This window comes from Serratia surfactantfaciens, from assembly GCF_001642805.2.
Classification (GTDB): Bacteria; Pseudomonadota; Gammaproteobacteria; order Enterobacterales; family Enterobacteriaceae; genus Serratia; species Serratia surfactantfaciens.
Genome location: NZ_CP016948.1, coordinates 1,984,890 through 2,100,232 on the forward strand (window position 1 = coordinate 1,984,890; position 115,343 = coordinate 2,100,232).

Genomic DNA, 115,343 nt, shown 5'->3' on the forward strand with positions numbered 1-115,343 from the left:
CTTTACCCATCCGAAGGTCAAATCGGCGGTCAAAGGCACTGGCGATCTGTTTACCGCGTTGCTGGTCAGCCATCTGCTGCACGGCGCCGAACTCGGCGCGGCAGTGGTCGCCGCCGCCGGCGAAGTGTGCGACGTGCTGGCCGAAGCGGCGCAGTTCGGTTGGGAAGAGATCGGCAGCCTGCGGGCGTTAACCTAGCGCGTGAACAGGGGCAGCCTGCTGCCCCGCCTCTCCCGTCTTGACTTTTCACCATGACGATAATTCTGCTGCGCACTTTATTTATTGCCCGTCAATGATGCGCACAGTAATGATAAATTAGTGCACTATATATAAAAGATTAAACAGCTAATGATTAGAATAATTAAAATCCATAACCACACTCAACGTATTGATTTGTTGAAATTAAAAAAAACAGAAAATAAAATCGCGAAAAACATTCTGTTTTTTTGATTTTTTAAACTATTCACCCTCTTTTTACAACGCCGTGATTTTATTGATTATCTGTCACATAAAAATAAATACTTAATTTATTTTTATGTATGTGTTGATTTTTCAAGCGCCATTGCTATTGTTGAATGTGAGTAAAACGCGGCGACAAAGCGATTCACTACCTCCCTTTTATACCATCCAGCGTATAAGGATCTGACTATGCCTATTAAAAAATACGTCATTCTTGATAGCGCGCCAAAAGCTGTCGGCAATTCCGATTTTATTTTATTAGGCCTAAAGAATGAAGGTTTTGCCAGAGGATGTCCGATGTTATTTGGCGGTACTGCCGATGCTAAAGACGGCCCGGTCGATGGAAAAAACTTTGCGTTAAATGTAATAAAAAGAGAAACCTGGGAAGAAACCAATCAGAATATCGGCGTGGAACAGGTGGTAAGATATCAGGTTTACCCCAATGACATCAGCGTTTATACCAGTAAAGACTTCACCTTCACCGGGAAAGTAGCCATTGGCGGTGAGTTCGCCTGGATTAGAAAAGTCAGCAAAGGTAAAATCAAAGCTTATTTTAAAAACAAACCCACTGCCACCAAAGACATGTTCGCCCAGGAACTTTACGCAATGACGTTGGATGTCGATATTGAACCCACCGATGCGGAATTCGAACAGTATTTATCTTCAGATTGCCTAAGCGCTATTTACGCTTACTGCAAAGAAACCTGCAAATAATCCCTAATGAAAGCGATGCGCACGCCATAAAAGTGGCGTGCCCCCCTGGCAATGCCATTAATTTATTGGTGCCGACATTATGCTCACAAAAGATTATACGTCAGATGAGAAACGCATCGTAAAAAACGTTATCGACCGGTATGAAAACAGCGGCGTATTTCTGATTGAGCCTGGTGATCCGACTCTCGTTCAATTTTATGATATCCAACTCAAGCTGGCCGGCGTTACCCCAGCGGCGGCGCCGCAGTTCACCCGCCTCTGGCAGCAAACAAAAAGCGCCAGGCAGGTGTCCGGCCGGCTGGGCGAGGCCGACAGCAACGGCGTCCAACCGGTCTACAGCATTGTCAGGCTGGACTCCACTGACGGCAGGCATTACCAAACCGACGCCATCGGTTCTCTGCCGGTCAAGGCGACCAATGTCACCCAGACGCTTGGCCTGTTTAACGGCAGCGCCGATAACGTCGGCAATGTGTCCTATAAAAGCGACTATGTTTACACGTCAGACTGCACCATCGGCGCCAGCGGCGATTACCCACAGAGCCAAACCAGCGGCGATTTTCCGGTCACGGTAATCTACACCTTTGCGCAAACGGTCGGTCAGCAAACCGTTTACGGCGCTGAAATCGTCACGACGCAAAGCTATCCCAAAGAAATACGCAATGACTCCCCCAGAAATCTGTATAACCAGCAGATGATAAAGATCTGCCTGACCCGCGACGACGGCGATTGCGATTATCGCACCAGCTACGATCAGGACGGCACGGTTAAAGTGCCCATCAAGGGCAACATCACTTATTTTGGCAAGATAGACCTCAATAACGGCCAGGCGGTCAATGCCACCAACACCATATATCTGATTCGCACCCGCGCCGGCGGCGATCCCATTACCCCACTCGGCGGCTATAATATCTTCAATTCACCGGCGACCAGAATCAATGGCGATAACATCTCCTGGGATCTCAACTGGCTGAAATTCAATCGCGTGGATTTTGAATCCGGCGAACAGGTTTATTATGTTTTCAAAATCACGCTCAATGTGGAAGGCCGCAGCATCGCCGCATTTATTACCAATGCACCCAAGGATATCGACCCCGATCGCCGCATGCTCAACACGGTGCAAATCAAGCCGATGCAGATTATTTACGGCTGCCTGGCGGCAGACACATTAATTACCCTGCAGGACGGCACAGAAAAAACCATCGATGCCATCGAACCCAACGACTTTGTGCTATGTGGCAACCATCACCCGAGAAGGGTTGAAAATATCACCACCGGGCAAGAGCAGAATTATATCGAGATAACGGCTCAGGGCGACGACGGGCAACTATTTGGCATCACGGCCAGTATGGGGCACCCTTTCGTCACGGCAAACGGCATACTGACAGCCCGTGAATTAACGACGGGCATGCGCCTGAAAACATTACACGGGGAGTGTGAAATCACCGCCGTTTTAAATAAATCCGGTGAGCTGCAGGTTTATAACCTGCAATTGAGCGCCGACCTGCCCTTGCAAAAAATACAGTGCAGCGTCAATACCTTTTACGCTAACGGCGTACTGGTCGGCGACGCACTGGTGCAGCATCTTTATGAGGATGAATATCATCAACGCCCTCAGAATATCCTGCAGGCGCTGCCGGCCGAATGGCATACGGATTTCCACAATATGAACAGCAGAACGGGAAAATAAAGTTATGTATGAGGGCCGTCCTGACTTTCAACACATTATGACTTTTGATAATCACCGCTTCGTCGCCGCCTATTTGCAAGACGACGCATATTATTTATATCCGGATGCGCTCAGCATTTTGGCCGCCGATCCCTTGGCCTTTTCGTTGGATATTGTCCGCAGCTACAGCACCGAAAGCCTGTATGGCTGGCTGAATTTCACCACGCAGCTGCAGTTCGCCGGCGAACAGAGCCTGAACGCCTTCAAACAGCAGTACCCGGATTGTGCGGTGAAAGTCCTGCCCGTTTTGCCAGGCAGCCTGGGGTTTGACGTGCCTATCGATTATCACAGCGACCTGTACGGGCAGCATTACGACGCCACCTGGTATACGGCGCAGGATATTCAATTTATCATTTTACTCAATGCGCAGAGCACGCAGCTGATCGAACGTACCCTGCTCGACGACACGCTGGGCTTCAACGCGCGCATGGATGGCTTCGTCGAAGGCGTATCACCGCGCCTGGCCTATATGGCGGAGTGCGATGCGCGCGCCCTTATCCTGGCGCTGGCGGCCGGAGTGGACGGCGCACACCCGACGGATGACGGCGGGATCGCGTTTCCCTACGACGGGTTGACGATTTACCTGAGCCGCAATCTCTCCCGCCTGCCGCTGGAAATCAGTCCGTCGCTGCCGGTGAACGATCCCGCCGGCGATCTGCTGTTCAGCCAGACATTGCTCGACCGGCTATACAATCTGTACGGTGCGCCTTATGCCGGCCCTGCCGCCAGTAACGTCGCGCAAATCCGTCTGACACCGCCACCGAGCAGCGGGCGGACTCGTGTTGACCTGGCCGCGATCGCGCTGGCCCAGCGGCCGCTTTGTTTTATTTTGGATCCGTTCGCCGCCGCGCAGCAGATCGCCAAAGTGTCGCCCGACACCATCATCCACCGCACCACCACTCCGCCGCTGCCGTCGGGAGAGCGAGCGATCAACGTCTTTTACGCTTATCCGTTGGGCTTGCAGGCCGGTGTCTCGATCGATATACAGCTGACCGTGCCGCCCGGCAATCTCTATCCCATCGAGCAAACGCAAACCCAGGCGCTGCAGCCCGACCGCTCCTGGCTCACGTTCAAGTTCCGCAACAGCGCGCTAAACGCGCAGCCCTTTTTTTACCAGCTGCGCGTGAACTATCCGCATGACGGCGTCTATCGCACGCTGCCGGGCGATCGACAGCCAAGCGAAGAAGACCAACTGCTGTTGGACTATACCGCCTTACCCTGCCGATTCCTGACGCTCAATATCGACCCGGGGTTCGCGCAGCAAAGCCGGCTTGGCGGCATTTACCACTCCGCCGACTGGCGTCAGACGCTGGCGTTAACCGCCTCGGCGCCCTATTTCAGCGCGCCAGTCCTGGATGAAAATACCTTTGCCGAGGTGACGGCCTATTCGCTGTCAGGTACCGGTGCCGTCTCTCTGCCTGCGCCGATCGCGCAAAGCGCCACCATCGGCGCCTACAGCTTCCCACAGTTTGGCGCGCAGCAGGCGACGATCACCGTTCAGCTGCCGCCGCAGTCGCTGAGCGCCACGCTGACCTTCCAGCCGCAGGATAGCGAGCGCACCAGCGATCGCACTTTCACGCATTCGCAGCCGAGCTTCGTCTACAAATGGAACGTCACCTCCATTTACGCCGCCGGCTTTCGTTATAAACCCCCCGCAGGCTCCTGGTCGCCCTATGTGACCGGCAACCAAACGATCGATATCAAGGGTGATACACCATGACCGACGAATTGGATCCACAACGTACGTTGCAAAACTTCTTTCTTCTTGACCGCGCGCTGGCGTTTCACGATCAAACGCGCCCCAGCGGCTGTTACACCTACGGCAGCTATACGCCGCAGGTGGTGCAGGAGACGCCGGCCGGCAAGATCAGCTCGCTGCATCTGCTGACCAGCCCCGGCGGTGGCCTGGCGACCTTCATTGCACCGAAGCTGCCGGTCGACAGGGCGGCGATCGAGGACTATATCCGCCGCCATTTCGTCCCAGCGCCGCAAACCATCACCCTGGAGCAGGAAGAGATCCAGCAATCGCTGTGGCTGCACTTCGCACAGCGGCCTGCCGCCGCCGCTTACAGCGTCGAATTCGAGCAGTCCAAAATGGCGCTGACCCATGAAGAGGCAGCCCGGTTGGCCAGCGCCATCCAGGGCACCCAAGATCAGGTCTATTTTCTCACCCGCAGCCGCTTCAGCGTCGGCAGCCGCGTCAGCGCCAGTTTGCAGGCCGATTGGGTGGAGTTTGTCACTCTGGCCTTCAACGAGCAGGCGCGCCAACCTGAAGCGATCGCCAAACTGCTGAACCAGCAGATCGACGCCGGCGTCGTCATTCTGCAAGCGGAGTACGACAACGCCCCTTCGCTGCAGACGCAAGAACGCGTTCGCCAGGCGCTGGTGAATACCGCCTCGCTGCTGATCGCCAACACGCTGCGCAATATCTCCTCGCCGGAGCAGATCCCCAACAAACTGAATTACCAAATCGAATACGACGACACCGTGCCACAGCGCTACCTGTTGGAACAGCAACGAGACATCGCCGGGCTGCTGAGCCAACTGCCGGTCGACGGCATCATCTCCTTTACCGCCACGCCCCTGCCTGAGCCCAGCAGACCGGACAAGCCCATAGAGCCTCAACGCTGCACCGTCAGCCTGGGGTTTGAGCCGAAAGGCTTCAATATCATGGCGATCGAGCTGCGCTGGGCGGATCAGCTGACCCCGATGGCGTGGCCCAATTTTCCGCCGGTGACGCTGGAAACCACAACGGCGGCGAGCGACATCGCGCTCAAGGTGACCTTCGCCGATTACACCAGCTTCGAGAGCAGGCTGGCGTGGCAGGACGCCATCGCGCTGACGCCGCAAGATTTGGGCTTCTACAGCCTGCTGTTCGACGCCGAGCATCTCAGAACCGAATTCAAGACGATCTCCGGCAGCGCCAGCTATATCCCGGCGGGCCAGGGCAAAAAACAGAATTTCACCTTCGCCTTTTCCGCCACGCAATGGCAAGCCAACTGGTGGATCAACGCCCACGCCGCCGGCCTCAACGGCCGGGTGGACTATCGCTGGCAAGGGAAAACGGCGGCGCTATTCCCCAAAAACTACGACTCCGGCCCGCTACAGGCCACCACCGGCCCGATCAAACTGCAATACACCAAGTGATACCAACAAGAGGACCGCCCTATGTTAACCACCGCTTTGCAGCAATCGATAAAGATCGACGTCACCGAATATTTGGGCGTCAAGGAATACGCATACACCTGCTACGGCGACAGCGAGAGCAAGGATATCTTCTACGTGGTGCCGGAAATCCCGGTGTTTGCCAAACGGGACGCCGACACCCCCAGCTTCATGTTCTACAAATACCGCAGTGAAGATACGCAAGGCGGTTACGCGCAATTCACCGTGCAGCTGCCGCAGCCGAATGCGGAAATGAAAGACCGCATCCGCCTGCAGCTGTATGACGGCCTCGGCAAGCAAAACGGGCCGTTGGATAAAAAATCCCAGCTGATTGTCGCCTACATCAAGGCGAAACAGGCCTATGAAGCCGACCCGGAAAACAACGCCAAGAAGACCGCGATGGACCAGGCGCAGAAGAATACCGGGTTGAGCGACGAACAGCTCAACCGGTTTGTCGCGCTCTACGACAGCAGCAAAGGCGACGATCAGTTCCTCAGAGAGCTGATGCCGGCGGACGCCGCGAAAATCGAACTGATGCAACCGCGCTACACCTCGGCGCAGGCCATGCTGATCCTCGACGGCAACGATAAATTCTATCGCCAGATCCCAACGCCGCTGTCCCCCTCCGGCCTCGGCGACAACAATACCGTGTTCAGCCTGTCGCTGACCGGGGAAGGCGCCACGCTGTTTGAGCAGGTGCTGAAAGGCACCGATAAAAACTCCAGCGTCGGCGTGCGCTTCGACCTCTCCCTGGATGCCTCCATGTCGGCAGCCAAGGTGATCGTCACCTACAACAGCGAGCAGGCCAAGTCCGTAGCGCAAACCATCAACCGTCACACCTGGTCAGCCGACGAGAAAAAAATCGAGCAGGAGTTTTACTCCAAAGAGGCGATCAAGGTAGACGTGCAGATCGGGCTGACGGCGGCGGAGATGGGCATGGAACCCGCCGCCTATGATAAATGGAAGGAGAGTCTGCGGAACTGGGGGCAACAGCAGGTCGAACAGATCCTGAGCAGCCAAACCGGCATCGACATGAGTCTCAATTTGCTGAACGACGCCGACGGTTTCGACAAATTCGAGTCCAAAATCTCGCAAACGCAGAGCTTCACCCGCGAGTATGAAGAGAACGCCGTGGTGTCCTCCACCATTTACCCGCAAACGCAGCTGCCGTCGATACGCTCAATCGTCGGCGAAGCCGATTTGGATCAGTACTTCAAAGAGTACGACCTCCACGACCCGTTCTATCAGTACATTCAACCGGAATTCTTCGTCACCGAAGACCTGGCGAAGTATGACATCGCCAATATCGTGGTCACCGCGATATACGATAACGATCTCAAGAGCACGCTGACCTTTACCCCGACAGATTCGGGGCCGAAAAAAACCGACAAGTGGTTTATCAAACCCGAGCTCGGCCGCGCCTACCATTACCATTACACCGTCAACTTCACCGGCATGCAGGCCAGGCCTTACCAGTCTGGCGAGATCCAGGTCAAAGACGACCTGGTGGTCACCATCAACGCGGCGCAAAGCGGCATCGTTTATGCCGATATCTCCACCCTGCTCGATCCGCTGGGCTGGGCGGTCTTCAGCCAGGTGGTCATCAAAACCCAATATGAAGACAAAGAGCACAGTGTGCCGCTCAAGCAATACACCCAGGTGGTCAGCGACAAAAACCCACCGGTGCCGTTTATTTATCCGATCGGCACCAACGTGGACAAGCCGCTCTATTACTCAGCCGACTACTATGCGCTGGACGGCGACAGCCTGACCTATCTGCCGCCGGGGGTGGAAACCAACCCGCAGCTGCCCGGCTATGGCGAAACGCGCGCCAATCAGATCCTGATCGCCAACGCCCTGCCGAAACAGCAGAAATACACCATCATCTTCAAACCGTCGCAAAAAGACGTCTCGCTGATCACCTTCGAGATGACGGTGAACTACCCGAAATGGGACTTCTCGCAAACGCTGCCTATTGCGTTAACCGAGTTCGATACCAAGTCGCTCACCCAATACCTGACATTCAACATGATGCAGCAAGGCAACGAGGTGGAGATCAGCTACACCGCCACGGTCTATTACGGTGATAACCAGGAGAAAACCGTCGGCAAACCGGTCACCGGTGCCAGCACCATCGTGGTCGTGACCTTCTGACGGCCGATTCCGCCGGGGCAAGCCCGCCTTGCTCCGGCCCCCTCTCCGATGACGTGGGATTGCCGCCATGAACGATCAGGTAATCATGCAGGACATCTGTTTTATTCGGGCGGATCCGGATAGACCCGTCTATTACTACTGCGCCGCCGCGCCGAGCGTGCAGGTCGCCGAGGGCGATCGGCCCGACGTTCAACTGCAAATTTTCAGAAACCTCAACCAACCGGACGATCTCTACTACGCCACGTTGTCGCTGCAGACTCAGCTGGCCAGTACGCCCGCGGCGGCGCAGCGCGCCGCCAACGCCAGCCCGGACATCCCGCGCGATGCGATCTTATTGCCGCTGCAGGCGATCGCCTGCAGCGCGACGCTGAATATTCCCGGTCTGATCCCCGGGCAGACCAACAAAACCTCGCTGAGCGACCAGCAATACTGTTATCTGTCCGCCAAATTGAACGACGACGATGACATCCTGCTGCTGGCAAGCCTGATGCGCACGCCGGCCTCGACGCCGATCGCCGTCAGTTACAAAATCGACTATCTGCAGCAGCTGCCGCCGGCCACCTTCGAACTGGAAGCCAACTGGGACCAGGTGTATCGATATCTGCAGCGCGCTATCGGCTTTAACCTGCTGATTTTTTCCGTCGGCATCGAGCAGACCTCGGCCCAGTTGATCAGCGAAAAAATCGTCACCGTCAAGGTCAGGGATACCGATCCCGACGGCCATCTGGCGCAGGCCGCCGCCGAGCTGACGCAGATCCTCACCAGCCAGTTCTTCACGCCGGTTATCGCCAACGAACCGCAGCAGACCAGCCCCAAAGCCGGTTTCTATCTGCAACAAGTCTCGATTGAGAACATCGACCAGCGCCGCCTCAGCGGCAAGATCAGCGAAACCACCGTCGTGCAGCGCTCGCTCTATCCGCAGGCCCTGTTCGCCCAGCTGGTCGCTGGCACGGACTATCAGGCCGACAGCGCGATCGTCAAACGCGACCTGCAGGATGACTTTTTCGCCTACCGCGAGGTGCAAGTCAGCCTGCTGTCGGAGACGCTGGATGCCAATATCCTGCTGGTGACGGCACGGTTGCGCTATGGCTTAAACAGCCGCCAGCTGAAATTTACCCGCGACGACCTCGGCCCCAAACGCTTTAAGGAGCCCAGTCTGATCGACCCGAAAACGGGAAAAATGCTGTGGCCGGTCGAGTATGACTTCACCGTGTATTTCAACCAGTCGATAGGCGGCGTGACTTCGGTCAGCTCCGGCAGCCTGCAGACGGAGATGAGCGAGGTCTTTCTCGACATCGAGTCGCTCTATGGCCGTTATGATTTCGCGATCGAAGCGGCGCAGCAGTTCGACTGGCAGCGCTATCAATCCGTGCTGGTCACGCTGCGCTACCGCCACCGGCAACAGCCGAACAGCAGCGTGTCGCGCAGCTTCCAGCTTGACCCTGCCACCCCGCGGGCCCACTACCCGGTCATGCTGCCGGAGCCCGGCGAGTATCAGTTCGAGGTGAACAAAGCCTACAGCGCCGCCGTCAACTCGCCACATCTCTCCGCCGATCTGCAAGAGCCGACCGGCCAGGACGTGTACCTGTTCTCCACCCTCTATCACCAGCGCGAGCTGACGCTGTCGGCCGACATGGACTGGCGCCAGGTGGAAATGGTCATCGTGTCCGCCAGCTACGCCTGCACGCCGACGGAGACCTTACAGCAGGTGTTTCAATTTACCGAATCCGACGCCGCCCCCCAACGTTTCAGCGCCGATCAGCTCGATCCGGCGCAGCTGACCGTCGATCTGGATATCTGGTTTACCTATCAGCCGGGCGCGGGCGGCGATCGGCCCGAAAACGTGCAGTGTTCGACCGACGCCAACGCGATTGACCTCGCCAACCTCAGTTAATAAGGAAACGCCATGTTATTACTCAGAGCCAAAACCGCCACCATCAACAACATCACCTTCTTCGCCGACGATTCAGACGAAAACCAGTTCTGGTATCTGCCCGGGGACATTCATATCGCGCAGAAGTCGGGCGAACCGGTATTCTCTCTGATCAAATACACCGGCGACGCCAGCGACCCGCAAGGGGGGTACATCAACTTCGAGGTCAATACGGCGATCGACGAAGCGGTGCTCAACAGCGCCTTCAACGACTACCTGCGTAAACTGAAAGTTGATCCCAAAAACGCCCGCAAGGCCCAGGTGCCGTACGATAAAGGCACGGTGAACTTCTTCGTGCTCGACGCGGGCGCCACCAACGGCGAGCTGATCAGCGCCCCTTGCCCAAGCCTGTTCGGTAACAACAGCGCCATCTTCAGCGCCAAACTGACGCCGTCTCAGGCGGTGATCCTCGAGGCCGCATTTACCCAGGCCAAGGCGCCGGCCGCCGTCGCCTATAACCTCAGTTTCACCGGCATCACGCCGGCGCTGAAGGTCGAGGTCACCGCACAGTTCGAAAGCATCTACAAAGAGTTCGATCTGAAATTCGGCGCCAACATCCCCATCCCGGTGGAGACGCCCGCCAGTTTCTGGCTGGGCTTCGACAGCGTCATTAAAAAACTGCAGCAGGATCAGAAACTGGTGATCAAGGTCACCGAAAGCATGCCGGGCGACGAAGAGGCCAAAGAAAAAGAGTGGGCGCTGCAGTTCGTCAAGGAGGAGATCCTGAAAAGCTTCTTCAGCGCCACGCTCAAACCGAACGATGACAGCAACCCGCAGGCGAAATCCGCCAGTGACGCCATCCTGGACTCGCTGATCGCCAGCGACAAGAAAGAAGGCGAAGAAGCCGGCAAAGGCGGCCTGTTCCCCAGCGCTTCGCTGGAGATCAAGCTGGTGCGCATCGAAGAAACCAAGAGCCTGAACTTCAACTACACCTCGTCGAAAGCGCTTAGCCAGTCTGCGGTGCCGCAAAACTTTATCGGCAGCGATATCCTGCATGCCCAGAAGACCGCGCCTTACTTCATTCAGGTCAATGTCAACGATCCGTTCTTCCAACAGCTCGACCTGAGCGTATTGGGGCCGGACAGCTTCGAAGAGTACGGCATCAAGGCGGCCACGTTCAGCATCCGTTACAACGGCCAGGTTTACACCGGCGCGCCGTTCACCAACGATGACGGCTCCTGGACCAAGCGCATCGCCCGCAGCAGCGACAAGAACGAGCTGTTCCAAATCACCAGCGAATTCGCCTTCAAGTCCGCCGCCGCCTCCGGCTGGGAAGGCAGCAGCAGCTACCAGCCGCAATCCAGATCGGCCTCGACCCTGCTGAATATGGATCCCGGCTCTGTACTGACGTTCAACGAAATCAGCATTTTCCTCGATCGCACGTTCTCGTGGGACAACTGTAATCAGGTGCTGGTAGAGCTGAGTTATCAGGATGACAAGGGCAGCCGCAAGAGCAAGAAATACCCCTTCACCTACGATAAGCACGATAGCCAAACCTTCAAGTACCGTTGCCTGACGGAGAAACCCTGGACGATCGCTTACAAGCTCATTTACTTCCTGGTCGGGGGCGAAACCGTCGAACGCGAAGGCAGCGAGAACCCGCCGGCCATCGTCATCTCCAATCTGGTTTAGGTGAACGCCATGGCCGAACGCAACGCCGTGTTACCTGCGACATGGAACGCCCTGGTCAGCGCTTTGTGCAAGGAAGCCCCTTACCTTGAAACCACGCTGGCCCCTGACATCGCACGCTTCGGCCAGGCGAAGATGGCGTCCGGTTTTTTATCCGCCGCGTTTACCTCCAGCCTGCTCGGTTATAACGGCAGCCCGCTGGAGTTCACCGTCTCGTCAGCCAGGCCGCGGGCGATTTCCTGCACGTTGGATCCTTTTTTGCCGCGTTATGCGGAACAGCGCGGCACCGAGGCATTTGCGCAGCGCTGTCAGGAGATCGTCGCCGCGCCGCTCGCCGATCCCGCTCGGCGGCTGGCCACCGTACAGCGCGACGGCCAGCCGCTGCGTTTCGGCTCCTGGCTGGGGCGCAAATACACGCCGGATGGGGTTAAGACCAAGGTGTACTCCGAAACCCCTGCCGGCGCAGCCGATCTCCCCGGCGGCTTGCAAGGGCCGCTAACCGCCGAGGCCTGCCGCGCGGCGGGGCTGACGTTACTGATGGTCGGTTATTACCCGGAGCAAGCCGACTCGCCGCAGGAATACTATTACCAGTGGCACAGCGCGCGGATAACGCATGACGATATCCGCACCGTCATGCGCCTTTTCTCCAGGGAAAACGAATTCTGCGCGCTGTTTCCGCTGTTGGATCGCGCGCTGGGGCAAACCTCTGCCCAGCGGGACTTTCCCGCGACCACCTACGGATTCAGCCTGGCGTATGCGCCGAACGGCCGCCTGGAAAACGTCACGCTGTTCACCATGGCGGCCAGCTTCTTTGGCGATAACCGCCGCGTCTACGACGGCGTCAGCGCCTTGTTGGCCTCTGGCGACCAAACGCTGCCGTTGCTGCACCGGGCGGTGGCCGAACGGATCCCGCTGCAGTATAACGTCGTCGGTTTCTCCAGCGACCGGCTCGGCAACGAAAGCATCAGCTGCACTTTCAGCCCGCAAAACACCCATTTCGAGACCGTGCCCACTACCTTGCCCCCGCCTGCGGGCGTCACGCCGTGGCGATTGACGGATCTGCTCGCGCAGCAATCCGCCAGCGGCGCTTTTCCGGCGCAGGTCAGAACGCCGGACGGCCGTTGGCACCGGGATGAAAACGCGTTTGTCACCGCTCAGGTATTACGCACGCTGGACTACACCGCCCAGACCGCGCCGCATATCGAGAAGGCGCTCGATTTTCTGCTTGAGTGCGAAACGCGGCCCCATCATTTCAGCTTTTGGCCTGCTGCGGCGCACCCCGGTTGGATGGCGGGCCAGCGGATCGATGCTGACATCGACGACACCGCCATCATCACCGAATTGCTGTACCGATTTGGACGCCGCTCATTAGCGCACGCGCGACAAACGCTGGCGCACATGCAGGCCTACCAGGTACAGCGCGTCGAACGGCGGTTAACGACGACGCAGCACCAATGGGCGGAATGTTATGCCTTTCACAGCTGGATGAAAGACGATGGCGATATCACCCAGCTGGACTGCTGCGTCAATACCAACGCGCTGATTTTGATCCATATGCTCAACGCCAGGCACGGCAATCTTCCGCCGGCCTACCCGCGCATTATTCGCATGCTCAATCAGGCGGTGCGCTGGAGCGGCGGCGATTACGATCGGCTCAATGCGTTAACGCCCTACTATGCCCATCCGCATGAGTGGCTGACCGCCCTGGAGTACGCCCAGCGGCAAGGGGTGCCGCAGCTGTCGCCGGCGATCGAAGCGTTGGCGGTTTGGCGCGTACCGCCGGCCAACGCGGAAACCCCGCTCTATCGCCGCCACGACGGTCATTTTCTTTGGACTTCCGCCTGCCTGAACCAGTTCAGACATCTGGCACGCCTTTCTTACCAAGAGGAACGCTATGAATATCTTTCTCAATGACCTGGTGACGCTGAACAAAGTCATTTTGGACAACGCGCGCGAACAGTTTCCCGACGCCGAATCTCCCCGCCTGCGTTACCGCGCAGCGCCCGCGCCACTGGCCGACGAATTGCAGGCCGATGTCTGCACCGAAATCGTCTCGGGAGAGACGCGCTATCGCATCGCCACCAGCAGCGACGGCACCCATTGGCACATGATGGTAGATTTCGCGCTCAGCCGCCCGGTCGCACAGGTGCCTTACGTGGTTCTGACCTTCAGCACGTTCGGCAAGGTCGAAGAAATGATTTTCGAACAGGTGTTGCTGGACGCGCCGCCAACCCGCTACCGCGCGCAACTCGATCTGGATCGTCTGGAACAGCGTGACGCGCTGCTGCGCGCGCTGTCGGATTATGACTCGCAAACCACGCTGGTGGTCGCCATCGTCACCGATAACGGGCTGCTCAACACCATCACTTCGCCGAAAGTCTTCTACTTCGCCGAGAACTACTACCCCTATATCTATCAGGGCATCCTGCCGCCGCCGCCGAGTCTGCAACTGATCCTGACTCCGCTGGCCTTCGGGCAAGTGTGGTACAACTATTACCAGGACTATGTGCGAAAAAACTATCTTTACTACCTGCCGGATAGCTTCCTGTTGGCAACCAACGCCGCCGAGGACGACAAACCGATGCTGTCGATCTCGTTTACGGCGGCGCCGAACGCGACCTCACTCAACGATGTAGAGGTGACCTTCGACTATTTCCTGTCACCAAAAGTCAATCAAGCGCGCATCAGCGACGCCACCGCCCAGTTCACGCAAATGGAGCCGGGCGGCAAACTGGCGCCGTTCGCCAACGCCGATACTCTAACGCTGCTATTGAGCCTGCCGGACGGCAAGACGGAGGAGAAAAACGCGCTGATCAACCTGCAAAGCGGCATTGTGGATTCATTTACGCTGCCCGCCAGCCAGTTCGGCCTGATCTGGGATGCTCTGTTTGATCGATCACCGCAAAGCCCGCTGCTCAAAGGCTACCTGTCCGTGCAGTTCACCGGCTTCAATCCGGACAATCTGCTGGTGATGCTGGCGCTGGACGCCAAATACCAGAACAGGTTGCCGGATTTCATCAAGCAATCCGCCCCGGCCGACATCAATAAAACCGTTGAGTTTCGCAGCGACAGCGGCGCCTACGATCCCACCGGGCCGCGGCCGATCAAACGCATGCTGGTCAGCATCGACAACCAGACCATTGAGCTGGATAAAGAACACCCTTCGCAATCGGTCAACGTAAAGATTTCCGTATTGGAACTGATCCTTCATCCGGACAAAAAGCTGGTCTACCGCTACGATTTGCAGGTTATTTATGTCGACGGCGGCAAAAAATTCTACAGCGATCTGACATCAAGCTTCGAGATCATTTACGTTCCCTGAAGGGAAAGAGAGTGGCGGCGCGCCAGGCGGGCTGGATACCGCCCGGCGCGCCGGAAGAGAGGGTCAGCGCTTTTTCTTCTTGTTGAAATCCAGCTCGAAAGCGAATACCGCGCTCTGGATTTTGCGCTCCATCGCCAGCCCCAGCTTGAGGAAGCGGCATGACAGGCGCGAGAAGCGTACCACCTGGTCGTTGTCGTCAGTTTCCTGATCGTCGTTGACCACCACCAGCTCCATGTTGACCTTGAAGCTGCCGTAGCTGCCCAGATCCAGCTCCGCTTTTTTGAGCTGCAGGCCAGGCTGGAAGAAATCCGGCAGCGGGCCGTCGAAACGCAAACCGACGCCGCCGGCGGAGAGATCGTGGATCCGCAGCTCATAAGGCGTGCCGTCCGGGTACTCGCCGGTGCAGAAGAATTGGCGCCAGTGCGGCGTAGTGATGCGGAATTGGCGGCGGCGCTGGATATAGACCAGCTCCTGCGGCAGCCGGGTCGAACAGGCCTGTACGCCCTGATGTTCGGTCAGCTCCGCCTGGCCGACGGAAAACTCGATCTTGGCGTCGTTGCTTTCAATCACGATGGTGCAGGCGCCGTCGATAGCGCTTTCCGCTTCCTCACCGCTAAACACGATATTGTCCGGCCCGACGCTCAATAACAGACTTTGAAACCGGTGCTGCTGATTTTCTACGCGCAGCGGCGTGCGTTGTTTGCAAATTTCACGCAGAATCGCCAGAACTTCAAAACGCTCCCGTTTGATAAACAGTCCGTTATCGCTGTGCTCCACACGTCTCTCCTGACTTTTTTTCTAATGACGTCTTACGTATTCCTTACGGTTATCATCTCTGGGAATATTCCTAAAGTCAAATTTGCCAGCGTTGCCAGGCCTGCGGCAACAGGCGCGCGAAACGTTTCGCCCATGCCTGTTGCCCCTGTTCATCGGCGATCAGATCCTGGCGAATTTCGATGCCGACATAAGGCAAGCCGCGGCGCTCCGCATGCACCGGCAAGGTGTAATCGGTGGCGTCCGTCATGGCATAGGGTTGGTTTATGCCCACCTGCAGATCCCCTTCTTCGCGCAGCAGTTCGGCCAGCAGATGCGCGAATTCCGGGTAGCGGTTAAACAGCAGCCCTACCTGCCAGGGGCGCGACTCGCCCTTGAACACCGGCGTGAAGCTGTGCATGGCGATGACCGCCGTCGGCAGTTCGCGCAGCCGGCGCTGCCCCAGATGATCGTCGATGGCGCGGTGATACGGCAGAAACACCTCGCGCTCACGCGCCAGCGCGTGCTCGGCGTCGATGCCGATGTTGCCGGGGATCGGCGTCAGTTCAGACAAATGCGGGATCGAGCTGGCGATGCCGGGCGCCCGGTTGCAGTCGATCACCAAACGTGAGTAACGCTGATGAATCAGCGTAGCGTCCAGCTGGCGGCTCAGGTGGCGCGACACGCTCAGCGCGCCGATATCCCAGCCGATATGGCGCTCGATCTCCCCCGGCGGCAAACCGAGATCGCCGAGAGATTGCGGTATCGCCTTGCCGGCGTGATCGCACAGCAGTAAAAAAGGCGCGCCGCCGTGCGGGGTTTCAATGGCGACGGCGGGCGGCTCATCGGCGGACAATAGCGACGGGATAAACGAGTGAGGCATGCAAGGCTCCGGCGGTGGAAAGCAAAACGTTTATCGTAGCGCTATCCCGTCGCCGGCCCCAAGGTCGTGCTTAGATCAAAAAGGCATGAGTCAGACGCCGATCATGCCGTCTCGGCTTCCTGCGGCTGATGCACCGCAATGTAACGTTGATAACGCGACGGCTTGAGCCGCGAGGTATCCACCAGCACCAGCCCGTCAATGCAGTTGTTGAAGGCCGGATCGGTGCCGAAGTCGATAAACTGCACCCCGCCCGGCTCGCACAGTTCGGTGTACTGTTTGTACAGCGTCGGGATCGAACAGCCGATGTTGCTGAGCAGGCTCTTCAGCCGCACCAGATCTTCCTGGTAGTTATCTCCGGCAAACTGCGCCAGCACCTGCGGCAGCGAGGCCGGATAAGGGCGACGCGACTGGGCGAAGGCGTGATCCGGCGAGAAATAGAGCCGATAAAAGGCGATCAGCAGGTCGCGCGCCGCCAGCGGCATGCCACCGGAGATAGACACCGGCCCGAACAGATAGCGGTACTGCGGGTATTTCGACAGATAGGCGCCGATGCCCAGCCACAAATAGTCCAGCCCGCGCTTGCCCCAATAGGCCGGCTGGATGAAGCTGCGCCCCAGTTCAATGCCCTGCGCCAGGATCGGTTCCATATCTCGGTCGTAATGGAACAGGCTGTTGCTGTAGATGCTTTCCAGCCCCTTGCGCGCGATTTGTTCGGCGGTGGGGATAAAGCGATAGGCGCCGACGATCTCCAGCTCTTCCTCATCCCACAGCACCAGGTGGTAGTAATCGTCATCGTAGCTGTCCAGATCGCGACGGCGGCCGGAACCTTCCCCCACCGCGCGGAAAGCGATCTCACGCAGACGCCCCAGCTCCCGCAGGATCGGCGTGCGCGCTTCATCATGGCGGCGATAGAGATAGATGGTTTTACCGTCTGGCGTCACCCCCAGCCGTTCGCAGTTCGCCAGCGCCTTTTTCAGCTCCAGACGATCTTCCGGCAGCGCAATCGGCGATTCGCTGGCGAACAACCCCGGCTTGCCCTGGCCCAGTCGGTACACATGGCGGCGAAAGCGCTCCGCCAGATCCTTGGCGCTGGTGTGGCCGTCGTGCCAGTTGGCGAACGGCACGCGGCCGCCGATGCGGATCCGGATGCGCCCGCCGCGCTGCTGGAACATTTCGCGCACCAGCAGCAGCGTCGACAGCGGCCGGTAGACCAGCGAAGTAAAGTAGAACAGGTTGCTGTTGCGCGCACTGATATGAATCGGCACGATCGGCGCGCGCGCCTTGGCGGCCAGACGCAGAAAACCGGTATGCCAGTGGCCGTCGCGGATGCCTTTCGGGCTCATGCGCGACACTTCGCCGGCCGGGAACAGGATCAGCGCGCCCTGATTGTCCAACTGCTGCTGCATGCCTTCAATCTGTTTGCGGCTGGTTTTATAGGCGACGTTATCCACCGGCACGAACAGGTTGCGCAGCGGTTCGATATAGGTCAGCAGCTGGCTGGCCACCACCTTCACATCCGGGCGCACCGCCGCAACGGCGCGCAGCAGCACCAGGCCGTCGAGCGAGCCGATCGGATGGTTGGCCACGAGCACCACCGGCCCCTGGCTCGGGATGTTTTCCAGATCGCCGTCCACCAGCTCGCAGCTGAGGTTGAAGTAGTCCACCACCTGCTCGATCAGATCCAATCCTTTCAGGTGGGGATAGTCGGCGGCGAACTGTTTGAATTCTTTTTCGAAGAGTAAGGTTCTTAGCAGGCTGCGCTGCCAGGCAGGGGTATTGCGGTGTGGAAATGCATCTTGCAACAAAGAATCCAGGCTGAACATCGCGTTATCTCCTGACGTAGTCGCTGCAAACTTAAGCCAGAGCCGTGACCCTGACATGTCAGTTACATGACAATAAAATGAATCCATCGACTATCAGGTATAGCAAAGTAATGGCGATTTGGGAGCGAAAGACGCATTTTCGCCCCCGTTTGCCTTCACATTGGCGCCAGAAGCGCTTCGATGCGGCGGTTCACCGCTTCGCGCAGGCGCAGCAGCGGCCCCGCCTGATGCGGATAACGCTTGAAGGTGATGCGCATGCCAAGCTCGCGTTCGATCAGCGCCTCCACCGCCGTCCGATCGCTCAAACTCTCCAACAGCTGCAGCGCGCGCATGTCCTGCAGCCCCTGATGCAGCACCCGCAGGCGCAGCGACTCCACCGGCTGCAGATCGTCGCCCGGATACACCACGAACGGGTCGCCGGAAGGAAACGCGTGGCCGCTGTCGGTCACCGCGTACGGATTGATGCGCTCGCGCGAATGGGCGCTGTTATAGAAGTTGAATCCCCAGTGCAGGAAGCCGGCGATGCGGTACAGATACAGCTGCACGCCCAATATGCGGTTGCGCGCCGAAGGCTGAGCGAAGAAGCGATTGGCGACCTCGGTCTTCTGCACGCAGCAATAATAGGCCCACAGCCCGGGCACCCGGTGTTCGATAAAGGGTTCGATATGGTCGGTCGCCGCCACTGGGGTCTCCACCAGGCCTTGCTGATAGAACGCGAAATCCGACAGCGCGTCGAAGGTGCGAAAACCGCCCAGCAACGGCCGCAGCGCGGCGCTGGCACGCTGGTAGGCCGCCAGGTTGTCCAGCGTCGGTTCATCGGAAATGTGGAACCACACCTGCCGTTCCAGCCCCCGTTCGCGAAACCAGGCGGTTAACGCCGGCAGCAGCGCGTGCAGGAAACGCTGATACGCTTCGCCCTGCGCATCGGTGTGCCAGCCGAACAGCGGCAGCGTCTCGCCCTGATCTTCTACCACTATCTTCGGCGCATGCGCCGCGCCCCACTGGGTAAACAGCGGCGCGATCTCGAAATGCTCGATGCCCTCTTCCTGTGCCAGCGCCACCCATTGCGCCAGACGGCTGAAATCGAAGCCGTACCCCTGCACCGAACGCGTCACTTTCACCAGCTGCACCGTGGTGCGTTCACCGCCGACGGCGGTATCCAGCGGCGGCGTAAACAGCGGCGTCAGCAGCATATTGACGCCGGCCTGCACCGCACAGCGCACAAAGTTGCGCACCGCGCGCCAGTACGCCGGGCTGAACACCGCCAGACGGTAGTAATCCGCCAGACAGTCGGTGTGCAGCCACTCGGTATGCAACAGGGTTTGCGGCGGCAACGCCGCCGGCACCAAGTGCAGCGTCAGTGCGGCTTCGGCCAGTGTCTCGCCGCTTTGCGCATCCAGCAGGCGCAGGGTCAACGGGACATCGCCGGCCAGTGTCATGGCGGCCGGCGGCGTCAGGGTGAGCCATAAGCTGCCGTAATAACCGCAGGCGGCGAAAAAACGCCGTTGCGGCAGCGGCATCAGCGGATCGGGAAATAATCCCGGTTCGGTGGTCAGGTAATTTTCATCGCTCTCGCGATAACAGGGAAATCCGCTCGGCACCGATCGCACCTGACGCACGCTGATATAATCCGCCAGCGGCCCGTCAAGTTGATAACACAGCTCATGGCGGGTCTCGTTACCGGGCGTTTGCAAACAGTATACCGCCTGCCAGGAAAGCACCTCGTTATTCAGCCCGCTCAGCCGATTTTCTACGGAAATGGATGGCATGCTGCGGCGATGAAATACTTTTTCCAGACTATGGGTAAATACCAGAGACAGGCGCATAATAATCAGCCCTCTTTATTTCTCATGAATAATCGGTGTAAAAATCAGGCTAGCGCCTTTTATCGCCACAAACAATAGCCAGTAATAAAAAACGTTCCTGCCCTCTCTTCTGACGGCGGCGGGAAGATTTTTTTGTTTATTTGCATCACAAAAATGAAAGAAGCTGGAGCTTGCACAATAAAAATGTTTTTAATCCCCATTGTGGTGCAAGGGTTATCAGTTATTCCTATGCCTGCGAAGACCGCTAAATGCCGCACTACCGGGGAAAAAACCCGCCACAAGGTTAATGAAATGTGAACAGATCGACCTTTCGCTTAGGCGTAAAAGCCTTTCGGTTTTAACAACAATGAAACATACATGCCCCATTTTTGGGCGTTCGGGGGTGTATTGACACATTGAAAGTTAAGGGATAGAAAGAATTTACGTTGCGAAAAACGTTATTCGTCGCTCACCGAGGGGAAAGCAATGTCACCGATAAAAAATACCGGCCGCCTGCTGGCGCACTCCATTCTTGCCAGCGCATTATTATTACCCACCCTGCTCCATGCAGCAGATAAAATAACATTACGCCATGCCGTTTGGGACAGGAATCAATTACCCGCCGAACAGGAGATCGCCAAGCGATTTGAACAGGCCAACCCGGATATAAAAATAGAAATAGAATTAACCCCTTCGGCGCAATATTTCGTTAAATTAGATTCCGCTGCCGCCGGCGGCGTAGCGCCGGATATATTCTGGATTAATATGCCTTATTTTGTGCAGTACGCCAAAAACGGCATTATGGAGCCGCTGGCGCCTTATATTAAGGAGAGCGGCCTTAAGCTGGACGACGTGGTCGCCAGCTCGGTGAAAGCCTACCAGTACGACGATCAACAGATGGCCATCCCGCGCGACGTCGATTCCATCGCCGTGTGGTACAACAAAAAACTGTTCGATCAGGCCGGCGTCAGCTACCCCACCAGCGACTGGAGCTGGGACGATCTGAAGAGCAAGGCCACCGCCCTGAAAAACGGGTTGAAAGGCGCCGCCTTCCCGCTGGTGATGGACCTCAGCATCGACGGCCAGGACAGCTACATGAACCTGCTGTTCCAAAACGGCAATCACATCGTGCCCAAGGACGGCCAGCCTACCGACATCGCCAATGACAAGTCCATCTGGGTCTATCAGCAGCTGCAGGGCATGATGAAAGACGGCCTGATGCCGAGCGCCCAGCAGATGAGCGAAGTCAAAACCGAGAACATCTTCCAGTCCAACCGCGCCGCGATGGTCTATGCCGGCTCCTGGCTGGCGGCGCCGTTCGCCAATAACCCGCTGATCAACGATCACATCGGCGTGGTGATGATGCCGAAAATTGAACGTCAGTCCGGCGTGGCACACAGCCTGGCCTTCGCCATGTCGGCCAAAAGCGCCCACAAACAGGCCGCCTGGAAATATATCGCCTTCATGAGCAGCGAAGCCTCGCAGGCGGAGCTGGCCAAGGTGGTGATCCCGGCCAACAAGACGGCGGCCAAAGTTTGGGCGCAGCAGATCCAAAAGGTCGACGTCACGCCTTACATCCAGACCCTGGAAGTGACCCAGGCTTATCCCACCGCCGGCACCAATACGCCGAAATGGCAGAACATGTGGATCGCCAGCCTGAAGAAGATCTTTATGGGCGCGGACGCCAAACAGGAAATGGACAAATCGGTCAAGAAGATCGCGCGCGTCATGGAGCAGTAATCGCCCCGCCGCGGCGCGCTGCCCCGAGCGCGCGCTGCGGTGGAACCCTGCTGAAAGTCATAGGTGAGGAATGGCAACATGTCGCTGGCAGAAACGGCTACGGTCACCCTGAAACCATCCCGGCGCACCGCCCGCCCCGCGCTCAATCGGCTCGAACGTGCCGAACGCTTCTGGGGCTGGGTGATGATCCTGCCGCTGCTGATGGGGGTGACGGTGTTTTACCTGATCCCCTTTTTGCAAAACATCTTTTACAGCTTTACCGATCTCAACCAATTCATGCGCTGGAGCAGCATCAGCGTCGATAACTATCTCAACCTGTTCGAAGACGACGACTTTTACACCGCCGCCGCCAACACCCTGTTTTACGTGGTGGTCTGCGTGCCGATCAGCCTGAGTCTGTCGCTGCTGCTGGCGATTGGCCTCAACCAGAATATCCGCGGCAAAGGCCTGCTGCGCACCCTGCTGTTCCTGCCGGCGGTCACCATGCCCGCGGCGGTGGCCATGGTGTGGCAATGGCTGTTCAACAAGGATTTCGGCCTGATCAACCAGGCGCTGAGCCTGTTGCACATCGCGCCGGTCGCCTGGCTGTCCGATCCGGACGTGGTGCGCATCAGCGTGTCCATCATCATCATCTGGTCGTCGCTGGCGCTGAAGATCATCATTTTGCTGGCCGGGCTGCAAAGCATTCCGCGCCAGCTGTACGAAGCGGCGGATCTCGACGGTATCGGCACCCTGCGCCGCTTCTTCTGCATCACGCTGCCGATGATGGTGCCGACGCTGTTCTTCGTGTCGGTGATGAGCTTTATCGAGATCCTGCAAATCTTTGACGTGGTGTTCCTGATGTTCGACCGCGCACTGGTGGAGAACGACGTGATGACCGTCACCAACCTGTTCTACAAGTACGCGTTTTACCTGCAGGAAAAAGGTTATGCCTCCGCCATCACCGTGGTGCTGTTCGCCGTCACGCTGGTGATCACCCTGATTCAAATGGCGATCGGCAAGCGCCTGAAAGTCAGCTGAGGAGCTGCACATGAACGCAAGCAAGAAAACGCTGGTGTACCTGTTTATGGGGCTGGCGGCGCTGGCCTCGGTGGTGCCTTTTATCTGGATGCTGGTGACCTCGCTGAAAACCCAGGCCGAGAGCATTCAGATCCCGCTGACGCTGCTGCCGGCGCATCCCAGCCTGCAGGCCTACGGTCGGGTGATGCACGAAATCCCGTTCGCCGGCTTTTATCTCAACTCGCTGCTGGCGACCTTCTTCACCGTCACCTTGCAGATGGCGATCGCCACCATGGCTGCCTACGGCTTCTCACGCCTGCATTTTCGCGGCCGGGATGCGGTGTTTCTGGTGTGCGTATCAGTCCTGATGGTGCCTGGTCAGGCGTTTCTGATCCCGCAATTCCTGGTGGTGCAGAAGCTGGGGTTGGTCAACAGCATCACCGGGTTGGTGCTGCCGGGCATTTTCAGCGTTTACGCCACCTTTCTACTGCGCCAGTTCTTTCTGGCGGTGCCGAAGGAAATGGAAGAAGCGGCCTTGATCGACGGTTACAGCTACTTCGCCATCTTCTGGCGCATCATGCTGCCGCTGATCCGGCCGGGCATTATCGCCTGCATCATCATCAACGGCCTGTGGAGCTGGAACAACCTGATGTGGCCGCTGATCGTCAATACCACCACCGAGAAGCTGACGCTGCCGGTTGGGCTGGCCTCGCTCTCCAGCCGCGCCGGGGTGGAATATCCGTTGCTGATGGCCGGGGCGCTGATGGCGGTGATCCCGATGCTGATGCTGTTCATTATTTTCCAACGCTATTTCATCCAGGGCATCGCCAGCGCCGGGGTGAAAGGCTAACGCGCAGACAAGGTAAACGACATGGCCGGAATTCAGTTAAACAGCGTTAAAAAAGTCTACCCCAACGGTTTCCACGCGCTGCACGGCGTTGATTTGGACATCGAGGACGGGGAATTTATGGTGTTCGTCGGCCCGTCAGGCTGCGCCAAATCCACCCTGCTACGGATGATCGCCGGGCTGGAGAGCGTCAGCGAGGGGCAGATCCTGATCCACGATCGCTGCGTCAACGACAGCATGCCGAAGGATCGCGGCATCGCCATGGTGTTCCAGAACTATGCGCTGTATCCGCACATGACGGTGTACAAGAACATGGCGTTCGGCCTGATCGGCAAAGAAAGCAAGGCCGAGATCGACCGCCGGGTGCGCGACGCGGCGGAAAAACTGGAGATCACCAACCTGCTGCAGCGCAAGCCGGGCCAGCTCTCCGGCGGCCAGTGTCAGCGGGTGGCAGTCGGCCGCGCCATCGTGCGTAAACCCAAGGTGTTTCTGTTTGACGAGCCGCTGTCCAACCTCGACGCCAAGCTGCGAGTGTCGATGCGCGTGCAGCTGATCGAACTGCACAATCAACTGAAGCAGGAAGGCGCCGCTGCCACCATGGTGTACGTCACCCACGATCAGGTCGAAGCGATGACCATGGGCGACCGCATTTGCGTGATGAACCGCGGCGCCATCATGCAGGTGGATAAACCGATCAACCTGTATCACCACCCCGCCAACCGTTTCGTCGCCGAGTTTATCGGCAGCCCGTCGATGAACCTGCACGATCTGGCGATTGTGCGCGACGGCCAAACGGTGCGGCTGCGCATCGGCCTGCAGCATCAGCTCGATCTGCCGCCCGCGCTGCAACGGCAATTGGCGGACTACCCGCATGCGCGGGTGTGCCTCGGCATCCGGCCGGAGTCCCTGCGGCTGTGCACGCCCGGCAGCGCCAACTGTTTCCCGGCGCAGATCGTCACTATCGAGCGCATGGGCAACGAAGAGCTGTTGCACTGCGAACTGGCCGACCTACGCTTCGTGCTGCGCATGGCATCGCTGCCGGATTGGGAACCGCGCCTCGGCGAAAACATTCATCTGGCATTCGATCTGACGCGCGCGCATTTGTTCGACGAGCTCAGCGGCCAAAACCTCAAATAACAACAGCGGAGTATCCAGCAATGTCGTCAACACAACCCAACAGCTTTGCCCATCGCCCGGTGCGGGTGCTGGTGGTCGGCGCCGGGGCGCGCGGTGAGATCTACTCGCGCTATGCGCTGGCGCATCCCGATTTGATGCAGGTGGTGGCGGTAGCGGAACCGCGCGACGCCTACCGCGAGCAGTTCGTGGCGCAGCATGCCATCGCGCCGGAAAACGTCTTCACCGACTGGAGCCTGGCCGCCGACGCCGGCAAGCTGGCCGACGCGGTGCTGATCTGCACCCAGGATCAGATGCATCTGGAGCCGGCGCTGGCCTTCGCCCGCCAGGGCTACGCCATGCTGCTGGAAAAACCGCTGTCGCCGGACGCCGACGAGTGCCGCGCCATCGTCGCCGAGGTGGTGCGCCAAAAGCTGATCTTCTCGGTCGGCCACGTGCTGCGCTATACCCGCTATACCCAAAAGCTCAAGCAGCTGCTGCGCGACGGCGCGATCGGCGATATCGTCAGCCTGCAGCACTTGGAACCGGTCGGCTACTGGCACCAGGCGCACTCCTTCGTGCGCGGCAACTGGCGCAACGATCAACAGGCCGCTTTTATGCTGCTGCAGAAATCCTGCCACGATATCGACTGGATCCGCTACGTGATGGAGCAACCCTGTGAGCAAGTCAGCTCCTTCGGCAACCTGCGCCATTTCCGCCGGGAAAACCAACCGGCCGGCGCGGCGGACAACTGCCTGGATTGCGCGGTAGAGGCGTCCTGCCCCTATTCCGCCAAGCGCATCTATCTGGGCGACGACCACAAGGCCACGCCTGGTTTTCTGCGAGTACTGACGCCGGAACCCGACCAGACGACGCTGCGGGCGGCGCTGCGCGACGGTCCTTACGGCCGCTGCGTCTACCGCTGCGACAATAATGTGGTCGACCATCAGGTGGTCAACATGCAGTTCGCCGGCGGCCGCACCGCGTCGTTCACCATGACGGCCTTTACCCGCCACGAAGATCGCCATACCCGCATCTTCGGTAGCCGTGGCTGCCTGGAGGGCGACGGCCGCCATATTCGCATCACCTCGTTCCTCGACGACGGCGAAACGCATTACGACACCGACGCCGGCCAGGATCTGCACGCCATGGCCGGGCACGGCGGCGGCGACTACTACCTGATGCAGCACTTTATCGCGGCCATTCGCGCCAACGATCCGAGCCAGGTGCTGGCCGGCCCGACGGAAGCGCTGGAGAGCCATCTGATGGTGTTCGCCGCCGAACGCGCGCGCCGCGAAGCGGCGGTGATCGCCCTGAACGGAGCCTGAAGCATGGCGATGAGAGAGATGCATTACGGTTTCGACATCGGCGGCACCAAGATCGAAATGGCCGCCTACGATCGCCGGCTCAATCAGGTGATGATCCAACGGGTGCGCACCCCAACCGGTGATTACGGCGAGTTCGTGGCCTGTATCGCCGGGCTGGTTGACCAGGCGGATCGCGAGCTGCATACGCGCGGCAGCATCGGCATCGGTTTACCGGGGATCACCGATCCCGTCAGCCGCCGCCAGTTAGCGGTCAACGTGCCCTGCCTGACCGGCCATTGCCTGGCGGATGACCTGACGCAGGCGTTGGCGCGGCCTATCGCCATCGAGAACGACTGCCGCTGCTTCGCGCTGTCGGAAGCCAGCACGCCGCAAACCGCGCACCTGCCGTTGGTGTTCGGCGCTATCATCGGCACCGGCGCCGGCGGCGGCCTGGTGGTGAACCGGCAACTGCACAAAGGGCGCAACGGCGTGGCGGGCGAATGGGGCCATATGCCGATATCGGCCCAGCTGGCGCAACGTTACGATCTGCCGCTGTTCAACTGCAACTGCGGGCTGACCGGCTGCTTTGAACGCTATGTCTCCGGCAGCGGGCTGCTGGCGCTGAGCCGCCATTTTGCCCATCCGGCCGCCGACGTGCCGTCGCTGGTCGCCAGCTACCGCGCCGGTGATCCGCTCGCGCAGCAGCTGATGGCCCTCTACGTCGATATTCTGGCCAGCGCGCTGGCCGGCTTACAGCTGCTGTTGGACGTCGATGCCTTCGTGCTTGGCGGCGGGCTGTCGAACGTCGGTGAGCTGTACCGGCTGCTGCCGCCGGCGATGCGGCGCTGGCTGCTGCCGGGCGTGGAACCCGCGGCGGTGTTCCCGCCGGTGCACGGTGACAGCAGCGGCGTGCGCGGCGCGGCGCTTTTGCACGCGGCAGCATAAAAAAAACAGTGAAAGCCCGGCGGCTGCCGAACGATCGCTGCGGCTTTCGTCATCGGCGGAGCGAATGAATAACCGCCGAGAATTGTCGACTGAAAAATAACGAATTTGCCGTTTTCACTTTGCGTTAACCCCGCTTTCGGTTAGTGCTCAACCGAAAGCAAAATAAAATATAACCAACTGATAGATATAGATATTTTAAAATTAATCGATTGCATTTCAGTGTTTCGTTTGCTGTAATTCGCCACGAACAACTGAAAGCGCTCCGGTCGGCATCGCTGCGGCTTATTAAGCCGCGGACGGGCACGGCTACAGGTAAATCAGGAGTCTGCGTTAATGATCAATACCGCAAAACGCCGGGAATTAATTATCGACCAGCTGTGCCGCGAGGGCTCGGTGCGTGTGGAGCAGCTCAGTCAGCAGTTTTCGGTGTCCAGCGTCACCATCCGCAGCGATCTGCGTCAGCTGGAACAGCACGGCTGTGCGGTGCGCGCCTACGGCGGCGCCATGTTGAACAAACAGTTCGCCTTCGACCGCCCGCTGCAGGACAAGGGCCGCATCAACCGCGACGTGAAACACGCCATCGCCTGCGCGGCGGCGGCGCTGATCGAAGACGGCGACGCCGTCATCCTCGACTCCGGCTCCACCACCAGCCAGATGGCGCCGCAGCTGGCGGGGAAAAAGGATCTGGTGGTGATGACCAACGCGCTGAATATCGCCTTCGAACTGGCCAACAACGAGCAGATCGATCTGATGGTGGTCGGCGGCAGCGTACGCCGCAAAGCCTGGTCGTTGTACGGCCCCGCCGCCGAACAGCAGCTGCGCCAGTACCGCTTCGACAAACTGTTTCTCGGCGTCGACGGTTTCGATCTGGCGGGCGGCATCACTACGCCGGATCCGGGCGAAGCACAGCTCAACCGGGTGATGTGTGAAGTGGCGCGCGAAGTGATCGCCATCGCCGACGCCAGCAAATTCGGCCGCACCAGCTTTTGCATGATCCGCGAAGTCGGCCAGATCCACCGCCTGGTCACCGACAGCCGTATTCCGGCGCACTACCTGCAGGCGCTGCACCATTTAGGGATCGACGTGATTATCGCCGACCGTTAACCGAGGCTTTTAAGGAGTTGTCATCATGAATGCGTATTTCTCTTACGAGGCGGATTGGCTGAAGCAGCGCAACGCCTGGCACACTGCCGCAGAGATTTGGCAGCAGCCGGACCTGTGGGCGGCGCTGCACCGGCAGTTGCAGGATCAACAGGCACAGTGGCAGCCGTTCCTCGCGCCGCTGTTGGCCAATCCTCGGCTGCAAATCGTGCTGTGCGGCGCCGGCAGTTCGGCGTTCGCCGGCCGGGCTCTGGCGCCCTGGCTGCGCGAACGCACCGGCCGCGACGTAGTGGCCTACGGCACCACCGATATCGTCGCCAACCCGCTGCAGTTCCTCGACCCTGAACGGCCGACGCTGCTGGTGTCCTTCGCCCGCTCGGGCAACAGCCCGGAAAGCGTGGCGACGGTGGAACTGGCCGATCAGCTGCTGCCGGAAAGCTATCACCTGATGCTGGTGTGCAACCCGGACAGCCGGCTGGCGCAGTATGCGCATCGGCGCGATAACGTCTGTTCGCTGGTGATGCCGCAGGGCTCCAACGATCAGAGCTTCGCCATGACCTCCAGCTTCAGCTGCATGATGCTGAGCGCCGCGCTGCTGCTCGGCTCAATGTCGCTTGAGGCCGCCCAGGCGCCGCTGCACGCCATGGTGCAGCGCTGCCGTGAACTGCGCGAAACGCTGCAGCCGCAGGTAAAGGCACTGGCCGCCAGCGGCTTCCGCCGCTACATCACCCTCGGCGGCAGCTGCTTCACCGGCCTGGCCGAAGAGGCCTCGCTCAAGATGCTGGAGCTCACCGCCGGGCGAATCGTGACACGCTACGACTCACCGCTCGGTCTGCGCCACGGCCCTAAATTTATGGTCGACGGCCAGACCTTGGTGGTGCTGATGTTCTCCCACGACGACTACGCCCGTCAGTATGACCGCGACCTGTGGAACGAACTGCAGCGCGACGGGCTGGCGATGCAGTTGGTCGGATTGACCGGCGAACGTCAACCGCTGTCCGATGCCCTGCTGAATCTGCACAACGCGGCAGACGATATCTGGCTGCTGTTCCCGTATCTGCTGTTCACCCAGATGCTGGCCTTCGAGAGTTCGCTGGGGTTGGGGCTCACCCCGGACAACCCGTGCCCGACCGGTGAAGTCAACCGGGTGGTGAAAGGCGTGACAATTTACCGTTTTCCCTCCCCTGAGCTGTAAGGAGATCCCATGTATCTGATAGCCAACCGAGAAATGCTGCTCAAGGCGCAGCGCCAGGGTTACGCCGTGCCGGCGTTTAACGTCCACAATCTGGAAACCGTGCAGGTGGTGGCGGAGACCGCCGCCGAACTGCGCTCGCCGGTAATCATGGCCGGCACGCCCGGCACCTTCAGCTATGCCGGCACCGACTACCTGATCGGCATCTGCCAATCGGCCGCGCACCGCTACGATCTGCCGCTGGCGCTGCACCTGGATCATCATGAAGAGCTGGACGACATTGAGCACAAGGTAAAAAGCGGCATTCGCTCGGTGATGATCGACGGCTCCCACTTGCCGTTCGAACAGAACATCGCCAAGGTAGCCGCCGCGGTCGCCCTGTGCCACCGCTACGGCGCCAGCGTGGAGGCGGAGCTGGGCCGGCTGGGCGGGCAGGAAGACGATTTGATCGTCGATACGGCGGACAGCTTCTATACCGATCCGGCCGCCGCGCGCGAGTTTGTTGCCGCCACCGGCATCGACTCACTGGCGGTGGCGATCGGTTCCGCCCACGGCCTGTACCACGGCGAACCCAAGCTGGATTTTGAGCGCCTGGCGCGGATCCGCGAGCAGGTGGACGTGCCGTTGGTGCTGCACGGCGCCTCCGGCATTCCGGAAGCGATGGTCAAGCGAGCGATCTCGCTCGGCGTCTGTAAGGTCAACGTCGCCACCGAATTGAAAATTGCCTTCGCCGATGCGGTAAAAAGCTACTTTTCGCAGCACCCGGACGCCAACGATCCGCGCAAATACATCGTCCCTGGCAAACTGGCGATGAAAGAAGTGGTGGCGGAAAAGATCCGCATCTGCGGCAGCAGCGGCATGCTGTAATCCCGCTATCGCCCCCGGTTCATACGGCCGCAACGCGGGGGCGAACACGCCGCACGCTTCCCGCCTTTCCTGAGAGAACGATCACAGCCTTTTCACCCACTCGCGCCGGAAATCATTAACTGGCCTTCACTATGATCCAAATCATGGTTTTACTCATCCTACCTCCCTATTATCAAATTCATTGGATGCAGGCAGTAGGATTTTTGCCCATTCGTTTTTATTTCGCCAGGCGAAATAGCTTATTTGATAAAAACAAGCACGCTTGTTTTTAATTGGCAGTGTTTTTACTCTGAAAGGAACAGCGTATGAACCATTACTTAGCCGTATTAAGCGCATTGGTCATTCTGCCCTTCGCTCTGCACGCAAAAGCGCTCCCCGGAAGTCAGGTCGCCTCCGGCGTCGTACGCTTCACCGGCGCCATCACCACGCCGGCCTGCACCATCAAACATCAGGATGAACAACTCATCTCCAACTGTTTCGGCAAGGTGACGGAAAACCGCAACGGTTATATTTCCTCTTCGTTAAAAGAAATGCCAAAAGAATTAGTTTCCGCTGTCACCAGCGAGATAGTAAATAACGACCCACACTTGAAACGCGTGACCATCAGCTATAAATAACCCCAAAGAGTTAATGCTTGATTGAATAATCAACAAGTCATGCCCCGCCCCAATGACTTATAAATTTATTTTATAAATTTACTGAACAATGACTACCCGCCTTACCGTGAGCCGACTATTCGGGCAACTCCAGGGTTGCCCATCAGCATGTCCGAAATCCGCCATCGCTTCCTCCGCTTTCATGCAATAATCGCCTCACTAAACCGAGGAGTGATCCAGATGCAGACTTTTTTGATTGATCGTACCGCGACGCCGGTGGGAGAACTGGTGTTGATTGCCGATGAACAGGGGCGCCTGCGGGCGGTTGACTGGACCGATCACGAAGCGCGCCTGATGAAGCTGCTGAATACGCATTACCGCGCCGATCGCTTCACTCTGCGCGCCCAGCGTGATCCAAGCGGGTTGACCGACGCCATGCAGCGCTATTTCGCCGGGGAACTGAGCATTATCGATCGGCTGCCGGTGATGACCGCCGGCACCGAGTTCCAACGCACCGTGTGGCAACAGCTGCGCCAAATTCCCTGCGGCGAGATCCTGACCTACGGCCAGCTGGCGCAACGCATCGGCCGCCCGACCGCTTCGCGCGCGGTCGGCATGGCCAACGGTTCCAATCCGATCAGCATCGTCGTCCCCTGCCACCGGGTCATCGGCTCTCAGGGCGCGTTGACCGGCTATGCCGGCGGCGTACAGCGCAAACAGTGGCTGCTGCAACACGAAGGTTACCTGCCGCAGGATCTGCTCTCGCGCTAACGCGGCACATAATCCGGCGGCACGCCATCCGCCGGGGCGGCGGGATAGTAGTCCGGCGGCACCGGCGATGAGCTGGCGTCACCGTAACCATAGGCCACCGGCACCTTGTTGCCTTTGGCGTACATGCATTGCGTATACACGGTATCGTAGCTGTCTTGCAGATCGTCGCTGCTGCGCCAGGCCGAGTTGTTGGCCATCGCGCTGCCGACCAACAACCCACCGCCGGCGCCGACCAACGCGCCGGGGCCGGCATGACCGGATGCAGCGCCGATCAACGCCCCCGCCGCCGCACCGACGGCCGTGCCCGCCACTGCGGTGCCCGCCGCCGAATTGGCCGCCGTTTGCGCGCCGCCGCCAAGGCTGTTTTGCGCATAGCCGCGGCAAATCGCCTCATCGCGATTGAACTGTTCGTAGCTTTTTCCCGTGCCGGGCAATACCGTCACCTCCGGCCCGGAAGGCGCAGAGACGCAGCCGGCCAACAGCCCGGCCAGCGCCACTATCGGGAAAGCAAAAGAGTGTTTCATCACGCACCACCTGGGATCACCGGGATAACGAACCGTCTGGCACCACTTTCATCCAACCGTCGGGACAACGCGGCACCTGCGGGTAATAGCCCGCCGGCCGGCGGCAGTAGTAAGCGTAACTCGGCGGCTTTTCGATATAGGTCTGCGGCGGCGGCGGCGTGACATACACTACCGGCGGCGGCGGATAGTAGAGAGGCGGCGGCCCCCAAGGCACGCCAATCACCACGCGCGGCCCACCATAGTAGTAACCGTGCCGGTAGTAACCGTGGCCGTAATAGCCGTGGGCGAAGGCGGCGGCGCTGGCCGTCATCAACACCCCCGCGGCCGCCATCAACAGTATGCGCTTTTTCATCATCCGCTCCCGAACAGGATAGTTCACCTGCCTTTCTGACCTTCAGCTTAACGCCGGCGTGGCGCGGCTTTGCGGTGGGGATTCAGATGAATGCGACAAGCTTTCGCCAGCAGATGTGTCAAACGATGATTGATTCACGCCGCTAAAATTCGCCGATGCGCGCAGCAGAACCGCCCCACGACGATCGCCACGCCGCGCGACGCCGAAAAGGCAACCGCACGTTGCGCATAAGTGCCAAATAAATCTAGCGACGTCAGCGTGATACAGAATAATCGGCGGCATGTGTGCGCAAAATTCGCACACAATACCCCTATTCATGCTAATGCCACCCTTATCAGCTGCAGCAAAAGATGTTAAAATTGACTCATATCAATTATTGAATGAGCGTAATCTATGATCCCGGAAAAACGCGTGATTCGTCGTATCCAGTCTGGTGGTTGTGCGATCCATTGCCAGGACTGCAGCATCAGCCAGCTGTGCATTCCTTTCACCCTTAATGCCCACGAGCTGGACCAGCTCGACAACATTATCGAGAGAAAGAAGCCCATCCAGAAAGGCCAGACTTTGTTCAAGGCCGGCGACGAGCTGAAATCGCTGTACGCGATCCGTTCCGGGACCATCAAAAGCTATACCATCACCGAGCAAGGCGATGAGCAGATCACCGGTTTCCATCTGGCGGGCGACCTGGTCGGCTTCGACGCCATCGGCGGTCTGAAGCACCCGAGTTTCGCTCAGGCGCTGGAAACCTCGATGGTGTGCGAGATCCCGTTCGAGACCCTCGACGATCTGTCCGGCAAAATGCCTAACCTGCGTCAGCAGATCATGCGACTGATGAGCGGCGAGATCAAAGGCGACCAGGACATGATCCTGCTGCTGTCGAAGAAAAACGCCGAAGAGCGCCTGGCGGCGTTCGTTTATAACCTGTCGCGCCGCTTCGCGGAGCGCGGCTTCTCACCGCGCGAGTTCCGTTTGACCATGACCCGCGGCGACATCGGCAACTACCTTGGCCTGACGGTGGAAACCATCAGCCGCCTGCTGGGCCGCTTCCAGAAAAGCGAAATCCTCAGCGTGAAAGGCAAATACATCACCATCGAAAACGCCGACGCACTGTCGGTGCTGGCCGGCACGCCACGCATCAACGTGACCGTCAACGCCTGATTCCCCTGCCGGATCAACATTTCACCGAAATTGTTGATCCGGCACGCTTCTGTTGTTGTTCTGTTTTTCAATGTTGGGTTACTCTGTAAATTAACAGACTGTTGATTTCAGCTGTAAGGAGGCCCTATGGCGAAGTATCAGAATCTTCTGGTGGCTATTGACCCCAATCAGGACGATCAGCCGGCATTGCGTCGCGCCGTGTACCTGGTGAAACGGAATGGTGGGCGCATCAAAGCCTTCCTGCCCATTTATGACTTCTCTTACGAAATGACGACCCTGCTCTCCCCGGACGAAAGAACGGCGATGCGGCAAGGTGTGATCAGCCAACGCGCCGCCTGGATCAACGAGCAGTGCCGTTTCTATCTCAACGACGGCGTGCCGATCGAAATCAAAGTGGTCTGGCATAACCGCCCCTTCGAAGCCATCATTCAGGAAGTGCTTTCCGGCCAACATGACCTGTTGCTGAAAATGGCGCACCAGCACGACCGGCTGGAGTCAGTGATCTTCACCCCCACCGATTGGCACCTGCTGCGCAAATGCCCTTGTCCGGTGTGGATGGTGAAAGACCAGCCCTGGCCGGAAGGCGGTAAAGCGCTGGTGGCGGTCAACCTGGCCAGCGAAGAGCCCTATCACGATCCGCTCAATATCAAACTGGTGCAAGAAACCGTCGAACTGGCGCAAAACGTCAATCAGACCGAGGTTCATCTGGTTGGCGCTTACCCCGTTACCCCGATCAACATCGCCATCGAGCTGCCCGATTTCGATCCCAGCGTCTACAACGATGCCATTCGTGGCCAGCATCTGATCGCCATGAAAGCGCTGCGGCAGAAATTCTGCATCAAGGAAGAGTTCACCCACGTGGAGAAAGGCCTGCCGGAAGAGGTCATCCCCGATCTGGCCGAGCACCTGCAGGCCGGCGTGGTGGTTCTGGGCACCCTGGGCCGCACCGGCATTTCGGCCGCCTTTATCGGCAACACGGCGGAACATGTGATCGACCATCTGAAATGCGATCTGCTGGTGATTAAACCGGAAAACTTCACCTGCCCGATCGAGGCGGATGAAGATGATGAACACGACGACGAAGATTAAGCTTCGCGCATAAAAAATGGGCCGCTAAGCGGCCCATTTTTTTGTTGCCCAATTACTTCTGCAGCGCCCGTAGAATCGCTTCCACGCTGTCTTTGGCATCGCCGAACAGCATTTGGGTGTTCTCCTTGAAGAACAGCGGGTTCTGCACGCCGGCATAGCCGGTGTTCATCGAGCGTTTAAACGCGATCACGTTCTGCGCTTTCCACACTTCCAATACCGGCATACCGGCGATCGGGCTGCGCGGATCTTCCAGCGCCGCCGGGTTCACCGTGTCGTTGGCGCCGATCACCAGCACGGTATCGGTATCCGGGAAATCGTCGTTGATCTCATCCATCTCCAACACCACGTCGTACGGCACCTTGGCTTCCGCCAGCAGCACGTTCATGTGGCCCGGCAAACGCCCCGCGACCGGGTGAATGCCGAAACGCACCTTCACGCCGCGCGCGCGCAGTTTCTCGGTGATTTCCGCCACCGGATATTGCGCCTGCGCCACCGCCATGCCGTAGCCTGGGGTGATGATCACCGACGTGGAGTTCTTCAACTGCTCGGCCACCTCTTCCGCCGTGGTTTCGCGGTATTCGCCCATCTCTTCGGCATCGCCGGTAGAGGAACCATCGCTACCGAAACCGCCGGCGATCACGCTGATAAACGAGCGGTTCATCGCCTTACACATGATGTAAGACAGGATGGCCCCCGAAGAACCCACCAGCGCGCCGGTGACGATCAGCAGATCGTTGCTCAGCATGAAGCCCGCCGCGGCGGCGGCCCACCCCGAGTAGGAGTTGAGCATCGAGACCACCACCGGCATGTCGGCACCACCGATCGACGCCACCAGATGCCAACCGAACGCCAGCGCGATCGCCGTCATCAGCAGCAGCGTCACTACCTGCCAGCCCACGCTGTCGGTACGCACAAATGCCACCAGCAACAGGAACGAGATCACCAGCGCCGCCAGGTTCAGTTTGTGGCGATTCGGCAGCATCAGCGGCTTGGAAGAGATGATGCCGCGCAGCTTGCCGAAAGCGACGATCGAACCGGTAAAGGTCACGGCGCCGATAAAGATGCCGAGAAACACTTCGGTCAGATGGATATTCGCCATCACCGGCTCCATCGGCGCGCCGTGATCCAGGTAGCTGTTGAAGCCGACCAGCACCGCGGCCAGGCCGACGAAGCTGTGCAGCACCGCCACCAGTTCCGGCATTTCGGTCATCTCGACCTTTTTCGCCAGATAGACGCCGATCGAGCCGCCGATGATCATGGCGATGATGATCCAGCCGACGTTGCCGGAATCCGGCCCGAGAATGGTGGCGATCAGCGCAATCGCCATACCGGCGACGCCGAACAGGTTGCCCTGTTTCGACGTTTCGTGGCGCGACAGGCCCGCCAGGCTGAAAATAAACAAAATAGCGGCAACAATGTATGCAGCTGTAACCAATCCTCCAGACATTTGCTACCCCTTAGTTCTTGCGGAACATCTTCAGCATGCGCTGAGTGACGGTGAACCCACCGAAAATATTGATGCTGGCGATCAGCACGGCGATAAAGGAGAGGAAACTCACCCAGCCGCCATGCCCGATCTGCAGCAGCGCACCGACCACGATAATCCCCGAGATCGCGTTGGTGACCGACATCAGCGGGGTATGCAGCGCATGGCTGACGTTCCAGACCACGTAGTAACCGACCACGCAGGCCAGCGCAAACACGGTAAAGTGCGACAGGAACTCTTTCGGCGCCGCGTCCGCCAGCCAGCCGAACAGCAGGATCGCCAGAGCCATCAGGCCGTACTTCAGCCACGGCGAGGTCGGTTTGGCTTCAGGTTTGGCGGCCGGTGCGGCGGCGGGTGCCGCTTTCGGCTGGGCGGAAACCTGGATCGGTGGCGCCGGCCAGGTGATTTCACCGCTGCGCACCACGGTGACGCCGCGGATCACCGTATCGTCGAAATCGATGTCGATCTCACCGTTCTTCTCTTTCGACAGCAGCTTGAGCAGGTTAACCAGGTTGGTGCCGTACAGCTGCGAAGATTGGGTCGGCAAGCGGCTCGGCAGATCGGTATAGCCGATGATTTTCACGCCGTTGTCGGTCACGGTGATGGTGTCGGCCACCGTCAGTTCGCAGTTGCCGCCGGTTTGCGCCGCCAGATCGACGATCACGCTGCCCGGCTTCATCGACGCCACCATCTCTTTGGTGATCAGCTTCGGTGCCGGTTTGCCCGGGATCAGCGCGGTGGTGACGATGATGTCGACCTCCGCGGCCTGCGCGGCGAACAGCGCCATCTCGGCCTTGATGAAGGCTTCGGACATCACTTTGGCGTAACCGTCACCGCTGCCCGCTTCCTCTTCAAAATCCAGCTCGAGGAATTCCGCCCCCATGCTCTGCACCTGCTCTTTCACTTCCGGGCGGGTGTCGAAGGCGCGCACGATGGCACCGAGGCTGCCCGCGGCACCGATCGCCGCCAGGCCGGCCACGCCGGCGCCGATGATCATCACCTTGGCCGGCGGCACTTTGCCGGCGGCGGTGATCTGACCGGTGAAGAAGCGGCCGAACTCATGCGCCGCTTCGACAATCGCGCGGTAACCGGCGATGTTGGCCATCGAGCTCAGCGCATCCATCGACTGGGCGCGCGAGATGCGCGGTACCGAGTCCATCGCCAGCGCGGTGACGTTGCGCGCCGCCAGCTTGGCCATCAGCTCGGGATTTTGCGCCGGCCAGATAAAGCTGACCAGCGTGCTGCCCTCACGCATCAAGGCGATCTCGTCGTCTTGCGGCGCGTTGACTTTCAGGATCAGATCCGACTGCCACACTTCGCTTTCGTCGACCAGCGCCGCGCCGGCGGCTTCATAGGCGACGTCCTCAAAACTGGCCAGTTTGCCCGCCCCGCGTTCAATCGCGACGGTAAAACCCAGCTTCAGCAGTTGTTCCACCGTTTTCGGCGTGGCTGCGACCCGGGCTTCATTGGCCAACCGCTCTCTTGGTACACCAATACGCATAATGTTCCCTTCTCACCTGTCTTGGATGATGTTTATTATTTTCCTGCCCATAGCACGGCGCCGCCGGCGAGCGTTGCGTTAACTTGCTCGCACTGATTTCAGGCGCCAACTATAACCTACTGAAAATAAGGTCGATGATCCATAATTGCTTACGCATTCAGCCCTGTTTTTACATAAAAACGCCGCGCGCGATATGACAAATCGCAATTTACAGTGAAAAAATCCATACAGAACAGCACATTCTGCGCAACAAGAGGTTTACGCCCGGCGTAACGATTTATGGCCGCACGCGGCGCAAAAGCATAAAAGTTATCATTTTGTGAATAATTAACATTAATGACACCAAAGCCGTTATTATGGAAACTTATGACGGCGGCGCCATCCGTGCGACCCGCGTCACCTTCGGCGATTTGTCGCACGGGATAACATAAAATGCTGAGACAGTTTTCAGAATTACATGTAATAATCGACGGCTGAATTACACTTAAACAGTTCAGTACGTTATAAACGTTAATGCGCTAGGCGAAAGGATTTTTTATGAAGCTGAAGACCACGATCATCGCGTCAGCCTTGTTATCACTCACCGCGCTGTCTGCTCAAGCTGCGCAAGAGTTAACTCCTGAGAAAGCAGCGGCGCTGAAGCCGTTTGATCGCATCACGATTACCGGCCGCTTCAATGCCATCAATGAAGCCGTCGACGCCGTATCCCGCCGTGCAGACAAACTGGGTGCCGATTCCTTCTATATCCAGGACACCAACAACAGCAACAACGGCGGCAACTGGCGCGTCACCGCAGACCTTTATCATAAAGATGCGCCAGAAGTGAGCAAAACACCAAAATACCGCGTATTTAACGGCGTGAATGAACTGCCTAAAGATGAAGCCTACCTGCTGGAGCCTTACGATACCGTGAGCGTCAGCGGCTTCTACCGCAGCCAGCCGGACATCAACGACGCCATCTCCAAAGAAGCGAAGAAAAAAGGCGCCGCCTCGTTCTTTATCGTGCGCCAGGTTGACGCCAACTCCGGCGGCAACCAGTTCGTCACCGCGTACATCTATAAGGCCGATGCGCCGAAACGCCGTGTGCAGAGCCCGGACGCCATCCCGGCCGACTCTGACGCCGGCCGCGCCGCCCTGGCCGCCGGTGGCGCCGAAGCCGCGAAAGTCGAAATTCCTGGCGTCGCGTCTTCCGGTTCGCCAAGCCGCGACGTGGGCCGTTTCTTCGAAACCCAGTCCTCTACCGGCCAGCGCTATACCGTCACGCTGCCTAACGGCACCAAGATCCAGGAAGTGAACAACGTGACCGCCGCGCAGATGGTGCCGTTCGATTCCGTCACCTTCACCGGCCACTTCAACAGCATGACCGACGTGTCTACCGAAGTGGCGAAACGCGCGGCCGAGAAAGGCGCCAAGTACTACCACGTCACTCGCCAGTGGCAGAACAAGAGCGGCGGCAACCTGACCGTCAGCGCCGATCTGTTCAAATAAAACCCGCTTTTCGGTTTACCATCGGGCAGCCCTTGAGCTGCCCGTTTTTATTGCCGCTCTTTTCGCCCACCGTTGAATAGTTTTTTGTAAATTCCGCATATTCAATCATTGCATCTCTAATCATCCCTCCGTAGAATTTGCGCCAATTTTTAGGGCTATTGTCTATTCGCGCAGTGGTTGTTAACACATTGTTGCCGCCAAGCAGTTCCCTTCCAGTTGTTTATTCTGCGTTCAGGATCCGTCATTGGAAAAAAAACTCGGTCTTACCGCGCTAACCGCTTTGGTGCTCAGCTCAATGCTGGGCGCCGGCGTGTTCAGTCTGCCGCAAAATATGGCGCAGGTCGCCAGCCCCGCCGCACTGTTGCTGGGTTGGGGGATCACCGGCGTCGGCATTCTGTTTTTGGCCTTCGCCATGCTGCTGCTTACGCGTCTGCGTCCGGATCTGGACGGCGGCATCTTCACCTACGCTAAAGAAGGGTTCGGCGAGCTGATGGGCTTCTGCTCCGCCTGGGGCTACTGGCTGTGCGCCGTGATCGCCAACGTTTCGTATCTGGTGATCGTGTTCGCGGCGCTGAGTATTTTCACCGATCGCGGCGGCGACGTTATTCTCGGTGACGGCAATACCTGGCAGGCGCTGATCGCCGAATCCGCCCTGCTGTGGATCGTGCACGCGCTGGTGCTGCGCGGCGTGCAAACCGCCGCCAGCATCAACCTGGCGGCCACCCTCGCCAAGCTGCTGCCGCTGGGCATGTTCGCCGTTCTGGCGGCGATCGCCTTCAAAATGGACGTGTTTACGCTGGATTTCAAGGGTGTCGCCCTCGGCAAGCCGGTATGGGAACAGGTCAAGGACACCATGCTGATCACCCTGTGGGTGTTTATCGGCGTGGAAGGCGCCGTGGTGGTTTCCGCCCGCGCCCGCAATAAAAAAGACGTGGGCCGCGCCACCATGCTGGCGGTACTGTCGGCGCTGGCGGTGTATCTGATGGTCACGCTGCTGTCGCTGGGCGTGGTGCCGCGCAGCGAACTGGCCGAAATGCGCAACCCGTCGATGGCGGTGCTGATGGTGGAACTGATCGGCCCATGGGGAGACGTGCTCATTGCCGCCGGTCTGATCATTTCCGTTTGCGGTGCCTACCTGAGCTGGACCATCATGGCGGCGGAAGTGCCGCTGCTGGCCGCGCAGCACGGTGCGTTTCCACGCGTATTCGGCAAGCAGAACCGCCATCACGCCCCGTCCTCGTCGCTGTGGCTGACCAACATCGCCGTACAGCTGGCGCTGGTGTTGATCTGGCTGACCGGCAGCAACTACAACTCGCTGTTGACCATCGCTTCGGAAATGATCCTGGTGCCTTATTTCCTGGTCGGCGCGTTTCTGTTTAAGGTGGCGTACCGCCGCCGCGACAAACGCCTGATCTTCGCCGCCACCGGCGCCTGCATCTATGGTTTGTGGCTGCTGTACGCTTCGGGGCTGATGCATCTGCTGATGTCGGTGCTGCTGTATGCGCCGGGTCTGCTGGTGTTCATGTATGCCCGCCGCGGCCACCGCGATATCAATCTGCTGAACCGCCTGGAAAAAGGCAGCATCCTCTTGCTGCTGGTGGCCACGCTGCCTGCCGGCTGGTTTATGCTGCACTAAGATGACCTGCCAATGCGGCTGCCCGTCAGCCGCATTATTGCCTCTTTCCCTTCTACCTCTTTCCCTCTGCCTTTGCATCATCAGCCATGCGCCGCGCTTGCGATCTTAAATGCAATTAATTATCATTATCATCTAAGCATTAACGGTAAAGACGCGAGTGCCCCACTGCCGAGAGGCGTCGGAGGCGGGTTAAGACAGGCTGAAAATGGAAGGCATTTCATGGCTGAAAAACTGCTACACGCATTACCTTTATTTACCACCTGGGAAGCGCTGATCGCCGAGGGCAACGCGGCGTTTAATCAGCAGCACGATCGCCAGGCGATGGCGAGCTACCAACAGGCGCTCGAGGTCGCTCAGGCCATCATCGCCGAAAAACCCTGGCTGAATGCGGAATATACCGCCAGATTTGAAGCGCCCAATATTTTCGAATCTGCCCTTGCCGCGCTGATCGTCACATTCAACAACATCACCCATCTGCGCCTGCGGCAAAAGCCCCTTCGCGGCGTCGAACTGCACGTGCATCAGGCCCGAGTCGCCGTCGAAGGGCTGCTGGGCGATACCTCGCTGTGCGAACAGATGCAGCAGATCGCCGAACGGCACCTGCTGCGCTTCAGGATTGAAACCCTGCACTTACTGCGCGAACACCGGCTGCCGGAAACCAGCGTCTGTGCGTCTGCCGCCAGCCATTCCGCCACCGTGCATTAAAAACGTCACGCTGACATGAGGAGCGATCGGCAAATGAATGAATTGAATGACGAGATGAAGAAGATGCTGGCTAAGCAGCTGCCTGTGCAGGCGACCAGCAGCCCAAACGGCGTGCCGGATATCGGCCCCAAGCGCTCTTTGCGCCTCTATGATGACCGTACGCTGATTTATAACGAAAATACCGGCGGCCAAACGCTGCAAAACATCAAGGAAGGCTCGAAAATGGCCGTGGTGGTCATCGATCGCGAGGCGCTGGACGGTTACCGCTTCGTTGGCACGCCCGAACTGTGCCAGACGGGCAAGCCGTTTGACGATGCGCTGACGTTTGCAGAAAAAAACGGGATGAAACCGCCGAAATACGCGGTGTTAATTCATATAGACAGTATTTATACCCTGCGCTCCGGCCCCAATGCCGGAACCCGGCTCTAGAAGCCGCCGGGCATCACGCCGCGTGACACTTCACGCTCATGGTCAGGGCATCGCGGTGTGCCAATGGCCTGACCATGAGCGAGCGGCCGAGCCGATGTGCCCGGTCAGCTTTTAGGAGGAAGGGTAACGGTCATGCGCTCACCCACCAGGGCGATCGCGACGCCTTGCGCACACTCTTTCTTAATCGCCGCCAGCTGTTGCGTTTCCAGCGCATAAGGCAACTGAATGTCAAATACCGCCAGGCCCTGCTGCTGCGCCAGGTCAATCAGGCGAACGATGTTGGTTTCATCGCTGACCTGGGTCGACACCACCTGCAGCGCCAACTCTTTCAACTGCTCTTTGCGCGTTTGTGACGTGGTCACGCGCGATTTCAACACCATGCCGAAGATCGGCATCACACCATAAATAGCATCAACAAAGCGCCAGTGCTTCCTGCACGATGCGGACAGAAAATCCATGTAGTCGAAACAGATTTTCTCACTGCGCGCGATGGATGCAAGGTGATTGCTGTTCATCCCCTCATTCCTCTCATGGCCAGTGTTAACCCGTGGTCTTTCAAGCCGCCGCCGGACGGCAACCTGAAATGCATTGGGGATCTTACATCCAGAAATGGATAATCATGCGAAGCTTTAACGACTTTCCGCCGTATGATGGCATAATTCCCCTATTGTTTGCCAGTCTGTCCAGGAGCTTTAATCAATGGAACACCCCAACTCCGCCCCGGTGCTGATTACCGGCGGCGCGCGGCGCATAGGGCTGGCGCTCGCCAGAGCGTTTCTTCAGCGCGGCGTTCCCGTCATCATCGCCTATCGCAGTGAATATCCGGCGATGACCGAGTTGCAAGCCTTGGGCGCCTGCTGCATTCAGGGCGACTTTTCCACCCATGAAGGCATCTACCGTTTCGCCGACCAGGTGCGGCAGGTCGCGCCCAAGCTGCGCGCGGTGATCCACAACGCCAGCGCCTGGCAAGCCGAATCGCCGGAAGTGCCGCCGGAACAGGTGATGGCGGCGATGCTGCAAATTCACGTCTACACGCCCTATTTGCTCAACCAGCTGCTCGAACCCTGCCTGACCGGCCAGGGCCAGGCCGGTGCCGACATTATCCATCTGACCGACTACGTGGTGGAAAAAGGCAGCGACAAGCACATCGCCTACGCCGCCAGCAAGGCCGCGCTGGACAATATGACCCGCTCGTTCGCCCGCAAGCTGGCGCCGGAGGTCAAGGTCAACGCCATCGCCCCGGCGCTGATCATTTTCAATCCGGGCGACGATGAAGCCTACCGCCAACAGGCGCTGGCGAAATCGCTGATGAAGGTGGCGCCGGGCGAGAGCGAAGTGGTCAATCTGGTGAACTACCTGCTGGAAAGCCGCTACGTTACCGGCCGCACTCACGGCGTCGACGGCGGCCGTCCGCTGCGCTAAAGATCCGCATGGCGCATCTTCACGGGCCGCGCTATGCTGAAATCCGCTTTTCTTATTAAAACACGGGCATATGCATAAAATTGTTTTTGTGGAAGACGATCCGGAAGTCGGCAAACTGATTGCCGCCTATCTGGGCAAACACGATATCGAGGTGCTGATCGAACCGCGCGGCGACAGCGCGCAGGCGTGCATCGAGCGCGAGCAACCCGATCTGGTGCTGCTGGACATCATGCTGCCCGGCAAAGACGGCATGACGCTGTGCCGCGATCTGCGCCCCACTTTCCCCGGCCCAATCGTGCTGCTCACCTCGCTCGACAGCGACATGAACCATATCCTGTCGCTGGAGATGGGCGCCAACGACTACATCCTGAAAACCACGCCGCCGGCGGTATTGCTGGCGCGCCTGCGTTTGCACCTGCGCCAACACAGCCAGCAGCCGAAAGAAGAGTCGGTTCAGCCGCTCACGCAACACAACGCGCTGCATTTCGGATTGCTGTGCATCGATCCGGTCAACCGCCAGGTCTCGCTCGGCGAAGAAACCGTCACCCTGTCCACCTCGGACTTCGATTTGCTGTGGGAGCTGGCGACCCATGCCGGGCAGATCATGGATCGCGAAGCGCTGCTGAAAAACCTGCGCGGCGTGAGCTACGACGGCATGGACCGCAGCATCGACGTGGCGATCTCCCGCCTGCGCCGCAAACTGTACGACAACGCGCTGGAACCGTTCCGCATCAAAACGGTGCGCAACAAGGGTTATCTGTTCGCCCCTAACGCCTGGGCATCGGTGCAACAATGAGAAAACTTTTCGTCCAGTTCTTCCTGTTGCTGTTCGTCTGTTTTCTGGTGATGGCGATGCTGGTCGGCCTGGTGTACAAAGTGACCGCCGAGCGCGCCGGCCGCCAGTCGATGGACGATCTGATGAAAAGCTCGCTGTACCTGATGCGCAGCGAGCTGCGCGAAATCCCGCTGAAGGACTGGAACAAAACCATCGCCACGCTGGATCTCAACCTGTCGTTCAAACTGCATATCGAACCGCTCGGCAAACAGGAACTGAGCGAAGATCTGAAAAAACGGCTGCGGCTGGGGGAGATCATCGCCCTCGACGATCAATACACCTTCATGCAGCGCATCCCGCGCAGCCACTATGTCTTGGTCGTCGGCCCGATTCCTTATCTGTTCTACCTGCATCAGATGCGCCTGCTGGATCTGGTGTTGCTGGTGTTTATCGGCATGTCGCTGGCGCTGCCGGTGTTCCTGTGGATGCGGCCGCACTGGCAAGATCTGCTCAAGCTGGAAAACGCAGCCCAACGCCTCGGCGCCGGGCATCTGGATGAGCGCACCCATTTCGACCCCACCTCCAGCCTAAGCCGGCTCGGGGTTGCATTCAACCAGATGGCGGACAACGTCAACACCCTGATCGCCAGCAAGAAACAGTTGATCGACGGCATCGCTCACGAGCTGCGCACGCCGCTGGTGCGCCTGCGTTACCGGCTCGAGATGAGCGATAACCTGTCCGAAAGCGAACAGCAAGCGCTGAACCGCGATATCGGCCAGCTGGAATCGCTGATCGACGAACTGCTGACCTATGCCCGTCTGGACCGCCCGCAAGTTGCGTTAAACATCGAGCCCATCGATCTGCCAAAGTGGCTCGAGGACAAGGTCGATGATATCCGTCTTATTCATCAGGAACGCGACATCCAGCTCGATATTCCGCACGTCGGCGACTTCGGCGGCGTCGATCTGCGCCTGATGGAACGCGTGCTCGACAACCTGGTCAACAATGCGCTGCGCTATTCCGAGCAGCGCCTGCGCGTTGGCCTGTGGTTTGACGGCGATCTCGCCTGTTTGCAAGTCGAAGACGACGGGCCGGGCATTCCGCCGGAAGAACGCGAACGGGTGTTCGAGCCTTTCGTCCGTCTCGATCCCAGCCGCGATCGCGCCACCGGCGGCTGCGGGCTGGGGTTGGCCATCGTCCATTCCATCGCCGTCGCCTACCAGGGACAGGTGTTCGTTGAAGGCAGTTCGCTCGGCGGCGCCAGCTTCCGCTTCTGCTGGCCGGTGAAGCCGACATTCAGTTTAAAAGCCGATCTGGCGTAATACCGCCGGACCATTATCAATTGGGAGCCGAATAATAATGACATCTGCACATTCCAACACGTCTGCTTACGATCAACTGCGCGCGCTTTTTAGCCGGCTGTCGCGTTTCGGCCACCTGTCCGCCATCGCCGGTTGGGACATGCAAACCATGATGCCGCCGGGCGGCAGCAAGGCGCGTTCAGAAGCGTTGGCCGAACTGAGCGTACTGCAGCACCAGATTTTAACCGCGGAAAGCACCGGCGCGCTGTTGGATCGCGCGCAGCAAGAGACTCTGGACGAGCTCGACCGCGCCAATCTGCGCGAGATGCGCCGCCAATATGAGGACGCCGTGTTGCTGCCGGCCTCCCTGGTCGAAGCCAAATCGCTGGCCGGTGCGCGCTGCGAACACGCCTGGCGCGCCCAGCGCCCGGCCAACGACTGGGATGGCTTCGCCGAGAATCTGCGCGAAGTGGTCAAGCTCAGCCGCGAAGAAGCGCAAATCCGCGCGCAGGCGGCCGGCACCAGCCGTTACGACGCCCTGCTCAATCTGTATGAGCCGGGCATGCGCAGCAGCGATCTTGACCGTATCTTCGGCGATTTGAAAACCTGGCTGCCGGATCTGCTGCAGCGCGTGGTGGCCAAACAGGCCAACGAACCCTGCCAGGCGCCGCAGGGCCCGTTCAATGTGGACACCCAACGCCAGCTGAGCCTGAGCGTGATGAAACTGCTCGGCTTCAACTTCGACAATGGCCGCGTCGACGTCAGCGCGCACCCGTTCTGCGGCGGCGTGCCGGAAGATGTGCGCATCACCACGCGTTACAACGACAAAGAGTTTCTGACCGCGCTGCTCGGCATCGTGCACGAGACTGGCCACGCCCGTTACGAACAGAATCTGCCGCGCGATCTGCTCGGCCAGCCGGTCGCTCTGGCCCGTTCCACCGCCATTCACGAATCGCAGAGCCTGCTGTTTGAAATGCAGCTGGCGCGTGGCAATGAGTTCCTGAAAATCTTGCGTCCGTTGGTCACCGCGCAGTTTGGCGAGCAGCCGGCGCTGGAAGAAGCCAACTTCATTCGCCTCAATCAGCGGGTTAAACCGGGCCTGATCCGCGTCGACGCCGACGAGGTGAGCTATCCCGCTCACGTCATCCTGCGCTACGAAATTGAAAAGGCGCTGATCGAAGGCGACATTGAAGTGGAGGACATTCCGGCGCTGTGGAATGAAAAGATGCACGCGTATCTGGGCCTCGACACCATCGGCAACTATCGCAACGGCTGCATGCAGGATATCCATTGGACCGACGGCGCCTTCGGCTACTTCCCGACCTATACGCTCGGCGCGATGTACGCTGCGCAGCTGTTCCACAGCGTGCGTCAGGCGCTGCCATCGCTGAGTGAAGATATCGCCGCCGGCAATCTGCAGCCGCTTTTCCATTGGTTGCAGCATAACATCTGGCGCCACGGCAGCCGTTTCCCGACCGAAACGCTGATCGCCAACGCGACCGGCGAAGCGCTCAACCCGCGCTACTTCCGTCAACATTTGGAAAACCGCTACCTGTAATCCCCCCTGGCGCGGCCCCGGCCGCGCCATTTTCCCCCTGCTAGACCTGATGGTGTTTCATAGCGCACGACTCTTGCCGACAGCACCTTGGCTGCAGAGTGTCGGGTGGCTACTTTCCAGGAGTATGTTGTAACTAAAACAGTAAAAAGCACCAAACCGCTCCGCCTTTCATCCCAGCGCATGACGGGCGATCATCGCCGCCAGTTGCGGCCTCAACGACGCGGGCAGGTCATGCCCCATGCCCGGCATAATATGTAATTCGGCGTTGGCGACTGCGCGGGCGATCGCCACCCCGCCCGCCTTGCGTACCAGCCGATCGCGGTCGCCGTGAATGACCAGCGTCGACGCGGCGATGCGTCGACTGTAACGACGCAGATCACCGCTGCCGAGCAGCGCGGAAAGCTGCCGCTGCATGCCTTCCGGATCCACACCCCGCTTCAACAACCGCTTCACCAGCGCATCCAGCTCCGCCTCCTCCGGCGGATACATCGCGGTGCCAAGCGCGCGTAAAAAGGCTTTCATCCCCTCATGGCGCTGCTGCAGCGTCATATCCGCTGCGGGTAGTCGGCGGCCAGCACCTGGGCGATCATTCCCCCCATCGAAGCGCCCAGCACGTGAGCCTGCGGAATACGCAAATGATCGAGCAGATGCGCCGCGTCCGCCGCCATATCCGCCAGGGTATAAGGCACCGGCGTTTGCCAACCGAGCTGGGCGCGCAACATCAGCAGCCACAACGGTTGCGTGCGCTGCCCCTGCGTCTTGCCGGAAAGCCCGACGTCGCGGTTGTCGTAACGGATCACCCGAAATCCCTTGGCCACCAGGGCGCGGCAGAAATCGTCAGGCCACAGCAAAAGCTGCGCGCCGATGCCCATGATGAGCAGCAACGGCGGATGCGTCTCATCGCCCCAGTCCTCATAGGCCAGCGGCACCTCACCCTGTTCAGTTACGCCACAACGAACCGTTATCTCGTTCATTTTAAATCCCTTTTATCGCGCCTGACGGTCATTATAGCAGCAATCCCCCCTGCCGCCGCTGCCCTGTACATTAGGTTACAAGCCGAAACCAATCACTCACGGAAAGCCGCGCGCCGTTTGCCTACTATCATCTCAACGGCCCCGCAGTGGGGTTGATACCCAAAAGTCATATTGAGGATTTTACGATGAAAAAAGTATTAGCTCTGGTTGTTGCCGCTGCAATGGGTCTGTCTTCTGTAGCTTTCGCTGCCGAGGCGGCCACCACCGCACCTGCGGCTACCGCAACCACCGCCACCGCTGCGCCGGCTAAAGCTCAGGTGAAACATCACGGCAAGAAAGCCCCGGTACAGAAAGCTCAGGCGGCCAAAAAGCATCACAAGAAAGCCGGCAAGAAAGCCCCAGCGCAAAAAGCCCAGGCGGCTAAAAAGCACCATAAAAAAGCCAGCCACAAAAAAGCGTAATGACGTGAGGGTCCCCTCACCGCTTCAGGCTTGACGTGTACGACACCCGGTTCGCCGGGTGTTTTTTCATCGGGGGGTTCTCATTGATGCTGCGCCGCTACCTGTTCGAGATCATTCTGACCGCCCTGATCCTTTGTGGACTGATCGCCGTCTTTTTTTATCTGTAGCCTGCCGCGCCGCCGGCGGGAAATTATTGAAAAATCAATTATTGCCCATCCACATGGCTGCTAAATCAGTCTATAGTTAGCATTCAGTGTGTTTATGGATGATCCGTATTTGTCAGGCAAGAGATCTATGCGCATATCCGTTTTACTGTTGCTGTGTTCACTCCCGTTCGTTGCCTCCCAGGCGGCACGCGCCGACGGCCCGTCCAAGGCCGAGCAAACGCGCCTGTTTTTTGGCAAAGATGAACGAATCAAGGTCACGGATACCGCCGCCCAGCCGTGGCAGGCCATCGGCCAGGTCGAAACCGCCAGCGGCAATCTGTGTACCGCCACGCTGATCTCCCCGCATCTGGCGTTGACCGCCGGTCACTGCGTGCTGGCACCGCCGGGGCAATTGGATAAGGCCGTCGCTCTGCGCTTCGTGGCGGGCGATAAATCGTGGCAGTATCAAACCGACAATATCGAGACCCTGGTCGACAGCAAGCTGGGCAAAAAGCTGAAGCCGGACGGTGACGGCTGGATCGTGCCGCCCGCCGCCGCCGCCTATGACTTTGCGCTGATCCGGCTGAAAGACAAGAAGCCGCTGCCGATCGCGCCGCTGCCGCTGTGGCAAGGCGACAGCAAAGCGCTGACCCAGGCGCTGAAACAGGCCAAAAGGCTGATAACCCAGGCAGGCTACCCGGAAGATCATCTGGATGATCTCTACAGCCACCAAAACTGCAAGGTGACCGGCTGGGCTCAACAAGGCGTGCTGTCGCATCAGTGCGATACCCTGCCGGGCGACAGCGGTTCGCCGCTGCTGCTGAAAACCGCCGACGGCTGGCAACTTATCGCCATCCAAAGCTCGGCGCCGGCGGCGAAAGATCGCTATCGCGCCGATAACCGCGCCCTGGCGGTACCCGGCATCCGCGAAGCCCTGGACGCCCTGGCGGCAGGCAAATAATCCCTACTCGGCGGCGCGTAAAGCGCCGTTTTTCTTGCACGGCAGATAACGCGCCGGCCGCTTGCCGACCGGCGCGCCAGCGTTTAGCCCGAAAGCTGCTCGATAGTTTGCAGAATGCGTTTGTCGGAGATCGGGTAAGGCGTGCCCAGCTGCTGCGCGAACAGGCTGACGCGCAGTTCCTCGATCATCCAGCGCACCGCTTTCACCTCTTCTTCCTGCTGCCGCTTCGGCGGCAGCTTGTTCAGCCACTGCTGCCATGCCTGCTGCACCTGCTCCACCCGCAGCATCTGCGCGCGATCGCGGTGCGGATCGATAGCCAGTTTCTCCAGCCGGCGCTCGATAGCCTGCAGGTAACGCAGCGTGTCCGGCAGGCGTTTCCATCCGTTGCCGGTGACGAAGCCGCGGTAGACCAGGCCGCCGAGCTGAGTCTTGATGTCCGACAGCGCCAGCGCCAACGACATGTCCACCCGGCCTTTCAGCCGCTTGTTGATGTTGAAGACCGCCGTCAGGATCTGCTCAACCTGCTTGGCCACCTCAACCACCGTGTCGTTCAGCTCGGCGCGGATCTGCTCTTGCAAACGCGCAAAGCCTTCTTCCTGCCAGACCGGGCCGCCGTGTTCGGCGATCAGCTTGTCGATGCCGCACGAAATGCAGTCGTCGATCAGCTCCAGCACCTTGCCGTACGGGTTGAAATAAAGCCCCAGCTTGGCCTTGTTCGGCAGCTTTTCATGCAGGTACTTAATCGGCGAAGGAATATTCAGCAGCAGCAGACGGCGCGTACCTTGCCACATCGCCTGTTGCTGCTCGCTTTCGCTGTCGAACAGACGGATCGCCACGCTGTCCTTCTCATCCACCAGCGCCGGGTAGGCCTTCATCGAATAGCCGCCGCGCTTCTGCTCGTAGAACGCCGGCAGTTGGCCAAAGCTCCAGACATGCAGATTGCTCTGTTCCAGCCCGTCATCGGCCACCGCCGACAGCGTCTCCTGCACCTTCTCTTTCAGCTGCAGACGCAGAGCGGCCAAATCTTTGCCTTCACGCAGCGTCTGGTTCTTCTCGCCCACCACGCGGAAAGTCATTTTCAGGTGATCGGGCACCTGATCCCACTGCCAGTCATCACGTGACACGGTCACGCCAGTCATGCGCCGCAGCTCGCGCTCCAGCGCGTCCAGCAGCGGCAATTCCAGCGCCGTAACCCGGCCGAGGAACGCTTCGGCGTAGTTCGGTGCCGGCACGAAGTTGCGGCGCACCGGTTTCGGCAGCGACTTGATCAGCGCGATCACCAGCTCACGGCGGATGCCGGGGATCTGCCACTCGAAGCCCTGCTCCTCCACCTGATTGAGGATCGGCAACGGAATGTGCACCGTCACGCCATCGGCGTCGGTGCCCGGTTCGAACTGGTAGCTCAGCCGCAGCTTGAGATTGCCCTGATGCCAGAAGTTCGGGTAGTCCAGCGCGCTGATCTTGTTGGCGCCATCCTTGATCAGCATCTCTTTTTCAAAGTTCAGCAGATCCGGCTGCTGTTTGGCCGCGCTCTTCCACCAGCTGTCGAAATGACGGCCGGAGACCACATCGTTGGGGATACGGCGATCGTAGAAGCCGAACAGCGTTTCGTCGTCCACCAGAATGTCGCGGCGGCGCGATTTATGCTCCAGCTCTTCCACTTCGGCGCGCAGCTTTTGGTTTTCACGGAAGAAGGCGTGGCGCGTCTGCCAGTCGCCCTCCACCAGCGCATGGCGGATAAACAGCTCACGGCACAGCAATGGATCGATGGAGCCATAGTTGACCTGGCGCGCCGCGACGATCGGCAGACCGAACAGCGTGACCTTTTCGCTGGCCATCACCGCCCCTTGCGACTTCGACCAATGCGGCTCGCTGTAGCTGTGCTTCACCAGATGCTGAGCCAGCGGCTCGATCCATTCCGGTTCGATGCGCGCGGCGATGCGCCCCCACAGGCGGCTGGTTTCCACCAATTCGGCCACCATGGTCCACTTCGGCGGCTTCTTGAACAGGCCGGAGCCGGGGAAGATCGAGAAGCGGGCGTTGCGCGCGCCGGTGTATTCCTGCTTGTCCGCATCCTTCTGACCGATGTGCGACAGCAGGCCGGTCAGCAACGCGGTATGCACGCTGCGGTAGTCGGAAGGCGTGCTGTTGATCGGCAGCCCCAGCTCTTTCACCACCTGACGCAGCTGGGTATAGATATCCTGCCACTCGCGCACCCGCAGGTAGTTGAGGAAATCGTTGCGGCACAGCCGGCGGAACTGGCTGGAAGAGTTCGCTTTTTGCTGCTCCTGCAGATAATCCCACAGATTGACGAACGCCAGGAAATCCGAGTCTTTGTCGGCAAAGCGACGGTGTTTTTCATCCGAAGCCTGCTGCCTGTCCATCGGACGCTCACGCGGATCCTGAATCGACAGCGCGGCGGTGATGATCATCACCTCGCGCACGCTGCCGCTCTTCTGCGCTTCCAGCACCATGCGCGCCAGACGCGGGTCGATAGGCAACTGCGCCAGCTGCCGGCCCTGCGGCGTCAGCTGGTAATGGCCGTTGTCGGCGGTGGAGATCGCCCCCAGCTCTTCCAGCAGGCGCACGCCATCCTGAATGTTGCGCTTGTCCGGCGCTTCGACGAACGGAAACGCGGCGATGTCGCCCAGCCCCAGCGAGGTCATCTGCAGAATGACCGACGCCAGGTTGGTGCGCAGGATCTCCGGATCGGTAAACGCCGGCCGCGACAGGAAGTCCTGTTCGGAATACAAGCGAATGCACACCCCTTCCGACACGCGGCCGCAACGCCCTTTACGCTGGTTGGCGGAAGCCTGCGACACCGGCTCGATCGGCAGGCGCTGCACCTTGGTACGGAAGCTGTAGCGGCTGATGCGCGCGGTGCCCGGATCGATGACGTACTTGATGCCCGGCACCGTCAGCGAAGTTTCCGCCACGTTGGTGGCCAGCACGATGCGGCGGCCGTGGTGCGACTGGAACACCCGGTTCTGTTCGCTGTTCGACAGGCGCGCATACAGCGGCAGCACCTCGGTGTGCGGCAGATTGAGGCGGTTCAGGGCATCGGCAGTGTCGCGAATTTCACGCTCACCGCTCATGAAGATCAGAATGTCGCCCGGCCCTTCGCGCCCAAGCTCGTCCACCGCATCGAAAATCGCCTGCAGCTGGTCGCGATCGGTATCGTCGTCGTCGTCGACCACCGGGCGGTAACGCACTTCCACCGGGTAAGTGCGGCCGGAAACCTCGATGATCGGCGCATTGTTGAAGTGGCGCGAGAAGCGCTGCGGATCGATGGTCGCCGAAGTGATGATCACCTTGAGATCCGGGCGCTTCGGCAGCAGTTCACGCAGATAGCCGAGAATAAAGTCGATGTTAAGACTGCGCTCGTGCGCTTCATCGATGATCAGCGTGTCGTACTGCATCAGCAGGCGATCCTGCTGAATCTCCGCCAGCAAGATGCCGTCGGTCATCAGCTTGACCAGGGTGTTTTCCCCCACCTGATCGTTGAAGCGCACCTTGTAACCGACGCTGCCGCCGAGCGGGGTTTCCAGCTCGTCGGCGATGCGGTTGGCGACGGTGCGCGCTGCCAGGCGGCGCGGCTGGGTGTGGCCGATCAGCCCTTTCACCCCACGCCCCAGCTCCAGACAGATCTTCGGCAACTGGGTGGTTTTCCCCGAGCCGGTCTCCCCGGCGACGATCACCACCTGGTGATCGCGGATAGCGTTTAAAATGTCCTGCTTTTTCTGACTGACCGGCAGGCTTTCCGGGTAGGAAATGCGCGGGCAAGACGCGGCGCGCGCCTGCACTTTCTGCCGCGCCGCCGCGATGTCGCTTTCGACTTCGGCGGCGACCGCCAGCTGGGCATCGGGATTTTTGATTTTTCGTGCGCCCTGCAGGCGACGACGCAGGCGTTGTTGATCGCGGAGCATCAGCTCGCCCAGTTGGGCCGGCAGTGCCTCGAGCGGAGATTTCACGTTCGGTGTTCCTTGTTTCATCGCGGCCAAGACCAGGCTTAGCAACGGTTTAATGTTTTTTTAGCGATTTTTTTGCTTTAGCCGCACAGCGTATCACAAACGGCTTTTTCGCCCTACTTCCGCGAGCAAAGCCTCGGCATGTCATTCAATAAAATCGAACGAAGATCTCGAAATATTGCGCTATCACTGTCGGAGGAATGTGAATAGCATGTACTTCATGCAAGGGACGCTGAGTCCTGATGTCACTGTCACAACGTAAGGAATTATCGATGAGCAAAGTATTGGTTCTGAAATCAAGCATCCTGGCGACCTACTCTCAGTCTAACCAACTGGCCGATTTCTTCGTAGAGCAATGGAGCAACGCCCACAGCGGCGACACCATCACCGTACGCGATCTGGCCGCACAGCCAATCCCGGTGCTGGACGGCGAACTGGTTGGCGCACTGCGTCCTTCCGATGCTCCGTTGACTCCGCGTCAACAAGAAGCGCTGGCGCTGTCGGACGAACTGATCGCCGAGCTGCAGGCCAATGACGTCATCGTGATTGCCGCCCCGATGTACAACTTCAACATCCCGACCCAGCTGAAAAACTATTTCGATCTGGTTGCCCGCGCCGGCGTAACCTTCCGCTACACCGAAAACGGTCCGGAAGGCCTGGTGAAAAACAAACGCGCCGTGATCCTGACCAGCCGCGGTGGTATCCATAAAGGCACCCCAACCGACCTGGTAGAACCTTACCTGCGTCTGTTCCTGGGCTTCATCGGCATCACCGACGTGGAGTTCGTCTTCGCGGAAGGCATCGCCTACGGCCCGGAAGTGGCCACCAAAGCCCAGGAAGACGCCAAAGCGGCCCTGTCTCAGGTGGTTGCCGCCTAAGATCCCGCGCAGGGGCGCCATGCCCCTGCCGGACAAGACGTCAGTCCTGTCAAACCTGCACTACCCTCATAATAATCATCTATCCGTATCTCTTGGCGCGCCAGACGGCGCGCTTTTTTTTATTTCTTCAGCCACTGGCCGTTGATGCCGCGCACATACTCGCCGCTCTGCGCACGCGTCACCAGCTTCTGCCCGGCCATGCGTGCCACTTCGTCGACGGCGATATGGTTGCCGTCCGCCACTTCCTGATACTTCTCGGCGCGGCCGGCGTTGATGCGCTTCACCAGCGCCAGCGTTTCCGCATCCTGTTTCACCGGCGCAATATAGCCGCTCAGGGTTTCGCCCACCCGCCCTTGCTGCTTCGCCTCATCCAGCGTCAGTGCCATCGCCACGCTGCTGAACAGCCAGGCGGCGCCAGCCAGCCACACATAACGTTTTTTCATGTCGGCTCCTAGAACAGACCGCTTTGGGTTTTCAGCAGGTTTTCGACGTCCTTATCCACCTTGATATGAATCTCATGCTCGATCTTGACGTTCATATTGATGGTGATCGGATCCTTCGGCGTCGCCACCTCGATGCGCGGCACACAGCCGCTCAGCAGCGAAACGCACAGCACCGCTGCCAGCGCCGACACACTCATGATTTTCATTGTTGTTCCCCAGGTTGTGAGAGGGCCTGCTCCAGCCACTCCTGTAAATTGTCGCCGAAGCGCAAACTGCGCCACAGCTGAAACACGTTTTCCTGATGGCGATAGTTCAGGATCACCTCGCGCTTGGCGCTCTTCTGCGGGTTAATGCCGTCGATACGCGCGCTCAGCGTCAGCTCGCCCAGGTTATCGAGATCGACCCGGGCGTGCGAACGGTTGATTTCCATGTAGCGCAGCCAGTCGATCGCCGCGCCGGTCGCCAGGTTATTGCTGCCGATGGCGTCGGCCATGTCTTTGTCCAGCCGCAGCGTCAGTGTGCCGGCGTTGGCGATCCAGCCGTTTTGCACCAGCCATTTCGGGTGGTTCAGGAACAGCGGCAGCTCGCCGTCGACCCGGCCGGACATCGCGAACTGCTTGGGTTTCAGGGCGGTGAACAACGCGCTGAGATCGACCTTGTCCAGCTTCAGCACCGCGGCGTCATGCTGCGGCAACCGCAGCGCCGACAGGCTGATATGGCCGTTGAGCATGTCCACGCCGACGTTGCTCAACGTCAGCGGCCGCCCTTCGCTGTAAGGATAGGTGCCCTGCAGATCGGCGGAAATGTTCTGCATCTCGAACAGGTTGGTGAAAGACTTGATGCGCAGCGATACCGGCTGTTTAGCCCCCAATTGCCACTGATGCTGCTTGAACCGGTACGACAGGATGAAGTCCAGGCCGCTCATTTCCCCGTCTTTCAGCCACATGCCACCGTTTTTCACCACCCAGTGGCCACCGGCCTCGAACCCTTGTTCGCGGGCGGCGGAGAACGCCGACTGGGCGTAAAATTCGCCGTCGCGCAGCGTGAGATTAAGATCCGGCGCCAGCAGCGGCTGGAAGACCTTCAGCGACTGTTTCGGCCACCAGCCCTCACCGCGCAGGCGTTCGCCGTCCCAACGGCCGCGCAGCGCGATCGGCCCGATCTGCTGCGCCTGCAGTTTGCCCTGCAGCTGGAAACTGTCCGGCGAACGGCCATTCAGCTGCAGCGCCAGCACCGGCGCCGGCAGATGGCCGCCGTCGCTGAAGCTGACCTTATCCGCCGCCAGTTGTAATTCGCCGTTGAACTGCGGGTTTTGTTCATCACGCTGCCAGCGCAGCGGCTGATTGAGGCTCAAGCGCGGCGCGGCGACCGTCACCAGGCCATACTTCAATTTATCGAAGCCGGTGGAAAGCTTGTCGAGCACCAGCTCGCTGTCCTGCCAGCGGCCGCTGCCGGCCACGTCCCAGGCGGCCTGCAGCGGCGGCAAACGGCCATTACCCCAGTAACGCCATTGCCAGTCGCCCTTGTCTGGCCAGAAATCCTGCGCCTGGCCATCCAGGTGCAGCTTGAAACGCCCCCAGTAACTGTCGCTGGCGCTCAAAATCGCCTGCAGACGGCCGGTGATACCGGCGGCGGTCACTTTCACCCCCGCCAGCGGCAAGCGCGCCTCGTCCAGCTTCATTTCCGGGGACACTTTGCCCCACAGGCGCAGCAGCGAGCCCGGCTGCAGCACCAGCGTCGGGTTGAGAATGCTGCCGCCGATCACACCCGGGATCGACGCCGTGGTGGAGAAGTCGGCCAGATTGGCCTGGCCGGTCAGTTGGAAACGCAGATCGCTGTCGGTCAAGCCTACCTTGCCCGGCCCGAGGGTCAGCACCGCATTGCCCTTGCCATTGTGGCCGGCGGTGATCACGTTCAGTCGCGCGCTGATCTCTGTTTCATCCAGCCCTTTGCTCCAGTCGTGCAGCGCGACGCTCAGGCCGCCGTTCAACGGTTGCCCGCTGTACGGCCAGCGCCACTCGCCCTGCTTGATGCTGACGCGCTGCGGCGTCACTTCCCACGGCAACACCGCCAGCGGCCGATCGTCGCCTTTTTCGCTCACCGTCAACACGCCCTGCTGCTGTTGCCAGCGCATGTCCAGCAACACCGGTTTTTCCAGATAGGCGGTCTGCATTTCCCCCTGCAACGCGCCCTGCGACGGCAGGCTGGCCAGATCCAGCGGAATGGTTATCTTGCCGGCGAGGTGCAGCGGTTGCGCACTGTTGGGCGGGAGGACGGTCAGGCTCTGCAACGTCAGCTGCTGTTTTTCATCCAGTTGCGCCTCGGCGCTGAGATTCGGCCCCTGATAATGCAGGCGTTGCCCATCAGTGCCGGAGGTAAGCTGCAGTTTGCCGGCATAGCGCTGCCAGGGAATGAGCGTCAGATCGTTAATCGTGAGATCCAGCGGCGGCAGCTGCCGCTGCAGCTGGTCGAGCGCCAGCGGCGTGCTGTTGTCGTCGCCGCCCGGCAGTTTTGACAAACAGGCGCTATCGACGCTGACCTTATCGCTCGACAGCTGCCAGCGGCCTTGCCGGTAAGCCAGTCGCGTCGGCCCGACGTTGGCCAGCAGGCAATCTTGCGCGCTGAAACGCGCCCCCGCCAACGCCAGACCGCCCTGGCGCCAATGCAATCCGCCCTGCAATTCCAGTCGGCTTCCCGCCGGCAACCAATGCGATAACACCCCCGGCAGCCAGCGCGGCAAGGTTTGCCACAACGCCAGCACCAGGATTGCGCCGCCCGCCACCGTCCCTATGAATACTTTCAATCGCCTGGTCATTAAATGATTGCTTCGTTCCTGAGTTAGGCATTCGTTAAGTCTATGCCTGAATTGACAATAATGATGGCACGAATTTGACATAGGGTGAAGCTGAGCGCGGTCGCAGAGGCGATTTGCACCTTTTTGGCGCAAACGTATGCGGGATTGTAGATTTTCGTTACATATACATCACATGAATGAGACAGTTTTCAGACTTTTGTTATTGTCGTTACCGTTGATGATTAATAGTCTTGCAAGCATTCTAATAAAAGTTTAGCTGCTAGCTAACTGTGTACTAGAGAAGCCATTCCCCACACCCCCGTGGGGATTTTTTTGTCACTCGCCACCACCGTCGCCTTCCCTTCACCGTACCAAGCCCCCAGCGCAGCCCGACAGCGGCGATTTTGACCCTGTCGGAAATGGCTAACCAATTGTCGAATTTACTAAAATCTGTTAAATTGATCACAAAATCACGGTGGAGAAACCACGATGAAATTGGCGATATACAGTACCAAACAGTATGACCGTAAATATCTCGAACTGGTGAATCAGCAGTTTGGCTATGAGCTGGAATTCTTCGACTTTTTACTCAGCAAAAAAACCGCCAAAACGGCCGCCGGGTGCAAGGCGGTGTGTATCTTCGTCAACGACGACGGCAGCCGTGAAGTGCTCGAAGAACTGGCGGCGCTGGGGGTCGAGATCCTCGCCCTGCGCTGCGCCGGCTTTAATAACGTCGATCTGGACGCCGCCAAAGAACTGGGCATCAAGGTGGTGCGCGTGCCGGCCTACTCGCCGGAGGCCGTGGCGGAACACACTATTGGCATGATGATGTGCCTGAACCGCCGTATTCACCGCGCCTATCAACGCACCCGCGACGCCAACTTCTCGCTGGAAGGGCTGATCGGTTTTAACATGCACAACCGCACCGCCGGCGTGATCGGCACCGGTAAAATCGGCGTGGCGACGATGCGCATTCTGAAAGGCTTCGGCATGAAGCTGCTGGCCTACGATCCATTCCCGAGCGAACAGGCGCTGGAGCTGGGTGCAGAATATGTCGATCTGAAAACGCTGTACGCACAGTCCGACGTGATCACCCTGCATTGCCCGCTGACGCCGGAAAACCACCATCTGCTGAATGCCGACGCTTTCGCGATGATGAAAAACGGCGTCATGGTGATCAACACCAGCCGCGGCGCGCTGATTGACTCGACCGCCGCCATCGACGCGCTGAAGCAACAGAAAATCGGCGCGCTGGGGATGGATGTCTACGAGAACGAGCGCGACCTGTTCTTTGAAGACAAGTCTAACGACGTGATTCAGGATGACGTGTTCCGCCGCCTGTCGGCCTGCCATAACGTGCTGTTCACCGGCCATCAGGCCTTCCTGACCGAAGAGGCGCTGACCAGCATTTCGCAAACCACGCTGCAGAACATCAGCCAGTTGGATCGCGGCGAAACCTGCCCGAACCAGTTGAACGCCTGAACCTGATCTCAGGGCGCCGCCAAGGCGCCCTGTTTATTTGAGAGAGCGACGATGAGAAAAGTCACGACGACCGCCCTGGCGGCGTTGGCCTTAGCGGGGTGCAATATGAAACCGCACGCGACCGTCACGCCCGGCGACCTGCTGCATCATAATTTCGTGTTGCAGAGCGTGGATGGTGAAGCGGCAAAAGCCCCAACGGGCAGCGGCCTGCTCAATCTGGAGTTCGGCGAGCACCTGCACGTGTCCGGCACGATGTGCAACCGCTTCTTCGGGCAGGGGCAATTACGCGACGGTGTGCTGACAGTGAAACCGCTGGCCACGACGCGCAAGCTGTGCCCTGATGCGCAGCGCAACCGCTGGGATCACGTCATCGGCGCCGTGCTGGAAAACGGCGCCGACGTGACGCTAAACGCCCAACGGCTGACGCTGAGCGGCAGCGGCCACACGCTGGTTTATACCCTGCGCGACTGGGTGTATTGACCTGCGCGCCGGGTCAGGCGCCGCGGGCTTATCCGGCGCAGCTGCCCAGGCCCAGCGTGCGTTCCTCACACTGTTTGCCGTTCGGCATCTGGCACATGCGCAGCGCTTCGCCGTTCAAGTTGTGCGCGATGGTGGTGACGCCGCCGACCGCCGCGCAACCGGCGCTGGTCTGCAACGTATTGATTCTGGCACTGTTACCCTGCTGTACTGGCTCTTCGTTATTGCTGCTGCAGGCGGCTAAAAGCAGCACGGCGCTGGCAAGCAGCCATTTTGATGTCGTCATTATCCCACTCCTGAACCCGGAACTGCGCTGTGTAAAATCGCCATTGCTGATAACGCGCGTCACTTGGCGGACACGTTTCGCTATCTTTGATGCAAACTTGTTTAATCTAGCTCGATATATAAATAATGAAAATATATTCCGGCCATTATTTATCGTTTTTTGCGCCGGCCGGACATTTATTTTGTTTGCAGAATATTTCCGCCGCGGCGCGAAGCGCCAAACGTGACGGCGCCACCCGCGGTCTGGGCCCGGAGGCAGGCAGAAAGTGATAACGTCACCGCTGCCGGCTGCGCCGCTTTTAGCGGCGATATGGGTATTAATTAGCCCCGCGTGCTTTCGCCATGACGGCGCATTTTTTGCTACCGGAGAGAACGATATTTACGTCTATGCTGACGGCGCTAACTAATTAGCATTCCACTATTTTCAGTGAATGATGGCTGAATTCTTCAACCGGCGCGGCTCGCTGTCACGCCGGCTTTTTTTTACATCAAAATAACACTCAGTGCACCGAGGCTTTCGACAGTAAATTAATCACCAGCACGCCGGCAATAATTAATCCCATGCCGACGATCGCCGGCCAATCCAATTTTTGCTGATAAACGAATACCGCAGCAACCGACACCAGCACGATCCCCATGCCCGACCAGATCGCGTACACGATGCCCAACGGCATGCTTTTCACCACCATCGACAGCCCCCAAAATGCCACGCCGTAGCCCAGCACTACCAGCAACGACGGCCACAGGCGGGTAAAACCCTCGGAGGCTTTCAACATGGTGGTGGCGATCACTTCTGCGACGATCGCCATCGCTAAATACATAAATGCGCTCATGGTTTTCTTCTGTCAGTTTACCGATAGGCAATTATGACCCGCCGGAAATAAATTGTCTTTAAACGGCGAAAACAATTTATTGGCGTGACGTTTCTCCACAGGGAAAATAGCCGCCCCCGGCCGCATTGCCGATTTATCGCTCGCCACACAAATGCGATAAAGCCACGTTCAAACCCTCTGTTAGACTTTTTTCCATTACTGCGAAAGCGTGCTTTCGCGGCTTTGTGAGCAATGAAAAGGTAACATCGATGATAACTACAGATGGTAATAATGCAGTCGCTTCCGTGGCCTATCGCACCAACGAAGTGATTGCCATCTACCCTATCACGCCGAGTTCTACCATGGCTGAGCAGGCGGACGCCTGGTCCGGCGATGGCCGGCAAAATATCTGGGGCGATATCCCCCGGGTGGTGGAAATGCAGTCGGAAGGCGGCGCGATCGCCACCGTGCACGGCGCTTTGCAGACCGGTGCGCTGTCGACCTCGTTCACCTCATCGCAGGGTCTGCTGCTGATGATCCCCACGCTGTACAAACTGGCCGGCGAGCTGACGCCATTCGTACTGCACGTCGCCGCGCGCACCGTGGCTACGCACGCGCTGTCGATCTTCGGCGACCATTCGGACGTGATGGCGGTACGCCAGACCGGCTGCGCCATGCTGTGCGCCGGCAGCGTGCAGGAAGCGCAGGACTTCGCGTTGATCTCGCAGACCGCCACCCTCAACGCGCGCGTGCCGTTTATTCATTTCTTCGATGGGTTCCGCACCTCGCACGAAATCAACAAGATCGTGCCGCTGAGCGACGATACGCTGCGACAAATGCTGCCGCAGGGAGCGATCGACGCTCACCGCAGCCGGGCGCTGTCGCCGGATCATCCGGTGGTGCGCGGCACTTCCGCCAACCCGGATACCTATTTCCAGTCCCGCGAAGCCACCAACCCGTGGTATGACGCCACCGGTCAGCACGTGATCGCGGCCATGGAAGCCTTCGCCGCCCTCACCGGCCGTCACTATCGGCCGTTCGACTATTACGGCCATCCGCAGGCCGAGCGCGTGGTGGTGGTGATGGGGTCCGCCGCCGGCACCTGCGAAGAAGTGATCGACACCCTGCTGACCCGCGGCGAGAAAGTCGGCGTGCTGAAAGTTCGGCTGTTCCGGCCGTTCTCCGCCAAACACCTGCTCGGCGCGCTGCCCGACAGCGTGCGCAGCGTCGCGGTGCTCGACCGTACCAAAGAACCGGGCGCGCTGGCCGAACCGCTGTATCTGGACGTGATGACCGCGCTGGCGGAAGCCTACAGCCAGGGGGAGCGCGCCACGCTGCCGCGGGTGATCGGCGGCCGTTACGGGCTGTCGTCGAAAGAGTTCGGCCCGGACTGTGCGCTGGCGGTGTTCCGCGAGTTGGCGCAGCCGCAGCCGCGCCCGCGTTTCACCGTCGGCATCTTCGATGATGTCACCGGCCTTTCGCTGCCGCTGAGCGACGAAATCCTGCCGCAGCGCGCCTCGCTGGAAGCACTGTTCTACGGTTTAGGCAGCGACGGCTCGGTCTCGGCCACCAAGAACAACATCAAAATCATCGGCAACGCCACGCCGCTGTATGCCCAGGGCTATTTCGTCTACGACTCCAAAAAGGCCGGCGGCCTGACGGTATCGCACCTGCGCGTCAGCGAGCAGCCGATCAACTCGGCCTATCTGGTCAGCCGCGCGGACTTCGTCGGCTGCCACCAGCTGCAGTTTATCGATAAGTACCAGATGGTCGAACGCCTGAAGCCCAGCGGCACCTTCCTGCTCAATACCCCTTACGGCGCCGACGAGGTCTGGTCGCGCCTGCCGCAGGAGGTTCAGGCACTGCTGCACCAACGCCAGGCGCGTTTCTATATCATCAACGCCGCCAAGCTGGCGCGTGAATGCCGGCTCGGCGCACGCATCAACACCGTGATGCAGATGGCGTTCTTCCATCTGACGCAGATCTTGCCGAGCGACGTGGCGCTGCAACAGCTGCAGGACGCCATCGCCCGCAGCTACAGCAGCAAGGGCCAAGAGATCGTCGAGCGCAACTGGCAGGCGCTGGGCGCCACCCGCAGCGCGCTGATTGAAATTCCGCTGCAGCCGGTCGACGGCAGCAGCCCGATGCGCCCGCCGGTGGTCTCGGACGCCGCCCCGGACTTCGTCAAAACCGTTACCGCGGCGATGCTGGCCGGGCTGGGTGATGCGCTGCCGGTTTCCGCCTTCCCGCCGGATGGCACCTGGCCGGTGGGCACCACCCAGTGGGAAAAGCGCAACATCGCCGAAGAGATCCCGGTCTGGCAGCCCGATCTCTGTACCCAGTGCAACCACTGCGTCGCCGCCTGCCCGCACTCCGCCATTCGCGCCAAGGTGGTTCAGCCGGCCGAGATGGAACACGCGCCCGCTTCTCTGCAGTCTCTGGATGTGAAAGCGCGCGATATGCGCGGGCAAAAATACGTTCTGCAAGTGGCACCGGAAGATTGTACCGGCTGCAACCTGTGCGTCGAGGTCTGCCCGGCGAAAGATCGCCAGAACCCGGAGATCAAGGCGATTAACATGGCTTCGCGCCTCGATAATCTGACGGCGGAAAAAGACAACTACGACTTCTTCCTGCAGCTGCCGGAAATCGATCCGGCGCAGCTGGAGCGCATCGACATTCGCACCTCGCAACTGATCACGCCGCTGTTCGAGTACTCCGGCGCCTGTTCCGGCTGCGGCGAAACGCCGTACATCAAACTGTTGACCCAGCTCTACGGCGATCGTTTGCTGATCGCCAACGCCACCGGCTGCTCGTCAATTTACGGCGGCAACCTGCCGACCACGCCGTATACCACCAACGCCGAAGGGCGCGGGCCGGCGTGGGCCAACTCGCTGTTCGAGGACAACGCCGAATTCGGCCTGGGCTTCCGCCTGACGGTCGATCAACATCGCGCGCGGGTGCTGCGCCTGCTGAACGCGCTGGCGCCGCAGCTGCCGGAGCAGTTGGTCAACGCTCTGCAGATGGCCGACGTGGCGCCGGAGCCGCGCCGTAAGCAAATCGCCGAATTGCGCACGCAACTTGCGAGTATTGAAGGCGCAGACGCGCGTCAGCTGGCGGCCGATGCCGACTATCTGGTGGATAAATCCATCTGGCTGATCGGCGGTGACGGCTGGGCCTACGACATCGGCTTCGGTGGTTTGGATCACGTTCTCAGCCTGACCGAGAACGTCAACGTGCTGGTGCTCGACACCCAGTGCTACTCCAATACCGGCGGCCAGCAGTCGAAGGCCACACCGCTCGGCGCGGTGACCAAATTCGGCGAACACGGCAAACGCAAGGCGCGCAAGGATCTGGGCGTCAGCATGATGATGTATGGCCATGTCTACGTCGCGCAAATCTCGCTGGGGGCGCAGCTCAATCAAACGGTGAAAGCGATTCAGGAAGCCGAGGCCTATCCGGGGCCGTCGCTGATCATCGCCTACAGCCCGTGCGAAGAGCACGGCTACGATCTGGCGCTCAGCCACGATCAGATGAAACAGCTGACCGCCACCGGCTTCTGGCCGCTGTACCGCTTCGATCCGCGCCGCAGCGCCGAGGGCAAGGCCGCATTGGCGCTGGACTCCCGGCCGCCGAACAGCAGCCTGGCTGAAACACTGCTGAACGAGCAGCGCTTCCGTCGCCTGAACTCGCAGCAGCCGGAAGTGGCCAGCGCGCTGTACCAGGCCGCGGAGAAAGAGCTGAAGGAGAAATACGACTTCCTCAGCCTGCTGGCCGGCAAGGCGGAAAAATCCGCCGCCGAGTAACCCCATCAGGGCGCGAGCGATTCGCGCCCTGTTTTTTACCGCTGACGCAAGCCGTAGCGATAAAACCTGCTGGCATTCCTGCGCGCAATCCGTACCATACAGGCCTCGCGTCGGGTGTATGGATGCATGATGATGAATAATGATCAAAATCGACCGGTTGAATGGTAAACTTGCGGTCTAAAACGCCATGCCCCTAGTGCCCCCCATTGAGAATGAGCACGATTTAAATGTCAGAAAAGCAATCCGTTAGCCAAAAAGAGCAATACAACCTGAACAAATTGCAAAAGCGCCTGCGCCGCAACGTGGGCGAAGCGATCGCCGATTTCAATATGATTGAAGAAGGCGACCGCATCATGGTCTGCCTGTCCGGCGGCAAAGACAGCTACACCATGCTGGAAATCCTGCGCAATCTGCAGCAGAGCGCGCCGGTCAACTTCTCGCTGATCGCGGTAAACCTCGATCAGAAGCAACCCGGCTTCCCGGAGCATATTCTGCCCGCCTACCTGGAAAGCCTGGGGGTGGAGTACAAGATCGTCGAAGAGAACACCTACAGCATCGTCAAAGACAAGATCCCGGAAGGCAAAACCACCTGCTCACTGTGCTCGCGCCTGCGCCGCGGTATTCTGTACCGCACCGCCACCGAGCTGGGTGCCACCAAGATCGCGCTGGGTCACCACCGCGACGACATTCTGCAGACGCTGTTCCTCAATATGTTCTACGGCGGCAAGATGAAAGGCATGCCGCCCAAGCTGATGAGCGACGACGGCAAGCACGTGGTCATTCGCCCGCTGGCCTATTGCCGCGAGAAAGACATCGAGCGTTTCTCGATCGCCAAAGAATTCCCGATCATCCCATGCAACCTGTGCGGCTCACAGCCTAACCTGCAGCGCCAGGTCATCGGCGATATGCTGCGCGACTGGGACAAACGTTACCCGGGCCGGTTGGAAACCATGTTCAGCGCCATGCAAAACGTGGTGCCTTCGCATCTGAGCGATATCAACCTGTTCGATTTCAAAGGCATCCAACACGGTAGCGCCGTGGTGGACGGCGGCGATTTGGCCTTCGATCGTGAAGACATTCCGATGCAGCCGGTCGGTTGGCAGCCGGAAGACGTGGATGACGCAGCGCCTGCGCCGGAGCGTTTGAACGTGCTGGAAATCAAATAACGCCCTTCGCCGCTTGCCCCCTGCAAGCGGCGACATTTCTCTCTCTCGACGCTCTCGATCCTGTTCACAGTTTGCGCAAATTTTACTGGGCTGTGCCGTTTTTACCCTATACTGTGTATTTATACAGTCATATGAAGATCGCGCAATGAATATCACCCCCTGCCTGTCCCACGTCTCGCTTGGCACCAACGATTTCGCTGCCGCCGCCGCCTTTTACGATCGCACGCTGGCCGCCCTGGGTTGCCGACGCGTGCTGGAGCATCCCGGTGCTATCGGTTATGGCCGCGACTACCCGGAGTTCTGGTTGCAGGTGCCGATCGACGGCCACCCCGCCTCGCTCGGCAACGGCACGCACGTCGGCTTTTTCGCCACCAGCAAGCAACAGGTAGATGAGTTCCATCGCCAGGCGCTGCTGGCCGGCGCCGTCGATGAAGGCACGCCCGGTTCGCGGCCGCACTACGGCGAGGCCTACTACGGCTGCTTTGTCCGTGATTTGGATGGGCACAAGATTGAAGCCAGCTTCTGGGATGAAAGCGCAGCCTGAGGAAGCGAGAAAGTGGAATAAAAAAATGCCGGTGATTAAACCGGCATTGTACGAATCAAATGTGCTATGCAGTAATTCAAAAATAAGAAAGTAAGACAATTATGGAGCGCAACGCCCATCGCTTGACGTTGCATTCACCTGCGAGAGAGATCATGCCCCATTTGCCCCGGCTAAATGTTGATATTGCTCAATGTTAACCGGGTTTTCATCATTTTTGCCTATAGCCAGCGGCTGCGCTTCAGCCACCAGGCTACGCCTCCTACCAGCGCCAACAGCATCAGGCAGAAGGTACCGAAACCAAATGACGCCGTGTTGCCCGGGATGCCGCCCAGGTTGACGCCGAACAGCCCGGTCAGGAAGGTGGTGGGCAAAAATACCATCGCCAACAATGACATGGTGTAAGTGCGGCGGTTCATCGCGTCGGCCATCACCGTGGTGATTTCGTCGGACAATATGGCGGTGCGCGCGATGCTGCCGTCCAGATCGTCCAATCCCCGCCCCAGCCGATCGGCGATGTCCTGCATGCGGCGGCGATCGTCATCGCTCATCCACGGCAGGCGGTCGCTGGCCAGCCGCGCGAAGACGTCGCGCTGCGGCGCCATGTAACGACGCAACACGATCAGCTGTTTACGGATCAATGCCAGCTGGCCGCGCTCCGGCACCTGCTGCTCCAGCAATGCGTCCTCCAGGTCGATAATCCGGTCGTGCAGATCTTCGATGAATTCGCTGGTATGATCGGTCAACGCATCGGAAATTTCCACCAGCCAGTTGCCGCTGTTGGTTGGCCCGGCGCCGCTTTGCAGATCGTTCACCACCTGATCGATGGAATAGACCTTGCGATGCCGGGTGGAGAGAATCAGTTTGTCGGTGATGTACACGCGGATGGTGACCAGCTGATCCGGCCGCGAGTTGGCGTTGAAGTTGATGCTGCGCAGGGTGATCATGGTGCCTTCGCCCTGGCGACTGACGCGCGGCCGTGAGCTTTCGCCGGAGAGCGCTTCACGCACCGAGTCCGGCAATAACGGTGTGGTGCTCAGCCATTCGGCGCTGGCCGGCTGCGCGTAATCAAGATGCAGCCAGCACGGTGCGTCGCAGGTAATCTTGTCATCCTGCTCGATCGACGTTACGCCCCCCTTACCGTCCAACTGGTAGGCGTAAACCGCATCGGCGACCTGCAGCTCGCTCCCCTCAATCACATCCATTCATTTATCCCCTCAAGTCTTGCTTATGTTGCTGAGTCTAGCGTTAACGCCTTGGAGATCAAAGGCCAAGCTGTAACGCCAGTTTGCACAACGAACGAAAAGCGTGCTCTATACTTCAGTCGAGGAAACATCAGCGCAAACAGAGGAGCAAAAATGGCGGGAAGTACTGAATCAGGCGCAATACATTCTGCATCGATCCTGACGGCTCTGCGCCGCCTGCTCAGTACCGTGGTAGCGGCCACGCTGTTCACCAGCCAACCGCTGCATGCAGAACCGACGCTGGGGCGCATCTCCACGCCTTTTCACGTAACGACGGCGGCCGGCGATGTCACTTACTATGTCGCCCATGAGCACAGCGTACAGCCGCGAAGCGCACTGGTGGTGATACACGGTCACCCGCGCGATGCCGCGAAAACGCTGCAGGCGGCGATCGACGCCGCGCAAGCAGCAGGAGCGGGAAGCGATACCCTGCTGGCCGCCCCGCTGTTCCAGGTACCGGAAAAACTCGCCACACACTGCCATTCCACCGGCCTGCCCCGGCCACAAGACGGCGATGCCCTGTGGCGCTGTGGCTCCTGGATCGAAGGCGGTTTGGATAATGGTGGGAAAACCGGTTCGTTCAACGCCATGGATAAGCTGTTGGCCGATCTGCACCGGCGCTGGCCGTCGCTGCAGACGATAACCCTGGCCGGTTTTTCCGCCGGCGCCCAGTTCGTGCAGCATTATGTTGGCTTCGCCAACCCGCCGGACGGAGTGCGTGTGCGCTATGTGGTGGCCGATCCCGGCAGCTGGCTCTATTTTGACAGCCTGCGGCCCCAGCCGACAAACTGGGAGAACTGCACCAGTGAAAAAACGTGCCGTTTTCACTGGCAAACGGCGGACGCCGGACAGTGTCCACAGGCCAACCGCTGGAAATACGGCCTGGAAACGCTTCCCGCTCACCTGCAGCTTAGCGCCGACGCGGCCCGCCGGCGCTACGCCGCCGCCGATATCACCTATCTGGCCGCCGCCGATGATACTGGCGCCGCACCGGGTGCCTACTATCGGATACTCGACAAGTCCTGCGCCGCCGAGCTACAGGGTCCCTATCGGCTGCAGCGCGCCCTGGCCTATGCTGACTATGATCGACGTTATCTGGCTCCGGATAAACCGCATCGGTTAACGATCGTACCCGGCTGTGGGCACAACGTCACCTGTGTCTTTCCGGCTCCGGCGGCCAGGCCGGCGCTCTTTCCCATTAATGCAGACTAATAATAACGGCAATGAAATAAACCACCGCCGATAAATCAGACAATATCGCCGATAAAGCGCTGGCAATGCCGTTATTATTATGACTTAACATATTGCTATCAATTTTAATTCAAAATGATAATAATAAATCAACACAAAGCTGTTTCAGCGCAAATTTTAGGGGCATATACTTTTCTCACTACGAGGAGGTAGTTATGTTACGCGACCATTTAAAAATAAACGCCAGCGATACGTTGGAAAAAATCAGCAATATTCATTTGCAAAACCAGGGCCAGGAAGAGATCAGTGAGTTTGTCGTGAAAAACGCCGCCGGCCTGCAAATTGGCAAGGTTTCCGTTCACGATCGTTTCAGCACCCGCCGCTCTTACCCCACCAGCTACCGCATCACTCAAACCGATATGAGCGGCCGCGTGGTGGTGGATGCCATGCGGGACTGCCTATAAGCGTAGCCGCACTCTGAAATAGCGAAACAATAATGTGATGATAGCCGCCCTGTTTATTATTAAACGGGGTTTATCGCGTGGAAAAATTAATTACCTTCGCCATTGCAGCGCCGAAAAAATAAAGCCCCCGCATTAGCCGGGGGCGATAAATAAACCGGTTCAGTGTTTGATGATATACATCGTCTGGCTGTAGGCCACGTCTTCCGGATTGGTGATCGGGTAGCCTTTTACCCACGGTTTGATCAGGCGGCCGTTAGTGTATTGATATATCGGCGCGATCGGCGCCTGATCGGCAATGATCTGTTCCATCTTGTTGTAATCGGCGGTCACCGCCGCCGGGTTGGTTTCCCGCCCCGCCTGCGCCAACAGCTTGTCATAGTCCGCGCTCTTGAATTTGGCGATGTTGCCGCTGTGGGTTGAGGTCAACAGCGACAGGAAGGTCGACGCCTCGTTATAATCCCCCACCCAGGAGGCGCGGATCACATCGAAATTGCCGGTATTGCGGCTGTCGATATAGGTCTTCCACTCCTGGTTTTGCAACTTGACGTCAATCCCCAGCTTTTTCTTCCACATCGAGGCCACGGCGATGGCGATCTTCTGGTGGCTTTCCGAAGTGTTATACAGCAGCGTCAGCTTCAGCGGGTTGTTCGGGCCGTAACCGGCCGCCTGCAGCAACGCCTTGGCCTGTGCGTCCAGCTCCGCCTGCGATTGCTGTTGCAGCAAGCTCGCTTCCGGTTTGAACCCGGCGGTCACGTCCGGCGTAAAGTGGTAGGCCGGTTTTTCGCCGGTGCCCAACACTTTTTCCGCGATAATCTTGCGATCGATGGCGTAGGACAAGGCCTGACGCACCCGCACGTCGTTGGTCGGCGCGCGCTGGGTGTTGAACGCGTAGTAATAGGTGCCGAGCTGATCCGGGGTGTACACCTGCCCCGGAATGTCTTTCAGCAGCTTCTGATACATATTTTTCGGGAAGGATTCGGTGATGTCGATGTCGCCCGCCAGGTAGCGCTTGGTGGCGTTGGATTCCTGATTGATCGGCACGAAGGTCACTTTGGTCAGCACGGTGCGCGCATGATCCCAGTAATGGTCATTAGGCGTCAGCACCAACTTCTCGTTCACCACCCGCTCCTGCAGTTTGAACGCGCCGTTGCCCACCAGATTGCCGACCTTGGTCCAGTCGTTGCCGTATTTTTCCACCACCGCCTTATTCACCGGGAACAGGCTGAAATTGGCCGTCAGGCTGACGAAGTACGGCACCGGCTTATCCAGCTGCACCTTCAGCGTGTAGTCATCGGGCGCCGACACGCCCAAGCGATCGGCCGGCAGCTTGCCGCTGATGATCTGCTCGGCGTTCTGGATCCCCGCCAGCTGGGCGAACCAGGCGAACGGCGACAGGTTTTTCGGCTCGACCAGCCGTTGCCAGCTGTAGACGAAATCCTTCGCAGTGACAGGGTCACCGTTTGACCAGCGCGCGTCTTTGCGCAGATGGAAAATATAAGTCTGGTTATCGCTGGTCTGCCAGCGGGTGGCGACGCCGGGGATCACTTTCCCGGTGGCGTCCTGGTTGACCAACCCTTCGAACAGATCGCGCGCCAGCTGCGCCTCCGGCAAGCCCACCGCTTTGATCGGGTCGAGCGAGGCCGGTTCGTCTTTAATGTGGCGCACGATTTCCTGTTTGTCCGCCAGCGCGGTGCCCGGGGGAACCTGCGCCGCCATGGCGCTGCTCATACAGGCGCCGATCGCCGCCGCGCAAAGCGCCAAACGAAAACCCCGTTGCATTTTTTTTCCCGTCATTGTGATTTGTCCCCCGTTAACCATCTGAATTTTTTATCATATAGCACAAGATCCGTCCGGCCTAGAGCCCGCGGCCGAGAAGTTGCAAAAAGTGCGATTCAGGCGATAAAAAACCCGTGCGGCGCAGGGCGGCACGGGTGGTGTTTACAGCAGCGGCCGTCAGTCGTACAGGTGGATGCTGTTGATGCGGTAGCTGAACTCTTCACCCTCTTCTTCATCGAATACGGTGAAAAAGCCTTTCTCGGCCAGCGGGCGGGCCGAGATATCGGTTTTTTGCAGCTGACGCGCGTCGGCGTCATCGTAGCCGTAGTCGAGATAGAAGGCATCTTTCTGATAATCGATGTGCAGGGTGAACGGATAGTTCGATTCGTCCCCGCGCCCGTCGTCGTTTTTCACCACGCCGAACCATTCCCCCTGGCGGATCTGGTTTTCAGCGTCCACGCCGCACAGCAGCGTGATGGTGTCATTTTCATTTTCGCTATAGCTGGCGATGATTCTGGCTACTGGCATGTTAAATCCTCTTGCGGGTGATTGGCTTAGCTCTGCCGTTAGTATAACAACAGCCTCAGGCCAGGTGCGGTTTAATTGGCGTTTTCGCCGCCGCGGCGTCACAGATCGCGCAAACGCCGCACAATTGCGATGGGAAAGATGCCGCAAAGCGTAATACACTGAATAAAATGACAATGACTCTCGAACTTTAACTCAGGGACAACACCATGACCGAACATCGACCGCGCAGTGAACGTGGCCAGTTGGCCGTCGCAGGAGAGAACTACGGCAGCTCGCTGCTGGGCGCGCCGCTGCTCTATTTCCCGGCGGCGGTCAGCGGCCCCGAGACCGGGCTTATCATCGCCGGCACCCACGGCGATGAGAGCGCCGCCATCGTAACCCTGTCCTGTGCGCTGCGCAGCATCGCGCCGAGCCAGCTGCGCCACCATGTGGTGCTGGCGGTCAACCCCGACGGCTGCCAGCTGGGGCTGCGCGCCAATGCCAACGGCGTCGATCTGAACCGCAATTTCCCGGCCGCCAACTGGCGCTCCGGCGACACCGTCTACCGCTGGAACAGCGCGGCGCCGGTGCGTGACGTCAAGCTTTCCACCGGCGGGCGCCCCGGTTCCGAACCGGAAACCCAGGCGCTGTGCCATCTTATTCATCGCCTGAAACCGCACTGGGTGGTGTCGTTCCATGAGCCGCTGGCCTGCATCGAAGATCCCGCCAGCTCGCGACTCGGCGTTTGGCTGTCGCACAAGTTCGAACTGCCGCTGGTAACCAGCGTCGGTTATGAAACCCCCGGTTCGTTCGGCAGCTGGTGCGCGGATCTGTCGCTGCCGTGCATCACCGCCGAATTCCCGCCGATCTCCGCCGATGCCGCCAGCGAGCGCTACATCGATGCGATGACCGAGCTGCTGACCTACCCGAATTAATCGCTACGGGGCGATATCGACGATCGCCCCGCATTCGAACGCCAGGCCCGGCTCGACGTCCCGCGCCAGCCAGGTCGGGCCGTCCAGATCGACGAAGCGCGCCGCCGGCGCCAGCGGCAAGGCGGCGGATATCGCCCGCGACGTGCACAACATGCAGCCGAGCATGATGGCGAACCCCTGTTCGCGCGCGGCCTGCGCCAGCGCCAGCGCCTCGGTCAAGCCGCCGGTTTTGTCCAGTTTGATGTTGACCATCTGATAGCGCTGCGCCAGCTGCGGCAGATCGGCGCGGGTATGGCAGCTTTCGTCGGCGCAGATCGGCAGCGGATGAATGAAATGCTCCAGCGCGGCGTCGTCACCGGCAGGCAGCGGCTGCTCCAGCATCGCCACACCGAGATCGGCCAGCAACTGGCAGCGCGCCGCCAGCCCTTCCGCCTGCCAGGATTCATTGGCGTCGACGATCAGCGTCGCCTGCGGCACCGCAGCGCGGATCGCCACCAGCCGCTCGCTGATATAGTGATCGTCGAGTTTGATCTTCAGCAGCGTGGCGCCCTGCCGCGCCAGTTCGCGCGCGGCGAAGGCCATTGCCTCCGGCGTGCCGATGCTGACGGTCTGCGCCATGCGAATCTGCGCCGGCGCCGTCACGCCGCTGCGCTGCCACAGGCTCTGTTCGTGCAACCTGCACTCCAGATCCCACAACGCCGAGTCCAGCGCGTTGCGGGCGGCGCCCGCCGGCATCTGCGTCAGCAGCTGCTCGCGGGTCATGCCCTGCGCGATCGCCGGCGCCATCTCAGCCAGCTGCGCCATCACCGACTCCTCGCTCTCGCCATAGCGCGGATACGGCGTGCATTCACCGACGCCGCGCACCTCCTGCTGTTCGATTTCGACCACCACCACCCGGGCTTCGGTGCGGCTGCCGCGCGCAATCACGAAGGCGGTATGCAGCGGCCAGGCTTCCGGGTAAAAACGCATGTCTCTCATAACGGCTCCTGAGCGAAAACCGCGCATCCAGGCGGGTGGATGCGCCGGTGATGTTTTATAGAACAGCCTAATATATACAACTATTTAGCAAACTTTGATATCCAATCCGCCCCGGTTGTCATAAACTGTCGCCAGGGTGTGAACCTGATGTTAACTGCCGTTACCGGCGCACCGTTTCATCAGGTTCATACCCTTTGTATAAACACCTGTAAAAGGAATCTAGCAATGACTCAGACAGTACATTTTCAAGGCAATCCGGTCGGCGTAGCGGGCAAGCTGCCACAGCAGGGCGAACAGGCCAAGGCCTTCTCGCTGGTTGCCAAAGACCTGTCAGACGTAGCGCTGAGCAGCTTCGCGGGTAAACGCAAAGTCCTGAACATCTTCCCAAGCATCGATACCGGTGTCTGCGCGACGTCGGTGCGTAAATTCAACCAGTTGGCCAGCGGCCTGGATAACACCGTGGTGCTGTGCATCTCCGCCGATCTGCCGTTCGCGCAGTCGCGTTTCTGCGGCGCGGAAGGCCTGAGCAACGTGGTCACCCTGTCCACCCTGCGCGGTGCCGAATTCAAGCAGGCGTACGGCGTCGAAATCGCCGAAGGTCCGTTGGCGGGCCTGACCGCGCGTGCGGTCGTGGTTCTGGATGGCCAGGACAACGTGCTGTACAGCGAGCTGGTGAACGAAATCACCACCGAGCCAGACTACGACGCGGCGCTGGCTGCGCTGAAATGACAAAGCCGGCGGATGCCGGCTTTGGATACACGTTAAAGGCGCCGCAAGGCGCCTTTTTTATTCTTCGCCTTCGGCGCCGCCCTTGCGGCTGCTCAGGCCATACTCGCGCAGCTTGTTGGCGATGGCGGTATGGGAAACGCCCAGCCGTTTCGCCAGCTTGCGGGTGCTGGGATAGGTGCGATACAGACGCGTCAGCACCGAGCGCTCGAAACGCTTGCTGATGTCGTCCAGCGAACCGTCCAACACCTCGTCGCCCAGCGACATCTCCACCTCGAACTCCGGCAGCACGATATCCTGCGGCCGCAGCTCGTAGCCTTCGGTTTGCGTCAGCGCGCGGTAGATGGCGTTTTTCAGCTGGCGCACGTTGCCCGGCCAGCCGTATTTGCTGAGGAAACCGCCCAGATCGCTCGCCAGCTTGGGCCGCGCTACGCCCTGCTCGTCGGCGAAGCGCGCCACGAACAGCTCGGTCAGCGGCATGATGTCCTGCGGACGCTCGCGCAGCGGCGGGATAGTGATGGTCAGCACGTTGAGGCGATAGTAGAGATCTTCGCGGAATTCGCCGCGCTGCACCAGCTCGGTAAGGTTTTTCTGGGTGGCGCAGATCACGCGCACATCGACATGCACCTCATGCTCTTCACCGACGCGGCGGAAGGTGCCGTCGTTGAGGAAGCGCAGCAGTTTGGTCTGCATGCGCGGCGACATCTCGCCGATCTCATCCAGCAACACCGAGCCGCCGTTAGCCTGCTCAAAGAAACCCTTCTTGCCTTCCAGCGCATTGGGATACGCGCCCGGCGCATGGCCGAACAGTTCGCTCTCCACCACGTCATCCGGCAACGCGGCGCAGTTCAGCGCCAGGAACGGCTGTTTGCCGCGCGGGCTGCGCAGATGGCAGGCGCGGGCCAGAATATCCTTGCCGGTACCGGTATCGCCGACGATCAGCAGCGGCGCGTCGAGCATCGCCAGTTTGCGCGCCTGCTCCAGCACATGGCGCATCTTGGCGCTCACCGCGACGATGTGATCGAATTCGGTATCGTCGTTCACCGACAGATTTTGCAGCTGGCGGCCCATGCGCGCGGTGGACTTCAGCATCACCACCGCGCCGACCGCGGCCGGCTGCTGCTGTTCGTCTTCCAGATAGATAGGCGTGATGTCCATCAGGAAGTCCTGGCTGCGGATCACCACCCGTTCCGAGTGCGGCGCCGTCTGCTCGCTCTCCAGCCAGCGGCTGAAGTTATAGCCGCCGATCAGCGCGCCGGCGGTCTGGTTGCGGATTTTGTCTTCGTTCAGGCTGAACAACGCCTGCGCCGCCGGGTTGGCCAGCTCGACCTTGCCTTTCATATCGATGGAGAACACCGGTTCCGGCATCGACTCCAACAGTGCACGCAGCGCGCGATGTTCGCGTTCGGAAGGCATAAAGCTGACGGTGCGCACGTCGGTCACGCCGGCGATGCGGCGGATCTCCGCCATCAGCGCGCGGAAAGTATCGAAATCCAGCTGGGAGAAGTTGAGGTAAATGCGGCCGATGGGATCGATCTCGATGCCACGCAGGTCAATGCTGCGCGATACCAAAAGATCGAGTAATTCTCGAGTGAGACCGAGACGGTCTTCGCAAAATACTTCCAAACGCATCAGTGTTGGCCTTATCTCTGCAGGTGCGGGGATCGTTGACGATGATGATACTCCCTCACACCGGGCGGTAGAAGCGATCTGTCAGCAAAAGTTGACAGAACTCTGATTTATTGCCGTGGCTGCTGATTTTAAACGCAAGTGAATAACAGCATCGGCGTCATTTTAGCCATCAAACAGAGAGTTATCACAACAAGAATTAATATGGCAGATATTTATCACGCATTTGCAGGGGGATCGACTATCGTCAAGTCTTGATTACGTCCCGCGCCGGTACCGCTCAGAAAACGGCGCTCTCGCGAGCGCCGTAGCGAGGTTATTTGGCCTTGCCGTCGTTTTTTTTCAACGTGTCTTTCAACTGGCCGATCAGTTGGCTGCGGAAATCGCCGAGCTTCGGTTTTTCCCCTTCCAGCCACGGCAGCGGACGGCACAGTTCCATCGCCTTGATGCCCAACCGCGCGGTCAACAGCCCGGCGCCAATACCCTGCGCCGCGCGCGCCGACAGCCGCGCCGCCAGATCCTGCGACATCCAGTCCATCCCCACTTCGCGCACCAGCTCGGAGGCGCCGGCGAAGGCGATGTTCAACAACACCAGTCGGAACAGGCGGATGCGGCTGAAGTAGCCCAGCTCGATGCCGTACAGCGCGGCGATGCGGTTGATCAAGCGGATGTTGCGCCAGGCGATGAACGCCATGTCCACCAGCGCCAGCGGGCTGACGGCGATCATCAGCGTCGATTCGGCGGCGGAGCGGCTGATTTCGCGCCGTGCCTGGTTGTCCAACACCGGCTGCACCAGTTTGGCGTACAGCTCCACCACTTCGCGATCGTTCTGCGTTTCATGCAGCGACGCCTGCCAGCGCTGCAGCGCCGGATGCCCCTGATCCAGCCCGGCCTGGCGCGCCAGCTTCTCGCAGAATTCGCGTCCTTGCCCCAGCCCGTGGCTGTGCAACAGCTCGCGCGCCACGTCGCGCTCCTCCGCACGCTGACGCAGCCGATACAAACGCCGCCACTCGGTGACTACCGAACCGACGCCGGCGAACACGATCAGGCCGCCGGCCACGCCGCCGCCCATGGCGATCCAGTCCTGCTGCACCCAGGCGGTATGCACCCACTGCACGCCCTGCGCCACCACGCTGACGCCGAACAGCGCCAGCCCGGCGGTGACCATTTTGCGCCACAGGCTGCGTTTCGGCTTTAGCGCAGCGTTGATGATGCCCTCGGCGCGCCCTTCTTCCTCTTCCTGCTGCAGCTCCGGCGCCGCCGGAAAGAAGCTTTCCGCCTGCTCGGCGTCGAAAGCGACGCCGGCGCGCAACGCCGGCTCCTGTGGCGGCTGCAGCGGCTCGTCAAAATCGATACGCGGTTTGATCGGCTCGCTCATCGCAATTTGTCTCCCAGTAAAAACTCCATCACCGCATCCAGCCGGATGTGCGGCAACGGGCTGTCCACGCTCATGGCACGCGGACGAAACTCATCGAAGCGGAATCCCTGGCTCTGCCAGAACGCCGGCCCCGGCAGGCGCGCCGGCACTTCGCCGGGGAACACCGTCAGCGGCGCACCGTCGCTCAGGCGGTTACCCTTCAACGCCGGAATGCGCTGCCCCTGGTGATCGACGATGCCGCTCTCGGTCGCCTGCACCGAGGCCAGGCCGACGCAATCCATGCTGATGCCCTCGAACGCCGCGTTCTGCCACGCCTCTTGCACCAGCTGTTGCAGCAACGACACCAGATTGGCGTGCTGATCGGCGGTGATATGGTCCGCCTTGGTGGCGGCGAACATCAGTTTGTCGATGGTCGGCGAGAACAGGCGACGGAACAACGTACGTTTGCCGTAATGGAAGCTCTGCATCAGTTGGGTCAGCGCCAGGCGCATGTCGTTGAACGCCTGCGGGCCGCTGTTCAGCGGCTGCAGACAGTCGACCAACACGATTTGCCGATCGAAACGAACGAAATGCTCTTTGTAGAAGTTTTTGACGATCGACTGGCAGTAGTAGTTGAAGCGAGCGCGCAGCATGCCGATGTTGGTGTGTTTATCGGCCTGCGCCAGCTTCGATTCACCGACTGCGGCCACATCGGGCCACGGGAAAAACTGCAGCGCCGGCGCGCCGGCCATGTCGCCCGGCAGCACGAAACGCCCCGGCTGAATGAAGTGCAGCCCTTCGCTTTTGCAGCGCAGCAGATAATCGGTGTAGGCCTGGGCGATCGCCGCCAGGCGGTTTTCATCGGCCGGGGCCAGCGGATCGCAAGCCTTGCACAGCTCAAGCCAGGGTTTGGCCCATTCGGCGCGTTCGCCCTGCAGCAGCCCGGTCATCTGACGCGACCAGGCCAGGTAATCCTGCTCGAGCATCGGCAGATCCAGCAACCATTCACCCGGATAATCGACGATCTCCAGGTACAGCGTCGAGGTGTCTTTGAAGTGGCGCAGCAGCGAGTCGTTGGAGCGGTAACGCAGCGCCAGACGGATTTCGCTGACGCCGCGCGTCGGCGTAGGCCAGGCCGGCGGCGTGCCGTAAAGCTGCGCCAGCCCTTCGTCATAGGTGAAACGCTGGATGCCGAGATCGCGCTGCGGGATGCGTTTGACGCCCAGCAGGCGCTCTTCGCGCACCGGTGAAAACAGCGGCATGCGCGCGCCGCTGTGCACATGCAGCAGTTGGTTGACGAAGGCGGTGATAAAGGCGGTTTTGCCGCTGCGGCTCAGGCCGGTCACCGCCAGGCGCAGATGGCGATCCATTCCGCGGTTGACCAGCGAGGTTAACTCATTTTGCAGTCGTTTCATTGCTCTCCTTGACGTAACGCCCGAATGCCTTGTTCAGGCCTTTACGGAACAGCGGTTCCAGCACCAGCGCCAGCACGAAGCGCACCGGTTTGCGGCCGACGGTCTTCAACAGCCAGCCGGCGGCGCCCGCCGGGCCATAGTTCAATAACGCTATGATGATGACTTTAGCCAATGTCTTCAACATTGCCGCCGCTCCTCGTTTAAATCCACCCGTTCTGACGGTGTTCGCGACATCGATTTTATTCATGACAATGCCCTCCGGCACAAGACGATTAAGTTTACATTCAACGGGATAACGGCGGCGCAGATGCCCGGCCAGCGCAGGCCGGGTATCGCAAGAAGGGTTACAGCTTGCGGAAACGGCTCTGTACGCCGAAGGTATCGGACGTCACATAGCGCTCGACCTGACGCAGCTGCTGTTCGCCGCTGCCCAGTTCATACTCCAGCTGATCGAGCAGCTGGCGTGGCGTCTTCTGATGCTCGCCTTCAAAACGGCTGGCCGGCGCTTCGTCCAACACGAACACCAGCGCGATATAGGCCACCAGCGTGAAGAAGAACAGCCCGAAGAACAGCGACAGCACCACCATCACGCGGATCAGGCGCACCGGCACGTCGAAATAGTGGGCCAAACCGGCGCAGACGCCTTTCACCATGCCTTCTTCGGGAACGCGATAAAGCTTTTTACTGCCCAGCGTTGTGCTCATCAGGACTGTCTCCAGTTCGGGTGTTCCGCATCGAGGATCTCTTCCAGCGCCTGAATGCGTTCACGCATGCGTTTGGCGTCTTCCGCCAGCTGCGCCAGGCGCTGCATTTCTTGCTGACTCAGCTGGATGCCGGTCTGTTGCCGATTGCTGTAATGCAGCCAAAGCCAAATCGGCGCGACAAACAGCACGAAAATTGTCAGCGGAATGGCAAGTAATAAAGCACTCATTGTTATTCCTTCTTATCGGGTCCTGGGTAGCGGCCACCTCCGGCGTGTGGCCGCGGTTCGCCTTACTCGGAGCGGTTCATCTTGGCTTTCAGCGCCGCCAGTTGCTCACTGATGGCGTCGTCGGCTTTCAGCTCGGCAAACTCTTGCTCCAGCGACTTCTTTTTACCGATGCTGATGCTTTCCGCTTCAGCTTCCATGTGGTCGATGCGTCGTTCGAACTGTTCGAAACGCGCCATCGCCTCGTCCAGCTTGCCGCTGTCGAGCTGGCGGCGCACTTCACGCGAAGATGACGCGGCCTGATGGCGCAGCGCCAGCGCCTGCTGCCGCGCGCGAGTTTCGGTCAGCTTGTTTTCCAGCTCGCCGATTTCGCTCTTCATGCGCGCCAGCGTTTCTTCTACGGTCGCCACTTCCTGCGTCAGCGTGGCGATCAGATCGGCAACCTTCTGTTTTTCGATCAGCGCCGCGCGGGCCAAGTCTTCTTTATCTTTACGCAGCGCCAGTTCGGCTTTTTCCTGCCAGTCGCCAACCTGGTTTTCACCCTGCTCGATGCGACGCAGCAACTGCTTTTTTTCCGCCAGCGCGCGCGCCGACGTGGAACGAACTTCGACCAACGTGTCTTCCATCTCTTGGATCATCAACCGCACCAGCTTTTGCGGATCTTCTGCCTTGTCCAGCAGAGTGTTGATGTTGGCGTTCACGATGTCGGCAAAACGAGAAAAAATACCCATAATTCACTTCCTCTTGATTCTGATGGCGTCTGAAGCGCCGCGTTAAGTCGTACAGCTTGCCCAAGGATATAATCAAAACCCGTGCCAACTTTTATTTGATTGAAAAACAACAACATTTTATTTTTGACTCTCTGTGAGCTTGCTGTAGAGTGATTATTTTCACCAAACATTGGCGAATTTCATCATGAACGAGCAGCCAGAGAATTTGTTGGGCGAAGCAAACGCCTTTGTCGAAGTGTTGGAGCAAGTCTCCCAGGTCGCCAAGTTGAACAAACCGGTACTGGTGATCGGCGAGCGCGGCACCGGCAAGGAGCTGATCGCCCACCGCCTGCACTACCTCTCCAACCGTTGGCAAGGGCCATTCATCTCGCTCAACTGCGCGGCACTGAATGAAAACCTGCTGGACTCCGAGCTGTTCGGCCACGAGGCCGGCGCCTTTACCGGTGCGCAGAAACGCCATCTGGGCCGCTTTGAGCGCGCCGACGGCGGCACGCTGTTCCTGGATGAGCTGGCGACCGCGCCGATGTTGGTGCAGGAGAAATTGCTGCGGGTCATCGAATACGGCCAGCTGGAGCGCGTGGGCGGCAGCCAGCCGCTGCGGGTGGATGTGCGGTTGGTGTGCGCCACCAACGACGATCTGCCGGCGCTGGCAGCCGCGGGCAAGTTCCGCGCCGATCTGCTGGATCGGCTGGCGTTCGACGTGGTGCAGCTGCCGCCGCTGCGCCAACGCCGGCCCGATATCATGCTGCTGGCCGAACACTTCGCCATTCAAATGTGTCGCGAGCTGGCGCTGCCGCTGTTTCCCGGCTTTACCGAACGCGCCAGGCACACGCTGCTCGGCTATGGTTGGCCAGGCAACGTGCGCGAACTGAAAAACGTGGTTGAACGCTCGGTCTATCGTCACGGCGACAGCGACCACCCGCTGGATGAGATCGTGATCAACCCGTTTGCACCGCGCGAGGCCCCGCCGGTCGCGCTCCCGCTTGAAGGAGCCGGCGCGCTGCCGGCGCTGCCGCTGGAGTTGAAAAATTGGCAGTTGGAGCAGGAGAAGGCATTGATCGAAGCGGCGTTGCAGCAAGGGCGGTTCAACCAACGCAAGGCGGCGCAGCTGCTGGGGCTCACCTACCACCAGTTGCGCGGCATGCTGAAAAAACATGCGCTGCTGCAAAACGGCGAAGCGGATGAGGAATAGTGGGCAAAAAAAAAGCCAGCACCCGAGCTGGCTTAAAAAAACACTGGAAGCAATGTGAGCAATGTCGTGCCTTCCACATCAGAGCCGCAAACTGTGGCCTTCCGTGAACTGCCAGGCGATGATAATAGTTATCAGTATCGTCTGTAAAGCACTTTGTTGAGAATTTTTCTCATTACCACACGAAGATTGCGCAATTACCACTCAGGGAACGGGTCCGCCATATCCAGCCAATAGTCCACGCCGGCGGCCATTTCGTCGTCGCTCAGCAGGCAATCGTCCAGCAGACGCGCGATCGTCGCCTGCTGCAGATGCTGGCCGATAAACACCAGCTCCTGGCGCATGTCGCCGAACGGCTCCACCCATTTTTCCTGAATATGCGCCCTCGTTTCGGGATCCTGCGGCCAATTGTCTTGTGGAATGGCGCGCCAAAAGGTGCCCGCCAGACCATAGTGGGCGATGCCGCCGGCCTGGCTCCACTGCCCGGCCAGCCGCGGCCGCGTCGCCAGCCAGAAAAAGCCTTTCGAGCGCAGCAGCTGGCCGCCGCCCCAATCGCCGTTGATCACCCGGTAGAACTTGTCCGGCGCAAAAGGCCGCCGCGCCTGATAAACAAAGCTGCTGATGCCGTAGTTTTCCGTTTCCGGCAGGTGTTCGCCGCGCAGTTCTTTCAACCAGCCGGGTGCCTGCTGCGCCTTTTCAAAGCTGAAGCTGCCGGTATTCAGCACCGCCTCCAGCGGCAGTTTTCCCGGCGCGATCGGCACAATGCGGGCGTCGGGATTCAGGCTGGCCAACAGCGCCATCACTTCGCCCTGCTGCGTTTGCGTCAACAGATCGGTCTTGCTGACCAGAATCACGTCGCAGAACTCAATTTGCTCAATCAGCAGATCCGCCACGCTGCGCAGATCGTCCTCGCCCAGACTTTGGCCGGCCTCCTGCAAGCTTTGCGCCTGTTGATACTGCTGGATGAAATTCACCCCGTCGACCACCGTCACCAGGGTATCCAGCCGGGCGAACTGCGACAGGCTTTCGCCCTTTTCGTCCTCAAAGGTAAAGGTTTCCGCCACCGGCAGCGGCTCGGAGATACCGCTCGATTCGATCAGCAGGTAATCGAAACGCCCGTCCTGCGCCAACTCGCGCACCGATACCAGCAGATCTTCGCGCAGCGTGCAGCAGATGCAGCCGTTGCTCATCTCCACCAGCTTCTCTTCCTGGCGATCGAGATGCACTGCATTTTCCACCAGCGCGGCGTCGATGTTCACCTCGCTCATATCGTTGACGATCACCGCCACGCGCATGCCCTGCCGGTTGTTCAGGATATGGTTCAGCACCGTGGTCTTGCCGGCGCCGAGAAAGCCGGAAAGCACGGTCACGGGAAGTTGCTTCATGGGAACCTCATTAAAATTCATTGCGTAATGCCTGGTAACCGCGCACCAATTCGACGTTGGTGGCGGCCACTTCTTCGGAGAATTGCAGCGCGCCGCGATCGACCTGGCGATAACGCGACAGGTCGCTGTCCGGCCCCACACGCTCGGTTGACGGGATATAGCGGTTTTCCGGCAGCGTCACGCCGTCCACCACCGCGTTGTAACGCACTACGCAGCCGGACTGAATGTGGCAGTTGAACAGCACGCTGTTGAAACCGATAAACACCCGATCGTCGATGCGACACGGGCCATGGACGATGGCGCGGTGGGCGATAGAGCTGTAACGGCCGATGGTGACCGCCGCCCCGCTTTTGGAGTGGATCACCACGCCGTCCTGAATATTGGAATGCGAGCCGATGACGATCGGCTCCATGTCGCCACGGGCGTTCAGCTCGTCGGCACGGATCACCGCATAAGGGCCGACGTAGACGAAGTCTTCGACGATCACCCGGCCGCATAGAATGGCGGTGGGATCGATGTAGGCCAGCGGCGAGACTTGCGGCAGATGGCCGCTGGGATTTTTACGCAGCATGCTGCTCTCCCCGCCAGCTCAGCTTCGCCACCGCATTGTGGGCATGCAGGCTCTCCTGATGTTCGACGCGCAGCGAGAAGGCGCGGTAGTCGCACTGGCTGCGCAGCATGCGATACAGACGCCGCGCCGCATCCTCGCAAAACATCAGGTTCTGGCCGTTAGCCAGCGCGAAGGCCTGCTCATCGCGGCGTTTCACCAGCGTTTGCACCGGCGTGCCCAGCGCGTGTTCGATGCGGTCGATCAGTTTTACCGGTTCGAACGCCCGGTCATTATCCGGCGTCACGGTGACCCAGGCCCAGCTGCGCTGGCTGTGTGGCGTGGCCGGCATGCCCTGCTCCAGCAGCCAATCGCTCACCTGCCGTTGGCTGACACGCTCCGCCGCCTGTTCAAAGTCAAACTGAAACTGTTGCTGCGCCAGCTGGCGGCTGAGCGCCGCCGAACTCGGGCAGGTGGAGGAGTAAGGCACGCCGACGGTCAGCGCCAGCGTCAGTGTGTTCGCCAGCGCCGCCTCGATGCGCAGCGGGTAGGCTTTCCAGCCGCGCTGCGGCGACAGCAGCGCCGGGCGCGACAACAACAGCTCGCCGCTGAGCGTCAGGTTGGCGCGATCGCTGTGCTCCGGCTGCGAATCCAGAAAGGCCTGCAGCGTCCGGCCGATGCGCTGCGGCGTCAGTTCGCCCTGCGTCAATTCGTCCAGCGCCAGATACAGCCGCGACATGTGAATACCGCGTTCGCCCGCCGCTTCGGCGCGCAGGTTGATGCCGGCGTCGACTTTGGCCATCAGTGGCTTGCCGGCCAGCTCCAGCGGCAGTGCGATCCCTTGCATCCCGACCCAATCGAGCCCGACATCACTCATTTCGCCGCGCCATGCCTGAGCGTCTGGCAGCGAACGGCGTGGTGGAAGTGCAACTTCGTTCATACATCCCCTTGCGTTATTGTGACTTTGCCGGGGAACGGTAACATGATTTTGTTATGTTATAACATATCAAATAAAATTTTTTTCACGTCGCGAACCGCCTTGCTTAATCAAGTAGCAGAAAACTCAGCGATTTTGCTCAATGGATTGGGCTGCTGGTCAGAGTGCGATACACTAACGCTATTGCTGATTAAACCCATGAGCCTCTATGCGTGGTTTACCCCTTTGGATACTGTCGTTGTGCCTGACGGGCTCTGCCCTGGCCGCGACCACACCGCCCGCGCCCGTCGCGGCGCCGCTGCCGGACATTCGCCAGAGCGGCTTTGTCTATTGCGTCAGCGGCATACTGAATACCTTCAACCCGCAAATGGCCAGCAGCGGCCTGACGGTGGATACTCTGGCCGCCCAGCTGTACGATCGCCTGTTGGACGTCGACCCGTACACCTATCGTCTGATCCCCGAACTGGCGCAAAGCTGGGAAGTGCTGGACAACGGGGCCACCTACCGCTTCCATCTGCGTAAAGACGTGCCGTTCCAGACCACCGCCTGGTTCACGCCCACCCGCAAGATGAACGCCGACGACGTGGTGTTCAGCTTCGCGCGCGTATTTGACCAGAAACACCCGTATCACGACGTTAACGGCGGCGAATATCCCTATTTCGACAGCCTGCAGTTCGGCGATTCGGTACAGAGCGTGAGAAAGCTCGACGACTACACGGTGGAGATTCGTCTGCAGTCGCCGGACGCCTCGTTCCTGTGGCACCTGGCCACCCACTACGCGCCGGTGCTGTCCGCCGAATACGCCGACGTGCTGACGCGCGAGGGCCATCAGGAGCTGATCGACCGCGAGCCGGTCGGCAGCGGCCCGTTCCTGCTCAACGAATACCGCTCGGGGCAATATATTCGTCTGGCGCGTAACGCCGTCTACTGGAAAGGCCTGCCGCGCATGCCGCAGGTAGTGATCGATCTGGGGGCCGGCGGCACTGGCCGCCTCTCCAAGTTGCTGACCGGCGAGTGCGACGTGCTGGCCTATCCGGCGGCCAGCCAGCTGTCGATTCTGCGCGACGATCCGCGCCTGCGCCTGACGCTGCGCCCGGGGATGAACATCGCCTATCTGGCGTTCAACACCCGCAAACCGCCGCTCGACAACCTCAACGTGCGCCAGGCGATCTCGCTGGCGATCAACAATCAGCGCTTGATGCAGTCGATCTATTACGGCACGGCGGAAACCGCCGCCTCGATCCTGCCGCGCGCCTCCTGGGCTTACGACAACGACGCGCACGTCACCGAGTACGATCCGGCCAAATCGCGCGAGATGCTGCGGCAGGCCGGCGTCGGCCAGCTGAACCTGAAGCTGTGGGTGCCGACCGCCTCGCAATCTTATAACCCGAGCCCGCTGAAGACCGCCGAGCTGATCCAGGCCGATCTCGGCCAGGTGGGCATCAACGTCACCATCGTACCGGTGGAAGGCCGCTTCCAGGAAGCGCGCCTGATGGAGATGAACCACGACCTGACCCTGACCGGCTGGGCCACCGACAGCAACGATCCGGACAGCTTCTTCCGGCCGCTGCTGAGCTGCGCGGCAATCCGTTCGCAAACCAACTATGCTCACTGGTGTGACCCGGGCTTCGACGAGGTGCTGCAAAACGCGCTGCTGTCGCAGCAACTGTCTCAGCGCATCGATAACTACCGCAAGGCGCAGAAAATTCTCGAGCAGCAGTTGCCGGTGCTGCCGCTGGCCTCTTCCCTGCGCCTGCAGGCCTACCGTTACGACATCAAGGGATTGGTGCTGAGTCCGTTCGGCAACGCCTCGTTCGCCGGGGTGTACCGTGAATCCGCGCCGGAGGTGAAAAAGTGATTATCTTTACCCTGCGCCGCATCCTGCTGCTGCTGATCACGCTGTTTTTCCTGACGCTGGTAAGCTTCAGCCTGAGCTATTTCACGCCGCGCGCGCCGTTGAACGGCGCCGCCCTGCTGGACGCCTATCAGTTCTACTTCGTCAGCCTGCTGCACTGGGACTTCGGCGTTTCCAGCATCAACGGCCAGGCGATCAGCGAACAGCTGCGCGAAGTGTTCCCGGCTACCATGGAACTGTGCCTGCTGGCCTTCGCCCTGGCGCTGTTTATCGGCATTCCGCTGGGCATCATCGCCGGCGTGCTGCGCGGCAAGTGGCAGGACACCGCCATCAGCACCTTCGCGCTGCTGGGCTTCTCAATGCCGGTGTTCTGGCTGGCGCTGCTGCTGATGTTGTTCTTCTCGCTGCATCTGGGCTGGCTGCCGGTTTCCGGCCGTTTCGACCTGCTGTATCAGGTGAAGCCGATCACCGGTTTCGCGCTGATCGACGCCTGGCTGTCGGATTCGCCGTACCGCAACGAGATGATCGGCAGCGCGCTGCGCCACATGATCCTGCCGATCGCCGCGCTGGCGGTGGCGCCCACCACCGAAGTGGTGCGCCTGATGCGCATCAGCACCGACGACGTGCTGAGCCAAAACTACATCAAGGCCGCCGCCACCCGCGGCCTGTCGCGCTTCACCATCATTCGCCGCCACGTGTTGCACAATGCGCTGCCGCCGATCATCCCCAAACTGGGGCTGCAGTTCTCCACCATGCTGACGCTGGCGATGATCACCGAAGTGGTTTTCAGCTGGCCCGGCCTCGGCCGCTGGCTGATCAACGCCATCCGTCAGCAGGACTATGCGGCGATCTCCGCCGGCGTCATAGTGGTCGGCACGCTGGTGATCACCATTAACGTCCTGGCCGACATTCTGGGTGCGGCAACCAACCCGCTGAAACATAAGGAATGGTATGCCCTTCGATAACGTATACCGCGAAAAAAAGATGCCGAGCCCGCTGCGCTACACCTGGCGGATTTTCTACGGCGACGCGCTGGCGATGATCGGTTTTTACGGGGTGATCGCCCTGCTGCTGCTGTCGCTGTTCGGCAGCCTGCTGGCGCCCTACGCGCTGGATCAGCAGTTCCTCGGTTATCAGCTGCTGCCGCCTTCCTGGTCGCGTTACGGCAATGTGTCGTTCTTCCTCGGCACCGACGATCTCGGGCGCGACATCCTCAGCCGCCTGTTGACCGGCACCGCCGCCACCTTCGGCTCGGCGCTGGCGGTGACGCTGGCCGCGGCGTTCTGCGGGGTGATCCTCGGCGTGTTCGCCGGCGTCACTCACGGGCTGCGCTCGGCGGTGCTCAACCACATTCTCGATACCCTGCTGTCTATCCCGTCTCTGCTGTTGGCGATCGTGGTGGTGGCGTTTATCGGCCCCAAACTCGAACACGCCATGCTGGCGGTGTGGCTCGCCTTGTTGCCGCGCATGGTGCGCACCATCTACAGCGCGGTGCACGACGAACTGGAGAAAGAGTACGTGGTGGCGGCGCGGCTCGACGGCGCTTCCACACTGCAAATCCTGTGGTACGCGGTCATGCCGAACATCGCGGCGGTGCTGGTGACCGAATTCACCCGCGCGCTGTCGATGGCCATTCTGGATATCGCCGCGCTCGGCTTTCTCGATCTTGGCGCGCAGCTGCCTTCGCCGGAATGGGGAGCGATGCTCGGCGATTCGCTTGAGCTGGTGTACGTCGCACCCTGGACGGTGATGCTGCCCGGCGCGGCCATCCTCGTCAGCGTGCTGCTGGTCAACCTGTTGGGCGACGGTATGCGCCGCGCAATCAATGCCGGGGTGGAATAATGCCGTTACTCGATATCCGCAATCTGACGATTGAATTTATGACCGCCGAAGGGCCGGTCAAGGCGGTCGACCGCGTCAGCATGACGCTGACCGAGGGCGAGGTGCGCGGCCTGGTGGGCGAATCAGGCTCCGGCAAGAGCCTGATCGCCAAAGCCATCTGCGGCGTGACCAAAGACAACTGGCGCGTCACCGCCGATCGTTTCCGCTTTGACGACATCGACCTGCTGCAGCTGAGCCCGCGCGAACGGCGCAGGCTGGTGGGCCACAACGTGTCGATGATCTTCCAGGAACCGCAGTCCTGTCTCGATCCTTCCGAGAGCATTGGCCGCCAGCTGGCGCAAGCCATCCCAGGGTGGACCTACAAGGGCCGCTGGTGGCAGCGCTTCAACTGGCGCAAACGCCGCGCCATCGAATTGCTGCACCGCGTCGGCATCAAGGATCACGACGACATCATGGGCAGCTTCCCGTACGAGCTGACCGAAGGCGAATGCCAGAAAGTGATGATCGCCATTGCGCTGGCCAACCAGCCGCGTCTGCTGATCGCCGATGAGCCGACCAACGCCATGGAGCCGACCACCCAGGCGCAGATTTTCCGGCTGTTGGCGCGCCTCAATCAGAACAACAACACCACCATTCTGCTGATCAGCCACGACCTGCAAATGATGAGCAAATGGGCCGACCGGGTAAACGTGTTGTACTGCGGGCAAACGGTGGAAAGCGCCCAGTGCGAAGAGCTGTTGGCGGCGCCGCACCACCCGTACACCCAGGCACTGATCCGCGCCATGCCGGACTTCGGCCGCTCGCTGCCGCACAAGAGCCGGTTGAATACGCTGCCGGGCGCCATTCCTTCGTTGGAACACCTGCCGATCGGCTGTCGTCTGGGGCCGCGTTGCCCCTACGCGCAGAAGAAATGTATCGAAACGCCGCGCCTGCGCCCGGTCAAGAACCACTTCTTCGCCTGCCACTTCCCGCTGAACATGGAGGAGCAATAACATGGAAACGCTGTTGGAAGTGCGCAACCTGAGCAAAACCTACCGCTATCGCACTGGGCTGTTCCGCCGCCAGCACGTTGAGGCGGTGAAATCGGTCAGCTTTACCCTGCGCGAAGGCCAGACGCTGGCGGTAATCGGCGAGAACGGCTCCGGCAAATCCACGCTGGCGAAGATGCTCTCCGGCATGGTGGAGCCGACCGCCGGCGAACTGTTGATCGACGATCATCCGCTGGAATTCGGCGACTATCGCTACCGCAGCCAGCGCATTCGCATGATTTTTCAGGATCCGAGCACCTCGCTCAACCCGCGCCAACGCATCGGCCAGCTGCTGGACGCGCCGCTGCGGCTGAACACCGATCTTGAGCCCGCCGAGCGCGAGCAGCGCATCAACCAGACGCTGCGCCAGGTCGGCATGCTGCCGGATCACGCCTACTACTACCCGCACATGCTGGCTTCCGGGCAGAAACAGCGCGTCGCGCTGGCGCGTGCGCTGATCCTGCAGCCTAAAGTGATCGTCGCCGATGAGGCGCTGGCCTCACTGGACATGTCGATGCGCTCGCAAATCATCAACCTGATGCTGGAATTGCAGGAAAAACACGGTATTTCCTATATCTATGTCACCCAGCACCTCGGCATGATGAAACACATCAGCGACCAGGTGCTGGTGATGCACGAAGGGGAAATCGTCGAGCGCGGCAGCACCGCCGAAGTGTTGGCGGCGCCGCTGCACGAGTTGACCAAGCGGCTTATCGCCAGCCACTTCGGCGAAGCGCTGACCGCCGACGCCTGGCGGCGCGACGGCGGCCGTTTCTGAGTTACGGCCTCACTTCCAAACCCGCTGCGGCGGGTTTTTTATTGCCGCGCGCCTGCCGCTTAGCGAGAAAGCGCACATACAAATTACATTATTGTTATATATCCTTATATTTTATTCCTTTCAGTTATTGATTAGTCCGTAACATTATTTTATCTCGCCAGGGCGATCGGTGAGGATATCCCCTACGTTGCGCTTCTCATACGACAGGATATCGCACTGATGAACAGCATTCGCCATCGCCGCCTCACGCAGTTTCTGCTCACCCTGGCCGCCGGTTTCTCTGTTTACGGCCACGCCCTGTGCTGCGATGAGCTGCGCTAAATCCGCCTTTCGCCCCGCCTGCGGGCATGTTGCCTCTTTGTCCAGCCGTCGCTGCCAGCGCAGCGGCGGCTGTTGATCATGATTAAGGATTGACCCTATGGAACGACTCCGTCGACAACATAACGCCCAGTGGTATCACGAAACCCAAAGCAGCGTGCGCGGCGATGCGCCGTTGGAGCCGCAGGCGGCCACCCATCGCGATCGTTTTCTGCTGGGGCTGGGCGCCTTTGCCGATGAAGCATTAAACCATGCGCTCAGCGCCCGCTCCGGGGTGTTCAGCGCTTCGCTGGCCGGCTACCATGCCCTGTTTCCCGACCATGTGCCGCTATCGCGCTACGTGACATTGTCACCCTACGATCGCCTGAGCACCGCCCTGACCGTCGCTCAGGTGACGGGGGTGCAATCGCTTTGTAGCCACTACGCCGCCCGCCTCGCCCCGCTGCATAGCCCGGACGCCTCCCGGGAAAGCAATATCCGCCTCGCTCAGATCACCCAATATGCCCGTCAGCTTGCCAGCCAGCCCACGCTGATTTGCCGCAAGGCGCTGCAACAGCTTGGCGACGTCGGGCTGAGCCCGGCGGATATCGTTACCTTTTCGCAAGTCATCGGTTTTGTCAGCTATCAGGCGCGCGTGGTGGCAGGCATCGCGGCGTTGGCCGGCCGGCCGGCGGTGGTGGTTCCCGGTTTCCCTAACGTCGAAGACGCCGAGGGCGTCGCGTTCAGCGCCGAGGAACTGAATTGGACTGCGCGCCTGCCGCCGATCGACGCGGAAAACGCCGCCGCCGAACAGCTCGATGTGCTGGATCAAAGCCACCCGCAGGCGCGAGCCGAGTCTTATTACCTGCTGCTGGCCCACGACGCCGCCACGCTGCGCGAACGCAACGGCGTATTCAATGGCATCAATGCCGAAGGATATGGATTGTCGGCCCGCCTGAAGGCGCTGGCGACGCTGGCGGTCTCGCGCATCAACGGCAGCCGCTACTGCGCGGCGACGGTGGCGCAAGAGCTGCAGGACGACGGACTGGCCGAGGCGCTGTTCGCCGGGCTGCCTCAGGGATTGGCGTATAACGAAGACGCGGTAAAACGCGCGGTGATGCGCACCGCCGCCGACTTGACGCGTGCGCCGGAGAAGTTCACTCCGCAGAGCGTGCAGCCGCTGTTCAACAGCGGCCTGGATCAGGCACAGGCACTGGAGGTGATCCTTACCACTGCGCTTTACGCCTGGGAAAACCGCCTGCGCCAAACGCTGGGCGATGCCGAAACCTTCACCGTCTCCGACTGAATAGCGCTTGCGGCCTTACCCTCGGCCGCAAGACAGCCTGTCCTCAGATATTCTGCCGCCGCAGCCACTCGCTGGCGGCGTCGAAAAACTTCTGCGCCAGCGGCGTAGCGCGCTCCGCCATATCGACCACCACCGCCGCATGACGCGGCATGGCGCCGATGGCCACCGGGCGCCGCTGCAACGCCGGCATCAGCGGTGATTGCAGTTGGCCGCGCGGGAACAAGCCGCAACCCAAACCGACGAAAATGCCCTCGAGCAATTGGAAGATCGAAGCGGTTTCCAGCCGCGGGTGCAGCGTCAACCCGGCGTCACGGAAGTGCTGATCGAGATAACGACGGAAGTAACGCGTCGGTTCGGCCAGGCACAGCGGTAACGCGGCCACCGCCTCCAGCGGCAACGGCGCATCGCCCACCAGCTTCGGAAAATGCTGCGGATGAAACACCAGCTCGACGCCAGTTTCCACCAGCGGTTGCGATTGGAAATGCAGTTCCTTCAAGGTCGACAGCTCGAAAAAGCCGATGCCGATGTCGACGGTATGCGCCGTCAGCGCCTCCAGCAGTTGATCGGCGCTCAGCACCGCCAGCCGGTAATCGAGATGCGGATAACGCTCGCTGACCGCCTTGAGCATTTCCGATACCGAGATACTGCACTGCGGCACCACGCCAAGGCGCAGCGTGCCGTGCAAGCCATGCTTGAGCGACTCCACCTCCAGCTTCAGCCCCTGGTAAACCGAGACGATCTCACGCGCCCATGCCAGCACCCGCTCGCCTTCGGCGGTAAAACCGCCGAAATGGTTGCCGCGGTTAATCAGCGAAACGCCCAGCTCTTTTTCCAGATTTTTCAATCGCATGGATAGCGTCGGCTGGCTAACGAAGCTAGCCTCCGCCGCCCGGCCGAAGTGGCGTTCTCGTTCTAAATTACACAAATAAATCAGTTGTTTAATATCCATAACGCGGCTCAATGATCGGCATTCGCACCAGTATACCACCGGGCGCCGCAGCCCGCCCGGTGAGTCAGAGTTTGAGCTTCACGTAATCCACCAGCCGTGAGAACACGCTACCTTGCGGCACCGCCTGCAGCGCCACCAGCGGCAGGGTTTTCACCACCTGGCCATTGTCGCTGATGCGGATCTCGCCGACGGTCTGCCCTTTATTGATCGGCGCTTCCAGTCGCACGACGTTGAGCACGTACTGCGCCTTCAGCTTGTCCGCCTCGGTTTTCGGCAGGCTGAGCGACTGGTCCTGCGCGCTGCCGACCGGCAGGCGATGGCTTGCACCGTACCAGACCGGCTCATCCCCCAGGCTCTGGCCGGCACTGAACAGATGCGCGGTGGTAAAATCGCGCAGCCCCCAGGTCAACAGCTTACGCGCCTGCTCCTCACGCCCTTTCGCGCTTTTGCCGCCCATCACCACGGCGATCAAGCGTCGATCCCCTTCGGTGGCGGAGGCGATGATGTTGAAGCCGGCCGAGGCGGTATGGCCGGTTTTCAAACCGTCGACGTGCAGGGTTTTGTCCCACAACAGGCCGTTACGGTTCTGCTGCGTGATACCGTTCCAGGTCAGCGACTTCTCGCTGTACATGTGGTATTCCGCCGGTTCGCTCATGATGATGGCGCGCGCAATCACCGCCAGATCGCCGGCCGTGGTGAACTGCCCCGGCGCATCCAGCCCATGCACCGTTTCAAAATGGGTATTCTGCAACCCCAGCTGCGCGCTCTTCTCGTTCATCAGCTTGACGAAGTTGGCCTGGCTGCCCGCCACGTAGTCCGCCATCGCCACGCAGGCGTCGTTGCCGGAATCGATGATGATGCCGCGACTGAGATCGCGAACAGTGACCCTGTCACCCGGCTTCAGGAACATCAGCGAGGAACCTTTGAACACCGGGTTGCCCTGCGCCCAGGCATCCTTCCCTACGGTGACGACATCGTCGAGGCCAATTTTATGCTGATCGAGCGCGTGGTCGATCACCAACCCGGTCATGAGTTTGGTCAGGCTGGCCGGGTTGCGCCGTTCGTCGGCATTGCCGGCAGCCAACACCTGGCCGGTGGTGTAATCCATCAACACGTAAGAGGCGGCGTCTATCGCCGGCGGGGTCATGGTGGGAAAATTGGGCGACGTTTCCGCCGCCTGCGCCGCCAAAGGCAGTAAAATACCGCCGATCACCACTGATACTGAACGCTTCACGCTGTGTTCCTCAGGCCCGCAGGCTAAATAAAATACCAATATAATCCGCGAGATAGACTGCATTAATTCACATTCAGACGAAACCATTACTCTTTTGCAGCGGGTGTCTTTATGCAACCATTTGTTTACGTCACCGCCCGCCCGCGATAGATATGCTCTATGCCGCCATTGCCCCATTCGATTAGACGCCACCCCGCAACGCCCCTAAACTTGTGACATAAATACGCAAGACGCATAAAAAAGCGTTTACTTTTTAGCTACAACCACCTGCGAAGTGTCACCATGAAATTCAAACCGTCAATCAAGCCTTATACCGGCCCAGCGGGCGGCTGGGGTTCGCTTGAAGCCACCACCCGCTTTGTCCTCGACAGTAAACAAACGCTAAAAAACATGCGCAACCTGATGCGCGTCAACAAGGCACGCGGCTTCGACTGCCCCGGTTGCGCCTGGGGCGACGACAACCACAGCACCTTCAGCTTCTGCGAAAACGGCGCCAAAGCGGTCAGTTGGGAAGCGACGCGCAGCGCGGTCGAGCCCGAATTCTTCGCCGCCCACAGCGTCAGCACCCTGCAGCAGCAGAGCGATTATTTCCTCGAATATCAGGGGCGCCTCACGCATCCGATGCGTTACAACGCCCAAACCGACCACTATGAACCTATTCATTGGCCGGACGCGCTGGCGCTGATCGCCAAACACATCAACGGCATGGACAACCCGAACCAGATCGAGCTGTATACCTCGGGCCGCGCCAGCAACGAAGCGTCGTACCTTTATCAGCTGTTCGGCCGCATGCTCGGCACCAGCAATTTCCCCGACTGCTCCAATATGTGTCATGAAGCGAGCGGCGTTGGGCTGAAACAGAGCATCGGCGTCGGTAAAGGCACCATCCGCATCGACGACTTTGAAAAAGCCGACGCCATCTTCGTGTTCGGCCAAAACCCCGGCACCAACCACCCGCGCATGCTGCACAGCCTGAAAAACGCCGCCCGGCGCGGCGCGCGCATCGTCAGCTTCAACACCCTGCGCGAGCGCGGGTTGGAAAGATTCGCCGATCCGCAGGATCCGGTGCAGATGCTGACGCCTAAGTCCTCGCCGATCAGCTCGTCCTATTACCAACCGAATCTGGGCGGCGATATGGCGGCGGTGCGCGGCATGGTGAAAGCGCTGCTGGAAACCCACCGTCAGCGTCTGGCCACCGGTGAACCCGCCCTGTTCGACCTGGCGTTTATCGAACAGCACAGCGTCGGCGTGGAGGCTTACCTGGCGCAGGTGGACGCGACCGAGTGGCAGACCATTACCGCACAGTCAGGCCTGAGCGAAGCGCAACTGCGCCAGGCGGCGGGCACCTACCAGGGCGCCGAGCGGGTAATCTGCACCTGGGCGATGGGCGTGACACAGCATAAACACTCTATCGCGACGGTGCGCGAAATCACCAACCTGCAGCTGCTGTTCGGGCAACTGGGCAAGCCGGGCGCCGGTCTGTGTCCGGTGCGCGGCCACAGCAACGTCCAGGGCAACCGCACCATGGGGATCGATGAGAAGTCGCCGAAGGCACTGCTCGACAGCCTGGAACGCCACTTTAACTTCACCGCCAATCGCGCGCTGGGCCACAACACGGTAGAAGCGATCGAGGCGATGCTGCGCGGCGAAGTGAAAGTGCTGATCGCGCTGGGCGGCAACCTGGCCGCTGCGGCGCCGGACACCGAGCGCACCGCCCGCGCCCTGCGCAACTGCGATTTGACGGTGCATATCAGCACTAAACTTAACCGCAGCCACCTGGTGACCGGCAAAGACGCGCTGATCCTGCCAACGCTGGGCCGCACCGAGTTGGATATGCAGGCCAGCGGCTCGCAGTACATCACGGTCGAAGACTCTTTCAGCATGGTTCACGCTTCGGAAGGCATCGGCAAACCGCTGGCGGATACCCAACGCTCGGAAACCGCGATCGTTTGCGGCATTGCCGACGCGGTGCTGGGCACGCAACAGCTGGACTGGCTGGAACTGGCCGACGACTACTCGCTGATCCGCGATCATATCGCCGCCACCATTCCCGGCTTCGAGGATTTCAACCGGCGCTGCGACCAGCCCGGCGGGTTCTACCTGGGCAACGCCGCCGCCGAACTGCGCTTCGCCACGCCGAGCGGCAAGGCGGAATTCAGCGCCGCCGCGCTGCCGGCGACCCTGTTCCCGCAGCTGGGCGACGAGCAAGCGCCGTTTACCCTGCAAACCCTGCGTTCGCACGATCAGTACAACACCACCATCTATGGCCTGGATGACCGTTACCGCGGCGTATACGGCCAACGCGAAGTGTTGTTCATCCATCCGGAAGATCTGGCGGCGCTGGGCCTGCAGGATGGCGAACGGGTAGAGATAGAAACCCTGTGGAACGACGGCGTGGTGCGCAAGGTGGACGGCTTCAAGCTGGTGAGTTACGACATTCCGCGTGGCAACCTGGCGGCCTACTATCCGGAAACCAACCCGCTGGTGCCGCTGGCGAGCTTCGGCGACGGCACCGGCACCCCGACGTCGAAGTCAATCCCGGTGGTGATTCGCCGCAGCGAGCAGCAACCTTCGCTGCGTATTGCCTGAAAACGCGCGCCCGGTTTACGCCGGGCGCGCCAATATCTCCAGGATGGTCTGCAATTCGTCAGACAGCTGATGCCTGCGCCAGACGAAGTAGAGATCGCTCACGCCCTCCTCGCCCATTTCCACCACCTTCAGCCCCGGCGCCGGCAAGATCTGCGGCAGCAAAGAGCCAGGCACGCAGGCGACGCCGCAACCGGCTTGCACGCAGGCCGCCATCGCGGCATAAGATTCCATTTCCAGCGTCATGCGCGGCTTCAGCCCGCGCGAGGCGAGCCAGTGATCGACCTTCAGGCGGAACGAACATTCGCGGCTGAAGGTGTAAAACTCCAGCGCCGCCAGGATAGCGGCGTCGGGTTGCCCGGCGTCGGCCGGCATCAGCAGCACCAGCCGTTCGTCAAACGCCTTTTGGCTGGCCAGCAGCGGATGTTCAATCGGGCCATCGCTGATCGCCAGATCGAGATCGCTGTCGATCAGCATGCGCTCCAGCACCAATGAATCGCGGCTCAGCACGTTGATCTGCAGATGAGGCTGTAAACGGCGCAGCCGGACGATACGCGCCGGCAAATGGCTGACCAGCGAAAAATCCAGCGCCCCGAGGTTCAGCAGCCCGTGCTGGTACTCGCCGGCGAACAGTTGCTTGCTGCGCTCCGCCTGCGCCACGATGTCGCGCGCCTGCTGGTAGAACAACCGGCCTTTGGGATTGACGTACAGCCGGTTCTTGTCGCGAAAAAACAGTTCGCCACCCAACGACTCCTCCAGCTCGCGCAGCCGCAGCGTGACGTTGGAAGGCACGCAGTGCAGCTCGCGGGCGGCGGCGGCGATGGTTTTGTGTTCCACCACGGTGCAGAAAAACTTAAGTTGGCTCAGCTTCATGTTTCATTCACTTTTAGTAAGTGTTTTAGTTAAAAACAATCACTTTAGATTAGCATCGATTTCACCTACAGTCTGCCGACACCCTGAGGAGGATCACTGATGCCACTGAATGATTTATTGACGCTGCCCGGCGTGGCGGCCCAACCCGACGCGGTAACCGACGGTTACGTGTTCAACCACACCATGATCCGCGTGAAAGACCTGACCAAAGCGCTGGATTTCTACACCCGCGTGCTGGGCTTTACCCCAGTCTATCTGGAAGAGTTTAAAGAAGCCGCCTTCACCATCTGCTACCTGACGCGCAGCCCGCGCGAGCAGATCCCGCAGGATGACGACGAGCGCAAACGCTGGGCGCTGAGCCAGCCGGGCATTCTCGAACTGACCCATAACCACGGCACCGAAAATCAGGCGGATTTCCACTACCACAACGGCAACGGCGAGCCGCGCGGCTTTGGCCACCTGTGCGTCACGGTGCCGGACGTGCGCGCCGCCTGCGAGCGTTTTGAGCGCCTCGGCGTCACCTTCCAGAAACGCCTGCATGAAGGCCGTATGAACTACGTCGCGTTCATTCGCGATCCGGACGATTATTGGATTGAAATCCTGCAGCCGACGCCGCTGCAGGACTGATTGTAACCCCCCCTTCACCCCGGCCTGCGCGCCGGGGTTTTTCATCTATCGCACTTCGATTGACCGATCTTGCGCAAAAACGGGCGGCAACGCGGGGATCCGTGACGTTAGGCTTGCTCGCAGCGGGTGATTCGCGTAAAACTGTCAGCCGCAAATCTTGCCACTCACAACCCATTCACTGGACGATATGTTTCAAGATAACCCGCTGCTGGCGCAGCTAAAACAGCAACTTCACTCTCAGACCCCGCGCGTTGAAGGCGTCGTGAAAGGGACTGAGAAAGGCTTTGGCTTTCTTGAAGTAGACGGTCAAAAAAGCTACTTCATTCCGCCGCCGTACATGAAGAAAGTCATGCACGGGGATCGCATTATCGCCGCCCTGCACACCGAGAAAGAACGTGAAATCGCCGAGCCGGAAACCCTGGTCGAGCCATTCCTCTCGCGCTTCGTCGGCCGCGTGCAAAAGCGCGACGATCGCCTGTCCATCGTGCCCGATCATCCGTTGCTGAAAGATGCGATTCCGTGCCGCCCGGTGCGTGAACTGGCCCACAACTTCCAGGCCGGCGACTGGGCGGTGGCGGAAATGCGCCGTCATCCGCTGAAAGGCGATCGCGGCTTCAACGCCGATCTGACCCGTTTCATCACCGAGGGTGAAGACCATTTCGCCCCATGGTGGGTGACGCTGGCGCGCCACAATCTGGAGAAAGAGGCGCCGGAAATGCTGGCCCTCAGCGAGCCGAACGCCGCGCTGGCCCGTGAGGACCTGACCGCGCTCGAATTCGTTACCATCGACAGCGCCAGCACCGAAGACATGGACGATGCGCTGTACGTGACCGACAACGGCGACGGTTCGCTGCAGCTGACCATCGCCATCGCCGATCCGACCGCCTACGTTGAACAAGGCAGCAAGCTGGATGAGATCGCCCGCGTGCGCGCCTTCACCAACTACCTGCCGGGCTTCAACATCCCGATGCTGCCGCGCGACCTGTCGGACAACCTGTGCTCGCTGCGCCCTAACGAGCGCCGCCAGGTGCTGGCCTGCCGCGTGACCATCGCCGCCGACGGCGCGCTGGGCGACGATATTCAGTTCTTCGCCGCCGAGATCGAATCCAAAGCCAAGCTGGTGTACGACGAAGTCTCCGACTGGCTGGAAGGCATTGCCGGCTGGCAGCCGCCGAGCGACGCCATCGCGCAACAGGTTACCCTGCTGAAACGCGTTTGCGACGCACGCAACGCCTGGCGCCACCAGCACGCGCTGGTGTTCAAAGATCGCCCGGACTACCGCTTCGTGCTGGGTGAAAAAGGCGACGTGCTGGAGATCGTCACCGAGCAGCGCCGCAGCGCCAACCGCATCGTTGAAGAATGCATGATCGCCGCCAACGTCTGCGCCGCCATCGTGCTGCGCGATCGCCTGGGCTTCGGCGTGTACAACGTGCACACCGGTTTCGATCCTGCGCTGGTCGAGCAAGCGGTCACCGTGCTGCAGGCCAACGGCGTGGAAGCCGAAGCCGAGAAGCTGCTGACCCTCGACGGTTTCTGCGAACTGCGCCGCCATCTGGATGCGCAGCCGACCCAGTTCCTCGACAGCCGCATCCGCCGCTTCCAGACCTTCGCCGAGATCAGCACCACGCCGGGGCCGCACTTCGGTCTGGGGCTGGAGGCTTACGCGACCTGGACATCGCCAATCCGTAAATACGGCGACATGGTCAACCATCGTCTGCTGAAGGCGATCATCAACCAGCAGCCGGCGGAAAAACCGCAGGATGACGTGACGGTGCAGCTGGCGGAACGCCGCCGCCTGAACCGCATGGCGGAACGCGACGTCGGCGACTGGCTGTACGCCCGCTTCCTGCAGGACAAGGCCGGTACCGATACCCGTTTCAACGCCGAGATCATCGACGTGACCCGCGGCGGCCTGCGCGTACGTCTGCTGGACAACGGCGCGGTTGCCTTTATCCCGGCGCCGTTTATTCACGCGGTGCGTGACGAAATGCAATGCAGCCAGGAAACCGGCACCGTGCAGATCAAAGGTGAAGTGGTTTACCGCCAGAGCGACACCTTGCAGGTCACCATCGCCGAAGTGCGCATGGAAACCCGCAGCGTGATCGCCCGCCCTGCGGCCTGACGGCCGGATAGCGTACGGTAACAAGCGTCAAGCGCCGGCGGTGAAAACCGCCGGCGTTTTTTTGTCTCGCACCCGCTATTGCAACTTATCGCCGCCGGTTTCGCGCAACAGCGGCAGCGCGGCCAGCGAGATTAGCGTCGCCAGCATCAGATAGCCGGCGGGCGCCAACAATGAACCGCTGAGCACGATCGACTGGGAAGCGATGTATTGGGCAAAGCCACCGAAAATTGCGACGCCGAGGCTATAAACCAGCGCAAACCCCAACGCACGCACTCGCTGCGGAAACAGCTCGGAAATCATCAACAACGTAGGAACAGAACCTAACGTTGTCAGAGCAACCATCAACGCCACCACGCTCAGCAACACCGCCGGATGCGGCGCCACCGTCAGCAGCCAGAAAACCGGCAATGCCAACAACAAAATGGCGATCCGCGCCCAGCGGATCAGCGGCAGGCGACCGTAGCGATCGCACCAATGCCCGACCAGCAGGCTGCCGGCGAAGGTGATGATCCCGGCCAGCAGCATCGCCGCATACCCGTAGGTCTGCGCCATCCCCAGATACTTGACCGCAAAGGTGCCCAGATAGTACATCGAGATATAGGTAGCGACAGTGGCGCCGATGGTCAACATCACGCCGAGCATCACCGCCCGGGAATGTTTGCGCAGTGGTACAGGCGGCTCATGGGTACGCTCCGCCGGCGGCCGGTCGCTTTCCAGCCCGAGACGCAGCCAGCAACCGAGCGGCGCCAGCGCCACGCCGATGAAGAAAGGAATGCGCCATCCCCAACTGGCCATGGCCTGTGGATCGCCCGTGAGCACCGGCAGCCAGCCGCTGAGCCCCAACGCCGTCACGCCGCCGATCACGCTGGCGATGCCCTGCGTCGCCAGCGCCCAGCTGGAGTAGAATCCTCGCCGGCCAGGCGGCGCCGACTCCACCAGAATCGACATGGAGGCACCCACCTCACCGCCCGCCGCCACGCCCTGGATCAGGCGCGCTGCCACCAGCGTGATCGTGCCCCAATAGCCGGCGCTGGCATAGGTCGGCGCAAAACCGATCATCGCCGTGCCCAGACTCATCAGGGATATCGTCAGAATCATCGCGGATTTTCGCCCGCAGCGATCGGCATAAGCGCCGATCAAAATGCCCCCCAACGGCCGCATGATAAAACTGACGCCGAATGTGGCGAACGCCAGCAGCAGCGCCAAATTGGGATCGCTGGAGGGAGGGAAAAACAGCACGCTGATATAAATAACGAAAAAATTGTAAATACCGAAATCGAAGAACTCTAACGCATTGCCGAAAGAGGCGGCGAATATCACCTTCTTGCCGCCGACTTTCGGTCGCGTCGTTATTTCCTGCCGGGCCGCAACCGTATTTTCACTCATTATGACCTTCCCTGTTATTATTCTTTGAGTTTATTTTAAATAGGCTTCCACCAGCGCTCCCCAATAATGGCTGCCCGCCGCCAGACATTCATCGTTAAAGTCGTATCCCGGGTTATGCACCATACAGCTTCCTTCACCGTCGCCATTACCGATCAGCAGATAACACCCCTGCGGCTGCGCCTCGAGCATGAAGGTGAAATCTTCGCTGCCCATCAGCGGCTTGGCGCCGTAGTGCGCGCGCGCGGCGCCAAACTGCTGTTCCGCCACCTGATGCGCGAAGCGCGTCATGGCCTCATCGTTGACCAATACCGGAGCGCCGTTGATGTGATTCACGATTGCCGTGGCGCCGAAGCTTTGCGCCTGCGCCTGAATCAGCGCAGGAATGCGCGTTAACAGCTCGGTTCGCCACTCGCGCCCCAGCGATCGCACGCTAAGCCGCATTTCCGCGCTGTCCGGGATCACATTAGCCGCCTCACCGGCCTTAATGCTGCCGACGGTGATCACCGCCGCCTCCAGCGGATCGGTATTACGCGAGACGATGCTTTGCAGCGCGACGACGATATGCGAGGCCACCAGCACCGGATCGACGGTCAGATGCGGCATAGCGCCGTGCCCACCGCAGCCTTGCACGGTAACGACGAATTGGTCCGTCGAAGCCATAAAGGCGCCGTGACGGAAGAAAAACTCGCCCACAGGCAGACCCGGCATGTTGTGCATGGCGAAGATGGCGTCACAGGGAAAGCGTTCGAATAACCCTTGCTCCACCATCAACGCGCCGCCGCCCAGCGTCTCTTCCGCCGGCTGAAAGATCAGGTGCAGCGTGCCGTTGAAGCGGCGGGTTTGCGCCAGGTAACGCGCAGCGCCGAGCAACATGGTGGTATGGCCATCGTGGCCGCAACCGTGCATGCAGTTGGGCACGCTGCTGCTCCAGGATTTGCCGTTGTTTTCTTCGATCGGCAGCGCATCCATATCGGCGCGCAGCCCGAGACGCTTCGCACCGGCGCCCGCTCGCAGCGTACCGACGACGCCGGTGCCCGCCAATCCGCGGTGCACCTCATACCCCCACGAACTCAGATAATCCGCCACCAAATCGCTGGTACGAAACTCCTCGAAGCCAAGCTCCGGGTGCTGGTGAATATCATGACGAATAGCCGTGAGCTGCGGTAAATATCCTGCAATGACTTTATCTATCATTATTAATTCCTTTTATTGACTTTATTATTTGTGAAATAAATGAATGGCGCCTCAAGCGCGAGCCAAGATATATCACGCAAAACGTTTATTGGTACCCCTCGCGTCGGCAATACAGAAAAATAATGCCAAAGGGATCGCGCAAGGGATGGGTTTAGATATTATCCGCCAGATAAAAATTAAAAATGCAGCAGGAAAAGCTGCCGGGCCACATTGCGACGACAGCCTGCACCAATGGGGTTTCATCACGTTGTTTTTCCACCAAAACCCCACTTGCTTCACATTTCTCATCCGACCTGCCACGGTTCGGCGGCAAAACTTCTACTGTTAAAACGTCATTCCTAATAACAAGGTCGATTTTTACCTCTGCACGCCAAGGAGTTGTTTCATGAAAAACATCAGGTCCGGACTTATCTGGCTGCTGGTGGCGTTGGTCGGCGCTTTCGCCTTCGCCATGCTGGCGCTCAGCCGCGGCGAACACGTCAACGCCGTCTGGCTGGTGGTCGCCGCCGTCGCCTGCTACAGCATCGCCTACCGCTTCTACAGCAGGTTCATCGCCGACAAGGTTTTTGAACTGGATGACCGCCGTCTAACCCCGGCCGAACGTCACAACGACGGCCTGGACTATGTGCCCACCAACAAATGGGTGCTGTTCGGCCACCACTTCGCCGCCATCGCCGGCGCCGGGCCGTTGGTAGGGCCGATTCTGGCCGCGCAGATGGGCTTCCTGCCAGGAACCATCTGGATCCTGGTCGGCGTCATGCTGGCCGGCGCGGTGCAGGATTTCCTGGTGCTGTTTATCTCCACCCGCCGCGACGGGCGTTCGCTGGGGGAGATGGCCAAACAGGAGCTGGGGGCGTTCGCCGGGGTGATCACCATGCTCGGCGCGCTGGGGGTGATGATCATCATCCTGTCGGCGCTGGCGCTGGTGGTGGTGAAGGCGCTGGCCGACAGCCCGTGGGGGCTGTTCACCATCGCCGCCACCATCCCGATCGCGCTGTTCATGGGCGTCTACATGCGTTTTATTCGCCCGGGTAAGATCGCGGAAATATCGGTAATCGGCTTCGTGCTGATGCTGCTGGCGATCATTTACGGCGGCAACGTGGCGCAAGATCCCTACTGGGGGCCGTTCTTCACGCTGCACGGCACCACCCTGACCTGGGTGCTGGTGATCTACGGCTTCGTCGCCTCGGTGCTGCCAGTGTGGCTGCTGCTGGCGCCGCGCGACTACCTTTCGACCTTTATGAAGATCGGCGTCATCATCGGTCTGGCCATCGGCATCGTTTTCGCCATGCCGGAGATGAAAATGCCGGCGGTTTCGCGCTTTATCGACGGCAGCGGCCCGGTGTTCGCCGGCGCCCTGTTCCCGTTCCTGTTCATCACCATCGCCTGCGGCGCCATTTCCGGCTTCCACGCGCTGGTTTCCAGCGGCACCACGCCCAAACTGGTGGAGCGCGAAAGCCACATTCGCTTTATCGGTTACGGCGCCATGCTGATGGAGTCTTTCGTCGCCATCATGGCGTTGATCTGCGCCTCGGTGCTGGATCCGGGCGTTTACTTCGCCATGAACTCACCGGCGGCGCTGATCGGCACCACGGTGGAAAATGCTTCACAGGTGATTAACAGCTGGGGCTTTATCGTCACGCCGGAAACGCTGGCGCTGATCGCCAAAGAGGTGGGTGAAAATTCAATACTGTCGCGTGCAGGCGGTGCCCCGACATTCGCCGTGGGCATGGCGCACATCATCAGCGAGGTGTTCAACAGCCGGGCGATGATGGCGTTCTGGTACCACTTCGCCATTCTGTTCGAAGCGCTGTTCATCCTGACCGCCGTCGACGCCGGCACCCGCGCCTGCCGCTTTATGGTGCAGGATCTGGTAGGCGTGGCGGTGCCGCAGTTGGCCAACAACCGCTCCTGGTTCGGCAACCTGGCGGGCACCACGGTGGCGGTAGCCGGCTGGGGCTTCTTCGTGTATCAGGGGGTGGTCGATCCGCTCGGCGGCATCAATACCCTGTGGCCACTGTTCGGCATCGGCAACCAGATGCTGGCATCGATGGCGCTGATCCTCGGCACCGTGGTGCTGTTCAAGATGAAGAAGCAGCGCTACGCCTGGGTCACCATTCTGCCGACCGCCTGGCTGTTCGTCACCTCGATGACCGCCGGCTGGCAGAAGATCTTCCATGAGAAACCGAGCATCGGTTTCCTGGCGCAAGCGAAGAAATTTTCAACCGGCATTGAGCAAGGCACGATCATTGCGCCGGCCAAGTCGCTGAAGGACATGGAGACCATCGTGTTCAGCAACCAGATCAACGCCGCGCTGTGCGGGTTCTTTATGCTGGTGGCGGTGACCATGCTGATCGCCGCTTTCTTCGCCATCCGCCGGGCGCTGCGTTCCGAACAACCGACGGCGCACGAGGTGGGCGCCGCGCTGCGGGAGGAGACCGGCCGCGGCTGAGTCTCGCCGTTAGGAGAAACGGCCGGCCTCTTGAGCAGTGCGCTGCTTAAGGGGTTGGGCCGTTAACGGACGACAGTTTGTCTGAAGATGTCTCCCCCAGGAATATTGTCTTCACCGACCCGCTTCTTGATTTCCGTCGCCAGGTACGGCGAAGCACCGCTCGCCAGTGCGCCCGCCAGGTTATTGCCCGCCAGCGCCGTCAGCGCCCCCGTTACCGCCTGCGCCGCCTTCTGCAGATCGCTGCCGGTACCGTATTGCCGCATCGCGTTGTCATACGCCTGCTTCATCACCGCCGCATCGTTCGTCGGTTTGCCGCTCTTCTCAAGCTGCTCTCTGGCCTGCGCCAGCGCCGCCGGGTCTTTCTGTGCCTTCAGCCCGGCGATATCGCCCTGCGTGCGGATGACGTCCATCGCCTGGCCGCCAATCTCGCCGATAAGCTGCGCCTGCTTCAGCCGGTTCTGCTCCTTCTCCTTGTTGAATATCGGGCTGATGCTGCCGTCGTTGGCATGTTCGGTATCCCGGTTTAGCTGCGCCACATCCTGCTGCTGTTTGTCGGTGTCACGGACTATCAGCGTTCCCTCACTGACCCCGGCTTTTGTCGTGCCCTCGGCATGCCCGCTGTTGTTGGCGCCCGACAGCATGCCGCCGGCCGTGTTGGTCAACAGCTCTTTGCCCACCGGCCCGCCGGTGCTGAAGCTGCCGCCGCTGTGCGTCGCGCTGTAGTCCGCCTGGTTGTGGATGTCCTTCCAGCCCAGCGTGCCGGTATCGAGGCGGTTGTTCTCTTTGTCTGCCGTGCTGGCTATCACCGCGCCGTCGAGCTGGGTATGTTCTTTGACCTTGACGTCATACCCGCCTTTGCCGGCAAACAGCCCGGTCTGCTCTTTTACCGAGTCGAAGTTGCTGTGCAGCTTGTCCTTGCTGGCACTCACGTTGGCGGAGCCGGTCATCGAGCCGAAGGTGAAACTGCCGCCCGCGCTGGCGTTTTGCTGTTTGGCATCATAGCGGTCGCTATCCTGTTCACTTTGCAGCGTCAGGTTGCGGCCCACGTCGACGGTAACCTTTTCGCCGCTGGCCTGCGCGCCTTTCAATTTGGTGTCGCGGCCGCTGGTCAGGCTGAGATGGCTGCCCGCATCCAGGGTAGTTTCGGTATGGGTCAGGCCGTTGCCGCTCTCATGCCCCTTGCCGGCATTGACGCCGGCCGAGACGCTGATGCCATAACCGCCCGAGCCGGCGCCGATACCGACGCCAACGTTGCCACCTTTGCTGCTGTTCTTGCCGACGGTGCTTTCGCTGTTCTGCGCAGATTGCAAGCTGATGTCCCGCGCCGCATCGAGCGACAGGTCTTTGCCCGCTTTCAGCTGACTGCCGGTGATGGCGATATCGCCACTCTGTGCGTTGTGGTTTTTACCGGTCGCCGTTATCGACAGGTTTTGCCCGGCAGTGAGCGTGCTGCCCTGCGACTGGCTACTGTCGGTACGGGTTTCGCTCTTCGACGACTGACTGCCGTAAGAGGCGCTGATGCCCACTGTGTTGGTGGCGCCTTTCCCCGCATCTGTGTTGAGTTTGTCGAGTTCAACGGCCTGTGCCGCCTGCACGCCGGACAGCGCCGCCTTGGTGTTTTGCAGTGCGTTCAGACGCCCGTCGCCCTCTTTTCTTGCCTGTTGCGCCGAGCTGACGGCGGTGTTGAGTGCACCGCCCACGGTGCCCGACAGCGCCACGCTCAGGCCGCTTTGCTTCTGCTCAAAGGTTTCTTTGCGCGTGCGTTGATCGTAGCCGGGATCGATAGTCACGCTGTCGCCGGTCAGGGCCAGATCCTTGCCCGCCACCAGATCGGCACCGCCAATGTGCAGTTGGTTGCCCGCCGTGATATTGACGCTGCCCTGGCTGCTGCCGACGGTACTGACGCTTTGGCTCTGGGTGGTGGCTTTCTCGTCGATTTCGTGTTTGCTCGACTGCTTGCCTATCGTGAAGCCGATGCCGCCGCTACCCAGCAGGCCGCTCTTTTTCTTCTCTTCCAGCAGGTAATGTGTGTCGGTCTCGGTGGCCGCACCGATATCGACATTACGGCCGGCCTGCAGGTTCACGTCCCGGTCGGCGGCAATGGCCGAGCCGGTGACCGTCAGATCATTACCGGCGCTGACGCTGACGCTGTCGCCGCTCAGCAGCGTGCCTTTCTCACGCGTGGTGGCATCGCGCGCTACGCTGTGGCTGCTGCTTTTTTTCAGGAAGCCTTTTTTCTCCGAACGCTCCTCACTGTAGCGCGACTCTCGCTCGGTAGCCGTATTGAGGGTGACATCGTTTTTCGCCTGCAGGGCGATGGCACCCTGGTCGCTGTGCAGGGTGCTGCCGGTAATAGTGACGTCGCCCTCTCGCCCGACTACCGTCACGCCATCGCGCCCGCTGAAGGTGCTGCCGGTGCTGATTTCGCGCTCGGTTTGTTCGATGCGATGGCTTTTGGTTTTGCCCTCGCGTTTGTTTTCGCTGTCCAGATCTTGCGTGCGGCTGCGCGCGTCTTTAATGGTCACGTCCTGCGCGCTGATGCCAATACGCCCTTCTTTACTGTCAACCTGCGCGCCTTCGGCCAGCAGTTGGTTGCCCGCCACCAGGGTGACGCCCTGGTCGCCGCCGAGTGCACTTAATGTCAGGCGCTCTTCCTGGCGATCGTTGCTGACTGATGACGTACGGCTGTTGGCGGCCAGATGCGTGGTATTGGTGGTGTTCTCGGCCCTGATAGTGATATCGCCGCCGGCCTGTACGCGGGTGCTGCCGCCGGCCTTGGCCTGGCTGCCAGCGAACGTAACGTCCCGCCCGGCCGAAAGGTTAAGGTTGCCGCCGGCGTTAAGCTCGCTCCCCTGTGCTTGCTGCCATTCGCCGCTCACGCGCGCCATCCGGGAGCCTGCCGCTTCCGTGCCGCCACGGGTGCGGTTGCCCATTGCCCCCGAGATAACCTCAAGGTCGGCGATATGGCTGCTTTTCGCGGCGGTGATGGTCAGATCGTTACGCGCGCTCAGGCTGAGCGTATCGGTCGCATCCAGTTTCGCGCCCGTGAGCGTGATATCGGTGCCGCGCAGGCGAATGTCGCCGGCGCTCATGGTCGCCTGGCGCAGCGCCTCCTGCAGGTTGGTGCTCAAAGTCAAACTCTCTGCCTGCACGTCAATGCTACCGGCCTTGATATCACCGCCCTGATGCAGGAACTGCCCGGCATCAACGGTTAACGCCTTATCGGCAAACAGATTGCCGGCATTGGTGATGCTGTTTGCCGAGAGTTGCAGGTCGCCACCGCCAATCACCGCACCATCGCCGGTCAGGCGCAGCGTAGTCTGTGCCAGGTACACCTTCGGTACCCACACCGTTTGCGGGCCGCCTTCCGTTTGCACCGTCTCGCTCACCAGCCAGACGATATCCTGTTGCAACGCTGCAATTTGCTCCGGCGTCAGGGCCACGCCCGGCACCAGATGGAAGTCCTGGGCGACTTTGCTGCCGTTGTTCATCAGTTGCTGATACTGCTCCATCGCATCCCAGGCCTTGACGGACGATTTGCCGGTCAGCGCCAGCACCTGCTCGCGCACCAGACGCTGCTCGTAAAAGCCATCGCCCAGGCGCTTATGGGCCTGCGCGGGGTCATACCCTACGCGTTCTAGCATATAGTCGCTGCTGATAAAGTTGTCGCGGCGGGTAAAGCGTTCATCGGTCACCACCAGGAACGGGCTGCCGGTCGCCGTATGCTGACTAAACAAGCCGTTATTGGGGATGGCGGTGGCCACATTGCCCAGGTGCTGTAACTGCGTCAGCGCCAGCTCAGACGGCAGCAGTGGGCGCCCCAGCGGCGAGGACGGCGCGGCGCCCGGTCTTGTCATTTGCTCGCCCGGTGCCAGCGTCGTATCGCCGTCAGGTCGGGCAGCGCCCTCTACCGTGAAGGCCAGCGGATTGCGCTCAAGCTCGGCGCGTTCGGCATCCACCGCCTTTAACGCCGCATCAAGTTGACTGATTTGCGCCTGATTGACCGTGGTGTTGGTGATGCGGGCTCCGTTGATGGTGACCGTGCCATTGCCGGTGATCACCCCGTCAACGGTCGCCAGCGCCGTGGTTTCATCCCGGTTGAACGTAGGGTACCAGTGATGCGTGTCCTTGTCATAATGGTCAACGATAGCCGCCTGGCGCCGCTCATTAACCGAGTAACCGCGGTTGTCCACGCTGCCGCCGCCGTCCTGCGTCAGATTGCCGTTGGCGGTAATGACGCTGGCGTCATTGAGCAACGCTCCCGTGATGCGCAGCACCATGTTGCCGCCCGCCAGAATACGCGCGCCGATCCCCTCACTCACCAGCTTGTCGCGCGTCACCGTGCCGCTCTCGGTACGTTCGCGGAAGTTGTTGTAATCGGTGATGAACGGCGCGCTGTCGATATCGACATGCTTTTCGGGATCCCAGGTCATCACCTGCGTCCAGTCGTGCTCCCAATGGAAGCCGTTTTGGTACGGCGTCGGGATGGTCGCCAGCTGGTTTCCCCCCCGCGTCTCGTAGAACGTCATGGCATAGCTGCCATCGGCATTCGGCTTGAGCGCCAGGTAGTTGACCCACAGGTCGGTCAGTTGGCCCTTATTGTCCTTGACCCGCACCTGTGCGCGCTTGCCCGCCGCATCAATGGCCAGCAGAGTGCCGTAGCGGTTGGTTTGCGCCGCCGAATCATCCTGGAATGTCAGCTGTTGGGTAGTCGGCGCCAGGGTGCTTTTATCGGGATTGACCGCCGAACCATAAGAGCGCCAGTAGTAATTGTAGCGGTGCCATTTGTAGTCGCTCTTCTCCGCGTCACGCTCAATCACCAGCCCTTCGCGCAGGTTGTTCAGGCGACGGGCCTCGACGGTGGCGTCACCGTCTGCTTCGATAAAGCTGGCCCGATTTTCAATCAGGTCATCGCTGTGCAACTGCAGGCGGTCGGCGCTGTAAATCAGCGCGCCCTCCCGATTGGTCAGTCGCTCACCGGCCTGCACCGTCAGGCTGTGGGTCGCCGCCATCACCGCAGGCGCACCGTGGTTGTCGATAATGCGCCCGTTCACGGTGATGTCGTCGCCCATCAGCGCCGCGGTGTTGTCCAGGGAATCGACGTTCAGCGTCATGCTGTCCGCCTCAAGGCGCCCGGTGTTTTGCAAGGCTCCGGTCGTCAGCTGCAGCGTTTTGCCCACCAGCGTCGCCGGATTGGTGATGCTGGCCGCAGTGAGCGCCAGATTGCCTGGCAGCAACCAATCCGCCAGGTTGGTAAAGGCGCCGCTCAGGGAGAACGTCACCGTGCCGTTACTGCTGATCGTTTCGCCGGCCTGATGGGTGTAGTCCTGCTGCGCGGACAGCGTCAGCGCCTGCAGCCCCAGCAGGGTACCGTTCTGATTATCCAAAGTACGCGCATGCACGGTGAGTTGCTCGGCGCTCTCCACGCGCCCGCCCTGGTTGAGCAGCGCCAGCGGCGAGTCGGTCTGTGACCGGTCAGTATTGATATTGAGGTTGCCGTTGGCCAGGATACGCCCCTGGCGGTTGCCCAGCTGCGTTACCCCCGCGAGGGTCATCTGGCCGCTACTCTGCAGGCGGCCTGCGGTATTGTCGATATCATGAGAGGTGATGTCGGCGCGTGTGGTGCCCAGTATCAACCCACCATCACGATTGTTCAGACGGTCGGCCTGTAGATTGAGAGCCGCCTGGCTGCTGAGCGTGCCCTGACCGCTGTTATCGAGCGTCCCGGCCTTGAGCGCCAGCCCCTGGGTTGACACTAATTGCCCACCCCGGTTGTTGACCTGCGCCCCCTCAAGGGTGAGCGAGTCGCCGCTGTGCACCTTGCCGTGCTGATTGTTAAGCCGGTCGAGTCGGTAGATGCCCGCCCCCTGACTGATGAGCGTACCTCCGGCGTTGTCCAGCTGCTTTGATGCCACCGCGATGCCGCCGCGGCTGCTGAATACGCCGCGTGTATTATTGATACCGGCGGCCGACGCCTTCTGGTCGCCATTACTGCGCACGGCACCGTTGGTATTCTCCAGCAAGCCAAGAATACGCAGCGCTACGTGTTGCTGGCCGTCTATCGTCCCGCCGGCATTATTCAGCGTTTGTGCGTCAAGCGCCAGCGCACCACCGCCCTGTATTTTCCCGCCGCGGTTGTCCAGCCCACCGTTCAGATTGAGCCGCAGCTGCTTCTGGCTGTAGAGTTGCCCCGCCTGTGCGTTATCAAGGCTACGGGCGGCAATAGTCAGCGCCTGGCCCGCCAGCCACTGACCACCGGCGTTATTGATGGCGCCGGCATGTTCGCCATCTTTGGCGCCTGCAACAGCAAGCTGCCCCTGCGCCGAGACCTTGCCGTTGCGATTATCGATATCCTGTTTGATGCGCAGCGCCAGGTTCTGCGCCGATTGCATCACGCCCCGGGCGTTATCCAACCAGTCAGCCGTAAACTGTGCTTCCTGCTGGCTCTGTACGCTGCCCTTCGTATTGTCAAAACCGCCGCTTCTGGCCCGCCAGCTCCCCTGGCTGCCCATCCAACCCTGCGCGTTGACGATATCCTGCGCCTGCAGCATTTGAGACGACTGACTAAAAATCCGCCCCTGGCCGTTATCCAACTTGCCGGTGAACTGCATGTCCAGGCTACCCAGCGCGTTGATGGCGCCCAGAGCATTGAGCAGACTGGCGGCGCGCACCTGCGTGCGGCCATTGCCGGTCAAGGTGCCACCCTGATTGTCCCAGCCGCCGGTCAGGTTCAGGGAAAGCGCCTGCCCGCCGAGCACCACACCGGCGGTGCGGTTGGTCAACTGGCCTCCCTGCAGAGACAGGTCGCCACCGCTCTGCAGGGAGCCGCCATCATTATCGAACAGGCTGGCTGCACCGACTTTAACGGCAAGGGCTTGTTGCGCGGTCAGTTTGCCGGTGCGATTGAGGATATTGCCTGTAGCATCCAGCGTCAGGCCTCCGCCGGACTGCAGCCGCCCGCCGGTATTGTCGAGCGACTGCGCGCTGGCGGTGACCTGCCAGCCACCTTGTGCGGTGCCGCCCTGGTTGTCCCAATCGCCATCGGTGTTGACGGCGAGTGTGCTGCCGCCTTCAAGCCAGCCGGCGGTGTTGCTCAACCCTTGCTTCGCCGTCAGATTCGCATCCTGCCTGGCGACCACCTTGCCCTGAGCGTTATCGAGGCGCTGCGCCGTTAGCGTGAGCGACTCGCCGCTGATTTCCCCCTCGCGGTTGCCAAGCACGCCCGACGTAGTGAGAGAGAGCCTTTGCCCACCCAGCAGCTTGCCGGCCTCGTTGTGGACGTCTCGCGCTGACACCGTGGTTTGCCCATTTCCCTGCACCCTACCGTGATGATTGTTCAGCTCGCCCTCACTGCTCACCGTCAGCATCTCACCGGCGCCCAGCAGCCCCTGCGTGTTGTCCAGCCCCTGACGGGCATGCAGCTCAAGCCGTTGTCGGCCAATCACCTTGCCCTGCGTATTGCCGAGACGGTCAGACTTCACCGTCAGCACCGCGGCGCTGATTTCGCCGCCACGGTTACTGGCATTACCCGAGGTCGTCAGGGTTGATGCCTGGCCGGACAGCAGCTTGCCACCGTCGTTGTTGAGGGTCGTTGCCGTTGCCGTGACGGCCGTTTCGCCTTGCGCCGTGCCGCCACGGTTGTCCCAGTCGCCGGTATGGATATCCAGCGCCTTGCCGGCACCCATCAGGCCGCGTTGGTTATCCAGGCGGCTGGCCGTCAGGTCGAGATTGCCCTGACCGATGATCTGCCCCTGCGCGTTAACCAGCCGTTGTACCGCCAGACGCACGTCATCGCCACTCAGGGTGCCGGACTGGTTATTCAGATCGCTACCTGCCTCAAGCGTCAGGCCGTTCCCGGCCAGCAGGTTGCCCCCGGCATTATTCACCGCACCATCAGCATGGAGCGTGAAGCCCGCCTGGGTTTTTACCGTGCCGCGCTGATTATCGAGGCTGCCGGCGTCGAGGCGAAGAGCTCCGTTGCTGCCCATCGTGCCACCGCCATTGTCGAGCAGGCCACCCACTCGCCAGTGCTGCGCCGTTTCCCCCAGCGCCACCAGGCGACCACGCTGATTGACCAGCCGGCCGGCCGAAAGCAGAAGGCTCTGCGTCTCGATGGTGCCGTCACCGTTATCCAGTGCGCCTGCCAGGGTGAAACGGCTTTCACCGTCACCGGTCTGTGACCAGGTCGCCTGTTGGTTGAACAGGTTGTCGGCATCAACCGTCCAGCGCCCTGCCTTGAGCCTGGCCTGCTGCGCATCCACATTTCCCTTCGTGCTCACGGCCAGCTCACCGCTGTCTACGGTGGACTGGCGCAATGCCACCCCGCCCTCGCGGGCCGTCAGCGCGGTACGGCCGGCTCCGACCTGCGCGCCGCTGATATCCACCCGCCGCCCGGTCGCGTTGACGTTCTTTTTACTGAGCAGACTGCCACTGGCGCGAATTTCGCCCTGGCTATCAAGCTGCAGATTGGCATCATGGACCAGCGTGCTGTCGGCATTACTCCCCGCCAGCAGGTGGCCACTGCTTTGAATGCCGCGCGCGGCGTTCAGGTGCACATTCCCGGCCGCCGCCAACGTACCGGATTGCGTTAACATTCCCTCGCGACTCTGCACGGCCAGTTGGCCACCGCTATACACTTTCCCGTGCGTCTCGATGTCGCCTTTTGCCGCCAGCTGAATATCGCCGCCGGCCTGCGTGGCCGCATCCGGCGCATCAGAGCGCCAGCTGAGCTTGCCTTCGCTGCTCACGGTGAGCGTTTTGCCCGCCCGGACCTGTCCGCCCTGGTTACGCACACCGACGCCGGCTTCAGTGCCAATCATGCGGATACTGCCGCTGTACATGCCGCCCATCTGCCCCATATCGATGGCAAGCTCAGGCCTGGCGCTACCGTCGCCCGAAAGCGGCGCGGCGGTTTTGCCGTCCGCGCTCACGCGATTGCGGCCAGCCACCAGCGTCACGCCTTCTTTAGCCCAGACGCCGGCGTTGACCTCCACCGCGCGCGCCAGAATGTCGACGTACTCGGTATCATGACGGGTATCGCCGTTGAGCCCACCGCCCTCGATGCGCACCACGCCACGCTCGACCTGATAACCTGCCACGCTACCATCGGCATTCAGTTGCGGTTTACCGGTGGTCAGCGTCATGCGTCCGGCGTTGATGGTGCCGCAGCCGTTGCAGACAATGCCGGCGGGGTTGGCCACAATCACCTGCGCCTTGCCGCCGGCCACTTCCATAAAACCGCGCAGCTGGCTGGGATTGTTGCTGTTGACTTCGTTGAGGATGACGCGAGCCGGCGCGGAATTGGGATTGAGATTAGGGTTACCCTGGATCATCCCGGCCATCTGGGTCGCGGCCATCCCCGCCGAGTTGTTGAGGATGGCGCCTTTGGCGTCGACGTCGAACTGCTGATACTGATTATGTGAGACCCCAGCCTGGTTGGGGGCGGTGATGTTGACCTGCGGCAAGCCGTTCTGGGTATTGATGACCTCCGGCCGCTGTGAAGGATTGGCACCGCCGTCCGCGACAATGCCGTCTGCCATGACGGGGCCGGCGAACATCAACAGCCCAAGCAGCCACACTGACCGACGCACGGTGACCCACAGACGACTTCCACCTGTTATTCCTGAACCGATGCGTTGCCCCGGCTCGCTGCTGCAGCTGCGGGCCAGTTCGGACACCACCCGCAACTCCCCGTGGGTGCGGCTGAAGATAAGGCGATAGCAATGTTTGTTCATAGGTCACATCCGTGAGAAAAGTCAGTCCGTTCAGGTCAGCGCAGCAACGCTGCCAGTATCGCGATGTTCAAATTTCCAGATTTACGCTAAAACCCGTGGTCGCGCCGGAGGTGTGGAACCCCGCAGGCTTGTAGAGCGGAACGCCGGCGAACAGGTCATAGCTGAGTCGCCCCCACAAGGCGCCGCGCACCCCAAGCGCGCTGCCCGCCAATTGCCGCCCCGGCAAGCCTCGCGTATTCGGGCCGTCCACCCGCCCGTAGTCGGCGGCCAGATAGAGTTCGTGACCGCGGGCAAACACATTCCAGGCGATGTCGTTACGCCAGACCAAGCCTTTTTCGCCAGACAGCATCTGCTCGCCGTCAAAACCGCGCACCGTGTAGCGCCCGGCAATGGCCATCCGCTCCTGCGGCGTCAGCGCGTTCGGGCTCCACTGGCCGCGCACGCTGGTATACAGCCGCCAGGGCTGCTCACCCCAGGAGAACGGCATGTTGAACCCCGCGTCCCCGATCAGGATGCCGGTACGCGCCGAGCCGTTGTGATTGGCTTCCTCCGGCGCGCGCAGCGCTCCCAGGGCGCCGGTGCCGCGCCGCCAAGCTAGCGACGCATCCAGCGTATTGCGCCCGAGGTAACTGCGCTGGTTCAGTCCAATCTCCCAGCCCGCTGTCCGCCTCTTTTGCTGGGTCA

94 protein-coding genes and 1 pseudogene (2 of these 95 cut by a window edge) are annotated in these 115,343 nt (G+C 60.1%); 56 read left to right on the forward strand and 39 right to left on the reverse strand.

Annotation, left to right across the window (positions count from 1 at the left end; all coding sequences use genetic code 11):
- The 10 genes from pdxY to ATE40_RS09465 all read left to right on the forward strand — a co-directional run.
- Window positions 1-196, forward strand: the final stretch of a protein-coding gene (gene pdxY, locus ATE40_RS09420; protein ID WP_063919532.1) for a pyridoxal kinase. It extends 644 nt beyond the left edge of the window; the window shows 196 of its 840 coding nt (coding positions 645-840); its start codon lies beyond the left edge, outside the window; the stop codon is at window positions 194-196.
- A 450-nt stretch (window positions 197-646) separates the two neighbouring features.
- The gene (locus ATE40_RS09425) at window positions 647-1,171 is read left to right on the forward strand and encodes an NUDIX hydrolase (protein WP_063919533.1); all 525 of its coding nucleotides are present in this window, start codon (window positions 647-649) and stop codon (window positions 1,169-1,171) included.
- 79 nt (window positions 1,172-1,250) lie between these two features.
- Window positions 1,251-2,858 carry a Hint domain-containing protein gene (locus tag ATE40_RS09430; RefSeq protein ID WP_063919534.1) on the forward strand — a complete coding sequence of 536 codons (1,608 nt, stop codon included), beginning with the start codon at window positions 1,251-1,253 and terminating at the stop codon, window positions 2,856-2,858.
- Between the two features lie 37 nt (window positions 2,859-2,895).
- Window positions 2,896-4,617, forward strand: a complete 1,722-nt coding sequence (locus ATE40_RS09435; protein ID WP_244889078.1) for a hypothetical protein — start codon at window positions 2,896-2,898, stop codon at window positions 4,615-4,617.
- The gene (locus tag ATE40_RS09440) at window positions 4,614-6,044 is read left to right on the forward strand and encodes a hypothetical protein (RefSeq protein ID WP_063919536.1); all 1,431 of its coding nucleotides are present in this window, start codon (window positions 4,614-4,616) and stop codon (window positions 6,042-6,044) included. The genes ATE40_RS09435 and ATE40_RS09440 overlap by 4 nt, the downstream gene beginning before the upstream one ends.
- A gap of 21 nt (window positions 6,045-6,065) precedes the next feature.
- A complete protein-coding gene (locus ATE40_RS09445; protein ID WP_063919537.1) occupies window positions 6,066-8,216 on the forward strand; it encodes a hypothetical protein in 2,151 nt (716 codons plus the stop codon).
- A gap of 67 nt (window positions 8,217-8,283) precedes the next feature.
- On the forward strand, window positions 8,284-10,110 hold the full coding sequence (locus ATE40_RS09450) for a hypothetical protein (protein ID WP_019452611.1): 1,827 nt from the start codon (window positions 8,284-8,286) through the stop codon (window positions 10,108-10,110).
- 12 nt (window positions 10,111-10,122) lie between these two features.
- Complete coding sequence (locus ATE40_RS09455; protein WP_063919538.1) at window positions 10,123-11,781, forward strand: hypothetical protein; 1,659 nt, start codon at window positions 10,123-10,125, stop codon at window positions 11,779-11,781.
- A 9-nt stretch (window positions 11,782-11,790) separates the two neighbouring features.
- The gene (locus ATE40_RS09460; RefSeq protein WP_063919539.1) at window positions 11,791-13,692 is read left to right on the forward strand and encodes a hypothetical protein; all 1,902 of its coding nucleotides are present in this window, start codon (window positions 11,791-11,793) and stop codon (window positions 13,690-13,692) included.
- Window positions 13,673-15,100, forward strand: a complete 1,428-nt coding sequence (locus tag ATE40_RS09465) for a hypothetical protein (RefSeq protein WP_063919540.1) — start codon at window positions 13,673-13,675, stop codon at window positions 15,098-15,100. Before ATE40_RS09460 ends, ATE40_RS09465 begins: the two co-directional genes overlap by 20 nt.
- Window positions 15,101-15,163: 63 nt before the next feature.
- Here ATE40_RS09465 and ATE40_RS09470 read toward each other — a convergent pair whose 3' ends face one another.
- The 4 genes from ATE40_RS09470 to ATE40_RS09485 form a co-directional block, all read right to left on the reverse strand.
- The gene (locus tag ATE40_RS09470) at window positions 15,164-15,877 is read right to left on the reverse strand and encodes a flagellar brake protein (protein ID WP_019452615.1); all 714 of its coding nucleotides are present in this window, start codon (window positions 15,875-15,877) and stop codon (window positions 15,164-15,166) included.
- A 76-nt stretch (window positions 15,878-15,953) separates the two neighbouring features.
- Window positions 15,954-16,736, reverse strand: a complete 783-nt coding sequence (locus tag ATE40_RS09475) for an N-formylglutamate amidohydrolase (protein ID WP_063919541.1) — start codon at window positions 16,734-16,736, stop codon at window positions 15,954-15,956.
- A gap of 101 nt (window positions 16,737-16,837) precedes the next feature.
- Window positions 16,838-18,559 carry a bifunctional ornithine lipid synthase OlsF gene (olsF, locus tag ATE40_RS09480; protein ID WP_019452617.1) on the reverse strand — a complete coding sequence of 574 codons (1,722 nt, stop codon included), beginning with the start codon at window positions 18,557-18,559 and terminating at the stop codon, window positions 16,838-16,840.
- Between the two features lie 155 nt (window positions 18,560-18,714).
- A complete protein-coding gene (locus ATE40_RS09485; RefSeq protein WP_063919542.1) occupies window positions 18,715-20,385 on the reverse strand; it encodes a DUF4091 domain-containing protein in 1,671 nt (556 codons plus the stop codon).
- Window positions 20,386-20,850: 465 nt separating this feature from the next.
- On the opposite strand from ATE40_RS09485, the gene ATE40_RS09490 reads away from it, so the two are divergent.
- The 11 genes from ATE40_RS09490 to ogt all read left to right on the forward strand — a co-directional run bounded on the left by ATE40_RS09490 (window position 20,851) and on the right by ogt (window position 31,842).
- Complete coding sequence (locus ATE40_RS09490; RefSeq protein ID WP_063919543.1) at window positions 20,851-22,104, forward strand: ABC transporter substrate-binding protein; 1,254 nt, start codon at window positions 20,851-20,853, stop codon at window positions 22,102-22,104.
- A 78-nt stretch (window positions 22,105-22,182) separates the two neighbouring features.
- Window positions 22,183-23,124: a carbohydrate ABC transporter permease gene (locus tag ATE40_RS09495; protein ID WP_019452620.1), complete on the forward strand. Its 942-nt coding sequence runs from the start codon at window positions 22,183-22,185 to the stop codon at window positions 23,122-23,124.
- A gap of 10 nt (window positions 23,125-23,134) precedes the next feature.
- Window positions 23,135-23,953 carry a carbohydrate ABC transporter permease gene (locus ATE40_RS09500; protein WP_019452621.1) on the forward strand — a complete coding sequence of 273 codons (819 nt, stop codon included), beginning with the start codon at window positions 23,135-23,137 and terminating at the stop codon, window positions 23,951-23,953.
- Between the two features lie 21 nt (window positions 23,954-23,974).
- Complete coding sequence (locus ATE40_RS09505; RefSeq protein ID WP_019452622.1) at window positions 23,975-25,087, forward strand: ABC transporter ATP-binding protein; 1,113 nt, start codon at window positions 23,975-23,977, stop codon at window positions 25,085-25,087.
- Window positions 25,088-25,107: 20 nt separating this feature from the next.
- Window positions 25,108-26,391, forward strand: a complete 1,284-nt coding sequence (locus ATE40_RS09510) for a Gfo/Idh/MocA family protein (RefSeq protein ID WP_063919544.1) — start codon at window positions 25,108-25,110, stop codon at window positions 26,389-26,391.
- 18 nt (window positions 26,392-26,409) lie between these two features.
- Window positions 26,410-27,315: an ROK family protein gene (locus ATE40_RS09515; RefSeq protein ID WP_063919545.1), complete on the forward strand. Its 906-nt coding sequence runs from the start codon at window positions 26,410-26,412 to the stop codon at window positions 27,313-27,315.
- Window positions 27,316-27,648: 333 nt separating this feature from the next.
- The gene (gene agaR, locus ATE40_RS09520) at window positions 27,649-28,419 is read left to right on the forward strand and encodes a transcriptional repressor AgaR (RefSeq protein ID WP_019452625.1); all 771 of its coding nucleotides are present in this window, start codon (window positions 27,649-27,651) and stop codon (window positions 28,417-28,419) included.
- Between the two features lie 25 nt (window positions 28,420-28,444).
- Window positions 28,445-29,611, forward strand: a complete 1,167-nt coding sequence (locus ATE40_RS09525; RefSeq protein ID WP_063919546.1) for an SIS domain-containing protein — start codon at window positions 28,445-28,447, stop codon at window positions 29,609-29,611.
- A gap of 9 nt (window positions 29,612-29,620) precedes the next feature.
- Window positions 29,621-30,475, forward strand: coding sequence for a tagatose bisphosphate family class II aldolase (locus tag ATE40_RS09530; RefSeq protein ID WP_063919547.1), 855 nt, complete (start codon window positions 29,621-29,623; stop codon window positions 30,473-30,475).
- Window positions 30,476-30,780: 305 nt separating this feature from the next.
- The gene (locus ATE40_RS09535) at window positions 30,781-31,092 is read left to right on the forward strand and encodes a hypothetical protein (RefSeq protein WP_019452628.1); all 312 of its coding nucleotides are present in this window, start codon (window positions 30,781-30,783) and stop codon (window positions 31,090-31,092) included.
- Between the two features lie 219 nt (window positions 31,093-31,311).
- Window positions 31,312-31,842 (forward strand): methylated-DNA--[protein]-cysteine S-methyltransferase, encoded by a 531-nt coding sequence (gene ogt / locus ATE40_RS09540; protein WP_063919548.1) that lies wholly within the window; start codon window positions 31,312-31,314, stop codon window positions 31,840-31,842.
- Here the strand turns inward: ogt and ATE40_RS09545 are convergent.
- Window positions 31,839-32,366, reverse strand: coding sequence for a glycine zipper family protein (locus tag ATE40_RS09545; protein ID WP_019452630.1), 528 nt, complete (start codon window positions 32,364-32,366; stop codon window positions 31,839-31,841). The two genes, ogt and ATE40_RS09545, sit on opposite strands and share 4 nt — an antisense overlap.
- Window positions 32,367-32,382: 16 nt before the next feature.
- A complete protein-coding gene (locus ATE40_RS09550; protein WP_019452631.1) occupies window positions 32,383-32,718 on the reverse strand; it encodes a hypothetical protein in 336 nt (111 codons plus the stop codon).
- Between the two features lie 393 nt (window positions 32,719-33,111).
- On the opposite strand from ATE40_RS09550, the gene ATE40_RS09555 reads away from it, so the two are divergent.
- Both ATE40_RS09555 and uspE read left to right on the forward strand, forming a co-directional pair.
- Entirely contained in the window at window positions 33,112-33,876 is a 765-nt protein-coding gene (locus ATE40_RS09555; protein WP_004938278.1) for an FNR family transcription factor, read from the forward strand.
- Window positions 33,877-34,002: 126 nt separating this feature from the next.
- A complete protein-coding gene (uspE, locus tag ATE40_RS09560) occupies window positions 34,003-34,965 on the forward strand; it encodes a universal stress protein UspE (protein ID WP_019452632.1) in 963 nt (320 codons plus the stop codon).
- 52 nt (window positions 34,966-35,017) lie between these two features.
- Here the strand turns inward: uspE and pntB are convergent, their stop codons facing one another.
- The 3 genes from pntB to ATE40_RS24665 form a co-directional block, all read right to left on the reverse strand.
- Window positions 35,018-36,412 (reverse strand): Re/Si-specific NAD(P)(+) transhydrogenase subunit beta, encoded by a 1,395-nt coding sequence (pntB, locus tag ATE40_RS09565; protein ID WP_025159771.1) that lies wholly within the window; start codon window positions 36,410-36,412, stop codon window positions 35,018-35,020.
- A 10-nt stretch (window positions 36,413-36,422) separates the two neighbouring features.
- Window positions 36,423-37,952 (reverse strand): Re/Si-specific NAD(P)(+) transhydrogenase subunit alpha, encoded by a 1,530-nt coding sequence (gene pntA, locus ATE40_RS09570; RefSeq protein ID WP_004938288.1) that lies wholly within the window; start codon window positions 37,950-37,952, stop codon window positions 36,423-36,425.
- A 149-nt stretch (window positions 37,953-38,101) separates the two neighbouring features.
- On the reverse strand, window positions 38,102-38,371 hold the full coding sequence (locus ATE40_RS24665) for a hypothetical protein (RefSeq protein WP_156785422.1): 270 nt from the start codon (window positions 38,369-38,371) through the stop codon (window positions 38,102-38,104).
- A gap of 118 nt (window positions 38,372-38,489) precedes the next feature.
- Between ATE40_RS24665 and ydgH the strand changes: the two genes are divergently transcribed.
- Entirely contained in the window at window positions 38,490-39,440 is a 951-nt protein-coding gene (ydgH, locus tag ATE40_RS09575) for a DUF1471 family protein YdgH (protein ID WP_019452635.1), read from the forward strand.
- On the opposite strand, the gene ATE40_RS24670 is transcribed toward ydgH, so the two are convergent.
- Complete coding sequence (locus ATE40_RS24670; protein WP_139285520.1) at window positions 39,433-39,627, reverse strand: hypothetical protein; 195 nt, start codon at window positions 39,625-39,627, stop codon at window positions 39,433-39,435. The genes ydgH and ATE40_RS24670 overlap by 8 nt on opposite strands.
- Window positions 39,628-39,684: 57 nt before the next feature.
- Here ATE40_RS24670 and ATE40_RS09580 point away from each other — a divergent pair, with 57 nt between their 5' ends.
- The 3 genes from ATE40_RS09580 (at window position 39,685) to ATE40_RS09590 (ending at window position 42,210) form a co-directional block, all read left to right on the forward strand.
- Window positions 39,685-41,076, forward strand: a complete 1,392-nt coding sequence (locus ATE40_RS09580; RefSeq protein WP_063919549.1) for an amino acid permease — start codon at window positions 39,685-39,687, stop codon at window positions 41,074-41,076.
- A 219-nt stretch (window positions 41,077-41,295) separates the two neighbouring features.
- Window positions 41,296-41,781, forward strand: a complete 486-nt coding sequence (locus ATE40_RS09585) for a hypothetical protein (protein WP_063919550.1) — start codon at window positions 41,296-41,298, stop codon at window positions 41,779-41,781.
- A 54-nt stretch (window positions 41,782-41,835) separates the two neighbouring features.
- Window positions 41,836-42,210, forward strand: a complete 375-nt coding sequence (locus ATE40_RS09590; RefSeq protein ID WP_232094210.1) for a pyridoxamine 5'-phosphate oxidase family protein — start codon at window positions 41,836-41,838, stop codon at window positions 42,208-42,210.
- A 104-nt stretch (window positions 42,211-42,314) separates the two neighbouring features.
- Here the strand turns inward: ATE40_RS09590 and ATE40_RS09595 are convergent, their stop codons facing one another.
- Complete coding sequence (locus tag ATE40_RS09595) at window positions 42,315-42,725, reverse strand: hypothetical protein (protein ID WP_063919551.1); 411 nt, start codon at window positions 42,723-42,725, stop codon at window positions 42,315-42,317.
- 184 nt (window positions 42,726-42,909) lie between these two features.
- Between ATE40_RS09595 and folM the strand changes: the two genes are divergently transcribed.
- From folM to ATE40_RS09615, 4 genes are all read left to right on the forward strand, one after another.
- The gene (folM, locus tag ATE40_RS09600) at window positions 42,910-43,632 is read left to right on the forward strand and encodes a dihydromonapterin reductase (RefSeq protein ID WP_019452641.1); all 723 of its coding nucleotides are present in this window, start codon (window positions 42,910-42,912) and stop codon (window positions 43,630-43,632) included.
- A gap of 70 nt (window positions 43,633-43,702) precedes the next feature.
- A complete protein-coding gene (gene rstA / locus ATE40_RS09605) occupies window positions 43,703-44,428 on the forward strand; it encodes a two-component system response regulator RstA (protein WP_063919552.1) in 726 nt (241 codons plus the stop codon).
- The gene (gene rstB, locus ATE40_RS09610) at window positions 44,425-45,729 is read left to right on the forward strand and encodes a two-component system sensor histidine kinase RstB (RefSeq protein WP_019452643.1); all 1,305 of its coding nucleotides are present in this window, start codon (window positions 44,425-44,427) and stop codon (window positions 45,727-45,729) included. Before rstA ends, rstB begins: the two co-directional genes overlap by 4 nt.
- A 37-nt stretch (window positions 45,730-45,766) precedes the next feature.
- Window positions 45,767-47,266, forward strand: coding sequence for a carboxypeptidase M32 (locus ATE40_RS09615; protein ID WP_063919553.1), 1,500 nt, complete (start codon window positions 45,767-45,769; stop codon window positions 47,264-47,266).
- A gap of 168 nt (window positions 47,267-47,434) precedes the next feature.
- Here the strand turns inward: ATE40_RS09615 and ATE40_RS25040 are convergent.
- Window positions 47,435-48,240: pseudogene (locus tag ATE40_RS25040) on the reverse strand (alpha/beta fold hydrolase).
- A 185-nt stretch (window positions 48,241-48,425) separates the two neighbouring features.
- On the opposite strand from ATE40_RS25040, the gene asr reads away from it, so the two are divergent.
- The 3 genes from asr (at window position 48,426) to ATE40_RS09630 (ending at window position 49,808) form a co-directional block, all read left to right on the forward strand.
- Window positions 48,426-48,701: an acid resistance repetitive basic protein Asr gene (gene asr / locus ATE40_RS09625; RefSeq protein WP_025302975.1), complete on the forward strand. Its 276-nt coding sequence runs from the start codon at window positions 48,426-48,428 to the stop codon at window positions 48,699-48,701.
- An 86-nt stretch (window positions 48,702-48,787) separates the two neighbouring features.
- Window positions 48,788-48,868, forward strand: a complete 81-nt coding sequence (gene ydgU / locus ATE40_RS25090; protein WP_456301727.1) for a small membrane protein YdgU — start codon at window positions 48,788-48,790, stop codon at window positions 48,866-48,868.
- A gap of 127 nt (window positions 48,869-48,995) precedes the next feature.
- The gene (locus tag ATE40_RS09630; protein ID WP_019452648.1) at window positions 48,996-49,808 is read left to right on the forward strand and encodes a trypsin-like serine peptidase; all 813 of its coding nucleotides are present in this window, start codon (window positions 48,996-48,998) and stop codon (window positions 49,806-49,808) included.
- A gap of 83 nt (window positions 49,809-49,891) precedes the next feature.
- Here the strand turns inward: ATE40_RS09630 and hrpA are convergent, their stop codons facing one another.
- Window positions 49,892-53,779, reverse strand: coding sequence for an ATP-dependent RNA helicase HrpA (gene hrpA, locus ATE40_RS09635; protein WP_071891997.1), 3,888 nt, complete (start codon window positions 53,777-53,779; stop codon window positions 49,892-49,894).
- A gap of 269 nt (window positions 53,780-54,048) precedes the next feature.
- On the opposite strand from hrpA, the gene azoR reads away from it, so the two are divergent.
- On the forward strand, window positions 54,049-54,654 hold the full coding sequence (gene azoR / locus ATE40_RS09640) for an FMN-dependent NADH-azoreductase (protein ID WP_019452650.1): 606 nt from the start codon (window positions 54,049-54,051) through the stop codon (window positions 54,652-54,654).
- 119 nt (window positions 54,655-54,773) lie between these two features.
- Here azoR and ATE40_RS09645 read toward each other — a convergent pair whose 3' ends face one another.
- Genes ATE40_RS09645 through ATE40_RS09655 form a run of 3 tightly spaced genes read right to left on the reverse strand, consistent with a single transcriptional unit; the run spans window position 54,774 to window position 57,912 of the window.
- Window positions 54,774-55,097, reverse strand: a complete 324-nt coding sequence (locus ATE40_RS09645; protein ID WP_015377995.1) for a YdbL family probable chaperone protein — start codon at window positions 55,095-55,097, stop codon at window positions 54,774-54,776.
- Window positions 55,098-55,105: 8 nt separating this feature from the next.
- Entirely contained in the window at window positions 55,106-55,303 is a 198-nt protein-coding gene (locus ATE40_RS09650) for a YnbE family lipoprotein (protein ID WP_004930472.1), read from the reverse strand.
- Window positions 55,300-57,912 carry a YdbH family protein gene (locus tag ATE40_RS09655; protein WP_063919554.1) on the reverse strand — a complete coding sequence of 871 codons (2,613 nt, stop codon included), beginning with the start codon at window positions 57,910-57,912 and terminating at the stop codon, window positions 55,300-55,302. Before ATE40_RS09655 ends, ATE40_RS09650 begins: the two co-directional genes overlap by 4 nt.
- A gap of 468 nt (window positions 57,913-58,380) precedes the next feature.
- Here ATE40_RS09655 and ATE40_RS09660 point away from each other — a divergent pair, with 468 nt between their 5' ends.
- Both ATE40_RS09660 and hslJ read left to right on the forward strand, forming a co-directional pair.
- The gene (locus ATE40_RS09660; protein WP_019452652.1) at window positions 58,381-59,373 is read left to right on the forward strand and encodes a 2-hydroxyacid dehydrogenase; all 993 of its coding nucleotides are present in this window, start codon (window positions 58,381-58,383) and stop codon (window positions 59,371-59,373) included.
- Window positions 59,374-59,424: 51 nt separating this feature from the next.
- The gene (gene hslJ, locus ATE40_RS09665) at window positions 59,425-59,853 is read left to right on the forward strand and encodes a heat shock protein HslJ (RefSeq protein ID WP_063919555.1); all 429 of its coding nucleotides are present in this window, start codon (window positions 59,425-59,427) and stop codon (window positions 59,851-59,853) included.
- 28 nt (window positions 59,854-59,881) lie between these two features.
- On the opposite strand, the gene ATE40_RS09670 is transcribed toward hslJ, so the two are convergent.
- Window positions 59,882-60,136, reverse strand: coding sequence for a DUF333 domain-containing protein (locus ATE40_RS09670; protein ID WP_015377999.1), 255 nt, complete (start codon window positions 60,134-60,136; stop codon window positions 59,882-59,884).
- 499 nt (window positions 60,137-60,635) lie between these two features.
- Window positions 60,636-60,968, reverse strand: coding sequence for a multidrug efflux SMR transporter SsmE (ssmE, locus tag ATE40_RS09675; RefSeq protein WP_025159776.1), 333 nt, complete (start codon window positions 60,966-60,968; stop codon window positions 60,636-60,638).
- Window positions 60,969-61,216: 248 nt separating this feature from the next.
- Between ssmE and nifJ the strand changes: the two genes are divergently transcribed.
- The 3 genes from nifJ (at window position 61,217) to ATE40_RS09690 (ending at window position 66,460) form a co-directional block, all read left to right on the forward strand.
- On the forward strand, window positions 61,217-64,750 hold the full coding sequence (gene nifJ / locus ATE40_RS09680; protein ID WP_063919556.1) for a pyruvate:ferredoxin (flavodoxin) oxidoreductase: 3,534 nt from the start codon (window positions 61,217-61,219) through the stop codon (window positions 64,748-64,750).
- Between the two features lie 227 nt (window positions 64,751-64,977).
- Entirely contained in the window at window positions 64,978-65,916 is a 939-nt protein-coding gene (gene ttcA / locus ATE40_RS09685) for a tRNA 2-thiocytidine(32) synthetase TtcA (RefSeq protein ID WP_063919557.1), read from the forward strand.
- A gap of 145 nt (window positions 65,917-66,061) precedes the next feature.
- Window positions 66,062-66,460 (forward strand): VOC family protein, encoded by a 399-nt coding sequence (locus tag ATE40_RS09690; RefSeq protein ID WP_063919558.1) that lies wholly within the window; start codon window positions 66,062-66,064, stop codon window positions 66,458-66,460.
- Between the two features lie 218 nt (window positions 66,461-66,678).
- On the opposite strand, the gene zntB is transcribed toward ATE40_RS09690, so the two are convergent.
- Complete coding sequence (zntB, locus tag ATE40_RS09695; RefSeq protein WP_063919559.1) at window positions 66,679-67,662, reverse strand: zinc transporter ZntB; 984 nt, start codon at window positions 67,660-67,662, stop codon at window positions 66,679-66,681.
- 153 nt (window positions 67,663-67,815) lie between these two features.
- Between zntB and ATE40_RS09700 the strand changes: the two genes are divergently transcribed.
- Both ATE40_RS09700 and ATE40_RS09705 read left to right on the forward strand, forming a co-directional pair.
- Complete coding sequence (locus ATE40_RS09700; protein WP_084799148.1) at window positions 67,816-68,913, forward strand: hypothetical protein; 1,098 nt, start codon at window positions 67,816-67,818, stop codon at window positions 68,911-68,913.
- A 194-nt stretch (window positions 68,914-69,107) separates the two neighbouring features.
- Entirely contained in the window at window positions 69,108-69,356 is a 249-nt protein-coding gene (locus tag ATE40_RS09705) for a hypothetical protein (protein ID WP_004930507.1), read from the forward strand.
- Window positions 69,357-69,515: 159 nt separating this feature from the next.
- Here ATE40_RS09705 and ATE40_RS09710 read toward each other — a convergent pair whose 3' ends face one another.
- Window positions 69,516-71,150, reverse strand: coding sequence for a peptide ABC transporter substrate-binding protein (locus ATE40_RS09710; RefSeq protein ID WP_026036095.1), 1,635 nt, complete (start codon window positions 71,148-71,150; stop codon window positions 69,516-69,518).
- 159 nt (window positions 71,151-71,309) lie between these two features.
- On the reverse strand, window positions 71,310-71,660 hold the full coding sequence (locus ATE40_RS09715; protein ID WP_015378006.1) for a hypothetical protein: 351 nt from the start codon (window positions 71,658-71,660) through the stop codon (window positions 71,310-71,312).
- A 206-nt stretch (window positions 71,661-71,866) separates the two neighbouring features.
- On the opposite strand from ATE40_RS09715, the gene mpaA reads away from it, so the two are divergent.
- Window positions 71,867-72,574, forward strand: a complete 708-nt coding sequence (gene mpaA / locus ATE40_RS09720) for a murein tripeptide amidase MpaA (RefSeq protein ID WP_063919560.1) — start codon at window positions 71,867-71,869, stop codon at window positions 72,572-72,574.
- A gap of 3 nt (window positions 72,575-72,577) precedes the next feature.
- Here the strand turns inward: mpaA and ycjG are convergent, their stop codons facing one another.
- A complete protein-coding gene (ycjG, locus tag ATE40_RS09725) occupies window positions 72,578-73,552 on the reverse strand; it encodes an L-Ala-D/L-Glu epimerase (protein WP_063919561.1) in 975 nt (324 codons plus the stop codon).
- A 225-nt stretch (window positions 73,553-73,777) separates the two neighbouring features.
- Here ycjG and tpx point away from each other — a divergent pair, with 225 nt between their 5' ends.
- Window positions 73,778-74,281 carry a thiol peroxidase gene (gene tpx / locus ATE40_RS09730; protein WP_019452663.1) on the forward strand — a complete coding sequence of 168 codons (504 nt, stop codon included), beginning with the start codon at window positions 73,778-73,780 and terminating at the stop codon, window positions 74,279-74,281.
- A 57-nt stretch (window positions 74,282-74,338) separates the two neighbouring features.
- Here tpx and tyrR read toward each other — a convergent pair whose 3' ends face one another.
- The 7 genes from tyrR to pspA form a co-directional block, all read right to left on the reverse strand.
- On the reverse strand, window positions 74,339-75,910 hold the full coding sequence (gene tyrR / locus ATE40_RS09735) for a transcriptional regulator TyrR (protein ID WP_025159779.1): 1,572 nt from the start codon (window positions 75,908-75,910) through the stop codon (window positions 74,339-74,341).
- A 313-nt stretch (window positions 75,911-76,223) separates the two neighbouring features.
- Complete coding sequence (locus ATE40_RS09740; RefSeq protein WP_019452665.1) at window positions 76,224-77,285, reverse strand: YcjF family protein; 1,062 nt, start codon at window positions 77,283-77,285, stop codon at window positions 76,224-76,226.
- Window positions 77,282-78,679 carry a YcjX family GTP-binding protein gene (locus ATE40_RS09745; RefSeq protein ID WP_063919562.1) on the reverse strand — a complete coding sequence of 466 codons (1,398 nt, stop codon included), beginning with the start codon at window positions 78,677-78,679 and terminating at the stop codon, window positions 77,282-77,284. Before ATE40_RS09745 ends, ATE40_RS09740 begins: the two co-directional genes overlap by 4 nt.
- A complete protein-coding gene (pspD, locus tag ATE40_RS09750) occupies window positions 78,660-78,926 on the reverse strand; it encodes a phage shock protein PspD (RefSeq protein ID WP_025159780.1) in 267 nt (88 codons plus the stop codon). The genes ATE40_RS09745 and pspD overlap by 20 nt, the downstream gene beginning before the upstream one ends.
- A gap of 97 nt (window positions 78,927-79,023) precedes the next feature.
- Complete coding sequence (gene pspC / locus ATE40_RS09755; protein WP_004930552.1) at window positions 79,024-79,383, reverse strand: envelope stress response membrane protein PspC; 360 nt, start codon at window positions 79,381-79,383, stop codon at window positions 79,024-79,026.
- A complete protein-coding gene (gene pspB / locus ATE40_RS09760) occupies window positions 79,383-79,610 on the reverse strand; it encodes an envelope stress response membrane protein PspB (RefSeq protein WP_004930553.1) in 228 nt (75 codons plus the stop codon). The genes pspC and pspB overlap by 1 nt, the downstream gene beginning before the upstream one ends.
- Before the next feature lie 62 nt (window positions 79,611-79,672).
- Window positions 79,673-80,338 carry a phage shock protein PspA gene (pspA, locus tag ATE40_RS09765; protein WP_019452667.1) on the reverse strand — a complete coding sequence of 222 codons (666 nt, stop codon included), beginning with the start codon at window positions 80,336-80,338 and terminating at the stop codon, window positions 79,673-79,675.
- Window positions 80,339-80,522: 184 nt separating this feature from the next.
- Here pspA and pspF point away from each other — a divergent pair, with 184 nt between their 5' ends.
- The gene (gene pspF, locus ATE40_RS09770; protein ID WP_063919633.1) at window positions 80,523-81,530 is read left to right on the forward strand and encodes a phage shock protein operon transcriptional activator; all 1,008 of its coding nucleotides are present in this window, start codon (window positions 80,523-80,525) and stop codon (window positions 81,528-81,530) included.
- 194 nt (window positions 81,531-81,724) lie between these two features.
- Here the strand turns inward: pspF and zigA are convergent, their stop codons facing one another.
- Genes zigA through folE2 form a run of 3 tightly spaced genes read right to left on the reverse strand, consistent with a single transcriptional unit; the run spans window position 81,725 to window position 84,399 of the window.
- On the reverse strand, window positions 81,725-82,912 hold the full coding sequence (zigA, locus tag ATE40_RS09775) for a zinc metallochaperone GTPase ZigA (protein ID WP_063919563.1): 1,188 nt from the start codon (window positions 82,910-82,912) through the stop codon (window positions 81,725-81,727).
- A 10-nt stretch (window positions 82,913-82,922) separates the two neighbouring features.
- Window positions 82,923-83,483 carry an LbetaH domain-containing protein gene (locus tag ATE40_RS09780; RefSeq protein ID WP_063919564.1) on the reverse strand — a complete coding sequence of 187 codons (561 nt, stop codon included), beginning with the start codon at window positions 83,481-83,483 and terminating at the stop codon, window positions 82,923-82,925.
- Window positions 83,473-84,399: a GTP cyclohydrolase FolE2 gene (gene folE2, locus ATE40_RS09785; protein ID WP_063919565.1), complete on the reverse strand. Its 927-nt coding sequence runs from the start codon at window positions 84,397-84,399 to the stop codon at window positions 83,473-83,475. The genes ATE40_RS09780 and folE2 overlap by 11 nt, the downstream gene beginning before the upstream one ends.
- A gap of 205 nt (window positions 84,400-84,604) precedes the next feature.
- Between folE2 and sapA the strand changes: the two genes are divergently transcribed.
- The 6 genes from sapA (at window position 84,605) to ATE40_RS09815 (ending at window position 91,502) form a co-directional block, all read left to right on the forward strand.
- Entirely contained in the window at window positions 84,605-86,254 is a 1,650-nt protein-coding gene (gene sapA, locus ATE40_RS09790) for an ABC transporter substrate-binding protein SapA (protein WP_063919566.1), read from the forward strand.
- A complete protein-coding gene (sapB, locus tag ATE40_RS09795; RefSeq protein ID WP_063919567.1) occupies window positions 86,251-87,216 on the forward strand; it encodes a putrescine export ABC transporter permease SapB in 966 nt (321 codons plus the stop codon). The genes sapA and sapB overlap by 4 nt, the downstream gene beginning before the upstream one ends.
- On the forward strand, window positions 87,203-88,093 hold the full coding sequence (gene sapC, locus ATE40_RS09800; protein WP_004930580.1) for a putrescine export ABC transporter permease SapC: 891 nt from the start codon (window positions 87,203-87,205) through the stop codon (window positions 88,091-88,093). The genes sapB and sapC overlap by 14 nt, the downstream gene beginning before the upstream one ends.
- A complete protein-coding gene (sapD, locus tag ATE40_RS09805; RefSeq protein ID WP_019452674.1) occupies window positions 88,093-89,085 on the forward strand; it encodes a putrescine export ABC transporter ATP-binding protein SapD in 993 nt (330 codons plus the stop codon). Before sapC ends, sapD begins: the two co-directional genes overlap by 1 nt.
- 1 nt (window position 89,086) lies before the next feature.
- On the forward strand, window positions 89,087-89,899 hold the full coding sequence (sapF, locus tag ATE40_RS09810) for a putrescine export ABC transporter ATP-binding protein SapF (RefSeq protein WP_004930589.1): 813 nt from the start codon (window positions 89,087-89,089) through the stop codon (window positions 89,897-89,899).
- A 418-nt stretch (window positions 89,900-90,317) separates the two neighbouring features.
- Complete coding sequence (locus ATE40_RS09815) at window positions 90,318-91,502, forward strand: CMD domain-containing protein (protein ID WP_063919568.1); 1,185 nt, start codon at window positions 90,318-90,320, stop codon at window positions 91,500-91,502.
- Window positions 91,503-91,545: 43 nt separating this feature from the next.
- Here the strand turns inward: ATE40_RS09815 and ATE40_RS09820 are convergent, their stop codons facing one another.
- Window positions 91,546-92,451: a LysR family transcriptional regulator gene (locus ATE40_RS09820; RefSeq protein ID WP_025159783.1), complete on the reverse strand. Its 906-nt coding sequence runs from the start codon at window positions 92,449-92,451 to the stop codon at window positions 91,546-91,548.
- 64 nt (window positions 92,452-92,515) lie between these two features.
- Window positions 92,516-93,685, reverse strand: coding sequence for a serine-type D-Ala-D-Ala carboxypeptidase DacD (gene dacD / locus ATE40_RS09825; RefSeq protein WP_025159784.1), 1,170 nt, complete (start codon window positions 93,683-93,685; stop codon window positions 92,516-92,518).
- 282 nt (window positions 93,686-93,967) lie between these two features.
- Between dacD and ATE40_RS09830 the strand changes: the two genes are divergently transcribed.
- Window positions 93,968-96,274, forward strand: coding sequence for an FdhF/YdeP family oxidoreductase (locus ATE40_RS09830; RefSeq protein ID WP_063919569.1), 2,307 nt, complete (start codon window positions 93,968-93,970; stop codon window positions 96,272-96,274).
- Between the two features lie 15 nt (window positions 96,275-96,289).
- Here the strand turns inward: ATE40_RS09830 and ATE40_RS09835 are convergent, their stop codons facing one another.
- Entirely contained in the window at window positions 96,290-97,144 is an 855-nt protein-coding gene (locus tag ATE40_RS09835) for a LysR family transcriptional regulator (protein ID WP_063919570.1), read from the reverse strand.
- A 99-nt stretch (window positions 97,145-97,243) separates the two neighbouring features.
- On the opposite strand from ATE40_RS09835, the gene gloA reads away from it, so the two are divergent.
- The gene (gene gloA, locus ATE40_RS09840; protein WP_019452681.1) at window positions 97,244-97,771 is read left to right on the forward strand and encodes a lactoylglutathione lyase; all 528 of its coding nucleotides are present in this window, start codon (window positions 97,244-97,246) and stop codon (window positions 97,769-97,771) included.
- 187 nt (window positions 97,772-97,958) lie between these two features.
- Complete coding sequence (locus ATE40_RS09845; RefSeq protein ID WP_063919571.1) at window positions 97,959-99,893, forward strand: exoribonuclease II; 1,935 nt, start codon at window positions 97,959-97,961, stop codon at window positions 99,891-99,893.
- Between the two features lie 75 nt (window positions 99,894-99,968).
- Here ATE40_RS09845 and ATE40_RS09850 read toward each other — a convergent pair whose 3' ends face one another.
- Window positions 99,969-101,279: an MFS transporter gene (locus tag ATE40_RS09850; RefSeq protein WP_063919572.1), complete on the reverse strand. Its 1,311-nt coding sequence runs from the start codon at window positions 101,277-101,279 to the stop codon at window positions 99,969-99,971.
- A 30-nt stretch (window positions 101,280-101,309) separates the two neighbouring features.
- Window positions 101,310-102,473 carry a M20 aminoacylase family protein gene (locus ATE40_RS09855; RefSeq protein WP_063919573.1) on the reverse strand — a complete coding sequence of 388 codons (1,164 nt, stop codon included), beginning with the start codon at window positions 102,471-102,473 and terminating at the stop codon, window positions 101,310-101,312.
- A 43-nt stretch (window positions 102,474-102,516) separates the two neighbouring features.
- On the opposite strand from ATE40_RS09855, the gene ATE40_RS24675 reads away from it, so the two are divergent.
- Together ATE40_RS24675 and ATE40_RS09860 are read left to right on the forward strand one after the other, a co-directional pair.
- Window positions 102,517-102,801 carry a hypothetical protein gene (locus tag ATE40_RS24675; protein ID WP_156785423.1) on the forward strand — a complete coding sequence of 95 codons (285 nt, stop codon included), beginning with the start codon at window positions 102,517-102,519 and terminating at the stop codon, window positions 102,799-102,801.
- 57 nt (window positions 102,802-102,858) lie between these two features.
- On the forward strand, window positions 102,859-104,925 hold the full coding sequence (locus ATE40_RS09860) for a carbon starvation CstA family protein (protein WP_063919574.1): 2,067 nt from the start codon (window positions 102,859-102,861) through the stop codon (window positions 104,923-104,925).
- Between the two features lie 62 nt (window positions 104,926-104,987).
- Here the strand turns inward: ATE40_RS09860 and ATE40_RS09865 are convergent, their stop codons facing one another.
- Both ATE40_RS09865 and ATE40_RS09870 read right to left on the reverse strand, forming a co-directional pair.
- Window positions 104,988-114,659, reverse strand: coding sequence for a hemagglutinin repeat-containing protein (locus ATE40_RS09865; protein WP_244889079.1), 9,672 nt, complete (start codon window positions 114,657-114,659; stop codon window positions 104,988-104,990).
- A 67-nt stretch (window positions 114,660-114,726) separates the two neighbouring features.
- Window positions 114,727-115,343, reverse strand: the end of a protein-coding gene (locus ATE40_RS09870) for a ShlB/FhaC/HecB family hemolysin secretion/activation protein (RefSeq protein WP_063918430.1). It continues 1,105 nt past the right edge of the window; the window shows 617 of its 1,722 coding nt (coding positions 1,106-1,722); its start codon lies beyond the right edge, outside the window; its stop codon occupies window positions 114,727-114,729.

Coding starts and splice junctions, on each gene's coding strand:
- ATE40_RS09815 (WP_063919568.1), top strand. CDS start 90,318: ATGGAACGACTCCGTCGACAACATAACGCCCAGTGGTATCACGAAACC.
- ATE40_RS09690 (WP_063919558.1), top strand. CDS start 66,062: ATGAATATCACCCCCTGCCTGTCCCACGTCTCGCTTGGCACCAACGAT.
- ATE40_RS24675 (WP_156785423.1), top strand. CDS start 102,517: ATGGCGCCTCAAGCGCGAGCCAAGATATATCACGCAAAACGTTTATTG.
- ATE40_RS09705 (WP_004930507.1), top strand. CDS start 69,108: ATGTTACGCGACCATTTAAAAATAAACGCCAGCGATACGTTGGAAAAA.
- folM (WP_019452641.1), top strand. CDS start 42,910: ATGGAACACCCCAACTCCGCCCCGGTGCTGATTACCGGCGGCGCGCGG.
- ycjG (WP_063919561.1), bottom strand. CDS start 73,552: ATGAGAGACATGCGTTTTTACCCGGAAGCCTGGCCGCTGCATACCGCC.
- ATE40_RS09830 (WP_063919569.1), top strand. CDS start 93,968: ATGAAATTCAAACCGTCAATCAAGCCTTATACCGGCCCAGCGGGCGGC.
- pntB (WP_025159771.1), bottom strand. CDS start 36,412: ATGTCTGGAGGATTGGTTACAGCTGCATACATTGTTGCCGCTATTTTG.
- ATE40_RS09455 (WP_063919538.1), top strand. CDS start 10,123: ATGTTATTACTCAGAGCCAAAACCGCCACCATCAACAACATCACCTTC.
- ssmE (WP_025159776.1), bottom strand. CDS start 60,968: ATGAGCGCATTTATGTATTTAGCGATGGCGATCGTCGCAGAAGTGATC.
- ATE40_RS09510 (WP_063919544.1), top strand. CDS start 25,108: ATGTCGTCAACACAACCCAACAGCTTTGCCCATCGCCCGGTGCGGGTG.
- pspB (WP_004930553.1), bottom strand. CDS start 79,610: ATGAGTGCTTTATTACTTGCCATTCCGCTGACAATTTTCGTGCTGTTT.
- olsF (WP_019452617.1), bottom strand. CDS start 18,559: ATGTTCAGCCTGGATTCTTTGTTGCAAGATGCATTTCCACACCGCAAT.
- hslJ (WP_063919555.1), top strand. CDS start 59,425: ATGAGAAAAGTCACGACGACCGCCCTGGCGGCGTTGGCCTTAGCGGGG.
- pntA (WP_004938288.1), bottom strand. CDS start 37,952: ATGCGTATTGGTGTACCAAGAGAGCGGTTGGCCAATGAAGCCCGGGTC.
- mpaA (WP_063919560.1), top strand. CDS start 71,867: ATGACCGAACATCGACCGCGCAGTGAACGTGGCCAGTTGGCCGTCGCA.
- ATE40_RS09505 (WP_019452622.1), top strand. CDS start 23,975: ATGGCCGGAATTCAGTTAAACAGCGTTAAAAAAGTCTACCCCAACGGT.
- ATE40_RS09710 (WP_026036095.1), bottom strand. CDS start 71,150: ATGACGGGAAAAAAAATGCAACGGGGTTTTCGTTTGGCGCTTTGCGCG.
- sapC (WP_004930580.1), top strand. CDS start 87,203: ATGCCCTTCGATAACGTATACCGCGAAAAAAAGATGCCGAGCCCGCTG.
- ATE40_RS09700 (WP_084799148.1), top strand. CDS start 67,816: ATGGCGGGAAGTACTGAATCAGGCGCAATACATTCTGCATCGATCCTG.
- azoR (WP_019452650.1), top strand. CDS start 54,049: ATGAGCAAAGTATTGGTTCTGAAATCAAGCATCCTGGCGACCTACTCT.
- pspD (WP_025159780.1), bottom strand. CDS start 78,926: ATGAATAAAATCGATGTCGCGAACACCGTCAGAACGGGTGGATTTAAA.
- ydgU (WP_456301727.1), top strand. CDS start 48,788: ATGCTGCGCCGCTACCTGTTCGAGATCATTCTGACCGCCCTGATCCTT.
- pspA (WP_019452667.1), bottom strand. CDS start 80,338: ATGGGTATTTTTTCTCGTTTTGCCGACATCGTGAACGCCAACATCAAC.
- sapF (WP_004930589.1), top strand. CDS start 89,087: ATGGAAACGCTGTTGGAAGTGCGCAACCTGAGCAAAACCTACCGCTAT.
- ATE40_RS09545 (WP_019452630.1), bottom strand. CDS start 32,366: ATGAAACACTCTTTTGCTTTCCCGATAGTGGCGCTGGCCGGGCTGTTG.
- pspF (WP_063919633.1), top strand. CDS start 80,523: ATGAACGAGCAGCCAGAGAATTTGTTGGGCGAAGCAAACGCCTTTGTC.
- ATE40_RS09495 (WP_019452620.1), top strand. CDS start 22,183: ATGTCGCTGGCAGAAACGGCTACGGTCACCCTGAAACCATCCCGGCGC.
- ATE40_RS09490 (WP_063919543.1), top strand. CDS start 20,851: ATGTCACCGATAAAAAATACCGGCCGCCTGCTGGCGCACTCCATTCTT.
- ATE40_RS09590 (WP_232094210.1), top strand. CDS start 41,836: ATGAAGAAGATGCTGGCTAAGCAGCTGCCTGTGCAGGCGACCAGCAGC.
- zigA (WP_063919563.1), bottom strand. CDS start 82,912: ATGAAGCAACTTCCCGTGACCGTGCTTTCCGGCTTTCTCGGCGCCGGC.
- ATE40_RS09460 (WP_063919539.1), top strand. CDS start 11,791: ATGGCCGAACGCAACGCCGTGTTACCTGCGACATGGAACGCCCTGGTC.
- ATE40_RS09525 (WP_063919546.1), top strand. CDS start 28,445: ATGAATGCGTATTTCTCTTACGAGGCGGATTGGCTGAAGCAGCGCAAC.
- ttcA (WP_063919557.1), top strand. CDS start 64,978: ATGTCAGAAAAGCAATCCGTTAGCCAAAAAGAGCAATACAACCTGAAC.
- ATE40_RS09440 (WP_063919536.1), top strand. CDS start 4,614: ATGACCGACGAATTGGATCCACAACGTACGTTGCAAAACTTCTTTCTT.
- ATE40_RS09550 (WP_019452631.1), bottom strand. CDS start 32,718: ATGAAAAAGCGCATACTGTTGATGGCGGCCGCGGGGGTGTTGATGACG.
- ATE40_RS09670 (WP_015377999.1), bottom strand. CDS start 60,136: ATGACGACATCAAAATGGCTGCTTGCCAGCGCCGTGCTGCTTTTAGCC.
- ATE40_RS09745 (WP_063919562.1), bottom strand. CDS start 78,679: ATGAAACGACTGCAAAATGAGTTAACCTCGCTGGTCAACCGCGGAATG.
- ATE40_RS09835 (WP_063919570.1), bottom strand. CDS start 97,144: ATGAAGCTGAGCCAACTTAAGTTTTTCTGCACCGTGGTGGAACACAAA.
- ATE40_RS09430 (WP_063919534.1), top strand. CDS start 1,251: ATGCTCACAAAAGATTATACGTCAGATGAGAAACGCATCGTAAAAAAC.
- sapA (WP_063919566.1), top strand. CDS start 84,605: ATGCGTGGTTTACCCCTTTGGATACTGTCGTTGTGCCTGACGGGCTCT.
- uspE (WP_019452632.1), top strand. CDS start 34,003: ATGGCGAAGTATCAGAATCTTCTGGTGGCTATTGACCCCAATCAGGAC.
- zntB (WP_063919559.1), bottom strand. CDS start 67,662: ATGGATGTGATTGAGGGGAGCGAGCTGCAGGTCGCCGATGCGGTTTAC.
- ATE40_RS09715 (WP_015378006.1), bottom strand. CDS start 71,660: ATGCCAGTAGCCAGAATCATCGCCAGCTATAGCGAAAATGAAAATGAC.
- ATE40_RS09485 (WP_063919542.1), bottom strand. CDS start 20,385: ATGCGCCTGTCTCTGGTATTTACCCATAGTCTGGAAAAAGTATTTCAT.
- ATE40_RS09555 (WP_004938278.1), top strand. CDS start 33,112: ATGATCCCGGAAAAACGCGTGATTCGTCGTATCCAGTCTGGTGGTTGT.
- ATE40_RS09535 (WP_019452628.1), top strand. CDS start 30,781: ATGAACCATTACTTAGCCGTATTAAGCGCATTGGTCATTCTGCCCTTC.
- ATE40_RS09425 (WP_063919533.1), top strand. CDS start 647: ATGCCTATTAAAAAATACGTCATTCTTGATAGCGCGCCAAAAGCTGTC.
- rstB (WP_019452643.1), top strand. CDS start 44,425: ATGAGAAAACTTTTCGTCCAGTTCTTCCTGTTGCTGTTCGTCTGTTTT.
- ATE40_RS09655 (WP_063919554.1), bottom strand. CDS start 57,912: ATGACCAGGCGATTGAAAGTATTCATAGGGACGGTGGCGGGCGGCGCA.
- ATE40_RS09450 (WP_019452611.1), top strand. CDS start 8,284: ATGAACGATCAGGTAATCATGCAGGACATCTGTTTTATTCGGGCGGAT.
- asr (WP_025302975.1), top strand. CDS start 48,426: ATGAAAAAAGTATTAGCTCTGGTTGTTGCCGCTGCAATGGGTCTGTCT.
- pspC (WP_004930552.1), bottom strand. CDS start 79,383: ATGAGCACAACGCTGGGCAGTAAAAAGCTTTATCGCGTTCCCGAAGAA.
- ATE40_RS09475 (WP_063919541.1), bottom strand. CDS start 16,736: ATGCCTCACTCGTTTATCCCGTCGCTATTGTCCGCCGATGAGCCGCCC.
- ATE40_RS09630 (WP_019452648.1), top strand. CDS start 48,996: ATGCGCATATCCGTTTTACTGTTGCTGTGTTCACTCCCGTTCGTTGCC.
- ATE40_RS09855 (WP_063919573.1), bottom strand. CDS start 102,473: ATGATAGATAAAGTCATTGCAGGATATTTACCGCAGCTCACGGCTATT.
- nifJ (WP_063919556.1), top strand. CDS start 61,217: ATGATAACTACAGATGGTAATAATGCAGTCGCTTCCGTGGCCTATCGC.
- tyrR (WP_025159779.1), bottom strand. CDS start 75,910: ATGCGTTTGGAAGTATTTTGCGAAGACCGTCTCGGTCTCACTCGAGAA.
- ATE40_RS09850 (WP_063919572.1), bottom strand. CDS start 101,279: ATGAGTGAAAATACGGTTGCGGCCCGGCAGGAAATAACGACGCGACCG.
- ATE40_RS09865 (WP_244889079.1), bottom strand. CDS start 114,659: ATGAACAAACATTGCTATCGCCTTATCTTCAGCCGCACCCACGGGGAG.
- ATE40_RS09645 (WP_015377995.1), bottom strand. CDS start 55,097: ATGAAAAAACGTTATGTGTGGCTGGCTGGCGCCGCCTGGCTGTTCAGC.
- ATE40_RS09845 (WP_063919571.1), top strand. CDS start 97,959: ATGTTTCAAGATAACCCGCTGCTGGCGCAGCTAAAACAGCAACTTCAC.
- ATE40_RS09530 (WP_063919547.1), top strand. CDS start 29,621: ATGTATCTGATAGCCAACCGAGAAATGCTGCTCAAGGCGCAGCGCCAG.
- ATE40_RS09820 (WP_025159783.1), bottom strand. CDS start 92,451: ATGGATATTAAACAACTGATTTATTTGTGTAATTTAGAACGAGAACGC.
- sapD (WP_019452674.1), top strand. CDS start 88,093: ATGCCGTTACTCGATATCCGCAATCTGACGATTGAATTTATGACCGCC.
- ydgH (WP_019452635.1), top strand. CDS start 38,490: ATGAAGCTGAAGACCACGATCATCGCGTCAGCCTTGTTATCACTCACC.
- ATE40_RS09650 (WP_004930472.1), bottom strand. CDS start 55,303: ATGAAAATCATGAGTGTGTCGGCGCTGGCAGCGGTGCTGTGCGTTTCG.
- ATE40_RS09515 (WP_063919545.1), top strand. CDS start 26,410: ATGCATTACGGTTTCGACATCGGCGGCACCAAGATCGAAATGGCCGCC.
- ATE40_RS09780 (WP_063919564.1), bottom strand. CDS start 83,483: ATGCTGCGTAAAAATCCCAGCGGCCATCTGCCGCAAGTCTCGCCGCTG.
- ATE40_RS09500 (WP_019452621.1), top strand. CDS start 23,135: ATGAACGCAAGCAAGAAAACGCTGGTGTACCTGTTTATGGGGCTGGCG.
- agaR (WP_019452625.1), top strand. CDS start 27,649: ATGATCAATACCGCAAAACGCCGGGAATTAATTATCGACCAGCTGTGC.
- ogt (WP_063919548.1), top strand. CDS start 31,312: ATGCAGACTTTTTTGATTGATCGTACCGCGACGCCGGTGGGAGAACTG.
- ATE40_RS09435 (WP_244889078.1), top strand. CDS start 2,896: ATGACTTTTGATAATCACCGCTTCGTCGCCGCCTATTTGCAAGACGAC.
- ATE40_RS09445 (WP_063919537.1), top strand. CDS start 6,066: ATGTTAACCACCGCTTTGCAGCAATCGATAAAGATCGACGTCACCGAA.
- rstA (WP_063919552.1), top strand. CDS start 43,703: ATGCATAAAATTGTTTTTGTGGAAGACGATCCGGAAGTCGGCAAACTG.
- gloA (WP_019452681.1), top strand. CDS start 97,244: ATGCCACTGAATGATTTATTGACGCTGCCCGGCGTGGCGGCCCAACCC.
- folE2 (WP_063919565.1), bottom strand. CDS start 84,399: ATGAACGAAGTTGCACTTCCACCACGCCGTTCGCTGCCAGACGCTCAG.
- ATE40_RS09660 (WP_019452652.1), top strand. CDS start 58,381: ATGAAATTGGCGATATACAGTACCAAACAGTATGACCGTAAATATCTC.
- ATE40_RS09615 (WP_063919553.1), top strand. CDS start 45,767: ATGACATCTGCACATTCCAACACGTCTGCTTACGATCAACTGCGCGCG.
- ATE40_RS09740 (WP_019452665.1), bottom strand. CDS start 77,285: ATGAGCGAGCCGATCAAACCGCGTATCGATTTTGACGAGCCGCTGCAG.
- ATE40_RS09585 (WP_063919550.1), top strand. CDS start 41,296: ATGGCTGAAAAACTGCTACACGCATTACCTTTATTTACCACCTGGGAA.
- ATE40_RS09595 (WP_063919551.1), bottom strand. CDS start 42,725: ATGAACAGCAATCACCTTGCATCCATCGCGCGCAGTGAGAAAATCTGT.
- ATE40_RS09465 (WP_063919540.1), top strand. CDS start 13,673: ATGAATATCTTTCTCAATGACCTGGTGACGCTGAACAAAGTCATTTTG.
- tpx (WP_019452663.1), top strand. CDS start 73,778: ATGACTCAGACAGTACATTTTCAAGGCAATCCGGTCGGCGTAGCGGGC.
- ATE40_RS09860 (WP_063919574.1), top strand. CDS start 102,859: ATGAAAAACATCAGGTCCGGACTTATCTGGCTGCTGGTGGCGTTGGTC.